Raw genomic sequence first — 89,444 nt, 5'->3', positions numbered from 1 at the left:
GGCCATGGAAGCCTCCCATCAAAGAGATTTCCATAGCATTCATGAACTTCCGGATCGCCATATTTCCAAATAGCAAACGCGACATTTCTATTTGGGGGAAACCGGACATCTCTATTTGGGACCTACATGGGACCTACATTCAATTATGTCAGAATTCGCATTATGTTAAATAAAATTGTTGAAAACCAAGGAGATCAGCGGTCGCTGGTTCCCGATAATAGTCAGCAATCAGCGGACAACAAAGTACCTCATAAATGGACAACAAAGTCCATTTCATATGTGGTGTGTTGAACCGCTGTTTTCCGTCCTTATCGTAGAGAATGGTCCACGACAACGGGTCCTTGCTGAGTCGACGCGCATGGGAATGCAAAATTGCCGCTCAGCGCATAATTGAACTCCGCCGTTCGATATCAGCAGCATGGGAAAGCGTGTCCGCATGACAGTCAAGGAAGCGGCCGATTTGAGCCAGTCCCTTGATAAGCGCTCATTTTTCAGATCATCCGGCGGTAGATTCCATGGCAGTCTGACGCCCGGTACTTCGCCAACAAGGGATAAGTTTCGGTATCGTTCGCCACTGGCACATTGAGTATGCCAAAGTGGGACAGGCTATCGTTGAACAGATTCAGGATACGCTTGCGCAACATCGGGTTGAAATCGGAAAAACTCTTGCGGCAGGAGATCAGTTGAAATTCGTTGAACGAACTGTCCGTTCCCAGATGGTACTGTGCCCAGATAATCCGCGAACGCAGCGCTTCTGAAAAAACGGCCTGTCCGTCACGCTCGCAGATGTAATCACCGAGCGACCGCATGCCGCCGGCGCGCCGGTAACTCTCTTCATAGGAAGCCAGCCGCTCCAGCGGAAACGCTCCTCGCCGGATTTCCTGCAACAGCAGGTCATTCGAGCACGTGGCAAATATCAGCGTGCGGTCATACAGACCGGCTTCCATCAGCAAAATGGCAAAGGCAAAGATTTCTTCCACGCAAAGGCACTCTGCCAGCCAAACTTTCGGCGCGGCAAAACTGCTCAGCGATGAATCGATCAAGCTGCGCAGTACCCTAAATTCCACTGCGTCGTCGAATAGTGGCGAGCAGTCGTGCACGACGAGCGCACGGCACAACGCATCAGCGGCAGCCTTGTCGTGCAAGATCAGCGCGAGCAACGACGACACGGTCTTCAATCCAAGGCTTGCCATGTAGCCGAACATTCTATTCCGCAGCGACCGGCGCTCGTACCCCCGGAAGTCTGTTTCGTAAAGCTGAAACAGGCCCTCCAGAAGCAGATCAATTTCCAGATTTTCCCGGCGCTGCTCCTCGTTCGTAATGTCATTCATCGGAACAGCCATACGCGCATCAGCGACAGCAATTGCGGTACATCCACCGGCTTCGTGATGTAATCCGATGCCCCTGCTGCCAGACACTTATCGCGGTCGCCCTTCATCGCCTTTGCTGTCAATGTAATGATTGGCAGCGACTTGAATCGCTCATTCTGACGAATGGCACGCATGGTGTCGTAGCCGTCCATCTCTGGCATCATGATGTCCATCAGCACAATCTCGATGGACGGATCCTTTTCGAGGAGCTCGATGCCGTCCCTGCCGTTCTCCGCAAAGGCCACTACCATGTCATGCCGCTCGAGCACCGTGGTCAACGCAAAGATATTGCGCAAATCGTCGTCGACGACCAGCACCTTGCGCCCTGCCAGACCGCTGCCAGCCATATCCACTTCTTCAAGCATGCGACGTTGTGCTTCCGGCAGGCTTGACGGCGATCGATGCAGGAACAAGGCGGTTTCATGGACCAGGCGTTCCGGGGAACGTACATCCTTGATGACAATGGTTTTCGCCACGGATGATAGCCGCGTGATTTCCTGGCGGTTGAGCTCCTTCGCCGTATAGACCACGACAGGTAGATCGCGCAAACGCACATCCTTGCTCAAGCGGTCTAGCAGTTCAAAACCGTCAAAGTCCGGCAATGTCAGGTCAAGAATCATGCAATCAAAGTGATTCGACTTCAGCGCATCCAGCGCCTGTTGGCCGTTTTCCACTGCGGTAATCGCCACGTCCGAGTCATCCACCAGCGACAGGATCTGCTCGCGCTGCATCTTGTTGTCCTCGACGACAAGCAAATTGCGCTTGCCGCGATTGAGGTAATGCTGGATGCGTACGAATTCCTCTTCAAGACGCTCGGCGGTGATGGGCTTGGTCAGGTAGGATATCGCGCCTTGGCGCAATCCTCGTTCCCTTTCGTAGGTACTCGACAGAATATGTACCGGAATATGACGCGTGCTGGGATCGCGCTTGAGGCGATCCAGGACCGTGAAGCCGTCGATTCCCGGCAGATCGATATCCAGGAAGATCGCCGCTGGCAGGTAGTCGCGCGCTAGTGTGAGCGCTGAGTCCCCGTTGGCAGTCACAATGCCCTTGAAATTCTTTTCCCGCGCCTGGTTCAGCAGAATCTTTGAGAAAGCCTCATCGTCTTCAACGATCAGGATGGCCGGATCCCCGGAAGCGATCAAGTTGCGATCGTCCGTGCCGGTTTCGTGATCGACGACAACCGTAACAGCAGTCCTCGTCACGGGTGCAGGGGCACTTGCCACTAATGGCCCGGATTTATGCTCAGCACCCGCGGTTGCGGCCGGAGACGGTGACGACGAGGAGATTGCCGGCAGCACGGTCTGCGTTACGGCGCTGTAATTGACAAAACCTTCCTTGTTATATGGCAGGTATAGCGTAAATGTACTGCCCACGCCGACGGTGCTGGTTACCCGGATTTCTCCACCGAGCAGGCGCGCGAGTTCGCGACTGATCGACAAGCCAAGACCGGTTCCGCCATATTTGCGGGCGGTACTGCCGTCGGCCTGCTGGAACGCCTCAAAGATCAGCTGCAGCTTGTCCGCGGCGATACCGACACCGGTATCCGTGACCGAGAAGGCCAGTACCGCGTCGGCATTGCGCAGGTTGGGATGGTCGGTATTCCAGCCGGTAGCGGCAACGCTGATCTGCAACGCCACCTTTCCATGCGGTGTGAATTTGAACGCATTGGACAACAGGTTCTTCAGGATTTGCTGCAGGCGCGTCGTATCGATGACCATCGCCTCCGGCAGCGAATCGCCCAGTCCGATCTCGAAGCTAATATTCTTGGCTTCGGCCATGTGGCGGAAGGTACGGTCCAGATAGCTGGTGAGCACCGAGAAGCGATACTCACTGACTTCCAATGTCACGGTACCCGATTCGATCTTCGACAGGTCGAGAATGTCATTAATCAGGGTCAGCAGGTCGCTGCCCGAACCATAGATGGTTTTTGCGTATTCGACCTGGTTGGCCGACAGGTTACCGCTGGGATTGTCGCCTAGCTGCTGGGCCAGCAGCAGCAAGCTGTTCAATGGCGTGCGCAGTTCGTGCGACATGTTGGCCAGGAACTCGGATTTGTATTTCGAAGACAGCGCAAGCTGGGTCGCTTTTTCTTCCAACGCATACTTTGCCTGCTCCACCTCCTGGTTTTTCCTTTCCACTTCGCTGTTTCGCTCCGACAAAAGACGCGCCTTCTCCGCGAGTTCCTGGTTGGTCTGTTGCAATTCCTGCGCGAGGCGCTGCGACTGCGTCAGCAGCGATTCGGTACGGCTGTTGGTCTCGATGGTGTTCAACACCACGCCGATCGTTTCCATCAGCTGGTCGAGGAAATCGATATGCGTTGGCGTGAAGCGGTCGAGTGAAGCAATTTCAATCACCGCCTTGACTTCCTGTTCAAACAGGATCGGCAGCACGACAATATTGGTTGGCGGCGCCGCTCCCAGACCGGAAGAAACGAAAATGTAGTCGCGCGGCACGTTAGTCAGCCAGACACGGGTTTTCTCGACCGCGCACTGTCCGACCAGGCCTTCGCCGGGACCGAAGGATTGCGGCAGCTTCTTGTGGGAGCGATAGCCATAGCTGGCGATCATGTTGAGGCGTGACGTCTGGTTCTGCGAATCCATCATGTAGAACACGCCATGATGGGCGGCCACCAGCGGTGCCAACTCAGACAGGATCAATTTGCCGACCTCTTCAAGGTCGCGCTGACCCTGCAGCAGGCGGGTGAAGCGCGCCAGGTTGGTTTTCAGCCAGTCCTGCTCAGCATTTTTCTGCGTGGTTTCCTTCAGATTGCGGATCATCTCGTTGATGTTGTCCTTCAAGTCGGACACCTCGCCGCTGGCTTCCACCTGAATGGAACGCGACAAGTCACCCGCCGTCACCGCGGTTGCCACCTCCGCAATCGACCGTACCTGCGTACTCAGGTTCGCCGCCAACTGGTTCACGTTTTCTGTCAACGCTTTCCAGGTACCGGAAGCACCCGGCACCGAAGCCTGACCGCCCAGCTTGCCCTCTACGCCCACTTCACGTGCCACGGTCGTCACTTGGTCGGCGAACACTGCCAACGTGTCGGTCATTTCGTTGATCGTATTGGCCAGCGATGCGATCTCGCCTTGCGCCGCCACGGTGAGTTTCTTCTTCAGGTCGCCGTTCGCCACCGCGGTCACCACGCCGGCGATACCCCGCACCTGTTCGGTCAGGTTGGCCGCCATGAAGTTGACGTTCTCGGTCAAGTCTTTCCACGTCCCGCCTACACCCTCGACCTGCGCCTGTCCGCCCAGCTTTCCTTCGGTACCCACTTCGCGTGCCACCCGCGTCACCTCGGACGCAAACGAGGACAACTGGTCCACCATCGTGTTGATGGTGTTCTTCAGTTCGAGAATTTCGCCCTTGACGTCCACCGTGATCTTCTTGGACAAGTCGCCGCGCGCCACCGCCGTGGTCACCTCAGCGATGTTTCGCACCTGGCCTGTGAGGTTCGACGCCATGAAGTTCACGTTGTCGGTCAAGTCCTTCCATGTGCCCGATGCGCCGGGAACGTTCGCCTGGCCGCCGAGGCGGCCTTCCGTACCGACTTCCCGCGCTACCCGCGTCACTTCGGAGGCGAAGGAGCGCAGCTGGTCCACCATCGTGTTGATGGTGTCCTTGAGCTGCAAGATCTCGCCACGCACGTCCACCGTAATTTTTTTCGACAAGTCGCCGTTCGCCACCGCGGTGGTCACGTCGGCGATATTGCGCACCTGCGACGTCAGGTTGCCCGCCATCGAGTTCACGGAGTCTGTCAAGTCCTTCCATGTACCTGCGACGCCGGGCACGTTCGCCTGTCCGCCCAGCTTGCCTTCGGTTCCCACCTCTCGTGCTACCCGCGTCACTTCGGAGGCGAAGGAGGAGAGCTGGTCCACCATCACGTTGATCGTATCTTTTAGCGCCAGGATCTCGCCCTTGACGTCCGCAGTAATTTTCTTCGACAAGTCGCCGTTCGCAACGGCTGTCGTCACTTCCGCGATGTTACGCACTTGCCCAGTCAAGTTTGACGCCATGAAGTTCACGTTGTCCGTCAAATCCTTCCAGGTGCCGGCAACGCCCTTCACCTGCGCCTGTCCGCCGAGCTTTCCTTCGGTACCCACCTCACGCGCTACCCGTGTCACCTCTGATGCAAACGAGGACAACTGGTCCACCATCACGTTGATGGTGTTTTTGAGCTGCAGAATCTCGCCCTTTGCATCGGCGGTAATTTTCTTGGACAAGTCGCCGTTTGCGACTGCCGTCGTCACCTCTGCAATGTTTCGCACCTGGCCAGTCAAGTTACCCGCCATCGAGTTTACCGAGTCGGTCAAGTCCTTCCATGTACCTGCCACGCCCGGCACGTTCGCCTGACCTCCCAGCTCGCCCTGTGTACCGACCTCTCGCGCCACCCGCGTCACTTCGGAAGCGAAGGAACGCAGCTGGTCCACCATGGTGTTGATCGTGTCTTTGAGCTGCAGGATTTCGCCGCGTACGTCCACCGTAATCTTTTTCGACAAGTCGCCATTGGCGACTGCGGTCGTCACGTCGGCGATGTTACGCACCTGCGACGTCAGGTTGCCCGCCATCGAGTTCACCGAGTCGGTCAAGTCTTTCCAGGTGCCGCCCACGCCCTTCACTTCCGCCTGGCCGCCGAGCTTGCCTTCGGTACCGACTTCCCGCGCCACCCGCGTCACCTCCGATGCAAACGAGGACAGCTGGTCCACCATCACGTTGATCGTATCCTTGAGCTGCAAAATCTCGCCTTTCGCATCGGCGGTAATCTTTTTCGACAAGTCGCCGTTGGCCACCGCTGTTGTCACTTCAGCAATATTTCGAACCTGGCCGGTCAGGTTCGACGCCATCGAGTTGACTGAGTCGGTCAAGTCCTTCCACGTACCTGCGACACCCTGCACCTCCGCCTGGCCGCCGAGCTTGCCCTCGGTCCCCACCTCTCGCGCCACCCGCGTCACCTCTGATGCAAACGAGGACAGCTGGTCCACCATGACGTTGATGGTGTTTTTGAGCTGCAGGATCTCGCCCTTTGCATCGGCGGTAATCTTCTTGGACAAGTCGCCGTTCGCCACCGCCGTGGTCACTTCCGCAATGTTTCGTACCTGGCCCGTCAGGTTCGATGCCATCCAGTTCACCGAGTCGGTCAAGTCTTTCCACGTGCCCGCCACGCCCGAGACTTCTGCCTGACCGCCGAGCTTGCCTTCGGTACCGACTTCTCGCGCCACCCGCGTCACTTCGGAGGCGAACGAAGACAGCTGGTCCACCATCACGTTGATCGTGTCTTTGAGCTCCAGAATCTCGCCCTTGACGTCCACCGTGATCTTTTTCGAAAGATTGCCATTGGCCACTGCCGTGGTCACTTCTGCAATGTTTCGTACCTGATCGGTCAGATTCGATGCCATGAAGTTCACGTTGTCGGTCAAGTCCTTCCAGGTGCCGCCCACGCCTTTGACCAGCGCCTGACCGCCGAGCTTGCCCTCGGTCCCCACCTCTCGCGCCACACGTGTTACCTCGGACGCAAATGACGACAGCTGGTCCACCATCACGTTGATCGTGTTTTTGAGCTGCAGGATCTCGCCTTTCGCATCGGCGGTGATCTTCTTGGACAAGTCACCGTTCGCCACCGCGGTGGTCACTTCCGCGATGTTTCGCACCTGTCCGGTAAGGTTACCCGCCATTGAGTTGACCGAATCAGTCAAGTCCTTCCAGGTGCCTGCCACGCCAGACACCTCGGCCTGGCCACCGAGCTTGCCCTCGGTACCGACTTCCCGCGCCACCCGTGTCACTTCGGACGCGAACGAAGACAGCTGGTCCACCATCACGTTGATCGTGTCTTTGAGCTCCAGAATCTCGCCCTTGACGTCCACCGTGATCTTTTTCGAAAGGTCGCCATTGGCCACCGCGGTGGTCACTTCTGCGATGTTTCGTACCTGGCCGGTCAAGTTCGATGCCATGAAGTTCACGTTATCGGTCAAGTCTTTCCAAGTGCCACCTACCCCCGGCACATAAGCTTGGCCGCCCAACTTGCCTTCGGTACCCACTTCCCGTGCTACCCGCGTCACTTCGGAAGCGAAGGAACGCAGCTGGTCCACCATGGTGTTGATCGTGTCTTTGAGCTGCAGAATTTCGCCGCGCACGTCCACGGTAATCTTTCTCGACAAGTCGCCGTTGGCCACCGCCGTGGTCACGTCAGCAATGTTACGCACCTGCGATGTCAGGTTGCCCGCCATCGAGTTCACCGAGTCGGTCAAGTCCTTCCAGGTGCCGGCTACGCCCGGCACGTTCGCCTGGCCGCCGAGCTTGCCCTCGGTTCCCACCTCTCGTGCTACCCGCGTCACCTCCGATGCAAACGACGACAGCTGCGCCACCATGGTGTTGGCCGTTGTTGCCGACCGCAGGAACTGTCCCTTGAGTGGCCGTCCATCGACATCGAGCATCATCGTCTGCGACAGGTCACCCTTTGCCACTGCGCCAATGACGCGCGCCATTTCGGTGGTCGGCCGCACCAAGTCGTCAATCAGCGTGTTGACTGAATTGACAATGGTGGCCCAGCGTCCGCCGGTTGACGACCCAGGACAGCGCTGTGACAGGCGTCCGTCCCGGCCTACCACGCGACTGACGTTGACGATACCATTGGCCATGGCATCGCTGTTCTCCATGATTTCATTGAGCGTATCGGCAATCTTTCCGTCAAGGCCGGTCAAATCGGAAGGCATTCGGACGGAAAAATCGCCTTTTTTTAATGCCATCAAAGCTGCCAGCAATTGGCGGGAATCCAGGCTTTGTTGCAGATCGGTAATGGTGTTCATGTTTGGATTTGCCGATTAGAATTGGGTTGCGATATTCTGGGCGCTGTCATTCACCGCTGCAAGTACTACGATGTGACTTGTGCTTCGAAAGGTAGAGAGTGACGTAGATGCTTGGCCTGGATTAGAATGCAGAGCTTTTCTCGCTTGCAACACAGGCGATATATCAGTCCGACTTTAGAATAACCTGCCTTCGCGTTGGCATTGCGTCAATTATGCTACTGCCTGGGACTTTCTAGCTCACTTAGCGAAACCTATCGTGTTCAACGCAAGCCTTCCCAAGATCCTCGTCGTCAATGACGACCCAGGCAGCCTGATCGGCCTCGTCGGATTGCTTACTCAATGGACGGATGAACTGTCTTTTGAAGTCCTGTCGGCCCGTTCCGGTGAGGAAGCGCTGCGCCAGGTTCTGAAGAATGATTTTGCAGTCATTCTGCTAGACGTGAACATGCCGGATATGAATGGTTTCGAAACGGCGGAAGCCATCCATTCTCGCAAGGCGTCCGCATCAACCCCGATCATCTTTGTAACGGCCTATCTCGCCGATGAAATGAACCGGCTCAAGGGCTATGAGCAAGGTGCCGCAGATTATTTGTTCACCCCAATCATTCCCCAAGTCCTCAAAGCAAAACTTTCTGTCTTTGTCGCCTTGGCTCGGCAGAAGCTGAAGCTGAAGCATCAGGCAGAAGTTCTGGACCAGCGCGCGCAGGAGCTCACGGCGATCAATAGCCGCCTTGAAGCGGAAATCGGAAAGCGCAAGATCGCGGAGGAAAAAACAAAGTCCGCGGAGGAATTCCTGGCCATGCTCGGCCATGAGATTCGCAATCCGCTGGCAGCAGTCAGCACGGCCGCAACACTACTCGGTTTTGATGGAATTAGCCCACAACAGAGCAGTAATGCGCTGAAGATCATTCAGCGTCAAACTGGCCAGCTGACGCGAATTGTCGAGGACCTGCTCGATTTAGGCCGGGTCATGGCGGGAAAGATTGTTCTATCCAAGCGTCCGGTCGACCTGTCGCATTTAGTTCAAACCTGCGTGGAAACCCTTGCGGCTTCGGGTCGCACACACCAGCATGTGCTAAATGTGCAAGTGGAGCCAGGCCCGGTTGATGCTGATCCATCGAGGATGGAGCAGATCGTCACGAATCTGCTGGACAACGCATTGAAGTACACACCAGCGGGCGGCCATATCGCGGTCGAAGTGAAGCAGGAAGCTGATGAAGTCATTCTTTCAGTACGTGATACCGGGATCGGCATGTCTGCCGAGTTGTTGTCGCAGATTTTCAATATATTCGTGCAGGGCGAGCAGTCGCTCGACCGACCGCAAGGCGGCTTGGGCATCGGACTGGCACTGGTACGCCAGCTGGTGACCCTTCATGGCGGAACAGTGACTGCCGATAGCAACAGCAAGGACAAAGGCAGTGTCTTTGTCGTTCGTCTTCCCAGAATTGCTGCCTCGGCTGTCATCAGCGAGACGCCGGCGATACATGTCACACCGGCCGCGTGCCGCATCTTGTTGATCGATGACAATGACGACAGCCGGGAGATTACTACCGTCTTACTAACATCGCTTGGACATCAGGTCGTCACCGCCTCGGATGGTATTTCCGGCATACAGACGGCGTTTGCTGAAGTCCCCTCCATTGCACTTATTGATATCGGCCTTCCGGGCATTGACGGCTATGAAGTCGCTCAACGGCTGCGGGCGGATGCACGCACTTCTCATATGAAGATGATTGCCGTGACAGGCTACGGTTCGGAGGATGCCAGCATCCGAGCACGCGAAGCAGGCTTTGATCTCCATCTTGTAAAGCCTGTTCCGATTGAACGCCTGACAGAAGTTATCAATACACATTTGGGGAGTTGCTCCATTCATGCAGGCGCCAGGCGCGTTGAGTAAGGCAAACTGGCGCTCTGCTTCGGGAGGCAATTGATTTACAGGAAGAGATCAACGCGCAGTGAAGCCGGCGGGATTGGCTGCGAAACTGACTAAGCGGGCATTGAGCTGCACGTCGGCTTCAGGTGTAACTGTGCAACCCACTTCATCGGGCCGGCTATGACATCCAGAGCGTGCAGGGGGGCTTGGGAATGCAGACCTATCGACGATGCAGGTGTACACCCAAGTGATCAACATGGTGCGCGACGCGTGTCATCTCCGGCGGGCTTTTGAGGTGTACTGTCAATGATGGACACTCACGTCTCAGGCGGCCTGCAAGTGTATGAAGGCTTCAGCAAACACTGCCGGCGGTTGGTAGCCAAGGCGTGAATGACGCCGCTGGCGGTTGTAAAAGATTTCGATATATTCTTTGATGGCTGCCTCGCCATGAGCACGCGTCTCGTAACGCTGGTGATGGACCATTTCGTTTTTCAGGCTGCCCCAGAAGCTTTCCATCGGCGCGTTGTCAAAGCAGTTTCCCTTGCGCGACATCGAGGCGTACATGCCGAACTGCTCAACCAGCTTGCGGTAGTCATGAGCACAATATTGGGCGCCGCGATCGGAATGATGGATCACACCTGCAGGCGGCCGCTTGTTTGCGACTGCTCGCCATAACGCCTGGGCGGTCAGCGCCTGCGTCATTCGATCTCCCATGGCATAACCCACAATCTCGCAGGTGAACACGTCCTTGACCCCGGCCAGGTAAAGCCAGCCTTCGCCAGTGGAGATGTAAGTGATATCGGTGACGTACACTTCATTTGGACGTGTCGGGTTAAAAGTCTGCTCAAGCAAGTTCGGTGCAATTGGGAAGTCATGCCGCGAATCGGTCGTGGCCTTGAATTTGCGTTTTTGCTTGCAGCGCATACCCAGTTCCCGCCGCAGTCGGGCGATGCGATCACGGCCGGCAACAAACCCTTGTGCCTTGAGTTCCGGCTGCATTCGCCGTACGCCATAGGTTTCGCGGCTCTGCCGGTGTACTGCCTTGATTGCTACTTTCAACCGTTCGTCGCCTTGCTGGCGTGGTGATGGCTTGTGTGTCAGCCAGGCATAAAAGCCGCTACGCGACACCTCAAAAACTCGACACAGCAACGCCACCGGATAGTCGAGCCGCATCTTATTCAATTGCGCGTACCGGGCAGCGACTCCCTGGCAAAGTACGCGGTGGCCTTTTTTAACACTTCCTTCTCCATGCGCTCCGTGGCCAGTTCCTTGCGTAATCGGGCAACCTCTGCTTCCAGATCGGCCACGCTTCGACTGCCCGGCGCCGCTGCCGCTGTTGTTCCGCGCTTGGCTGCCATGACCCAGTTCGACAGCGTTCCTTTGGGGATGGACAGGCGCTGCGCCGCCTCTTCTAGCGACAGCCCTTGTTCCAATACCAACTTCACCGCCTCCCCGCGAAACTCAGGCGTATAAGTCCTCAGATTTGTTCTCGTCATGCTTTCTCCCTTTGACTCAGTTTATCAAACGGGAGTGTCCACGGATGTCAGGCTACCTCACTTTTTCTTCCGACTGGTATGTGGCCGACCACTCCGGCGCTCATACGGGTAACGTGTTGAAATGGGATGATTGAGGGCTATGCTGGTAACGTGCCATCTGCGCGACTACTGACCGCCGCACTCTACCAGATCGGAACACCTGGTATCTCACCAAAACTCTGTCCCAGAAGCAGGCGCCCCTGTGGATGTCGTGCGCTTCTACGGATTGCGTGGTTGGATCGAGCAGAGTTACAAGCAGGTGAAGGATGAGTTGGGCTGACTTCAAGGTGGGAGCTTATCGCGCCATCCGTCGACATTGGACGCGGGTGTGCTGTGCCTTTGCCTTCTGCTGGTGGCATCAAGCTTATGAAGTTCATGTACACGGGGAAGTCACGCCACAGGCGGCGGAAAAAACACACAAGGCCGCCCTCGAACGCGATGTTGCTGGCTACGACTGCTGCGGGCCATCCGAGCTTGGATGACCCCGGTATGTTGGCTCATGTCCTGCTGCGAAGCTCGTTCGAACAAGGCGCCTTTGCCGGAAATCGCCGCACTGTCAGCCTTTCTCACGTCAGGCTGCGGAATTAATCTCGATCTCCGGATTTAATACAGTACCAGTAGGTACTTAACCTGCAGGCCAATAGCTTGGTGCCGCTGTCCAGAGCATTCTTGCAGAAAACTGCACATGTGAAACCTGCATGACCGCCGGTCGTGCTGAAACATTTTGTGACGACCATTACCGATTTGCGTTGGTGCGATTTGCCCTCCCGATGTTTAATGGCAGCCGCAAACATGGATGTCAACATGATGAAAAAAACTCTTACCATCGCAGCGGGATTGATTACAGGTTCTGTAGTGCTGTTAACCGCCGTTCCAACCCTCGCCCACGGCGGCTACGCCGACTATAGCGGACCGGACAAGCATGGCCGCTATCGGGATCGTCAGGACGATGAATCCTTTAACCGGCATGGTTACAGGCATGGCCTACCGTTTGCGGCGCGGGTGACGATGGCACCGCCGCCCGGCGCGTTCGTCAGCGGCATTGTCCGGCTTGAGGTACGAGGCAGGGGCATGGTCAACGTCGAATTGCTGCCTGCCAGCGGCTATACTCCGAAGCTTGGCGTATTTAATGTATCTCCGGATGGAGAATTGGCCTGGCTGGATTTCGACACAAGAAGACTTTCCGAAGGTCGTCTTGATGTGCGTATCAGCGCGTTCAACGTGCCGCCGAATTATCCGGGTGCTTCGGAAATAGTCGCCATGCCGCCGAGAGTCTGGAATTTGAGGTAATCGGATCGGCCGTTTCCGATATGCCGAAATCACCAATAGCTGAAGATCAAGGCAGCCAGCAAGAGAATGATGGCAATCCAGATGAGGAGTCTTCCGTTTTTCATAGTGATGAGACCTTCGGCGTCCGTAAATGTTCTTGGGATGCTGCTCGTCGTGTTCCCATCGCACCGCCTCGCGGCAACGATGTGGCCATACGCCGCATCAAATGCTGCCTGCTGAAAAAGAAAAAGCTTCGGATATGCCACCGAACACTGCCCTGCTCTCTTCCCTCAGCGGCTGGCCCGGCAACATCTGAGCACGCCGAACTGATCGGTTCGAGAGCCTTCGGTGAAAAGGCAAGGAAGAGATCCAATTCGAAGCCAGTGGGATCGTAAAATATCTGCCGCCAGCCTGAATCAGGTATCTGCTAATAATCAGGATTGATGAAGTTGCCTTGACGGCATTCGCCGCACGCAGGCAAGCACACTTGTTCACGCCAACGTTGTGAACTGCATCAGCAGGAACGAAAGCGCCAATCTGTTCCCTTGCGGGCCTTCCATCCACTGTTCTTACCGAGAGCCTGCGATCGAAGTATTTATCCGGCGATACGCTGCTTCCATAAGACAATAGACGCCGAAGGCGAATAGCCCGGCCGCGACGATACCCAGTAACCACGGGCCATAGGACTGCTCGCGAAGCACTTGCAGTGCCTCGGCGGTTCCTTCTATTTCACCACCTTTGGCCAACCACGCTCCCTTTATGAACAACCATCCGATGATCAGCCACACCACGCCTCGGGCGATCAATCCGAACTGGCAAACGGGTCTTGCCCAATTCCGCTTGTCGGCAGGAATAGTCATGTATCTCTCAAAGCGGGCGGTAACGCCTTTATAGATGTGCGCAAAGCCCGTTGCGATCACGCCGATTCCGGCAATGCCGAGGGCGATCTGACCCAGGTCCGTCGTCAGGAAACTGCTTCCTGCGCTATGTGAAGAACCGTCTCCGTTGCCCATCAATAGCTTGGCGGCCCAGGCGGCCAACAAGAGATGCGTGACAGCGCTGACAAGCAAACCGAAACGTACAGCGAGACCTTTGCCTGTCGATCCATGTCCGTCGGGATCCTTGAAACATTGGATCAGACGCCAGGTGGAATAACCAAGCAGGCCGACAATGAGGAGGAAAATCAATACGCTCCCAAAAGGCTGCTCGAGGAGTTTAAGAACGGCTCCTTTCGAATCGGTAGTCTTGCCTCCTCGCTCGCCCAGGGCAGCCAGCAGCGCAAGGCCGCCGATCACCAGGTAAATTACGCCTCTGGCGCTGTAACCCAGCCGCGCCCATCTCTTCAGCTGCTGATCAAGTTCGACCTTATTCATGTTCAAGCTCCATCAATGCACCCGCCGCCGCTGTCCGACGAACGGCCATGGCCGATGTGATCCCTTGCCTTAAGAACCATTAATATGGAAATTGTTAGAAATATAACGATAGACTCGAGCGGAAAGAAACCGTTCACGTGCGCCATGATCCATGCACGCCCTGGATGCGGCATGGAAATGCAGACTGCCTTTGCCGCTCACCCGTCCTTGTATCTTGCACCAGCCCTGCAGGGATGAGCAGAAGTCCGGACCCTGCTGCCTCCGGTGCGCTTCCCTGCGGGCACAGGCAAGGTGCTCTGCGTGCTTGTGTGCGCTGCTGATGGTTTGACTGGCCAGGAATTATTTTCCCTGAAGCGGGTCTTGTCCAAAACAGCTCATGAATACAAGAGCAATATACAGCAGGCATTGTGTTGATCATGAATTCTGCGCTGGCCGCCGCTAGAGTCGAAAAATAAATCGGGGAAATCATTTGAGTGCAAACGCCGCCGCCTTGCCACTCCGCTTCGCCCACCATCCCTGGCGGTATGCCGACACGGGTGGCACGCGCGATCTGCGCATCGACTTCATGCGCGGCCTCGTCTTCGTATTGCTGTTCACCACCCATTTCCGCTACCAGTCGTGGTTCGCCCTGGTCGCTTGGGAGCGCATCGGCGTGGTGTCGTCTGCGGAAACCTTCATCATCCTGGCCGGAGTGGTTACCGGCGCGGTCTACGGCAAGAAGCTCAAGAGCGAAGGCCTCGGTCCTTGCAGCATCAAGCTTTTTCGGCGCGCATGGACACTCTACAAGCTGGCTGTGATTGTTGCAGGATCGATCGCCCTGCTGCGTCTGGCCCCGGGACTTGATACCTCTGCTCTTACGGGCTTTACCGACCCCGCCAGCGGCCAGCGCTACGAGCTTTATCCCCCGGTGGAAAACGGTGTGCTGACGTTTTTCGAGGTGCTGCTCCTCAAAGCGGTCCCGGACCAGTTCCAGGTCGTTGGCCTGTACGTGGTGCTTTTCCTGCTTACTCCGCTGATCTTCGCCGCCATCCATCGTGGCCGGACCGGTTCATTGCTCGTCCTTAGCTGGGCCGTTTATCTGATCAATTACCTTGCACTGGAATCGGAGTCAGGCACCGCCGAACTGCGCATCACCGGGGCGCAGTTCGAATATGCATTCCCGCTGCTGGCATGGCAGCTGATCTTCGTGCATGGCATCGTGGCCGGCTACCATAAGCACGCCATCGTGCAGTTCTTCCGCACCGCCGCCGGACGAGTGGCGCTTGCGCTATGCATCCTCATGTCCATCCTGTTCGCAGCCTTTTCGCTGAATCATCCGCTTCCCAGCCTGCCGGACTGGGCAGTCGCCTCCTTCATTGCGCCGGATACTTTCATGCAGTGGTACCGCGGCTTCTTCCTCAAATACAATCTGGGTCCCGGCAGGCTGCTGAATAACCTGGTGCTGCTGATCAGCCTATTCGCATTGCTGACCGTGACCTGGAGACCGGTCGAACGCTGGCTGGGCTGGCTCTTTATTCCACTCGGACAGGAATCGATGTATGTGTTTTTCATGCATATCTATCTGATCCTGCTCATTTCGAATACCCCGCTGCCAGCCATGAATGATGTCTGGGTCAATACCGCAATCCATGCCGGCATGCTGCTGACGTGCTGGGCCATGGTCAAAGCCCGTTTCCTGTTCCGCTGGATTCCGCGCTGATCTTGCGGCATCCATTGTGGAGAAGCAGCTACAATCCGCTGTCATTCTTGCAAGTCTTTCCGGATTCTTTTCTCTTGCCATCCCTGCCCATGCTATTGTTTCCCTTTGGTAATAGTGCGGCTGCGTCCAGGCCGGTTTCGCAGACTCGGCGCCCGGTTGTACTGGTATTCGGCCAGCATCGACAGAAGCAAGAGAAACGGAATGACCGTCAAAAAAAAATTTGCGGCCTTGGCATGCTTGCTTGGCCTGAGTGGGGGAGCCGGCGTGCAGGCGCAGTCCACACAAGTGTTCTATGACGATTTCAGCAGCAAGGGCGGCCTTGGCAACGCATGGGATATTGCGACCTGGGTCAACGGCCATCCATTCGGCTGCACCTTTTCCGACCAGGATGTTTCCAAGAACAAGGGTGTGCTGCGCCTGAGCTTTTCCGGCAGTTCCGGCAAATGCGCGGAGGTGCGTACCAGGCAGTACTGGCAGTACGGCAGCTACGTGGTCGACATGAAGCCGGCCAATGTCCGAGGCACGATCAGTTCCTTCTTCCTGTATGACGGGGTGGCGCGCACCCGCTCGCATCATGAAATCGACATCGAGTTCATAGGCGGAACCTCGCTGCTGCATACCAATGTCTGGATCGCCGGCGTGCAGTATCCGCGCGATATCGATCTGGCAACGCTTGGAATCGACCCCTATCAGCGCAGCCGCAAGTACGGTTTCACATGGCAGCCGGATGCGGTCGTCTGGAACGTCATGAACGATGCCGGGCAGTGGATCGAGGTACGTCGCGAACCAATCAGCCCTGCCGTGCCCATGAAGCTGATGATGAACGCCTGGTACGGCGACAATCTCGACAGCGCGCTTTACTTTCCCGGTTATTACGACGGCACGAGCGGCAAGGCCGAATACAGCTCGGTCTGGATCGGCAAGTGAAGCCGTTCAGCGCGCCGGCACAGGCGTAGCGGCAGGCATGCACATCGGCCGCTCCGAGGGCAGGCATTGATTGGGGCGGGCGAACGGATCATCGAGCTTGCGGGCAAAGTAGCCGCTCTTCGTTTCTTCCGGCATCAGCCGGCCCCTGACCTTGAACAGCAGCGTCTCCAGCACCATCGCATTGGTCGTCAGCGACACCGTCTCCAGCGCCGCTCCGCTCTGTTCAAGCCGGCCTTCGAACCAGCCGCGCTCCGCCTGATGCAGCGCCTGCGTCGCCTGCATCAGGCGGTCGGTATATTCACCCGGCCATAGCACCCACATGCCGAATGCGGCGCGCGTCGACACCAGCGCCAGCTTTTCATACTCCTTGCCGTCCGCGCCCACCGTATTCCAGGGATAGCCCGAGACGAACACGCCGTCCGTCACCGCATAAGGCGGCTCGCGCATCTGATAATCGCTGCGCGCGGTCAGCACGCCTTCCTTGCGGAAGCGTGCTTCCTGGGCCTGGTAGACACGCTCGGCCATCGCGCGATAGTCGGGCGAGCCGGAGGTTGCCGCAGCGCCCGGGATGCGGCCAGGGTAGCGCCAGCCCAGTTCCATACCCATCAGCACATAGGGCATGGTCAGCGCGCTGTTCGGCGCCCCGGTACTGCGAGGATCGCGGGCATCATAGGGAACGCGCACGCCATGAATCGTGACGCTCTCGATCTGCGGCTCGTCCCAGATGCGCGACGCATCGAAACCCCAGGCGGCGAAGCCGGCAGCCCCAACCTGCTCGTAACCGAGCCTGCCCTCGCGGTAACGGCTGCGCTGGTTATTCTCGCGCGAGATGCCGAACATGGCGCCGCAGTTGTCGATCACCTGGCAGAAATTCCAGCGCAGCACCGCCTTGTCGAAATACTCCTGGTACTGCGGATATCTGCCGCCGATGATCTTCATCCAGGTCAGCAGCCGGCCGACTTCGATCGCCGACCATCCGATGTCGCCGGGCTGGTTGGCATAGCTGACCATCTTTCCGGTCATTGAATTGTAGAGCTTGCTGGGCAGGCTGCCTTCCGACAGGTCCATGGTGTTGAGGAACTTCAGCAGGCGCGACATGCGGGAGTCGAATTCCCGCGTGTCGACCAGGCCGAAGTCGTGCGCGGCGGCCAGCGCAGCCATGTAATCGGCGGCATGCCACATCGAGAACGTCGGATAGCGGTCGAAGGAATTGACAAGTCCGTTGTCGGGATTGGTATTGTTCTCGAAGTAGCGCCATGCCACCTTCGCCCATTGCAGTTCCTGGGGCGTGAGCCTGCCGTAGCGGCCGACGTTGCCCTGATGCAGCGCCGCGTCCTTCGCCTTGGCCACCTGGCTTGAGACGACGCCGCAATTCGTCAGCAGCATGCTTGCGGCCAGCGCAACGCCGGCACCCAATACGCGCCGCCTCAGCATTGTCCTGCCCCGCCGCTGCAGGAAGCGGCTTCGTTGCGGCGCAGATTGAAACGCGTGCGCGCCTTGTCGCCGTAGGCGTCGCCGAAGCTTTTTTCCCACAGGCCGTTCCTGCGCTCGCCCCATTTGAGAAGCTTGCCGCGCGCCTTGTACAGGAGGGCTTCGAGCATGATGCCGTTGTTGTTGGCGGTGAAGGTCTTGATCGATCCCTTGCCGTTCTCGAGTATGCCTTCGTAATAACCCTTGGCCGGATCGTAGGTCTTGGCGATGGTATTGAACAGCAGATCGGTATAGTCCGACTTCCACATGACCCACATGCCTAGCGCGGCCTTGAGCGAAATCGCCGCAAAATGCGGCACATGCTTGCCGGTGTCGGTGATCGTGTTCCAGGTAAAGCCGTCCGTGTAAACGGTATCGTAGACAAAATAAGGTTCCTGATCGAGCTGATGCTCGGAACGCGCCGTAACGATACCGGTATCGCGATGCCGGTTTTCCTGCGCCTGATAAACACGGTTTGCGAAGTCGCGCATCCATTGATGGCTATGGCGCCTGTCGTTGGTATCGCGGTCGAGCGGCAAGTCCCAATTGAACTCCATTCCGTCGAGCACATAACTTTCGGACACGACATAATTGTGCTGATAAGTCTTGCGCGGGTCGCGCGAGTCGAAGGGCACGTCCACGCAGTGCGTGTTCACGAACTCGTACGGTTCGGGCTTCGCAGCCATCTCGGTGGAAATTCCCCACAGCTCGAAACCCTTGGCCGCGTACTCTTCATAGCCGAGACGGCCTTCCTGCACATACTCGACCTGCCTCTTCTCATTCAGGCGCGCGCCGTAAAGCGTGCCGCCGCGGTCAACGATGCGATCGAAATTCCAGCGCAGCACGAAGCGGTCGATTGGATCGGCGAATTCCGGATAGCGCTCCTTGACGATCTTCAGCCAGATCAGCAGACGGCCGAGGTCGATCGCCGAATAGCCGATCTCGCCGGGCTTGTTGGCGTAGTCGGATTTCTCGACGGTCTTGGTGTGATAGACCTTGTTCGGCAGCTCATCCCGGAAGAAAGCCATGCGGTTGAAGGTGGCGATCACCGCCGAGAGCCGCTCGGCTGCTTTCCCGCGCTCGATGACGCCCAGTTCCTGTGCGGCGACGATGGCCGCCAGGTAGGAGGCGGTATCCCACATGGTGGTCGACGGATAGCCGTCGACCGCGTTCACCAGGCCCGATTCCGGTTGCAGGTTGTTCTCGAAATATTTCCAGGCGACGCGGGCCATGTTCATTTCCGCATCGTTGAGCGGGCCGCTGCGCTGGCCATAGCGTGCCGCAGGAAGCTCGCCGGTGATGCAGCCGGCAGCCAGGGCCGGTCCCTGGGCGCCGAGCAGCAGGCCGGCAGCCAGCACAGTCAGTCCCGATCGCTTCATGGCTTTTCTCCCTGCGCATGGCCCAGCAGCCTGCCGCCTGCGATGTAGGCCAGGCTTTCCAGCACCACGGCATTGGTATTGGCCGTGACCGCCTTGTTGATTGCGCCGCCTTCCTCATATTTGCCCGCATACCAGCCGCGCACGGGATCGAACAGGCTGCCGACTTCCTGTACCAGCTTGCCGGTGTAGTCGCTGCGGTAAAGCGCGTGCCAGCCGAACGCCGCCTTGACGCTCAGGCTGCGCAAGCGGCTCGCATCCTCGCCCTTCTCGGTCAGCGCATTCCATGCCTTGCCATTGCTGTAGACGGTGTTGTAGACGAAGTAAGGCGCCTGGTCGACGTGATCCTCGGTGACCGCGGTCAGCTTGCCGGTCTCGCGGAAGCGCTGCTCCTGGGCGCGGTAGACGCGCCACGCGAATTCACGCGAGATGCGGTCGCCTCCGAATTCCAGGCCGTCGAGCAGATAGGGCTCGCTGACCACGTAATTGTGGCCGCCGGAAGTCTGCGCGTCGCGACGGTCATGCGGCACCTTGATGCCGTAGACGTCCGCGAAGCGGAGCTGGGCCTTGTAATCGAGCGCTTCGACGGCGTCCGTGCCGAGCAGTGCGGCAGCCTTGGCCGCATACTGCTCATAGCCGAGACGGCCTTCCTGAAGCAGCTCCAGCTTGCCGTTTCCGTTTCCATGCATGCCGACCAGCACGCCGTCGCGCGTCATGCGCGCCAGCTGCCAGCGCGCAATGACACGGCGGGCCGCCTCGGTGTGCCTCGGATGGTTCCAGGCCACGATGTTCAGCGGCACCAGGATTCGGCCGATATCGATCGCCGACCAGCCGATACCTTGCGCCGCGGGCTTGCCCGTATAGTCCACCATCTCCAGCGTCGCAGTGCTGTAGGACTTGTTGGGCAGCAGGTCGTCGTACAACGGCATGGCTCCCAGTGAAGCAAGCATGCTTTTCATCCGCGCATCGAACTCCTTTTCAGGCAGCAGCTCAAGGCGGCGTGCAGCCAGCAGCGCCAGCAGAGTCGAGCCGGTGTCCCACATGGTGGCGGCCTGATACTTGTCGACCGAGTTCACGAGGCCGGTTTTCGGATCGGTATTGTTTTCGAAGTATGTCCAGGCGATGCGCGCCCATTCGCGCTCCTGTTCGCTCAGCGCTCTCGGTTCGGCCAAAGGCGGCAGGTCGCGGCTGTAGGCAATGGTCGCCGCCGTGCTCGAGCCCGCAGGCGCCGCGCTGTGCCTTTCAATCCACATCACAAGCGCGAAACCCACCGCCAGCGCAAGAATGAACACGATATTGCTGCGTGCGCGCAAAAGATTTTCCTTGTTCATGCGATCTTCCCTGACTCGGTTGCAGCCGCATCGGCAATGTCCTCTTCCGGCGGCGTCCATTGTGCCGCCCTGATCATCGGCAGCATGACCAGAATATTGTTCAGGCCCCAGGCGGCATTGACGACCAGGCTTTGCAGCTCATGCGATTGCCCGAGTCCGAAGACCCGATAGGCGCCGTACACGATGCCGGCCACGGTCAGCGCGATCACTGCCATCTGCGGGATCACGAGGTGCAGGAAATTGCCCTCCTGCCTTTCCTTCGGCGTCACCGGAAACTTGATCTTTTCCCCCTTGAGCACCGTCCACAATGCACGGAAGTTGATCGAAAAGAAGGACAGGTAGGATGCCTTGCCTTCCCAGGATTTGACGCCCCACATGCCGAACATGAACGCCAGCTCCGTGGCCAGCAGGAAGGGCAGCGAGTGCAGATAGAACGCGTCGGAATAGGCCGACAGCGGCGGTATGCCGGTGAATAGATAAATGATCGGCGCGGCGATGAAGACGATGTTCCAGATACAGCCGAAGTAGGACCAGAACGTCGACAGGTACATCGTCCGCTGGGCCCAGCTCATCTTCCCCCGGAACAGCGGATTGTCGCGGAAGCAGATGTCGAGCGTGCCGCCTGCGTATTTGAAGCGCTGGATCATCCAGGACAGCAGGTCCTGCGGCGACAGCATTTTCGATTCCACTTCGGGATGCAGCACCGACTTCCAGCGCCGGGCAACGTCATTGTGCAGAACGATGGAAGTGTAGATGTCCTCGGAGACGTGAAACTTGTACGGCGTGAACTCGGTCTCCAGCGCGACCTGGTTACGCATGGCGCCGCTGAAATCCGCGCGCAGCCCCGGGTCCTTGATGTCGGAGGCGTACTTCTCGACTTCCTTGTCGACCTTCATCGCATAGGCGCGCAGCGCTGCCTGCATCACCGCTTCGCGGCGGTGGATCGATCCCGCGCCGCAGCAGAACGCGGCATTGGCCCAATTGCGCCTGCGCTGGATCACGTCGTAGAACATTTGCGCATCGCTGACGAAGGGGTCTTCCCCCACCCGCACCGGCCCCACCAGGCGCTGCACTCCTGCCCCGAGCCAACGTCCGAAACGGCCGGCCTTGCGGCCCCAGTGCTGCGGCAGACTTTCGCCCTCGGGAATGTCGTAGAACCACTGCGGCGTCTGCACCCACGCGACGTCGACGTCGCGGAAATAGCCGAGCGTATGTTCGAGGAAGCTTGGGAACAGGCGGGTGTCCGCATCGCAGATGATGATGAAGTCGCCGCTGGTATGCTCCATCGCATTGCGCAGGTTGCCGGCCTTGAAGCCGATATTGCTGGAGCGGGTGATGTAATTGACGCCTTCCTCCTCGGCCACCTGGCGCATCAGCGGGCGGCGCCCGTCGTCGAGTACATGCACTCGCAAATCGATCGGGTGCGGATAGCGCACTGCCTTGGCGTCGCGGATCGACAGCCGCACCAGTTCTTCCTCTTCGCTGTAAGTGGTGAGGAAAATATCGGCGGAAATCGGCCGGTCTTCGTCGCCATGGGTATCCGCACATTCGCTGATGGTGCGTGGCGGAGGACGGCGCGGATAGTCGTGCACCTTCCACAGGTTGATGGCGAACAGCACCAGGCCGATATAGGCAAGCGTCTCCGCCAGCACCAGAGGGATGGCAAACCATAAGGCATCATAGTTCAGGGATTCGGTCCAGCGCCAGCGGATGTAATTGGCGCCGAGGATGAGGGCGACGACGACCAGAAACTGCCAGAGGAGCTCGATGGCCGGCGAATGCGGCAATGGCGACGGCGGCCTGCGGTGCTCGAATTTGCTGAAATAGAATGCCAATCGATATTCCTGCCTTTCCCGATTCCGTCTATGTGTCTATGTCCGTTATGCGGTGTCTATGACTTGTTATCCAGCGGCGGCTCCTGACGCTGGGACCCGGCAGCCGTCGAACTTGTTCCGAAGCGCTTGGCCATGGTCAAGCGGTTGATTCCTTCGGCGGACTGGTATTGCACCGCATCGAAGGACAGCCTGATCAGCGACAAGCCCATTCCATGCTCGGGCAGCGCGGCAACATCGTCGGGATCGAAATCGAACGCCGCCGCGCTGTCACGCTGCAGGTTCTCCGCCGGAATCGGAATGCCGGTGTCGATCAGCTCCAGGATGGCGGCGTCGGCCGACTGCTCGAACTGCAACTCGATTGCACCTGACTGCATGCCAGCGTAGCCATGCCTGACCACGTTGGTTAGCGCTTCCACGATGCCGAGTTCGATGGCATCCCTTGCCTCTGCCGGCACTCCTTCGGACATGAAGGCGCGCAGCGTCTCCGCGACGGCGCGCACTTCTTCCAGCCGCGCGGGCACGTTGAACTGGATCTTGCGCGTCATCGCCTTCATTGCACAGACCGGTCCTGCTGCATCGCTTCGCGCAGCAAGTCATGGGTCGGATCGTCGATCAGATCCTTGCGTGCATCATCGAGCAGCCAGCCGATATCGGCATCCTCAATGTCTACGGTCTCGCCGCGGGGATCGATCAGCTTGCCGGCGAACACGATGTTTTCGTTCAGCGATGCCACTGATGCCACGCGGGTATAGTCCCCGAGTATGCTCGCTCTGACCTGTGCGCCGGCTTCGATCACGCAATTGGGACCGATCACAGTGGGACCTTCGATCACGGCGCCGTCGCCGATGGCGGTGCCGCTGCCGATGTAGACCGGGCCGCTCACCTGTACCTTCGACCAGTCTGCGCGAATGCCGAGGCCAACGCGAACGCCGGGCGAGATTTCGACGCCGGGCAGCCGGTAGCCGCGCACCTGCCCGCTCAGCGCCAGGCGCGTCGCATGCCAGAAGTCGGTCACCGAACCGATATCGACCCATTGGAAAGGCTGCGCCACCGAGTAGACGGGAATGCCTTTCTGGATCAGGGAAGGAAACAGCTGGCCGCCGATGTCGTATTCCTGTCCGGACGGAATATGCTCGAACACCGAGGGCTCGAATATGTAGATGCCGGTATTGGCATTGGTCGACAGCGCCTGCTCCGCCTTGGGTTTCTCCTGGAAGCTCTTCACCCGGCCGTCTTCGTCGGCGACCACCACGCCGTACTTGCTGACCTCTTCCAGCGGCACCGTCTTGGTGACGATGGTGGCGGCCGCGCCGCGGCTGCGGTGGAATTCCAGTACCGCGCCGAGGTCGACGTCGATCAGCGCATCGCCGCACAGCACGGCGAAGGTACTGTCGAAGAAGCCGCAGAAATCCTGGATCTTGCGCATGCCGCCCGCCGAGCCGAGCGGGCGGTCGATGAACTGGCCGTTCTCCAGATGTCCCTCGTAGGAATAGGCGATCTGCACCCCCAGTTTCTCGCCGTCCCGGAAGTAATTCTCGATGGCCGAGGACAGGTAGCTGGTGTTGATGAAGATCTGGTCGAAGCCGTGCTGTGCGAGATGCTCAATGATGGATTCCATTACCGGCTTGCGCACCAGCGGGATCATCGGCTTGGGCATCACATTGGTCAGGGGACGCACGCGGGTACCCTTTCCCGCAGCCAATATCATTGCTTTCACGCCGCTCTCCTCAGCTCAGCTTCTCGATGGCATCCGAGGGCGTATCCGCAATCACGAAAACCTTGTCCATGCGTGTCAGCTTGAACAGGCTGAGCACCGCTCCCTTGACATTGCATACGGCCAGCATGCCGCGCGTACCCAGGGCCTTGAGTACCGAGACGATCGCGCCGAGACCGCTCGAATCCATGAACTGCACCATTTCCAGGTCGAGGACCACGGCCTTCTCGCCCGAGGCCACGACTTCGAGCACCGCTTCCTTGAAGGCCAGCGCCACCGATGCATCGATCCGCTTGAGCTGCGGCTTGATGATGGCAGTGTCTCGATCCCTGCTGACTTCAATCAATTCCATGATTTCTCCATTTTATTTTTAAGGGTGCACGGCATGGGGGAAGACTTTCCGTATTGACCATGCCGGTAACCAGAAGTTTGACTTCGCGTCCGGCCTCCTACCAGCTCGCCGACCAGGAAATCGAGATGCTGCCGCGCCGGAAACCTCCCTGCCCCGGCGTATCGCGCCCCGGATAGCGGTTGCCGGCGTAATTATTGTATTGAAAGGTAATCGTGCCCGGCTGCCAGTCGAAGTAACCAAAGCCATAAGTAAAGTCAGGATCCCAGGGCTGCTGCTGCGAGCGGTCAGGGTAATGGAACACGGTGGCGTTTGCATACAGGTTCTGCGGCAGGCTGTATCGGCAGCCGAGCGACAGCGATCGCTTGTTTTTCTTCAGCGACAGGGTGGCCAGATCGGTATAACGCTGCGTCAGATTGGCGTTGACGATGCAGTTGACCTGATGGTCCTCGGCCGCCTTGAAGAGCGGGTCGAGAAACGCCGGCATCACGAACTTGTAGCCCAGGGACCAGACCCCTTGCCGGAACCGGCTGACGGTTTCCGCTCCCTCCGGCCGCAGGCGGTTGCCGGAATAGTTGCCGTAGACCAGGCTGAAGGTGTTAGGGTGCCAATCGTCATAACCGAAGGTGTAGGTAAAGTCCGGATTCCACGGCCGCTGGCGGTCGCCCATCAGATACCGGTAGAAAGTGATGCTGCCGAACCAGTAGCTTGCCGGGTTATAGCGCAGCTCCGCCTGCAGCGTCGGAGATACGGCCGGAGGCCCTTGAGTGCCGGCGCCAAGATCGCCGCCGGCGCTGGTACGCAGCGGGTAGTCGAATCCCAGCCGCAGGCGCAGGGGATTGCGGTTCGTCGCATCCGCCTCGTCGGCCGGTTCGGCGGCATTCGCCGTCGCTCCGGGTGCCGCTGCGCCGCCGGGGCCGGGGACTGCCTGCACGGCCGGGGTATTCCAGTCTGCCGCGCATGCCCATGACATGCCGAGCGCAAACATGCCAATGACGGCTACCAGCCTCGCGGCACGGATGCCTGCACAAGCTGCGCCAGTCCTCCCCGACCTCAATTAGGCAACCCCGTCGACAAGCGGAGCTGGCGATTCGCTCCGAATTCGAGACTCAGGAAGGTGACGTCATCCTTGTAGCCGTCATCGCCGCCGTGCCAGTCGGTCAATGCCTGGTCGATCGCTTCCCGCACTTCCGGCAGCGGCCGGCCGCAGGTCTGCGCCAGTACCCGCTCCATGCGCTCCTGGCCGAAGGCTTCATCTTCCCGGTTCGCGCAATCCGGGACGCCGTCGGAATAGAGGTAGAGCCGCATGCCTGGAGTGAGGCGCAGGCGGTGCGATTCGAATTCGGCATGATCGAGAATGCCTATCGGCAAGCCGCCGTCGCCGATCGGCTCGACGACGGCCGAGCCGGGCTTGCAGAGAAGCGCCGGCGGATGCCCCGCCTGCACCAGGGCCACTTCGCCCGAATCGCGATCGAGGATGCCGTACACCATGGTGAGGTAGAGACCGGACTCGGTCATCGAGGCGAACCGCTCGTTGAATCCCTGGACCAGCCTCGACGCCGCCTCGCCGATATCGCCCTGCTTCTCATGCAGCAGGTGCAGCATCTCGGCGCGCGCGGAATACATCTGCCGCTGGGCATAGAAGGCCAGCAGGGCTGCCGACAGACCATGGCCGGATACGTCGATCACGTAAAAGCACAGGTGGCGCTCGCCCAGCGGAAAGTAATCGAAAATGTCGCCCCCGAGATAGCTCGAGGCACGGAACAGCCAGTCGAAGCGAACGGTATCGATGCATTTCGGTCCCGGCAGGAAGCGCTGCTGCATCTCCCGCGCGATGGCCATTTCCTCGCTCAGCTTGGCATAGGCGCGAGACAATTCCTGGTTGCGTTTCTCGAGATTGTCATGCAGGTCCGCCCTGGCCTGTTCAAGCCGCTTCTGTTCGCTGACGTCATGGCCGATGGCGACGATCACCTGCAAGCCATTCTGCGTGAGCCTCTGCATGCGCAGTTCCACATTGCGCTGCTCGCTGCCGGGTGCGCCGCGCAGCTGCTCCAGCAAAACCTTGTCGCGCCGGCCGGTATGCAGCATCTCGATCAGCCTGCCCGCGTCTGCATCCGCCTGCACCACATCAGCCAGCCTGCGGCCGTTCAGGCTGTTGTCTGCGCAGCCGTGCGCAGCGCAGGCGGCGCTGTTGGCATACATGCACTCCATGCTGCGCGCATCGACCAGCATGACTTCGTCATCGAGCTGATTGAGCACCTGTCCCAGCAAGGCCAGGCGGGCCTCCCGCTTCCGCGCCTTGAGCAAGGCGGACAGGACCGCGGTCAGCTGCTTGAGCGATTCAAGCTGGAGGTCGCTCAGCCGGGCGGGCTGGTCGGACAGGACGCACAGCGTTCCCAGCTTGTATCCTTCTTCGCTGGTCAAGGGCATGCCCGCATAAACACGGATCGACAGTTCGCCGGTGACGAAGGGATTGTCGCTGAACCGAGCGTCCTCCAGCGTGTCCGGCACATGCAGAATGTCGTCCTGCAGAATGGCATGGCCGCAGAAACTGATGTCGCGCGGCGTTTCCCTCATGTCTTTCAAGCCATGCGCGGCCTTGAACCATTGCCTGTCTTTCGCCACCAGCGAAATCAGCGCATAGGGTACCCCGCAGATCTTCGCCGCCAGCGATGCGATCTCATCGAATACGGCTTCGAACGGCGTATCCAGGAGGAGATAACTATCAAGATTTTCTACGCGCTGCGCATCGTCGTGGGGTATGGGAGCGGCGATCATGTATTCAAGGAAATTTGTTTTTCAATATGACTCGCGTGACGTGGACCAGTTCTGCGGTGCGATGCCAACATTCCCTGAAGCTTCACGGCCGGTACTCGATCGCAAGAAAAGTCACGTCGTCGCCGAAGCTGTCGATACCCCCTTGCCAGTCGCACAGCGCACTGTGCAAATGGCCGCCCACCTCCTCGAGTGTCAGGCTGCTGGTGCGGGAAAGCAACTGTTCCAGCCTGGATGCGCCAAACGCTTCCTCCTGCATGTTCAGGCAATCCGTGATGCCGTCAGAGTAGAGATACAGTCTCGTGCCCGCCTCCAGCTTCAGGAAATGGCTTTCGTATTGGATGTCACTGAGGAAGCCGATTGGCAGACTGCCATCGCCTACTGGCTGCAGCCGCCCCTTCCTGGACGCAAGCAGGGCCGGAGGATGTCCTGCCTGTACCAGCGCCACGTCGCCGGTTTCCTGGTCCAGGATGCCGTACACCATGGTGAGATAAAGACTGGTTTCCCGCATCTGCATGAAGCGGTTGTTGAAGTCCGTCACCATTGCCGCGGCAGCCGGAGCGATTGCTCCATGCTGATCTATCAGCGCCGCCGCTTGCGGGCCTGACGCCCGGATCTGATGCTGGGCATTGAATGCCAGCATTGCGGCAGACACGCCGTGCCCCGAGACATCGACGACATAGAAGCATTGGTAGCGCTCGTCTATGGAAAAGTAATCGAAGCAGTCGCCGCTGACATAGCTGGATGCCTGAAAAAACCAGCTGAAATGCACCGGCCCGATGTTGCCCGGCTGCGGCAGCAGGCCGAGCAGCATCTTTCTGGCCATGTTCAGTTCGCGGCTTAACTGGGTGTAAGCGGCATCGCGCTGCAAGTGATGCATGTAGGCCGCCGAGTGATAGCGCAGGCGCGCCAGCATTTCCGCCTGCGCCGGCAGCTTGATCAGGTAATCATTGGCACCGTTTGCAAATGCCTGCGCCTTGACTTCAGGGTCTTCCTTCGTGGAAAGCACAACGACGGGGACATTACGCGTCTGCGGATGTTCGCGGAAACGGCGCACGAGTTCAAACCCGTCCGCATCAGGCATTACAAGATCCTGAAGGATCACCGTCGGCTGCCATCGCAACGCTTCCGCCATTACTCTGTCGGCGTGCTGAACGACATGGAATTCGATGTCTGGGTGTCCGCTGATCAGTTGCCGGACGGCATAGGCGACGATGGTCTGGTCGTCAACGAGAAGAACTCGTACGCCGGAGTCCGCAGAGGTTGTTGACTGTGGGATGGAACTTGGCTGGGCCGGCGTAATTTCTTTCGGGGAAAGATCCGTTGAGTAATTTGGTAGACGCATGTTTTCGTTGCGGCGGCAAACGTTTGTTTGCCCCCAAAGATACAAGAAATCGATGTATTTCGCGACTAGTTGTCCAATCCGTCTGCCACGGCTCTCTGAAACGAGCAGTGGACCGACTGCGTGGCACCATGAACAGGCTTGGACCTGCACGGGAATGTTGACTTTGTTCCTCAAGCGACCAAGCAGCAGCAGACCATCACGGAACCAGGATATTTGAGTCCGAGATAAAGTTGGATTTCAGCAACAGCCGTCCTGCATCATCCCGGAACGGGTCGAGAGATCACTTCCCTGCAGGAAAAATTGATCCAGATCATGTTTTTCGGCGTATTTGGCAGGATACGCTGGACGCAAGGTGAATACCGACTCCACCTTCCTCCCTGCAAAGGAAGCTACCAGCTTGCCGACGCGTAGGGCTTCCCGGCTTTATTCAGACAAAATTCAGAAAGATCTATCATGATTGCAAACATGAAAATCGGCGTTCGGCTTGCTGCAGGCTTTGCGATCATCCTGTCGCTGCTGCTTGCCATTTCCACCTTCGGCATCTTCCGCCTGAATGCGGTCAACATGGAGGTAGACGACGTCCTGCAAGACCGTTATCCCAAGATCGTACTTGCCACGTCGATCAAGGAAAACCTCAACATCATTGCCCGCTCGGTGCGCAACACACTCATCATGACTGATCCCAGGCAGATCGATCATGAACTTGACCGGATTGCCAGCGCGCGAAAGGAAATCGCCGCTGCGTTGACCAAGCTGGAGAAAATGATCAGCACACCCAAAGGCAGGGAGCTGTTTGCCAAAGTCGCAGGTGCCCGGGACAACTTTGTCGTGGCCGAGGACAAATTTGCCGCCTTGATCAAGGCACAAAAGCAGGATGAGGCAAGGACACTGTTGTTGGCTGAAATGCGGCAAACGCAGCTGATCTATATGACGCACCTCGACGAAATGATCGCGTTCCAGAATAGCTTGATGGACGAAGCCGGCAAGGACGTCGTCGACGCCGTCTCGAGCGCGCGCATCCTGATCAGCGCGTTGTCTGCCCTGGCACTTGCGCTGGGCGCACTCATTGCCTGGCAGATCACACGATCAATTACACGGCCTGTGCACGACGCCGTTCGGATAGCGCAGACTGTCGCCTCAGGGGATCTTACTGGGCATATCGAAGTACGTTCGACCGACGAACTCGGCGTGTTGACGAAGGCGCTCCGGGACATGAACGATTACCTCAGTCAGATCGTAGGGCAGGTCCGGCAAGGTACCGATACGATCAGCACCGCGTCAACGCAGATTGCCGCGGGCAACATGGACCTTTCGTCCCGCACGGAAGAGCAAGCCAGCTCCCTGGAAGAAACCGCTTCCTCCATGGAAGAGCTCACCTCAACCGTCAAGCAGAATGCGGATAACGCGCAGCAGGCCAACAACCTCGCCATTGCGGCTTCCGAGCTGGCAGGAGAAGGCGGAGCCGTCGTGGCTCAGGTCATCGAAACGATGGGCGCAATCAATGCATCCTCAAGGAGGATCGTCGACATCATCGGCGTCATTGACGGAATTGCGTTCCAAACCAATATACTGGCCTTGAATGCCGCGGTAGAGGCAGCCCGTGCCGGCGAACAAGGACGCGGATTCGCCGTTGTCGCCTCCGAAGTCCGCAATCTCGCCCAGCGTTCAGCCGCCGCAGCCAAGGAAATCAAAACCTTGATTGACGATTCCGTCGGCAAGGTTGATGCCGGCACCAAGCTTGTGGATCAGGCCGGCATGACGATCCAGCACGTTGTAGAAGGCGTACAGCGTGTGACTGACATCATGAGCGAGATTACTGCCGCCACCACGGAACAGACTGCCGGCATCGAGCAAATCAATCAGGCGATTACCCAGATGGATCAAGTGACGCAACAGAATGCGTCGTTGGTCGAAGAAGCGGCAGCCGCTGCCGAAGCGATGCAAGACCAGGCCAGGGCGCTGTCGGAAACCGTGGGACGGTTCAAGTTATCCGGCCTCGCGGCCAAGGTTTCTGCAGCAGGCTCCCGTACCCCTGCGAGGACCGGAATGGCTCCACGGCCAAGACCCTCATCACAAGTGCTTGCTGGCGTTTCCAAAGCAGTTCCAGCCGCAGCGGCGGCGACACGGCAACGGCTCGTTGGAAGTAACGAAGATTGGACCGAGTTTTGAGCGGAGATATGACGGATGGTATGCGCAATGGATGGATATTGCCGTCTACCGTCGGCTTCAGTGCTTCATGCTGTGACTTGCCTGCCTTTCAGGCCTGCTCGGTCAGTATGTGTATCGCCTCCGTGATCTTGTAGGGCTTCGCAAGTAGCGGTACCCCAGGAATGTCGACCCGTTTGTCGCTGTATCCGGTTGCCAGAACGATCTGGATTTGCGGGAAACGGGTCTTGACGATCTTCGCCAAGTCTATTCCGCTGACACTGCCGGGCATGACGATGTCTGAAAAAACCAGTTCGATGGAATGATTCGTTTCCAGATAAGCTACCGCCTCTTCGCCGTTCCTTGCGACGATGACTTGAAAGCCTGCTGCCTTCAGTGCCGGTTCGACCGATTCTCTTACCAGCAGGTCATCTTCAACGAACAAAAGGGTGCCAGTGACGGAAGACGGCGTTTGAGGGACTCGTTCCTCGGAATAGGCAGGCAACACCTCCAATGCTGCCCGCGGCAGGTATATGGTCACTGTTGTGCCCTTCCCTTCAATGCTATCCAGGAGCAGCGTGCCGTTCGCCTGGGTTGCAAATCCATACGCTTGCGGCAGACCCAGCCCGGTTCCCTTGTCAATGCCCTTGGTGGTGAAGAACGGATCGAGGGCTTTGGATAGAACCTCGGGACTCATTCCCTTGCCATTGTCCGTAATCGAGAGAGATACGTAGTCGCCGGGAGGAAGGCTGTCTACGGGTTTTGAGAGAACGTTGTTTCTGATATCCAGTTTCACAATGCCGCCCATCGGCATGGCATCGCGTGCATTGATCAAGATGTTGAGGAGGGCAAGCTCGAGCTGCAGCGGGTCTATCGTCACCGGCCACAATTCCTCGTCAATCCGGCTGATCAGATCGATGTTGCTTGGCAGAGCGCTGTTCAGCAAGGACATTGCGGCACTGATCGCTTCCTTGAGCCGCACCGTTTGAAGACGGGCATCCTGAACTTTTCCGAAGGAACGCATTTGACCGGTAAGTACGGTGGCTCGGTCAATGGCCTTTTCACAGGTTGCGAGCAGCGATTCGATTTTCGCTCTATCGTTTGTAAAATGGATGAGCTGCAGCGAGGTGGACAAGGTTTGAAGGATGTTGTTGAAGTCGTGGGCAATGCCTCCGGTAAGCCGGCCCAGGGCTTCCAGCTTTTGTGCCTGCAGGAGTGCCCGCTGCGCACGTTCGGCAGAAGCGACTGCTTCCGCGACTCGCAGTTCCAATTCGGTCTTGCTTTGTCTGATCAGATTGCTGCTGTTGACCATGGCGAAGCCCACCGCATCAGTCTCTATCAATCCTGAAGGCGTCGGTGCAAGCTGCTCTCCTCGCCCCAGCTTTTCTGCAGCCAGCCGCAGCTCTTCGATGGGCTGTGCGGTGTTTTTTGCATACCGACGTGCGGCGAAGATGGCTGCGCCAAAGAGAAATAGCATGATGCTGCCCAACAGGGTGGCCGCATAGACGGCCGGCCTTCGCATCTCGTGAAGCGGGACGTTGACGATGACCGTCCATTCGGACATGGGAGCGCGAGTGAAAAAGGCCGATGTCGGTATTCCGCTCAACGTTACGCCGTAATGCAAGCCTGAGCGCAGTCCAGCCAGGATTTTCTGTCGCAATGGGTCGCGTACCGGCTGTCCTACATACTTTTCCGGCTCTTCCGTCCTTGCAATCACCATCCCTTTTCGGTCAGCCAGAGAGATGATCCAGCCGTCAGGAAATTTTTGTTGCGTCAGCAGGTCTTGAAGCCGCCGAACCGTGACACCCATCGATAAGTAATACCGTACTTGTCCGTTGTAGCTGACCGGAATCTGGATGGCGAAGTCATGTCGCTTGCCTGCGGGTGCGAAAAACAAATCCGAAACGATGGTTCGTTCCGGACCAGCCTGCCTGCGCAGTTCGATGAGATTGGACCCGCCCTTCGGAAGAACTGCACCATAGGGCAGGCGGGTATTGACCAGCTGCTTTCCTGCAAGATCGGTCAGTACAACGACAGAGTAGTCCGGCTGCGTCAGACTCCTTGCCTGCTGGTGGAAGGCTGCAAAATCGCCGTTGACGAGAAAGGGAGAAGTGGCAAGCGCAAGCAGGGTCGCTTCCTTGGTCTCCAGGTCATTGTCAATCAGTGAAGCCAGGGCCCTTGACGTTTCCGCGAGGCTCTTTCGCTGAGCCTCCTGCTCTTCTTTGTAGACGAACCAGACAGCAAGAATAGCCGCAATGAATGCGGGAATGAGAACGGACAGGACTAGAACGAGAAGTCTGGTTCGGATGCGCATTTGAGTTCCAATCGTGGTCAGTAGTTTAACCCGTTTGGCATCTCTATTTGGCAACCGCACAACCAATCCACTCATCAGTGCCGCAATTGTCTGCCAGGATAGCGAATGTTTGACGGTCGGACCTTGCCCGGACGCGAATGGTCTCTGATCGCGGCTGACACCCCACGGGTCCTTCTCTTGTCCAGACATGGAAAAGGAAATCTACCTTACCATATCTGAACATTCCTTACATGCAAGGCATGGATTGCTTCAATCCTGCATGGCTGGTTCCGCGAGCTTAGGCAAGGGCATCGTCGCGGCATCAGTGAGGAGAGTGTGGCGGCCCGGTGCTTGCTTGGCTTGAAGCGCATAACACCGCCGGGCACCGGATCGCATTGACCTTAGGGCTTCGCGGCGCTTTCAGTCAAATGGATGCGCACTGCATTAACCCATGCCGAGTGCATGACCCCGTCGCGTGAAACATAGTCGATCAGCAGCCATTCGCCATGGCGCCTGCGCGCGATCACGGCATCGCCGGGAATAATGAAGCGGTTGCGGCTCTGGCAGCCGGGCTCGGGTGCGGTATGGAAATGCAATCTGCCTTTGCCGACCACGCGTCCCTCCGATGCAGGACGCAATTCATTATCGGCGTCTCGCGCCTTGCTGTCGGCTGTTACGCAGAAGCCCGGTAACCGGCTGCTGCTAGTGCGGTCCGGCGCTGGTTCCGGGACGGGCGAGGTGCCCTGTGTGCCGATGTGCCCAGATGATGGTTTATGGGGGGGAGGTTTGATGACGCCGCTACTTTCCCTTGAGCCTGGCTCCTGCCCGGCCGCCAACCCGCAGGCAGCTGCACCCGCAAATGCAATGATCAAACAGACGAGTTGTTTCATGCCTGGTCAGACCGCTGCCGGTGCGTAAAGGTTGCGAAGGCGCACTGTCTGGTTGAGGCCAGGCGGATGCGGAGTTCCTGCTGACTCTGCCCTCCTCGGGAAGTTGAACAGTCGCTTGACTCTCTCTGCAGGCATCGCCACTTGCCAGCATCACGACAAGCCCGGTGAAGAGTTGATGCGATGCGCCGATGCTGTAAAGCGTGAAGGCGTCACCTTTATTTTCAACCGCACCAGCCTTGTATTTTTCAATATATTAAAAGACAAGCTGCCGCTGACGTGCCGCGTGAATTCCGCTTCATCGTGGCACCCTCGCAACCGCCTGTCCTAACAATGCGCCCTCCTCTGGTTATTGATTGACGCAGTGCAGCATTGTCGGTTACTGTCGGATCAACAAGCAGAGGAGTGTCATGAAACGCGTGATCTTTACCCAGAAAGGTGGTGTCGGAAAATCCAGCATCGCAGTCAATCTCGCAGCGATCGCTGCAAAGGAAGGCCGGAAAACGCTGTTGATCGATCTGGATCCGCAATGCAATGCGAGCCGTTATCTGGCGGGTGACGCAGCATCGGCACTTGCACCGACCCTCGCCGACTTTTTCCGGAAATCGCTGGAGTTTCATTTCTATCCGACGCCGGACATCGAATATGTGCATCCCACGCCGTTCGACAACCTGTTTCTTATCCCGTCGCATCCGGAGATCGGCGACTTGCAGTCCAAGCTGGAATCGCGGCACAAGATTTACAAGTTGCGCGATTCGCTGAACAAGCTTTCCGAAGAATTTGCCGAGATCATCATTGATACACCCCCGGCTTACAATTTCTTCTCGCAGTCGGCCCTGATCGCCGCTGATGTGTGCCTCATCCCGTTTGATTGCGATGAATTTTCGCGGCAGGCGCTTTACACGCTGCTTCGGAATCTGCAGGAAATTCAAGCCGATCACAACCCCGGTTTACGCATCGAGGGCATCGTGGTCAATCAGTTTCAGGCCCGCGCCTCCGTCCCGCAACGACTTGTCGGACAGTTGATCGAAGAAAAACTGCCGCTGCTGAATACGAAATTGTCGAGCTCGGTCAAGATGCGCGAGTCTCACGGCCTGAACCTTCCGCTGATTCATATGGACGCCCGTCACAAGCTCAGCCGCGAGTTTGTTGAGTTGTATCGGGAGCTGCAAGCCTGACCTGCGCTCCTGGAGCGCAGGTCGATGTGTAGAGTAGCTATTCGGATTCGTCGAGCATCCGGCGCAGCCGCATGTCTTCCATCTGGCGCCGCGCCGCAACACGCCGCTCCTGTACGCTCTGATGCTCCTTCAGCGTCATCGGCTGCTGGGCCATGATGTCTTTGAGACTGGCACTGTGCGCCTCGTCCAGATAATCTTTACGATGCATCGTCATCTCCCTGGCCGGCTGAGGTCCGGCCTGACATGACAACAATAGGCCTATTTCAAGTGCAGGTCAATTCCTGCTGTTTGTCCGTCCGTGGTTCGGGCGTCGGGCAGCCCGATGAACGAACCGGAAGGCTCCTTCAATCATTCAATGCCGCCTTCGCGGCTTCTTCCGGCGTCAGACCTTCATAGAACAAATCGGTCAGCCACTCAACCTGGTCCTCGATGAATTCCTGTGCCTGCGGTACCGTGGCACCGCCCGCAACCAGGCGCCCTTCCACCTCGATGCACCATTTGATCAGTGCTTCGGTTTCCGGATCCAGCTTTTCTTTCTTTGCCATGACTTCTTCTCCAATTCACGCCCAACCGACGTGCGTAGGAAGGAATATACACATTCCATGGACGAAGGCAGAAAACCGGCCGTATCGAGTCGGCTGCCTCACACGCAATGGCGAATCCTTCCTTCGGCATGCCCCCGGCACCGAATTGGCAAAGCCGATGGAGATCGCCTCTGGAGTACGATCAAAAGTGTCATTGTGAACACGGGCTCCGATCGACGCTGGGCGACGTGCATGCGTGCAGCATATTTATCTGCTCACGCCTCTTCGATCCATGCCGGTGTCATTCCCCATTGCCTGGACAGAGTCAGTTGTCCATAACACGCGCCAGCCAGGGCATCCGCGCAAGGCGTGCCAACTCGTAAGCCCGGATTTCCTCAGCGTTGCGCAGGGTCAGTTCAATATCGTCGAAGCCGTTGATCAGGCAGTATTTCCTGAACGCCTGCACGTCGAACGGCAATTCCTGCCCATTCGGCTTGACGACAACCTGGCGCGGCAGGTCGATGGTCAGTGCATAACCCGGCGCCGCCCCGATCTCTCGAAAGATTGCATCAACCTCTGCCTCGTCCAGCACGACGGGCAGCAGTCCGTTCTTGAAACAGTTGTTGAAGAAGATGTCCGCGAAACTCGGCGCAATCACGGCACGGAAACCGTATTGGTCCAGCGCCCAGGGCGCGTGTTCGCGGCTGGAGCCGCAGCCGAAGTTCCTGCGCGCGATCAGAATGCTTGCGCCGGCGTAGCCGGGCTGATTCAGCACGAAGTCGGGATTGGGCCGGCGAGACGCGGGATCCTGGCCCGGCTCTCCCTTGTCCAGGTAGCGCCATTCATCGAACAGGTTCGGCCCGAAGCCGGTACGCGAGATGGATTTCAGGAACTGCTTGGGAATGATCGCGTCGGTGTCGACGTTGGCGCGATCCAGCGGCGCGACCAGGCCGCGGTGAACGGTAAAGGATTTCATGGTTTGCCTTTCATTGGGGCGGTCGGGTTCAGGCGATGGCCTGGATATCGACGAAATGGCCGTGCAAGGCGGCCGCCGCAGCCATTGCCGGGCTGACGAGGTGGGTGCGGCCGCCGGCGCCCTGGCGTCCTTCGAAATTGCGGTTGCTGGTGCTGGCGCAGCGTTCGCCCGCAGACAGCTTGTCGGCGTTCATGGCCAGACACATGCTGCAGCCCGGCTCGCGCCATTCGAAACCGGCCTGCGTGAAGACCTCATGCAGGCCCTCTTCCTCGGCCTGCGCCTTCACCTTGCCGGAACCCGGTACGATCATCGCCATCTTGACATTGGGCGCCACGCGGCGGCCCAGGCGCTGGACCATGGCGGCAGCTTCGCGCAGGTCTTCGATGCGGCTGTTGGTGCAGGAGCCGACGAAGACCTTGTCGATCGCAATATCGGTGATGGGCTGGTTGGGCTGCAAGCCCATGTACTTGAGCGCCCTTTCGATGGCATCGCGCCTGGTCGGGTCCTGTTCCCGTTCCGGGTCCGGCGTGCTGCCGTGCACCGGGACCACCATCTCCGGGCTGGTGCCCCAGGTGACCTGGGGTGCGATGTCGCCGGCATCCAGCTCGACCACGGCGTCGAAGCGAGCGTCCGGGTCGGAGTGCAGGGTGCGCCAGTGTTCGACCGCTGCATTCCAGTCGGCGCCGGCAGGCGAAAACGGCCGGCCCTTCACATACTCGATGGTCTTGTCGTCCACCGCCACCAGCCCTGCCCGCGCGCCGGCTTCAATGGCCATGTTGCACACGGTCATGCGCCCTTCCATGCTCAGCGAGCGGATCGTGCTGCCGGCGAACTCGATGGTGTAGCCGGTACCGCCGGCGGTGCCGATCCTGCCGATGATTGCCAGCACGATGTCCTTGGCCGTCACGCCCGGACGCAGTTCGCCCTCCACCTTCACCAGCATGTTCTTCGCCTTCCTGGCCAGCAAGGTTTGGGTGGCCATCACGTGTTCCACTTCGCTGGTGCCGATGCCGTGCGCCAGCGCGCCGAAGGCGCCATGGGTGGAGGTGTGCGAGTCGCCGCAGACCACCGTCATGCCGGGCAGCGTGGCGCCGTTTTCCGGTCCGATCACATGCACGATGCCCTGGCTGGCATCGCGGAACGGGAAATAGGCGGCCGCACCGAAGGCCTTGATGTTGCTGTCCAATGTGACCAGCTGCTGCAGGCTCACCGGATCGTCGATGCCGTCGTAGCCGCGTTCCCAGCCGGTCGTGGGCGTGTTGTGGTCGGCCGTCGCGACCACGCTGCTCAGGCGCCACAGCTTGCGGCCGGCCAGGCGCAGGCCTTCGAAAGCCTGCGGGCTGGTGACTTCGTGGACCAGGTGTCGGTCGATGTAGAGCACTGCAGTGCCGTCCTCTTCGGTGCGGACGACATGTTCATCCCACAGCTTGTCGTAGAGCGTGCGCTGAGTCATGGGGTTCTCCTCAAGATTTCGAACCGGCGGCAGATGGTGGCCGGATTGACTGGAAACGATTCTAGCCATCATGGATTGTGTTATGTTCGATCATTTATCACGCTCAACGTGCTTTTTCGGCATGGCTAAACATATTGATTTTGTGTCCCTCCGGCTCTTCGTCGCCGTATGCGATGAGGGCAACATCGCCCGTGCGGCCGAACGGGAGTCGCTGGTGGCGTCGGCGGTAAGCCGCCGCATCGCAGCCATCGAGGCCGAAATCGGCACCCCGCTGCTGGTGCGCGGCCGCCGCGGCATCAAGCCTTCCCCTGCCGGGGAAACGCTGCTGCGCCAGGCGCAGGAAATCCTGCGCTCCATAGATCGCCTCAACGCCGAACTCAGCGAATACGCCAGCGGCGTACAGGGCCATGTGCGGGTGGTAGCGACCACCGCGGTGCTGGCCGAAGACATCGCGGAAGACATCGGCTCCTTCCTCGAGCTTCATCCCGGCGTGCGGGTGTCGACGGATGAACGCGTGAGCCCGGAAGTGGTGCGCGCTGTCCGGGAAGGCGCGGCCGATATCGGGGTACTGTGGGATGCCAGCGACGTCAGCGATCTTCAGGTGGAGCCTTACCGGCGCGACCATATGTGCCTGGCCGTGCGCCGCGACCATCCGCTGGCCGGCAGTACGCAAGTCCGTTTCGACGATGTGATGGATCAGATTGCGGTGGGCGTGGCACCCGGCGGCATGGTGGACACGCTCTTGCGCCGGGAGGCGGCCATCCGCTCGCGCTCGCTCGTGCATCGGGTCCAGGTGTCCGGTATCGATGCCGCGGTCCGCTTTGTGGCAGCGGGCCTCGGACCGGCGATCCTGCCGCGCGAAGCCGCGATAGGCCATGCCAAGGCGTCTTCATTGATCTTCATTCCGCTGGCCGAACCTTGGGCCGAACGCCGCTTCGTCATCATTACCCGCGGCCAGTCCGCCGACTCGGCCACGACCCAGTTGCTGGTCCGGCACCTGAAAAGCCGGACTCTGGCCGACCCTGGCCACCGGCTGCGCCGCTAGTGCCAAATCTCCTTATGCCTCGACGATGCGCACATGCCGTGGAGGCGTCGCAGCGGAATCGGACCATGCCGGCAACAAGATGGATCAATTGCGCGGCGGCATTGCAATCATGCCGCAGTGGCTCTGGTCTGCAAGAGTAGGCACGGCATCCCTGTCTTGCCTGGCAGCGACACGGTTTACTAAATGCCGGCATGGGTGCATGCTTCACCAACGTCACGCAACGCATTGCGGTTTCCAAGGAGGGCAATAATCCCGCTTGATTGCGAGACTGCGCGTTGTCCGTCGGCGGCTTGTGATGCATGAGCAATTCCCCTGAGAACAACCCAAGAGATGGAGGCAGGCCATGATTAAAGTTAGCGTAATGTACCCCAACAATCCTGATGCGCGATTTGACCATGAGTACTATCGCGACAAGCATATGCCGCTTGTCAAAGCGCGAATGGGTAACAGTTGCAAGAGCTATACCGTCGACAAAGGTCTGGCGGGCGGCGGCCCCGGAGAACCTGCAGCATACGTTGGCATGTGCCATATCTACTGCGACTCCGTCGAGGCATTCCAGGCCGGATTTGCACCTCATGCGAAGGAAATCATGGCGGATATTCCGAACTACACTGACTTGACGCCAGTGATTCAGATCAGCGAGGTTGTTGTAGGTTAAAGAGTGCTGTCGGGTGTGCCAATATGAAGCGGCGGCCAGATCGGGAAGGGACAGCCGTCGGCATCGCAAAAGCGTTCGCGGAACGTTTTCCGAACTCTTTATTGAGCGCCCCTCATGTTGGCCATGCACGTGGAGCGACGATGTCGCTTACGAAAAAATTCAGGTTATCCAGGCCGGGAAAAGGCTTCGTACGCAGACGTCAGGTGCATGCATGCCGAATCATTGCGCCGAGGCTTTCCCAAGCCGGTCAAGCGCTGACTGGCTGAGCGTCAAGCGGGTCGCGCCGATCAGTTCATCCAGCTGTGCAATGCTGGTGGCGCTGGCAATGGGTGCAGTCACTGCCGGTTGCGCTATCAACCAAGCCAGTGCCACCTGTGCCGGTGTGCCCGCGGTTTCCTGTGCGACTTCATCGAGCGCGGCAAGAATCCCGAGCCCTCGCCCGTCAAGGTATTTTTTTACACCCTGCCCGCGCACGCTTTTACCCAGGTCGGCTTCCGTCCGATATTTCCCGGTAAGGAAGCCGCTCGCCAGACTGTAATAAGGGATTACGCCAATGCCGGCTTCCACGCACAGCGGCGCCAGAGATTGTTCAAATTCCCGGCGTTCCACCAGATTGTAATGGGGCTGCAGCGTCACATATTGCGGCAAGCCCTGTGCACGGCTAACCTCGAGTGCCTGACGCAGTCGCGCTGCATTGTAATTGGAAGCGCCGATCGCCCGCACCTTGCCCGCCTTGACCAGTAAGGCAAACGCTTCCAGCGTTTCTTCCAGCGGCGTGTCCGCATCGTCGGCATGCGCCTGGTAGAGATCAATGTAATCCGTCTGGAGGCGGCGCAGCGACTCTTCCGCACTGCGCAGGATGTAATCCTTGCGCAGCCCTTTCCGGTCCGGTGCCATTTCCATCCCGACCTTGGTGGCAATCACGACCTTGTCTCGCTGGCCGCTGCGCTTGATCCACTTGCCAATAAGCGTCTCCGACTCGCCGCCGACATGTCCGGGAACCCAGCGGGAGTAGACGTCAGCGGTATCAATCAGCTGCATGCCGGATGCAGCGAAATGGTCAAGCAAGGCCAACGACATGGCTTCATCAGCCGTCCAGCCGAACACGTTGCCGCCGAATGCCAGCGGTGCCACTTCAATTCCGGAGTTGCCGATGTTGCGCATGATTCCATCTCCCTTGAACAAACGGACATGATGGCAGACGATCAGGCAGATGAAAGGTTCCGGCAACTGCCGCAGCCCTGAAACCGCTCCCTATGCAACTTTTCATGATGAAAATCTTCTTCCATAGTATGCCGGGAAGGCGCGATTCACACAGTTTATTTCCTCATTGAGCGCTTGCTGTATGGTTTTTCACCTGCACCCGAATGGCACACTTGTGCGTCGACTTGCAAGCGTTACGCCGGTATCGATCAGGAACGCATCAGAAATGCGCTTGCTCCGCCTGGTATTGAAGCAAGCGGAGCATCGCCAGTTGGTTGGGTTTCAGACCTTGCGCCAGTGCCCGCCATGAACGGAAGTTCATACACTACCAGGTAAAGTCGTCCGGAATCTGGTAGGCGGCATACGGGTCGTCCACATCAACTTCCGCACTGGTCTTGCTGACTCTGACAACGACCGACGCATCGCGCTCGGAAATCTTGTCAGCGACAACCTTGGGCACCAATTCGGCGGTACCGCCAAGGCAGACGATCACGAGGTGCCCGGCTATCAGATGCGCCTGTACTGCAGCCGACACATAAATCCGCTCGACCTTGTTGCCGTGGGTGAAATGGTAAGCAATGTCGCCGGCCCCCTTGCTTTGGCGATTTTTCTGCACCATCTGGACGATCTGCGCCATGACTGCTTTTTCATGGGCTGCCGCATCCCGCTGGGCATTGAGTTCACGGGCCCGCTCGGCGTTTCTTTGCTTCGCTTCGATAGCGGCCGTTCTGGTTTCGTCAACAGCCTGCGTGCCGCTCCGAAGCTCTTCCTTTTTCTGCCTGCTCTTTTCGTGACTCGCCTGTCTGACTTTCTTCTTGTCGACCAGACCAGCTTTTAAAAGCTGTTCTTGCAAAGAAACCATTTCCTACTCCACAAATCATGTAACCGGACACGGCCCGCGCCGCGAGCCACCGTACTCGCGACGACACCGAATGCTTGCGGCGTGCGGAACAGACTGGAACAGCCAGAACCACGCCGGCCCGGAATTATAACGGTGCGGTTGTCCTTATCACCGTGACGCGGCTAATAAGGAATTCACCATCCACCACAGTTCTATGCGGAACTCCAACGACGTTGAATCCGGGTCCGCCGTCATCGAGCCAGCGCTGCGCCATGGGATCGAATTCATGTGGTTTCAGCCGGAGCATTTGTGCACTGATGACAAATGACGCCCCGGCCTTCTGCTTTCTTACCAAATCATCAAGCGAAGCCATACATACCTTTCTTCCATCGAGCGCCAATCATAACAATTTCTCATTACGATTATCGGCCTGTCGAGCAGCAATGAATGCCCCAGAGTACGCCGGCGCCATGCGGATATCTGCTGCCGACTTCAAGCCGGATGGAAAAGTCGTCGAGTGCAATACAGCAAGGCGAAATCCGCTGATGCCTTCCTCAATTCGTCTTTGGAACTACATGCCGCAAAACTTGCCATAGTGCCGTCACTTCGGCTAAGGCATGAGTATGGATGCTTTGGGAAACCGTCTTTCGGTGGTCATCCTGACCTTCAATCGCAGGGATGAGCTGCGCCGTACGCTGGAGCGCATGAGCATGCTCCCCGAGCAACCGCCGATCATCATTGTCGATAACGCCTCCACCGACGGCACGGCGCAAATGGTCCGCGCCGACTTCCGGCAGGTCACCCTTCTTGCTTCGCCAACCAATGTTGGAGGTGCAGCCCGCAACCTCGGCGTGCAGCAGGCGCGCACCCCGTATGTCGCATTCTGCGATGACGACTCATGGTGGGCGCCGGGCTCCCTCACGGCCGCGGCGGATCTGCTGGACGCCTACCCATCGATTGCAGCCGCATGCGCACGCATCCTGCTCGGGCCCGAGGCGCGGGAAGATCCCATCTGTTGCATGATGGCGGCCAGCCCCCTGCCGGCGGCGGGACTGCCTGGCCCTGCCCTGCTGGGATTTGTTGCCTGCGCAGCAGTATTCCGGCGCCAAGCGTATCTGGATGCGGGCGGTTACGAGCAACGCTTCTTCGTTGGCGGGGAAGAGACCCTGCTCACGCTGGACTTGGTCAGCGCGGGCTGGTATCTGGTCTATGCGCCGCAGCTTCTGGTACATCACTACCCTTCCCCGCAGCGAGATCGCAAGGACAGGCATCGCATCGTTGCCCGCAATGCGATCTGGGTAGCCTGGCTGCGTTTGCCCGCCCTTACCGCGCTGCGGGAGACCTGGCGCATGCTGCGCTACGCGGCAAGGCATGGTGTCCTTGCTGCAGCCGTGCTTGGCGTGCTCAGGGAACTGCCGTGGCTTGCCAGCACGCGTCGCGTCGTATCTCCACGCGTGCATGCGTGGTACCGGATGCTCAACCCATAGAGTCGGAGCCAACCTGATGACAGTTCGCCTGATGATGTGATGTCTAACGATTTCGGTACGAGACGGCAAGCCAACTTTCGCTCACGAGACCACGGCATGAGGCTGGGGCTTGACGAACAGGATCGGTCGCATTGAGCAGATGTGCGGAGCGGATGGCGTCTCCACGGGGATTCGAACCCCGGTACTCACCGTGAAAGGGTGATGTCCTAGGCCTCTAGACGATGGAGACGTATATGGCGGAGCGGACGGGGCTCGAACCCGCGACCCCCGGCGTGACAGGCCGGTATTCTAACCAACTGAACTACCACTCCGCATGAGAGGCATTTCTTGAGGAGCGCTACTTTACACGAAACTATCGAAGTCGCCTAGTGCATGGCCGTGCACTGCATCAGCGCTGGCTGCCTTGGGGCTCCCGTCCGGGCAAGCAAGTCACCGGGGAATCAGCTCCGGCATCGTGGCAAAACAGATATATCGGTTCGCCCAGGCCAATGACCATGTTATTCAACGCGACACTGCTACGCTTGGCGCTTGACGTTCTGCCCTATGAGCCGCCATGCACTATAGGAACCCGCCAGCGCCAGCGCGGCCGACAACAGCATGACCCAGCGGAATCCATGGACGAAAGCATTGCCGACACCGGCCTTTACCGCCATGTATTCTTCCCGGGTCGCTATGGCCGGTACGTCGATGCCTGCGAGCCTGTCCCATTGCGCAAGGACCGCGCTACTCACCGCGGGCGAGACCTGATGTTCCAGTCCCGCGAGCGCATGTCGAAACGCCAGGCTCATCACGATGCCGAAAAGCGCAATCGCCAGCAGTGCGGCAAGCCTTGATACGGCATTGTTGATGCCTGACGCGGCGCCGGCCTGGCTGCCGTCCAAGGCATTCATCACAGTCGTCGTGAGCGGCGCCACGCTGATCGCCATGCCCAGGCCAAGCACCATGACTGGCGGGAAGAACATCAGCCAATAGCTGCCGCCGGTCGTCGGCAGTGCGAACAGGCTGAAGCCCAGCGCAGCAATGATGGGACCGATCATCAATGGCTTCTTTGCACCATACCGGTCCACCAGCGCGCCTGCCCAGCGCGACAGCAGGAACATGGTGAGAATCATCGGCAGCAAGGCGGCGCCCGCCTGCACCGCGGTATAACCCTGTACCTGTATCAGATTGAGCGGCAGAAAATACAAGCTTCCGCCAAGAGCGGCATAGAGAAACAAGGTGAGCAGGTTGGCACCGGTAAAGTCATGCGAACGGAACAGCGCGAGGGAAAGCAAGGGCGCCGGATGCCGGCGCTCCTGCATCACAAATGCCGCCGAAGCGATCGCTGACAGCAGCAGGGAGCCTGCCACGCGCAAGTCGAGCCAGCCTGCCGTAGAGGACAGGATCAGAGCGAATACCAGGAAGCCGAGACTCGCGCTGGCCAGTACGGCACCCAGCCAGTCCAAGGGTCCCTGTTCCCGGCTCCGGCTTTCGGGCACGTAACGCAGGGTGAGCAGCAGTACCGCCAGCGCCAGCGGGATATTGACCAGAAAGGCGACGCGCCAAGACCAGTGCTCTATCAGAAAGCCGCCCATTACCGGCCCCAGCGCGGCGGTGATCGCGGTATAGGCGGACCAGGTGCCGATTGCCTTGCCGCGCACATCCGTTGGAAACGAGGCACTGATCAGCGCCAGGCTGCCCGGCACCAGCAGTGCTCCACCCACGCCCTGGGCCGCCCTCGCGAAAATCAGCTGATGGATGCCGGCGGCCATGCTGCACCAGACGGATGCCGCGGCAAACAGCATGACGCCGGTCAGGAATACGCGGCGCCGGCCGTACCGGTCGCCGGCGCTGCCTCCTGCCAGCAGCAGCGCTGCCAGAAACAGCGCATAGGACTCGATGACCCACTGGACCTGTCCCGCATTCGCGCCGAATTCATGCATCAGCGCCGGCAGAGCCACGTTGACAACCGTGCCGTCAATGAAAGCCATGCTGGAAGCCAGTATCGTCGCGGCCAATACCATCGGCCGGGCTTGCACGGCACACGGTGCATCGGCTGCGGAAGCAGTGTAACGGGCCATCTTGTCATCCCCATGCTGTCTGCCGTTAGCGTTACAGGTATCGCAGCCCGGCTGTTGCAAAAAGGGTGCGCCATGGTGTTGCGCGAAGATGAGGCGCGGCCGGATTGCGTGCGGCAACCTGCACCGGTTCGAGGCTTTGGCGGCGTGCCATGGCCTGCATCCTGCGTCCTGGTTCAGCCAGGTCGGGAGATTTTAGCGCAAGGTTGTGCCGCGCGGACGGAACGGGGGAACTCCGGCCGCCTCCCCTATTTGCGACACTGCGAACGAATATACTCGGCAAGCGTACTCAGCACGCCGCCCATGTCGCGCTGAACGAAACCGAAGCTGCTATTGGGCTCTCTCGTTTTTTCATCCATGTAGACCGGGCGGCGGATTTCGATCTGAAGGCTGTGGCGTTTCAGGGAAGGAACGCCGATGCGCGCAATGAGTTCAACTCCCTTGTAGGGGTCATTGATCGCCACCGTGTAACCGAGCGAACGCAGTTCTGCGGCAACCACATCCACGAACTCCGGCGCGCATGTGGTGCCATCCCGATCTCCCAGCACAAAATCCGCCAGTGGATGCGGGCTCATAATACCGAGCCGTTCATAGGCATTGTTCGGCATGGAATGCAGGTTCAGGTGCCAAACGGCCCTGAAGCGGTCATACGCGGATTTAATTGCTTTCGATAATGCCGCATGGTAAGGACGATAGTAACGATCGATTCGTGCTCTTACTTCCTCGACCGAGAGCTTGCGGTCATAGATCGGCGTATCGCGGTCCATGTTGCGCCAGATGAGCCCGAAACCGAGCCGGGTCTTCGGTCCCGGCTGCAGCGGCTCCGGCCATGGCGAATCCAGCAGGCTTTCGTCGAGATCGTTCAGCGTACGGTTGGCATCGATATAGACCCGCGGGAATGTTGCCGCCAGCAATGTTGCCCCTACCTGAGGAGCTGCGCGCCAAAGTTGGTCCACATGCGTGTCCTCGCCCATGCGCAATCGCTCTCTCGGAACAGCGGCCCGGAAATCCTCGGGATAGGTAACGCCGCTGTGGGGCGAATCGCAGACGAGCGGAATCGCCTCTCCTTCCGGCGGATAAAGATTGAATGGTGTGATCAGGTCTGTCATCGAATCAGTCCAGGCTGATATTGGCTTTCTTCGCGACTTCTTCGTAGCGCGCAATTGCCGCCTTGATTTGCGACTGGAATTGCTCCGGTGTGTTCTGTACCGGCGTGCCGCCCATTTCCTTGAGCTTGCGCTGGAACTCCGGCGCCTCCATGCCCTTATGGATCGCCTGATTCAACCGGGTCACAATCGCGGCCGGCGTCCCGGCCGGCACCACGATGCCGAACCAGCCGGCTTCTTTCATATTGAGACCCAGCTCCGCATAGGTCGGCACATCAGGCAGCTCGGGTGAGCGCTTGGCGCTCAGTACGGCCAGCGGGCGCAGCTTGCCCTGCTTGATGAAAGGCAGGCTCGATGACAGATTGTCGGTGAGCGCGTCGACCTGGCCGGTGATGGCATCGGTAACAGCCTGGCCCGCACCCTTGTATGGCACATGCGTCAGCTGGAATTTACCCTGCATCATCATGTTTTCGATGTTGACGTGCCCAAGCGAACCGATGCCGGGCGAAGCAAACGTGTATTTGTTCGGGTTGGCACGCGCCATTTCCATGAACTCCTTCATGGTTTTCGCGGGCACCTTGGGATTAACCGAAAACACGCTGGGTACTGCGGCAACATTCGTGACAGGGGTGAAGTCCTTGATCGGATCGTAAGGCAGCGCCTTGTAGACAGCCGGATTGGAGCCGTGCGTGCTGACGGAGGCCATGCCGATGGTGTAGCCGTCGGGCTTGGAACGCTTGACGGCTGCCATGCCAAGGCTGCCGCCCGCTCCGCCCTTGTTCTCGACAATGATGGTCTGCCCCAGCTGCGCGCCGGCGTGCTGGGCGATGAGACGTGCAATGAGATCCGTGGAACCGCCGGCGACGAAGGGGACGATCAGCGTGATCGGACGATTGGGATAGCTCTCATCCGCGTACACCGAAGCGCCAGGAAGGGCGCAAAGGACCAGGGTTGCAAGCAGAGTACGGCGCAGCGCGCGTGGACGATTCATGGAGTTTCCTTTGAATTGAACCGGAATAGTCGGAGGAATGCTGCCCGGCGCAAAAGCGTCGCGGGAGACTCATGCCAATCCCAAGTCATGACGTGACAGATGAGATTGCCGGTTTTTTCGGCTGGCGAGGCGCGGGAGTAATCCATGGCGAGGCGATGGATGACGAGCGCAATGCGGCCAGACGGGAAAAGACGCGATCTCATGCCACGAAATGACTTGGGATTGGCATCGGCAGGCATGAAAGCATGCAATTGCCGACAGTGTCGCTTTTCCTGTTCTTAAAGGAAAGAAACAAAACTGTACAATAGCATAACCATAGGTAATGAAAGGTCAGGCTTTTGTCGTGAAGATCCGGTCGCCCTCCATGGCAGAATTGCATGCATTCGTAACGGTGGCGCGCGTCGGCAGTTTCACCGGTGCCGCAAAGGAATTATGCGTTACGCAGGCTGCCATCAGCCGGGCAATACACCGGCTCGAATTGCATTTTGGTCAACTCCTGCTTCGGAGATCGGCGCATCAGCTCACCTTGACGCCCGCCGGAAGTCATTATCTCGAACAGGTTCGTACAGCCGTTACCAGCATTGAAGAGGCTAGTGCCATTCTTATGTCCTCCGGAAGCAAGAGCCAGATGACACTTTCCGTGCTGCCGACGCTGGCGAGCGTCTGGCTGCTGTCGCGCCTTCCTGAATTCACGCAGCGTCATCCGGAAGTCTCCATCAACTTCGCGCCTTATCGTCGCGACGAAGATTTTTCCGGTGCAAGTCCCGATGCGGCCATCCTGAGCGGCGCCGCGAGCGACTGGCCGGCGACCTGGGATTGCGACTATGTCATCGGAAAGGAGGTGGTGCCGGTTGTCAGCGCGGCCCGATTCAACGCGCGGCGCAATGCGGGCGCATGGACCGCTCCGGCCGACCTGATGAGCGAACCCCTGCTCTACCATACATCGTCGCCGGACCGCTGGCGCTTATGGTTTCGGGAAGCCGGCGTGCAGAATGCAAGACCCAAGCTTGCGTCCGGGTTCGACCAGGTATCGATCCTGGTGCAGGCGGTCAAGGCGGACATGGGCATCGCCGTGCTTCAACGCTGCCTGATTCAGGATGAGCTCGCATCAGGACAGTTGATGGCGCCGTTCGATCTGCCTATCAGCATGCCCAAGGGCTACTATCTGTGCGTGCCGGCACAGCGTCGCGGCCATCATGCGATTGAAGCTTTTCGTCAATGGTTGCTTGAGAGCGCGAGTAACGACCGCATGCAGCCGCTGTGATTCTGCACATTGATGACCCTGAAGTGGTCAGCCAGGGAAAAGTGTTTGTTTCAATGCTCAACCTTTGAAAGCAGACGCAATACCTCGCCGTGCTTTACCGGCTTGACCAGATGATGGTCAAAGCCAGCCTCCCTTGCGTGCGCTATGTCCTGCGGCTGTCCGTAACCGGTAACTGCGACAAGCACCGAGCGCGACGTCTCAGGGAGGGCACGAAGCCGCCTCGCCAGCTCGTAGCCGTCCATGTCCGGCAAACCGATATCCAGGAACAGGACTGCCAGCATCGTGCCTTGAGCCACCGCCAAGGCGTCATGGCCGTTGTAAGCGATGAAGGCCTCATGGCCTGCTGCTTCCAGCAATAACCGCAACATCTCTGCGGCGTCCTTGTTGTCATCGACTATCATGACTCGCTTCCTGGCAATGCTCGGCATTGCACTCTTCTCTCGGTTCTGTTCCGGATATGATTCCGCACTCATCACGCGCGGCAATCGCACGGTGAACAGGCTCCCTTTTCCAGCGCCTGCGCTGGAAGCGGACACATGCCCGTCCTGCAGTTCGAGCAATGTCTTTACTAGCGCCAGCCCGAGACCCAAGCCGCCCTGCGAGCGATCCGGCGATCTTTCTGCCTGGGTGAACAGATCGAAGACATAGGGCAACAAGTTCGGTGCAATGCCTATTCCGTCGTCCTCCACCTCAACTTCAACATGCGCTGCATCGGCCCTGACGCGCAACGTGAGGTTTCCGTTCGGCGGCGTGTACTTCGTTGCATTGTTCAGCAGGTTGGAAAAGACCTGAATCAGGCGGGTTCGATCACCTCTGACAAAAAACTGCTCATGGGGAACCTGTACCGTGAAATGATGGTGCTTTGTTTCCATAAGCGAGCGCACCTGTTCGACAGCGTCTGCCAGCAGGCTGCCGATGCTTAATATCTCTTTCTGGAGCGTTACGAGTCCACGGGTGACACGGGAAACGTCCAGCAAGTCGTCTACCAGTTCTGTCATGTGTTCCACTTGCCGGGCAATGACGTCACTGGTTTTTCGCACCCGGTTTTCGTCGAGAGCAGCCAGTTTGAGCAGTTCGGCTGCGGTGGCAATCGGAACCAGCGGATTGCGCAGCTCGTGCGCCAGCATCGCGAGAAACTCGTCTTTGCGTTGATTCGCTTCCTTCAGCTCTTTCTCGCTTTCCCGTAGCGCGTCATGCGCCTTGACCGTTTCGGTGACATCGCTGCCTTCAACAAAAATACCGGTCGTATTCCCGCGATGATCGAAAGTCGGCTGATAAACGAAGTTGACAAAGCGTTCCTCAAGAGGGCCATTTGCATGACGCTGCAATTTCACCGATATCTCGTGGCCGATGTAAGGCTCTCCAGTCCTGTAAACGCTATCCAGCAATTCAAAAAAGCCTTGGCCCGCTATTTCAGGGAGCGCTTCGCGTATCGGCTTGCCGAGGATGTCGCGATGTCCGACGAGCTGAAGATAGGCATCGTTGGCAATCTCAAAGATATGAGCCGGCTCGCGCAAAACGGCAATGATGCCGGGAGCTTGCTGAAAAAGAAGACGCAGCCGTTCGTATTCTTCTGCGCGGTGCCGTTCGGCCAGCACTTGCTCCGTGGTCTCCGTGACCGCACAGAACATGCCGGCCACCTGCCCGCTCTCATCGCGCAGCGGGGAGTACGAAAAGGTGAACCAGGTCTGTTCATCGTATCCCTTGCGGTTCATGGTCAGGGGCAGATTCTCGTGGTAACTCGCATTACCTTGCATGGCCTGATCAATGATGGGATGAATATCGTTCCAGATTTCAGCCCAGATGTCATGAAACCGGCTGCCCAGCGCTGCCGGATGTTTGGCTCCCAGGATTTCTGCGTAGGAATCGTTGTACAGGAAACCCAGTTCCGGCCCCCAGGCGACGAACATCGGGAACTTGGAGTGCAGCAGCAGGCCGACCACGGAGCGCAATGATTGCGGCCATGAATCCGGATGCCCTAGAGGCGACTGCGACCAGTCGTGCGTGCGCATCAAGGCGCCCGTCTCTCCGCCGTCGGAAAGAAATGTTAGCGCCGGAACTAAGGACGAACCCATGCTGTTTCTGCCCTTTGACAGGCACCAAAAGTTGACGGGCAAACAGTATATCGGGACTAGCGCAGCAAGTTGCGGACCCTCGTTTTTAGGGACTGGCAATACTGTCTCGGATCCTGACGTTGCAAGTTGAAACGGTTGCTCGTTCAGAGGCGCCCGCAAGCCGGGGTTGACGTTTCCTGAACTAGACAAACAAGCAAGCTTTACATTTTTTGTAACTTCGTAGCCGGTGCCTTGATCCAGATGCTTCACTCAACATGCAACTTCTCTCCCCATGGCGATGCACTAATCTCCTCAGTACATGCGTTTACTGATAGGTCCTATAGCCGCGGCACTGTTTATGCATACAAAGGCCGGTTAGCCAAAGGAGAGCCTATGAAAGCAGTCGTGTACAAAGGCGCGCGCGACGTCGCCGTCAACAATGTTCCGGATGCCAGGCTGGAGAAGCCGACCGACGTTCTCGTGAAGATCACGACGACCAATATCTGCGGCTCGGATCTGCATATGTACGAAGGAAGAACCAGTGTCGAAGCAGGCAAGATTCTCGGCCACGAAAACATGGGCATCGTCATCGAAGTCGGGAATGCGGTCGAACGGATCAAGGTAGGTGATCGCGTATGTCTTCCATTCAACATTTCGTGCGGTTTCTGCGAAAACTGTGAGCGTGGCTGGACGGGCTTTTGTTTGATTGCCAATCCCGGCAGTGCTGGTGCCGCCTATGGTTATGCCGAGATGGGTCCTTACAGCGGCGGGCAGGCCGAACTGCTGCGGGTGCCTTACGCAGACTTCAACTGCCTTGTTCTACCGCCGGGGGCCGAGGAGAAAGAGAACGACTATGTCATGCTGTCGGACATTTTCCCAACCGGCTATCACGCTACCGAACTCGCAGGCGTGCAGCCAGGCGACTCGGTTGTCATCTATGGCGCCGGTCCGGTCGGGCTCATGGCGGCGCATTCGGCAGCCATCAAGGGTGCAAGCATGGTCATGGTGGTAGACATGCACAAGGATCGTCTTGCCTTGGCGGAGAAGTTCGGCGCGATTCCCATCGATAACTCGGACGGCTCCTGCGTCGACCAGATCATGAAGCTGACCGGTGGCCAGGGAGCGGATTGCGGCTGCGAGTGCGTCGGCTATCAGTGCTGCGACCATACCCTCCATGAAGTTCCCAACCTGACAATGAACAATCTCGTTCAGACCGTCAAACCCACTGGCGGCATCGGCGTCGTCGGCGTATTCATGCCGGAAGATCCGGGTGCGAAGGATGAACTGGCGAGGAAGGGGCAGCTCGTTTTCGACTTCGGGCAGTTCTTTACCAAGGGGCAGCGCATTGGTACCGGACAAGCCAATGTAAAGAACTACAACCGCCGGCTCGCAAAGCTCATTGCCGCCGGCAAGGCGACCCCTTCCCTGATCGTTTCCCATGAGCTGCCGCTCGAGCGTGCAGCAGAGGGCTATCAGCATTTCGATGAACGCAAGGACGGCTGGACCAAGGTCGTGCTCAAGCCGGGAACCTGACGGACACGGCAAGTCAAGACGCTGTCATCGCCGCCGTGGCAATGACAGCGCTTGCTACCAACGGGATACCATGTCGAGGAGAACAGTGATGATCATGCCGCGCAAGGGACAATTCGGAGACATGCTGTCCCGTGAGGAATTTCGCCAGCGCTTCACTAGCTCGTTCGGACATCCCGATTTTGAATCGGTGCAGCATGCGCTTGCACAGGTCGAAGAAGTCGCCTGGGATACCTACATCAACGAAAAAAAGCTCGCGCGCACGCAAAAGGCAGGACCGGAATTCGCCGATCCCGACTACGATCTTTCGGTCGAATGGAAAGATACGCGGGACAAGCTGCTGGCTGCCGAAGCCAGGCAAAAGGATCCGGCGACCCGCTCCCGCATCCTCCTGATCTGCGGTGCCGACCGCAATGACGGTACCTGCCCCGGGGAGATGTCGAAGACCTTCCGCTTGACGCAGATTGCCCGCGAGGTGCTGGTGGCAAACGACATCGATGCCGATGTGCTGGACTTGAGCCGGCTTGTCTCCGACTACGACTGGCACATCCATCCCTGCAAGGGCTGCGTCTCGACCGCCATGCCGCTCTGCCATTGGCCTTGCAGCTGCTATCCCAATCACGGATTGCGTCAGACGAACGACTGGATGGGCGAAATCTACGAAAAGTGGGTCGCTGCCCATGCCATCATCATCCTCACGCCAGTGTACTGGTACCAGTCGCCAAGCGCATTGAAGCTCATGATAGACCGGCTGGTTTGTGCAGATGGCGGCAATCCCGATCCGACCACTACCTCCGGAAAGAACGCCTCGAAGGCAAAGGAACTCGAATTGGCCGGCTGGTCGTATCCAAAGCACCTGGCCGGCCGCGCCTATGGATTGGTGGTGCATGGCGATGTTGCCGGAATCGAGGGCAGCCGCAGGGCCCTGTCCGACTGGCTGGACTGGATGGGCTTGATCGATGCCGGCGTTCAGTCCCGGCTGGACCGCTACATTGGCTATTACGAGACTTATGCGCTAAGCCATGAAACGCTTGATCGTGACAACGCGGTACAGGAAGAGGTTCGCAATGTGGCGCGTGCAGTGACGGAAGCCGTCAGGGAGTTGCGCTCGAACCGGCTGTCAATGCCGGACGCGGGCCTGAACAGGCCTCGTCCGAAGTGAGCGAGAAGCTGGAAGAGGCGCTGAAGAAGGCAAGCGTTTCGGTCGAAAGCCGCGCTCTTGAATGATCGGCCCATGAGCTCTTCAACGCCACTGTCGTTGTTCAGAAAGCAAATGGCACGCAGACCTGTGCAGGCGAGCACTTGAATGCATCGAGAACCCGTGATTTGTATTTACTTTGTTAAAGGAGTCAAACATGACAGACAAGGCTTTGGGCGACATGCAGAAGCAGATCGATGAAACAGTGCGATTGCAGCGCAAGATACAGGATGAAACGGATCGGCGAGATGCTGCGCAACAGGGCGGTAGCCAAAACGACGGCGCTGTCCAGGCGGGCGCGCGGCCGCAGCCTGCGCCGCCCTACCCGGAACAGCATCTGCAAAAGCCTGGCTTGGAATCGGAACTGAACCCCAGGCCACAATTCATGGCACCCGACTACAAGGGCAGCGGCAAGCTGCAAAACAAGGTTGCCATCGTCACCGGCGGGGATTCCGGCATCGGTCGTGCCGTGGCCGTGCTGTATGCGCGCGAAGGCGCCGACGTGGCGATCGTCTACTTGAATGAACATGACGATGCCAGGGAGACGAAGCGCTGTGTCGAGGCTGAAGGCAGACGCTGCCTGCTGATCGCAGGCGACGTCAGGGATTCATCATTCTGCAATAGGGCGGTACAGCAAACGGTGGATGCCTTCGGCCAGTTGGATATCCTGGTCAATAACGCAGCCTTCCAGGAGCATGCATCGGCGCTGGAAGACATCACCGACGAGCATTTCGACATGACGATCAGAACCAACCTGTATGGGTATTTTCATATGGCCAGGGCTGCCCTGCCACATATGAAAGCGGGTTCGGCGATCGTCAATTCCGGATCCGAGACCGGACTATACGGCAACGAGATGCTGCTGGATTATGCAGCGACCAAGGGGGCGATCCATGCGTTCACCAAGTCGCTTGCTACCAATCTTGCTTCAAAGGGCATCCGGGTCAATGCGGTGGCGCCTGGTCCGGTTTGGACACCGCTCAACCCGGCCGACCAGCCAGCGGAAAAAGTCAAGACGTTCGGCCAGGCCACTGACATGAAGCGCCCTGCACAGCCTGAAGAAGTGTCTCCTGCCTACGTATTTCTTGCTTCACCCGTCTGCTCCAGCTACATCACCGGGATTGTATTGCCGGTGATGGGCGGCGTGACGGGCAGCGCGTGATCTGCTCCCCTTGAAAGCACCACAGCGAAATGGTCCGCCAATAGCAATACCAAGCTGTCTTGATCGCTATCGACCGCGAAAGCGTGGCAAGGCCATGCCAAGGGCCGGAAGCGGCAATCAGCTTGACGAGCGTACCGTTGGCACTGTGCGCGGCCAATACGATGAGCCCGGCATACCGGGCTCATGGTTTGAAAAGGCATGTGACTAGAGCGGATTGCAGGTCAATGTCGGGATCGCGCAACCCCGGAAACCGGCCGAATGCTAGGCACGGCGACGCGTCGTAGCGGGGCTACGGCAAGGAGTCGTAACGACGCAGGCGGCCGGTTCCCGGGGTTGCGCGAAGGGGTCGAACCAGAAGGGCGCATTGCGGCGTTGCGGTGCTTGCCCAGAGGCCCACCCTGTGCGGCGCACCGTGCCTTGCACTGCATCCCTTCTGGCCGGGGCGGCGATCCGCTCGAACGCGACCCTACATTGACCTGCAATCCGCTCTAGCCACTTTGCCGTCCTTCCTGCGATTACAGGTGAGTGGGATCATTCCACCACGCCCAGCTTGCCGCTATGGCTGCCCATGTACCACAGCTTTCCTTGTGCATCGACCACCATTTTGCGTATGCCTTCGTTTTTGGTCGGTAACGGGAACACCTGGAATTTTTCGCTGCCGGGATCGAACAGCGTGACCGTGTCGGTTGCGATCTCGTTGGCCCAGACCTTGCCTTCACCATCCACGGTCACTGCATACGGGTTACCGTGCGCACCGGCTGGCATGTCGTAGCTTTTGATCACGTTCGCCTTGGCCGGATTGATATGGGTAAGCTTGCCGTCGCCATAGCGCACTACCCACAAGGTGTTGTCGGGCGCGGCCGCGATGCGGCGCGGCAGCGACCCTGCGCCGAGGTCAAGTTCGGTTACCCTGCCCGACTTTGCGTCGATACGTCCTACCCGCTGACCGCTGGCTTGGCAGAACCAGACATTGCCATCCCGGTCCAGCGCCAGTCCATATGGGCCATCGCGGCTGTCATATTCCTGCATTTTTCCGCTGCTACGGTTATAGCGGGTCACCTTGTCGGCCGACTGATTGGTAAACCAAAGCGTGTCACGGCCGTCAAAAACGATGGTGTGTGGGCTGCCGCCGGAAGGTGTCCTGTGCGCCACCATGCGCTGCGGCTGTCCATCGGCGAAAGGGATTTCCAGGAGTGTGCCATTTCCGTTGCCGGTCATCCATACCGTGCCCTTTTCATCAACGACCAATCCATGGGGACGGGTTCCGGCGGGCAGTTCCCATTCATCGAACTGCCGGCCAACCGGATCGAAGCGCGCCAGCCTATTTCCATGCATGACGGCTATGTAAATTCGTCCGTCGGGCGCAGGCGCGGGATCACGTGCAAATTTTGGCGTCGGCACGTTCCATTCGCTGACTTTGCCAGTTGGCTTGGATACTCCCGGTACCACCGTGTAATTGGAACCGCCTGCAACGGCGAGTGCAGGCAGCGCGGCACAGAGGAAAAGTGGCTTCAACATGGTGATACGTCCTCCATGCATGAGGGAATGAAATGCCGTCGACAATCCACCATTGCGTCCGATCGAATCCGATGTGATGCAGCATCGCCGAATGGGATTGGATCAAGATTAACGCCGCCCCAGACCATCGACCGGTATTCCCCAGATGCCGACCCCTTTCGATCGCGCTATTCTTTCCAGTGCGACGTATTGGATAGGCGCGTCAGGTAGTGCGATCGCCCAGCCGGATTGAAGCATCCACTCACTCAATGCCGTATCTCCCGAACTGCAATTCGCAGTAATACTGCCATCAGCATTGGTCGCCACGGGTGCACAACGAACGAAATCGCCGGAAATCTTGAAATTCAACGCTAGCGCAGCTCTCGTGTTGCAGGATATGGGTCTGACGAAGGTGTAGCATATTTGCTCCGTTGGCGGAATGAAGATTCCATAGAGATGGACCGTGTAGCCAGAAATTCTTAATGTCCCATCTTGCTGCACGAATGCGAAACTGGAAAGGGATGGTTGTGCTCTGGCATCGGCCCAATGCAAACTCATGACTCCTGCAATTGCGATTGCAAGCATAATGCGGACCGGATTTCCATTCATCATTTCGCCTCTTCCATTGGAAGGCGCGCCACGTCATGGTTTCATAGTAGGCCAATATCAAGGCAAAGCGAAATGCCTGCGTCACTGAAGGTCGGTAGGTTCGAAGGAGACGAAGTTCCGTCTTGTGGCGACCATGTCGACGCCGGAGCCATTACAACGCCTGCAACACAGCACAACCTTGATTGCGCATTGCACGTACATTAGCGCCGTCCTTTGGGAACGCCGCGCTGTCGTGATCCGTCGTTTCACTCGACCGTTCTGGATGACATACGACAGCAAAGTTGCCGTGCATGTCCAGCATGACGTTGTTACCGATTTCCGCCGAGTCGCCGGAGCTTGCGCCAAACGAGCCGAGTTTTCATTTCAGCCGGGTGATCTTTGTCCCTTCCAGGGTCAGGTTGGCCATCAAGCCTGCATTCGTCAGCACGAATGCGACAACAGGTCCTTGAACGGTATTGATATCGATTGCACCATTGGCACCTGCACGCAACACAGCCACAGAGGCATCGGCACCCACCGACCATCCCTGGCTCGCCCTGAATTTATCAAGAGCTTCCTGCGTCATGAACAAGAAATAGATCGCTTTTGATTGGGCACCGATTTGCAGTCCGACCGAGACCGATCCGAGGCTGTAATAGTCGGTGGTTGCGTTATTGATGCGAAGCGCCCCTTGACCATATTCGCCGCCGACCCCCAAGCCGGCCGCTATGACGGATGGAAAGACCAGTACGCCTTTAGCCTTCGAGACCAATTCCCGACTACCGGGCGTATTGTTGTAGAGTCGCGTCAGGCTGGCACTGACATTGGTGTCGATCTCCCGTCTCTGCTGGGCAACGTTGTTTGTTGTTTCACTGGTTGTCGTAACAGTTGAAGTCGTTCCGCATCCTGTCATTGTCGCGGCGCTAAACGTGGCAGCCAATAGGAATAAAAGAAGTCGCTGACTTTTCATTTTTCTACCTCCGTGACCGTTTAGCAATGGGCGGCGTTTCAATGTCTTCGTGGTGACAAGCCAATTTTGCTTATCGAAGCACCAGTTCATGCAGCAATGTTATCCGCCTAGCTCTGACTATAATGAAAGTACATATATAGAGCCATACCGCATGAAAAACCATGCTGCATCAGTACCATCTTCTTACTTATGGTGGTGTGCGCAATGATCCAACACAAGTTTGGTTAAGGTGAATCGGCTACCACAACTGCACCATGGACGCTTGAGACCGTAATGCCGGATTGTTTGGCATCCTGATTCGAATTCCGTCAAGCATGATCCAGTTCGTTGCCGATTGTGCTGCCGTAGAGCCGCGAATTCATCTGAACAGGACAGCATCTTGAACGCATGCCATCGGCACTTCCCGCCAACACGGCGAATTCATGTTCTTGCCTTTGCCCGCGGGTGCCAAGATACCGTTTGCGACCGGCATGACACAGGCTCTGCTTTGCACCGCTGGTTGGCATTGGCATGAACCTCTTTGACAGAAGGCCTGGACACTATGCCGCAGTACCCGTCCCGGAACGCAATGCTGCGCACGGCAGCAGCCTTCCTCGTCCTCATGGCCGCCTTCCTCTGCCGAGCGGCACCAGCGCCGCTGACCCTGTTGACTGTCGATGGTCCGATAGGGCCGGCCAGTGCGGATTACATCGTGCGCGGCATACAGCGCGCTGCTACTGATGGCAGCCAATTGATCATCCTGCAAATGGATACGCCGGGCGGGCTCGATACCTCCATGCGCGCTGTCATCAAGGCCATCCTCGGCTCGCCAGTGCCGGTCGCGGGGTTTGTAGCACCGAGCGGCGCCCGCGCGGCCAGTGCCGGCACTTACATCCTGTATGCCAGCCATATTGCGGCGATGGCGCCAGGTACCAATCTTGGCGCCGCCACGCCGGTTCAACTAGGTGCGCCAGGCATGGGGCCGGATCACACGAACCAGCGTCCCCGCTCGAAGGACGATATATCCGGCAAGGAGCTGGAACGAGGCGGCGAAGCAAGCTCACCCGCCGCCACCAGCGAGCCGATGACACGCAAGCAAGTCAACGATGCCGCTGCCTACATCCGCGGACTCGCGCAGTTGCGTGGCCGCAATGCCGACTGGGCGGAAAGCGCTGTGCGCGAAGCGGTCAGCCTTTCAGCGGAGGAAGCGATAAAACTGCATGTCGCCGATGTGATGGCAAGCGATGTACGCACGCTTGCCGATGCAATTGATGAACGAAAAGTTACGGTTCTCGGTCACGACAGGCTGCTGCAGACCCGGAACGCGGCCATCATGGAGGTCCAGCCCGACTGGCGTACGCGGCTGCTTGCGGTCATCACCAACCCGAGTGTCGCCCTGCTCCTGATGACGATCGGCATTTACGGATTGTTTTTCGAATTCATGAGCCCCGGAATCGGGGTGCCGGGCGTGGTTGGCGCCATCTGCCTGCTGCTGGCAATGTATGCGCTTCAGCTGCTGCCGGTCAACTATGCCGGTGTCGCCCTTATCCTGCTGGGATTCGCGTTCATCGTAGCAGAGGTGTTTCTTTCGAGCTTCGGCGTACTCGGACTGGGAGGCATTGCCGCCTTCATCGCCGGCGCAGTGATCCTGATCGACACCGAATTGCCAGGCTTCGGCATTCCTATTCCCTTGATTGTCGCCGCTGCGCTCGTCAGCGCGGCGCTGATGGCCTCCATTGCCGTCGTTGCAGTGAAAACCCGTCGACGGACGGTGGTCGCAGGCAGCGAGCCGATCGGATGATCCATCGTAGAGGTGGTCAGCGCCGTCCCTGGCGACAGCTGGGTCAGGATGCAGGGCGAACTTTGGCGTGCGACAAGTTCCGTTCCTTTGCACCCCACGCAAAAAGTGCGCGTAGTGCGGCGGCAGGGGTTGGTGCTGGAAGTCGTTCCGGAAGGGAATCACACACAAGGAGAATGAGCATGTATTTCGATCTTGGGCTAGGGTTCGGTGGTCTGCTGCTTGTCGCAACCATTTTCCTTCTCGCATCGGCCATCCGCGTGCTGCGCGAGTATGAGCGGGGAGTTGTATTCCAGCTCGGACGCTTCTGGGGCGTGAAAGGGCCGGGTCTGATCATCATCATTCCGGTTCTGCAGCAGATGGTACGGGTGGACCTGCGAACGGTTGTCCTCGACGTCCCGACACAGGACGTTATTTCTCGCGACAACGTTTCGGTCAAGGTAAACGCGGTTCTCTATTTTCGAGTGGTTGATCCCGAGAAGGCGATCATCCAGGTCGCCAATTTCTTGGAAGCCACCAGCCAATTGGCGCAGACGACCTTGCGCGCCGTGCTAGGCAAGCATGAACTGGACGACATGCTGGCCGAGCGGGAGCGCTTGAACCTGGATATTCAGCAGGTACTCGACGCGCAAACAGACGCCTGGGGCATCAAGGTGGCAAACGTCGAGATCAAGCATGTCGATCTGGATGAATCGATGGTACGCGCGATTGCGCGTCAGGCCGAGGCGGAGCGCGAGCGGCGCGCCAAGGTGATCCATGCAGAGGGCGAGTTGCAGGCTTCCGAAAAATTGATGCAGGCCGCGCATGTACTGGCACAGCAATCGGGTGCCATGCAGTTGCGCTACATGCAGACCCTCGCCACTATCGCAGGCGACAAAACGTCGACAATCGTTTTTCCGTTGCCAATCGATCTGCTCAGCAACGTCGCTGAATTAAAGCGGCATAATCACTGATGACGAACCCTGCGCAGCGATCCTGCTTCACCATCGATAGGTTCTTCAACCTGGCCGCCGGCAGGGCAGATACTTGAGCCGCCTGTGTGCACGTCGTTTCCAGTCCAAGGCTTATTCTGACCAACATCTCAAGCCTTTCACGTAACGATCATAATAGCCTGCTTGCAGCCAAAGAACCGCTCATCACATACTCTCGGAAACGACGCGGTTATTACTGCCAAGCGCATGTTTGGGTACTGGTAGCCATGCGAAAATCTGATTTTCCTGGCTGCTGCAAAATCAGTTCCATCTCGACGCAATGCCTCCGATGCTATATTTGCCAGCACCTTGGATCGCAACAACGAGCGCGAGAATAAAGTACGCTTCTTCCAGTTCAAGCGTTCGGTCGCCGGGATTTGGAACCGTAAAAAGTAGCGACCTGTGTGCCAGCAGGACAGCAATTACCATATTAACCGCGATAACCAACGCCGCCGGGCGTGTCAGGATGCCGAACAGGACGAGTAAAGGAGCAACAACCTCTCCGACATAGACGAGATAACCCAATTCCTGCGGTACGCCCACCCCTTCAAGAAGCCAGGTAACGTAATCAATCCCTCCAGCAATCTTCGAGATACCATGGAAAAGTATGAAGACCGCAAGTACGGCACGAAGGAATAGATTTGCAAAGTCAGGTTGGGAAAAGAAATCGATATCGCGTTCTTCCATGGCTGGAACCTCGGCTTGAAGACCGCCTTCGGGAAGCAGGCATTAACAAATTAGCATATTTAAAAACGGCTATTTGAGTTGAAAGACGTTCCTTAAGCCAGCTCAATAATAAAGGTATGCAAACCAAAGCGAGATTGCAGTCACGCCAATACCACTGCGTTACACAGTCGATTCCGGGAAATGCGCTATGGATGACGTGTGATCTGATTGGGGCAATCCCCCGTCAACGGCTGAATTGTCACTATGCGCAATCCTTTGGCATTTACGCAAATTTCCAATTTCCACCATCAGTCCGGATGCATTGGGTACCCGTGCCGTTGGTCCACGTTCGCGAACCATTCCCCGAGGGCGAATTCAATGAGCCCATTCTGGTGAAAGGGGATGGAGTAAATGGTTTCCAGCCAGTACAACAAAGTACCGGTAGTTAAGATAGGCAACCGATTTTGATCATCCTCATGGCCTTGTCGCTGGAGACCTGTGATTCACGTGATCGGCCCTGCCCTTCTCTAGTGCCAAAATATCGCTCCCACCGAGCAGGCGATGAACGTGATCGAGATCGTTGAGGATGCCAGAATGCAAAGCCATGCATGGAGACGCATGGTTGCTTTGGAAACCTCATGTAACTGCTGTTGCGTGCTTGCCTGTTCCTGCAAGGTGTCCATAGTCTACTCCACCGTGAAGGCTATAACCTGATTACTGAATTGACGATCTGCTTTGGGGTAAGAAGCGCAGGCATCATCGACCAACGATCATAGGCCTCCCTCCCCAACCGGAGCATGCCGGTATGCTGTGACAGGTTCGAGTCAAGGACCGCATCACGATCAAAAAAACCGAGCTTGCGCCGGATGGCCTCCATGTCGCCTCGCCTGCCGGTCAGGAAAGTCCAGCCAGGCTTGATGCCATATTTCTCCCTATACGCATGCAAGACCTCGGGCGTATCGAACTCAGGCTGCAAAGTCAAAGAATACATGAATATATCGCGGCCGATCCTGTCTCCCAGCATTTCCTGCACTTTCACCAGATTGGCAGTGGCGGGCGGGCAGATATTGGCGCAGACCCCGTACATCATGTTAATGATCACGCGCTTGTCGCCATGCATGACGTCGTCGTAGAACCTGACTGTCTTTCCCTCATGCGTTTTCAGAACCGCATTCGGAAAGTAGTCCGCTCTCGGACCTTTGAGCTTGGCCGCTGCGTGGACCGAAGTCACCGGCAGGACGGCGCCTGCGATCGCGGTTTTTAGTAATGTTCGTTTCAAGTTCATGACAGCCTCGGATGCGATGATCAATGCTTGGGTTTGGCGCAATCAGATGACAACATCGTAACGAATCATCATCGCGTGATCTTCATGGATGGTGTTATGGCAATGCATCATGTATTTGCCAGTGTAATTGGTGAAGGTTACGAAAATCCTGACCACGTCGTTCGGCTTCAGGGACACCACGTCCTTGCGACCCGCCCATTCACGCGGCGGCGGTCTGCCATTGATCGACAGGATGCGGAAATCATCCAGGTGAACATGAATCGGGTGGTTCCAACCACCACCCTTGGCTTCGAAGGTCCATATCTCCGGCACTCCTTGCCTCGGTGCAGCGTCGACCCGCTCGGGATCGAAGAACTTGCCGTTGATCTGCCACTGGCCGTTTCCACGCTCGAATACGAAATTCCGTCTTTGAACCGCACTCCCGACATTGATTGGCGCCAGCGGGCGTAACTGCTTGCGAACCTGGCTTTGATCAGGTTGCGCCGGCGGGCCTCCCACCCGGAATTGCAGCATGCGTATTCCCGGTCGCAGACGATCTTCATCCGGTCCCCGCGGATCGTCCTGCTTGAGCCGATTGACGAGATACAGCGTCTGGCCTACATATTTTGCGAAGTCGATAACAACGTCAGCCCGCTCGGCCATGCCCAGCCATATCTTGGTCAAGACGACAGGTTCAGGGAGCAGGTTGCCGTCGCTCGCTATGAACGTGAATGCCTGGTCACGGTCGCGCTCATCGGCCAGATACATCTCGAAGAAACGCGTCGTGTTACCATTGAGCAGACGGAAGCGATATTTGCGCGCTTCGACATTGAAGAACGGCTGGACCTTCCCGTTGACCAGGAACTGATCGCCGACGAACCCCTCCGGATCAAATTGATCGAAGAAAAGATTGCCGCTTGCATCGAACTTCTTGTCCTGCAGAAGCAGCTGTATGTCATATCTTCCTACGCCGCTCGGCAGGCGAAGGGCCGCCGGATTCGGATCGGTCTCGTTGTTGGAATCGAGTTCGTCGAACTGCAACGCAAAGCCGGCCAATCCCTTGTACACATTGGCTGCAGTGAACTCTTCGCGATGATCGTGATACCACAAGGTATTCGTGATGTTGTTCGGATCTCCGTTTGCCGGGAACGCGGGGTAGTGGTAATCGTAGAATAATCCGGGGCCGCCGGGCAGCGTTGGACCCGTCTTGAAGCGGCTGAAATAGTCCCCGGCATAGCCGTCGCTCTCTGCCGGCGTGTGACCGCCGTGCAGATGAGTGGAAATTTCCGGCGAACCGAAGCCTACGGGGTTCTGCGGCAGTTCATTGTAGTTCCGCACCAGATAGGGCTTGCCGATCCAGTTGACCAGGGTTGGACCGGGGAGCATGCCGTCATAGCCCCAGATGTCCTGCTCGGGCAGATGGGGATGGAAGCGATGTCTTGCGGGCTTGATGAAAAGCGCATAGGTCACTTGCGGCGGAAATTGCGCGAACGCCTGATGCGGCAGCCGGCCGGCCTCCAAGCCGGGTACCGGGCTTGCACTTGGCGACGGAACCAACGCCTGCGGCTGCTTGACCGGCGGGATGGGCAAGGGTTCGACAAATGGATCGAGGCGCATGCGGGCGCTGCTGCTCCCGCTTCCAGAGTTTCCGGTGGTCTGTGCATTGCCGGTTGGAAGTTGCAACAGTCCGTGGCCGGCTGCAACGCCTGAGGCAAGACCGAATTTGATGAACTCGCGTCGTCGCCGCATCGAACTCATATTGATTCTTGCGTTTGCCATGTAACCCTCTCTGTTTGGTCTGTTAACGCCCGGCAAAGATGATGCTTTCCGGGCAATTTCAGGTGGTGTCTGGGTGAGAGTCAAAAATGGAAGTCATCGCCCTGTTGCAGGCACGCTTGATTTACTGATGCCAACGCGACAGCAGGAAGGCGCTGCATCTCGCGGCACAAGGAAATCGCCAATAGCACCAAGCTCTTCGCAAGGCTTCGCTTCGTCCCTATCACGGTAGATCAGCGCGCAAGCGCATCCAATAGTGCAAATGCAGCACTGCGGACCAGTGAAGCCAAGCCGGCAAGCCAGCGAACCTGTCCACGCGGTTCCTCCTTCGCTTCTGTCGAAATAGGTGTTGGTAGAGTGGTTCAGGAATGCTTTCAGACGTGTGCAGGGCTTTCCGGAAAAGGATGGCCGTCCTCCGGGCGGACAGTGACTGTCAAGATCCAGTTTGCGAAAATAGTTCACGAATCGGATGCCAGACCATAACGGTCCGATAAATGGCAAACAGAATACATATATGACGTCTGCGGAGACGAATGAAAGATTTGCCAGCGCTTGAATACACATCACACTGTGATATATTGAAGACAATATCCTTTGCGTCATCTGTCATTGGCGCCTCGGGTGGCTCGCATCGGCGTGGAGTTACGGCTGAGGAAAGCTGTCACATCGATTACGTTGATGCCGCTGTCGAATGGAGAATCATCATGTTCAACAATATACTTGTTCCGACTGACGGTTCGGCCCTGGCGGAAAAGGCTGTCCATGCCGCGATCCAGTTTGCCAGGGAACACGGAAGCGAAATCGTTGCCCTATCGGTAGCCGAGCCGCATGCGTATGCGACGTCTGCCGATGGCTTTGTGGTCGATTTGTATGCGCCCGCGGAATACGAAACGAGCATAGACGAACGCGCCCGGTCCTATGTCGACCACATTGCGGCTCTTGCCCAAGCTGGGAATGTACCCTGCATGACGACCACTGCGATTTCAAACAATCCTGCCGGTGAAATCATTCAAGCGACCAGGAAATTCCACTGCGACGTCATCTTCATGGCCACACATGGACGCTCATGGCTGGGCCGGCTGTTTGCCGGCAGCGAAACACAAAGTGTTCTGGCACATGCTGACATTCCGGTCGTCGTTTTCCATTGAGGGCGCATGTCTGCAATGCGAAGGCGCAGCCAGTATGGCGACCTGTCCAGCAGAAAAAACGATTCAATTCCCTATATATCTCGGGAAAACGCGGAAACATCAGGAATGGATAATGCAGTACCCAGGTCGGCTAGTTGGTCCCTATGCAAAAGAGCAAGTTCCTTCAAAAGTTGCTCGCCTTTGGGAAGCAGTGATACTTGGACAAACCGTTGATCCCCGTCTCCCTTTCGACGTTCGACCAGGCCGACTTTTTCGCAGCGCGTAATCAGATTGACGGTACCATGATGATGTGCCTGCAACCGCTCCGCCAGCTCTGCGACAGTTGCCCATTCCCTTCCGGGAAAGCCTTTCAGTTGCAGCAGCAAAAGATATTGCAACCCGGTGATTCCGTATTGCTGGCTGGCTTCCTCACTAAAACGAAGATAACGACGAATCTGATAGCGAAAGTCCGCAAGAATTTCGTAATCGGCCTTGCTTAGGGTTTTCGGCAGCGTTGGTTTTGACATATGCAGGGCCTGGAGAATCGTTATTCTTGCAAGGACAATTGTACTGCTTCCAGAGTGCTTCAAATCCGCATCAGTCACGGTATGAAGCTTGAACAGGAATTCCATCCAATGAGCGTATTCTTTTACTTCCGAACCGGCGGCAAAGCGGGCCATCATCATGAGTCCGTGTCTGCATTCGCCGACCGTTATAACGTTGACAGGATGATCGTGGAAAACGACGTTGCGGCGGCTTCCGGCGCAGCGAAGTCAACATCACAGCTAGACTTGATGCTGACGGAGATAACTGCCGGTGACACGTTAGTAGTCGCACGCCTGATTGATCTTGGCCTGGACATCAACGACATCTGCAGGACACTCAAGATTTTACAGACACGCATGGTTAGAGTGATTGTTGATGAAATCGGCAGCATAGACATTGCCGCACGTGACGATAATATCGTCATAAAGACGCTTGATGCGCTGACCGGGCTTCCCCGCCCTACCGCAAAACCAGCTGCCGACAAGGCAAATGACTGCAAGAAGGCCCATGCGTACACTGATATTGAAAAATACCGTGTTGCGATTATTACAGACTATTCTCTCGGTATCAGCCTGACTTCCCTGGCGCGCAAGTATGGTGTATCCCGTTCCAGGATTGCCCGGCTCGTGAGTCCGGATCTTCAACCCGACACTTACTTGCCTACTGCTTTCGGAGACTGAGCAAACTCTCAATCCGCTGAAGATGCCTACAGCCCGATCGAGGCCTGTGAACCTCTTCCCTTCAGTTCCTGCGACCTGACGTCAAGAGAAGTTGCGACTTCAGCGATGACCAGTGCATGTGTCTTGAAGGCCTTCAATCATTGGCCTTCCCCTGCTGATCTCGGGCAATCCTGGGGCAAAAGGTGGCAAGCATGTGATGTCTATTGTTGGCGGCGATGTTACGGCGAAATATGAAGGTGTCCGTCTTTAATGGGTGCTCATGCCATTTGATGAACTTGAAGCGATTCACGTTCCCGGCGCGTCGAAGTGTTGCGCCATGTGCGGAAAAACCGGACCTCCCTGCAAGCCCGAACCGAATCCGATTGCTTGGAGCTGAAAGATTAAGGCGCAGATTCCGGGAACGTGGCAAATTCCGCTTTCATCTAATGTCATGATGCGGTCAACAATGTAGTAGGTCTACTGTCTCGACATTTCAGAGGAGCTGAATGCTGTGTCGCGCCGCCGCAGCAGCAGAAAATTTTTTAGCCTACATCGTGTGGGGAGGAGGAATCATGCTTCTGCCGTGTGAGTCCGCGACGAACCGCTTTGCATCCTGCGTTGACCCAAATACTCGGGAGGAATTGAGAACTCCATTACGCGCAAAAACACGCGTCATGACAGCTTCCCTGACGTACGTGTGCATGGCATTTGTGACAGCGTGCGGGAGCGGAAGTGACGACCCTGCGACCGCTGCAGGTACAGAGCAGCCCGTCGCGCCTCAACAGACCGCATCCGAACCAGATCCCGCACTTGTCGCTCAAGGCAAACAGGTTTTTCGATACGATACCTTCGGCGATGAAACTCAGTGGACCGACACCTTGCGCATGCATGAGGTGATTCGCTCGGCAGTCGACCCAACGACGGCGCTGTCGGTAGGTCTGAAGGTCGACGCCGAAGCACTGCCTGCTGCGGTCATGCAAGGCATCAAGGATGGTTCAGTGGATCTCAAGAGTCCCGATACGACCGTCGCCCTGCTCAAGCATAATGCCGTCGTCGGCCTAGTCGGCAAAGTTGAGAAGATCAACGGGAAAGATGTTCTTACCCGGGTCGGCGTGACTTGTGCGTTATGCCATTCCACCGTCGATAACTCATTCGCGTCGGGTATTGGACGACGCCTGGATGGCTGGGCCAACCGCGATCTGGATCCAGGAGCCATCATCGCTTTGTCGCCGGCACTGACCGCAACAATGAAGGCTATCTACAAGTCTTGGGGCAAGGGGAAGTACGACCCACGGTTCAACCTTGACGGGATAAACGGGCCGCAAGTCGTTCCTCCTGCATACGGGCTCAACGGCATCCACCGCATTACCTCGACCGGCGACGGAGATGACGTCTCGTATTGGAACCGGTATGTAGGAGTGACACAGATGGGCGGCCATGGAACATTTAGCGATCCCCGGATCGGAGTTAGCGTGAAAAATGGCACTGATGACCAGATCAGCGACAAGCTCCCTGCTCTACGGGCATACCAGCTGTCACTCGCACCGCCGGCACCTCCTGCAGGAAGCTTTGACGCCGCTGCTGCGGCACGCGGCAAACTGGTTTTCAACGGATCCGGAAAATGCATCACCTGTCACAGTGGCACTGAACTGACCGACGCAAATTTCACGCTGCATTTGCCTGGGGAAGTGGTTAGCGAGCCGGAGCCGAACGGTGCCCCCAGTTATGCTTCACGCAGCGCCACGAAGCAGTATCGAACCGCACCGCTGAGAGGTCTGTGGCAGCATCCTCCCTATTTCCACAACGGTAGCGCGGCCACACTGGAAGCGGTTGTGGAAACTTATAACACCCGGAAGTCATTGGGCCTGACCGCACAGGAGATTTCAGATCTGGCGCAGTACCTCAAATCACAGTGAGAGAAACCGCATATCCGATGAGTCGCCGTAACGCCCCATCGCAAAAGCTTCACCAGATGATGGACTGGATCCGGGTAGGTGCACAGGGCTTTTCTGATTCGACCAGGCGCATTTGTACTTCGCCACTTCTCCCGCCTTCGGGATTTGCAGGAGGGGCCAAGATTCGAAGAAAACCGTGAGGAAGTTTTGTATGCTCATGAAGCCGCGAATCGGATAGTGGGGCATATGCTTTTGATGACTTGGGCCATATGCCCCACTTTCTTGTGGATTAAGATCGTCTGCTTTCCTGCCGTTTTATTAAATCGCTTTAAATACAATAACTTGTATTGGTACGCCAACTCGAGGCTTCGTGGCACAAAGCTTGCTGAAGTTAGTGCCATAGAGCGTCATGCCGCCATGCCGGCTAACATGACCACATCAGTAATTCGGAGACAGGAGACAAAGATGCGTCTATCATTTAAACAAATTGCGTCAACGGGCATGACGAGCGAGAAGAGTGCTGTAGCGAACGGCATCCAGCATTCACGGCATTCCATGCGACGCGCGGTCGTCATTACAATGATGCTAAGCCTGTGCGTGATTGGACATGACGTCAAAGCCGCCATCATCGGATGGATGTGAAGACTGAGCGCTCACCGTATCGGATCGCACTTCGCCGCAGGAGGCATCAAGGAAGCATCACTGCGCTCGACAGACTTCGAATCTTCCTTCCGTGTTCGGGGCAAGTGTGCAGGCTCCGACGCAGATTCAGCCGCCTTCGGTATTACCAGCTACTAAATGACCGGTGCTCCGGACTCGCGTGATATCGCCGTTGAAATCCCGAATGAGGTATCTGCAGGAATAATGTCGCACCATTGCGCCACGTCCTGCCAGGTAATGCAGATCTCGAAATCGATGGGCTGGATCTGATTCCGATGTGAAGACGCCGAGGCTTGGTGGTGAAAATTCAGGAACAGGAGCAAGCTTATGAAGGCATCTTCCAGATGCTCATAAGAGAAGACGCGGCAGGTCGCACCGCCTTCCACTCATAGCACCCAAAAACTGCCCGCACAGCACCGGGTCCGCGGTGCGGTAGCCATGCATGGCTTTCCCTTCCAGGTGCCGGAGGAAACGCGTTTGCGCTATGCCTATGCAAGGCGGTCCCGCAACCGATATGGCCTCCGGTTACGATGTCAGATTCTTCAGGCCATATTTTTCCATCCGATATCTCAGCGTATCGCGCGATAGGCCCAGTAAGACTGAAGCCTGAGTAACGTTCCAGTTTGTCTTGCGCAACGCTTCTCTGAGGAAGTCACGCTCCATCCGTTCCATATTCAGGTCGCCGTTACTGGCCAGGCATTCGCCTGCCGTGGCCGCTTCAGACGTCGCAGGTGCCTTCCAAAGTCCAAGTTCCTGCGCTTGCACGATTCCGTTCGACGTCAGGAGCGCAGCCTGTTCCATCAGATTTCGCATCTCCCGCACGTTGCCCGGCCAGTGCCATTCCAGGATAGCCTGTTCCGCAGCGGGGGTGAACCGCAGATCCGTCTTGCCATACCGCTTGCCATGGCTTGCCAAGAACAGCTTGGCCAATAGAAGAATATCGCCCCCGCGCTCGCGAAGCGGAGGCAGCGTCATCTGCACGGTGCGAAGGCGGTAGTAAAGGTCGGAACGGAACCGCCCCTCCTGCACATAACGTTCGATATTCTGATTTGTGGCAGCAATGATGCGGAAGTTGATCAGCTTGTCCCGCACGGAACCCAGCCTTCGAACTTTCTTGTCTTCGAGGATCTTGAGCAGTTTTGCCTGTGCCGCCAATTCGAGCTCCGCTACCTCGTCGAGAAACAGCGTGCCGCCGTCGGCCGCTTCTATGAGACCCTGCTTCGACTGTTGTGCATCCGTGAATGCGCCACGCTCGTAACCGAACAGCTCGGCTTCGAGCAGATGTGGCGGGAACGAAGCACAATTGAGTTCGACAAAAGCCTGTTCCTTGCGTGGCCCTTCGAAATGCAGGGCCCTCGCCAGCAGTTCCTTTCCTGTTCCGGTCTCACCCGTGATCAGCACGGCTGGCAGGTCGTTGTCAGTCAGCATGCATTCGGCATTGATCAGGCGCCGCATTAAATCCTTGAGCGCCAGCATCGGGGCCGATTCGCCGACGATCTTGGCCATGGCACCGCTCTCGGCCTCCTTGTTGAGGAGATAGGATAGTTTTCTTTCGGTTCTCTCCAGCTTCAGCGCCTTCTCGATGGCGATCCGTAATTCGCTCAAGGCGACGGGCTTCGACAGATAATCATCAGCGCCGCATTTCATCGCCTCTACGGCGATCTCGACATTTCCGTGGCCGGTCAGCATGATGATCTTGACATTCGACCGGTGTTTGCGGATATCCATCAGGACCTGCATACCGTTCGATTCGGGCAGATGATAATCAAGAAGAATGACATCGGGAGCAAAGGAAGCAAGCTGGGCGATCCCAAGCTCGCCTGTAGGCGCGATCATCGTCTCATATCCGTGCCGCTTGAGATACGTCATTATGTTTCTCGCGAGGACCTGATGGTCTTCAATGATGAGGATCGCAGGATTCATGTTCCCCTCACTACAGGAAGTGTGACGACCACATCAGTACCCGTGCCAAGCTGACTTCTGACTTCCAGCATGCCGCCGTACCGTCTGACAATGCGGTCCGCTATGACGAGCCCTACTCCCAACCCGTTGCCCTTGGTGGTATAGAACGGCATGAATATTCTCGACATCTGATCCTCGGAGATGCCGACCCCACTATCAGTAACGTGGATTTTCACCAGCTTGTGGTTCTCGTCGGTTTTCCCGGCGATGGCCACAACGCTTCCCTCCCGGGAAGCTTCCAAAGCGTTGGCAATGATATTGCTAAGTGCCTGTGCCAGTAGGGCACTGTCGCCGCGCACTCCGGGTAGATCTTCTCTCATGTCGATTTCAATGCCGACAGTTTTCCGATTGTGGTCTTGCGTGAGATGGCTGATGCTTTGTCGAATGGTCGACGCGACGTCCACAGTTTCGAATTGCCGATCGGACTGTTGGGAGTATGTGAGCAGCCCTCGCACCCACTTCTCCAGCCTGTCCACTTCTGAAATAATGTCTTGTGCAAAGTTGCTGCTGTCGGGCGCTTCTTCCGTCCAGAGTTCGGCCGAGCTTCTAATCGAAGCCAGCGGACTGCGGATGCCATGGGCGACGGCCGAAGCCATTTCACCGACAGCTGCAAGAGTTTCCGACTCGACGAGGCGGTTATGTTGACCAAGGATGACGTGATCGGCACGGCGCACGATCCAAAATAGAGTGATATACAGGAACAGTCCGCTGATCGCGGCAGCGATCCAGATCAACCTTTGTCCGGTCCTGATGGTGGAGAACAGTGAGTTCGGTACCTTGTAGATTTCCACAACGCCTAGAATTTGCTGGTTATTTGCGGCGCGGACGGGCATGTAGATCTCTACGAACTCGGGATGTCCTAGCGCCGTCTGCTCTGGTCGGTCGTGGTCCGTGTCGCCGATTTTGCCGGAATTGAAGGAAAGTTCGCCGTCCAGAGCGTGCCTCAATTGGGTATTATCACTGACCTGAACACCGTCCACCTCCGGATTAGTGGACCAGATCACACGCATGTCACGGTTAAATACGTTGGCACGCACAACGTCCGGCAGCGTGGTGATGTGCTTTGCCACGTCCTCCAGACTTAAGTTGAAGGCTTGGTCTCCAGCGTCGTGCCGGTCCAGAAGCTCGACCTCGGCAATACTGTTGACGACCTGAGTCATGGCTTCCGCGTCTTGTCGAAGAAAACGTTCCTTAAGGAAGGAGGCAAGTAGAAAAGACGATACAAGACTGACCATTGCAATTGAAACGAAACTTAGCACCAGAAAGCGCTGACTCAGATTGAATGGGGAATCGTCTGCTAAAGAGCCGGTAGCGTTCATCTGAATCTCTGTTTACGCTCGAAACACTACTGATCGATCCAATAATGGTTTGAATATGTTGAGACAAACCGACACTTTCCGCAGTACCGTCCCGCCTCAAGGTTCAGCATGCAGAGTATTGATAGACCGACGCTGCAGTGCTCATGGCTTCCAGCCGCGAGCATTCATGAAAAAGTACAGCTTGCCTTTCCATTACTTGAAGATCGGTGCAGTAAAGTGATGACCAGCATATATCCGCTGCCGACGACCGCCAATAGTACAGATGCAGTACCCTCAGCTCTTCATCATTAGTGACAGGTGCCAGAGCCCTCTGACGCAAATGAAAATGTTCATCCCATACCTTCTCATGCATCCTGTTTCATGACGTTGCGAACGCAATCCGGGCGGTGATTCATGATCTGTGCTCATAAGGGCATGCAAAATCGAACCGATTTTGGGGCCGTTTATTGGTTAGCATGCTGCATCTTCGAGATAGGCGAAGGAGCAAACGGCATGATCGAGAAAGCCAATGGGGCCCATTCCGGCATTGCGAAGAATGCGAAGCAGGCCCGGGAAACTGCCGTGACGGCATGGTCCCCGCCTGCAACGTCCTGACCAAGGATGCTCCTGCGCCCCTACCCAAGGCGTTGCTTGCGGCAAATTGTTGTACGCGAGCACTACATGCTGCGGGTGGGCCATGCGCAGGAAATACCGTTTCGTCATCGACAGTGCCGCGCTTTGAACCAGCACCACATCGAGCCTCGCGTGGTTCACGCATCCGCATTGCGCAGCGGGGGCGCTAGCGCTGCGACGGCAGGAGTTGTTCGCGCAACTGCGAGGACTTTTTTTTCATCGAATGGAAAACCAACATGAACCCACGCTATGACTTTACCGGCCAAGTGGCCTTCGTTACCGGAGCCGCCATGGGCATGGGCCTGGCCGCGGCCCGCGCTTTCGCCCAATGCGGCGCGAAGGTCGTCCTGGCCGACCTGGATGGTGAGCTCGCAGCCGCCGAAGCGGCGCGGATAGTCGCTGATGGCGGCGCCGCCATCGGCATTGCCTGCGACGTCGCCGACGAAGCGCAGGTCGCCGCAGCCGTCGACCGAACAATCGCCGAGTACGGGCGCCTCGACATGGCCTTCAATAATGCCGGCATCCAGATACCGCCGAGCGATGCCGCCGACGAACCGATCGAGCACTTCGAGCGTGTTGTCGCCGTCAACCAGTTCGGCGTGTGGGCCAGCATGAAGCACGAGCTGCGCGTCATGCGCGCCCAGGGCTCCGGCGCGATCGTCAACAATTCTTCGCTGGGCGGCCTCGTCGGCCTGCCGCAACGTGCTGCCTATCACGGCACCAAGCATGCGGTGCTAGGTATGACCAAGAGTGCCGGCGTCGAATACGCACCACGCGGCGTGCGCATCAACGCAGTCTGCCCGGGCACTATCGATACGCCGATGGTGCGCGCCATGCTGGAAGGCCAGGTGGACGCAATGGAAGGCATTTTGAAGGAGCAGTCGATCGGTCGGCTTGGCACGGCGGAAGAGGTCGCCGAAGCGGTGCTGTGGCTGTGCAGTCCGGGCGCCAGTTTCGTAGTCGGCATCGGCCTGCCGGTCGACGGCGGCTTCACCGCGCACTGATCCAAGCAGGCTCGGCGATAACGGCACCGCACTTTCATGGACTGAACCCGTCTGAAAGGCGCATTGGCGGGATGATAGTCCGGCCATGGGCTTCTGACCTGCGACCTCGGCCATGCCAGCCGAAAGAACCATCGATCCCGTTGGGCATGTCATGACTTGGGATCGGTACTAACTTGCGAAGCTCGGGGAAGATGTGCTCCCAAACCCGGATTCGAACCGCTGGCATGGTGCGCGATACTAACCATGGCCTGTAAGGCTGGCCACTTTTTCCGCAAATGCATTCATCGTAAAAGGTTTCGTAAGCAGATGCATGCCAGGCGGAAGGATACTGTTTTTCGTCACTAGTGTTTCTGCATAACCGGTAATGAGCAGCACTGGCACGGTTGACCAATGCGTCCGCACCAACTCTGCGAGCTGACGGCCATTCATCCCGTTAGGCAGGCCGATGTCCGTGACGAGAAGGTCCAGTCTGGAGCACTGATCGAGAATGCGCAACGCCCCAGGTGCATCCGCCGCTTCCAGAACCGTATAACCCTGCAGTTGCAGTACCTCGATCAGAACAGATCGTACCTGCTCTTCGTCGTCGACAATCATTACCGTGCCCTTGCCTTTCGGCGGCATGGAATTAGGATCTGCGTTGGCAGCGCCGGTCGGCCTTGCTTCAGCTAGATGCCGCGGCAGTTTGAAGTGCACGATTGCGCCCCGCCCAGGTTCTGACCGAATGGTGATATGTCCGCCGGATTGCTTGACGAAGCCATAGACCATCGACAGCCCGAGCCCTGTTCCCTGACCAAGCGGCTTGGTGGTATAGAAAGGGTCAAACGCTCTGGCGACGACATCGGGTGTCATCCCGGTCCCATCATCGGTCACCGTTACAGTGACGTATTCTCCGGGCTTCAACTCAGGATATAGCCTCTTGTGCGCTTCTCCGATAATCGTATTGCCAGTTTCAATGGTCAACGTTCCGCCGCCGGGCATGGCGTCACGCGCGTTGATCGCCAGGTTCAACAGTGCACTTTCGAGCTGGTTGGCGTCGCACAACGTGATCCATAGCGATGGCTGCAATTCGGTTCGTACCTTGATTCCTGGACCCACAGTCCCCTGAATCAGGCTGGCCATCGAAGCAATCAGTGAATTGGCATCCACCGGTTTTGGATCGAGTGCTTGCCGCCTGGAGAATGCAAGCAAACGGTGGGTCAAGGAGGCGGCACGATCAGTGACGGCAACTGCCGCATCAATACGCTGCTCGAAGTCACCGAGCTGTCCCAGTTGCAGCTTGAGCTTCATTAATTCCAAGTGGCCAACGACGCCGGCCAGCATGTTGTTGAAATCATGTGCCAGACCGCCTGTGAGCTGACCGACGGCTTCCATCTTCTGCGCTTGTCTCAATGCGTCTTCGGTTTGGCGAAGCGTCTCGGCTTGCTGCTTCTCTGCCGTGATATCCCGGGCAACGCCATACAACAATTCACCTTCCGGGACGATCGACCATGAGGCCCAACGATGCGAACCATCCTTGTGCAGGACTCGCGTTTCATAACGGACCAGCGGCACTCCGCTGGCAAGCACCTGCATCTTTTGCGCGACATCGTCTTTGTCGGCCGGATAGACTAGATCCATGAACGGCACTGAGGTCGCCTCTTCCGAACTCCAGCCAAATGTTTCCGTGAAAGCCGGATTCACAGTCAGGAAACGGCCGGTGGCAAGCGAGGCTGCGGCCATGACGTCTTGCGAGATTTTCCAGAGCCTGTCCCGGTCGGCTGCATGGGCGGCAGCCTGTTGTTCAAGCCTGGCATTGAGACTCACGAGGGCTTCTTCCTTCTCCTGCAATTTCGCGATGGCTTCAACCTTGCCAGTCGTCTCGAAGACAGTGCACAGAATGCCAGCGACTTCGCCGCTCTCAGCCCGGACGGGACTGTACGAAAACGAGAAGCAGGTCTGTTCGAGAGAGCCATGGCGTTCCATGACGATCGGCAGGTCTTCGAAATAGCTTCCCTCGCCGGCGAAGGCTCGCTCGGCTATCGGCCCGACGGTCTCCCAAGCCTCCGCCCAGATGTCTCGGAACGACCGTCCAAGGGCGTGCTTCTGGCCCAGCAAGGGCGTATAGGCATCATTATGAAAGCTGATGAACTCCGGTCCCCAGCAGAGAAACATCGGGAACCTGGAGTTGAGCACCATGTTGATAGCCGTGCGTAGCGAGGATGGCCATTTGTCGATCGGGCCTACCGGGGAGTTCGACCAGTCGAACGCAAGAATACTGGCCGCCATTTCGCCGCCACCAGTAAGGAATGTTAGAGGTGGCTTGATGGCGATGTCCATTGTATTTCTAGTAACAGTCAATCCTTGGCTCTTGAAACCGGCGTGGCCGCATAATACAGGATTGTGGGATGGTGTCTGTACTGTTTATGACTGCCAGCACAGTCCACAGCGATTTGCTGTCGTTGAAAAATGGGCATCCAACTTGGATATGGCACAGAGCACGAATCGACGTCTTGCCATAAAGTCAAGCCCGAGCCCTTGACGATGCCTTCGCGTTCACGTCTCCTCGTATCCGGGTTGAGCGTGCGGCTCCCCAAATGAGCAGAACGCCGGAGGCCAACGTATCTGGCTTGGCATACAATACGAGGATTGTGAAAAGTTCACGGTGCTTCGCCCGACTTTCGTCAGGTACCTGACGATGCCATTGAACAGATGAGTCAAACCATCAGCGTACGGCAGCACAAACTTTCGCTGCACAGGCCTTCCAAGCCAGCCCACGTGAGCGGGGACCACAAATGACTGGTGCAAATAGTGACCCACTTGCTGGCAAACGCGGCCAGGTACACGCCCGCAGGCGGCAATATCGTCGTACGGCTGCATGTTGCGTTGGACGAAGTGGTACTGGAGATTTCGGACAGCGGAATCGGCATGTCGCCGGACTTGCTGCCTAAAGCATTCGATCTGTTTCGCAGGGCGAAAGAGCTTCCAATCGGTATGGCGCAATGCAGGCGCGATGAGCTCACATTCTTGCCGCAATTTAGAAACTCGATTCTGCGAGTGGCTCGCGCAAAGCCTGAGTGCAAGCCAGCGGCTGCTTTCGCACTTGAGTCAAGCGATTCTTGATTGCCGGCCTGATTCATGTGACAAGCCGCGGCAGGCCCAGGATTTGGAGCTAAATCATTTGATCATGCGCAACATGCCCGAAAAGGCTGTGCCACCTGATTCACCTGCCGGCTCAGGTAATAATTTCTGAGATAGGCTGATCCAGTCGGAAGTTGCGACGCTTGCGTTTGCTTCAAGGTCAATAACCAGAAACTGCAACCTACCCTCTTTCTTTACACTCCTTAATTCATACCGGCCCCGGGGTTTCAATTCAACCTGCATTTTTGTGAGCGGTGTTTGGTTGACTAAATGGTTCCCGGTCTGGGTATCATAGTACCAGGCCGCAATCACAGTCGGCCCTGCATCAAATGTATAGGTGGTGCCGCTGCTGTCAGTATTGGCTCTACCACCACGCGGACCGTAGTAACCGAGCTTGACTTCCCCTACTTGAACAAGCTTATTGACGCCCCACTGGTTGGTCCCGGAAGCAAGCTTGATACGTTGCTCTGTGATAGTCGCAGGAGCCGCTGTTTTTGCGAAGTTGGTCGATGCGCACCCAGAAACAAAGACTAAAGTGAGCACGGAGAAGATCAGTGGACTTCTGGACATAAAACTCCTCCATCTGCATTGTTTAATGCTAGGTAAGCTTACGACGTTCTATCATACAGTGCCCTTGTACGCGACGTGTATGTTTTTATGATACAGCATGGAGCATCTATGATGGGAAGTAACCGGTATAGGGACGACACTATCGAAAAATCTCTTCAGGATCGTGCAAGGGCAACTAGGGAACATTACGTCGTCCTACCCTGCTCCTTAAGTACCGTCGTGGTGGATGGCATCGCAATTCACTATTTCTAGTGGTGCCACGCCATTAGCGGCATGGGTATTCTCCTGTTTCAATTTTTCAAAAAAAGTAACCGACGAATGAGGCTCTCCAAAAAATGTGCTTGGGCAAGCGAACTGGAGCATAACGGAGATACGCTCTAGTTCGCTAACAAGCACGTTGGCATGGCCTTGATCGCGAAGATGCTTTGTGTGCTAGTCGTTGCCTACGCGTTGAGTTTATTCGACCTGATTCTGGACTTTATTCCTGTCCTTGGCTATCTGGACGACGTTCTCTTGTTGCCCCGTCTGATCTGGATTGCGGTGCGACTGATTTCAGCCGGTGTCCTGACTAAATGTAGAGCCAAAGCTGCGGAAGGGATGGATAAGAAAGGTTGAAAGTCGCGCGGCAATTGGGCATCCTATTCGTTGTCAGCGTATGGACAGCAACCACAAGGGCCCTATGAGTCTATGCCACTGCGACGCGCTTTTGCGTTTGAAAGGTCCGGCCAACAAAAGGCACATGATCAAAGGTCTTGCAAAGCTGTGGAACCGCTTGCGCCATGGTTTGTGGACCAAGTGTAATGGCGCAAGCCCCTTCATGGATGAAAGGCGGCTACTCCCCAATGACAGACAAGATTTTAGATTTCGATGATGCAAATCTCTTGGCTTGATACGCACACCCGCACGGTTGAACACCGTTGGAAAGCGCCTGCCGGGAGTTTTGTATGAAGGCTTAAGGGTGTTGATATTTAGCAGATGACCGCGTCCTATGGGTTCTACACTATCCATGCAGTACCCAAAGGTTGAGAAAATTGAGCCCGCTCCTAACGTCAGGTGCGGGCTTTTTTTGGGACATTCGGCGGCATTCCATTGTGCAAGATTTGACGTACTTTCTACGTCTTCACACTTTCTTAACGGTTTATCCATTATGTTGTTTCGAAGACGTTAGCTTAAAAATGCAGCGTCATGGACTTTTCCAATCCCCTAGCGAAGATACAGGAATGTACTATCAGATAACAGTTGTCTTGAATACGAGCAGCCGAAGCCCCAACCGATTCCCCCATCACGGAGACTGAATGTTCGAGACAATTGTGAATGTGATCGCCGCCAGCGGATATTTGGGCGTATTTCTGTTGATGTTTCTCGAAAACGTGTTCCCGCCCATCCCGTCAGAGCTGATCATGCCCTTCGCGGGCTTTGCGGCAGCACGAGGGGATTTAAATCTCATGATCGTTATCGCCGCTGGGACAGCAGGATCTGTTGTCGGGGCCTTGCCGTGGTACTACGCAGGGCTGCTATTGGGGAAAGACCGCCTATCCAACCTTGCGGACCGGTATGGAAAATGGATGACTGTCACGCCTGAAGACATCGAAACGGCTTCTTCGTGGTTTGCGAAGCATGGACGTGGCGCCGTCTTTTTTGGACGGCTGGTGCCCGCCGTACGAACGTTGATCTCGGTTCCTGCCGGGATCACCAGAATGCCACTGAAGCAACTTTTACTTTTCTCCTTGAGCGGCTCGCTGATCTGGACGGGAGCGCTTGCCATCGGCGGCTTTTATCTCGAATCGAAGTATTCGACGATCGCCCGTTATCTGGATCCAGCCACGAAGGCCATCGTCGCCATCATTGCCGGTGCCTACCTATATCGGCTTGTACGCCAACTGGCAAAGGAAAATTAAACCGTAGAAACCATTAAAGGAAGAATGATTGTCCAGCTGCGTTATCAGAAATGACGGTGCGTTCCGAGCCTATACCAATCCCAAGGCATAACATGCCAGATGAGAACGATGTATTTTTTCGTCTGGCAAGGCGCGGGAGGAGTCCATAGCGGGACTATGGATGACGAGCGCAACGCGGGCAGGCGGAAAAAGACGCGATCTCATGGCATGTTATGACTTGGGATTGGTATACCTGCTTGCGTAGTTCAAGCAAACGTCGATGCGTCTTTTGACAGGATCTTCAACTTGCAAATACTAGACGTTGCAGAAGTTAATGCAAATGTTCTTGCTGCGGCCTCGGTCGCAGCAATTAATACCCTCCTGATCGAGGAATCTGAATTACCGCACTGCCTGCGACCGGCAACCGCTCATGCGTGGATAGCCGGTCTTATACCAATCCGAAGGTATAACATGCCATGAGATCGCGTCTTTGTCCGCCTGCCTGCGTTGTGCTCATCATCCATAGCCCCGCGATGGATTCCTCTCACGCCTTGCCAGACGAAAAAATACATCGTTCTCATCTGGCACGTTATACCTTGGGATTGGTATTACTGGCCGCGTTTGACGATGCGCTGTTCCATCATGTCCAGGGCAAGGGGTTGATTAACTTAAATGGCTGTCCTCTCATTATTTAAAGGCCTCGGTCCACCGGAAGGCAAGTACCCTCTCGCTCAACGCCACACAATCATCGGTACCCTTGTACGGATCAAGTACACTGTGCCCGCCATGTTGTGACTGTTTCGTCGCAGTAGGAACGTATACACTGCGGGCTTCGATCAGGCGCTTGTCTGCACTCGATCAAAGGAAACGTCGGCGCGCCGCGGCAGGAAGAACATGGTCAGCAGCAGCGTGGCGACCAGGGCCGGCATCCATCGCACGTCGGTCGGCACGCGCAGCGTCTGCGCCAGGGCCGGATCTTGCGAAGCGCGCCGGAATGCTGCGGCGGAATCGATGCGCGCGTAGGTCAGGCCAGTGACGCGGGCCAGTGCCTGCAGATGTCTTTCATGCAGCGACGACAGGTGCTCCTGGCTGTCCGGTGCGTCTTCACTGCGGCTGCGCTGCACCACTTGGTCGGCCTCCCACCAGCCGATGAAACGGCCGCTGCTGTCGCTGCGCGGTATCGGCTGCGGCATCAGGCTTCCTACGCCCATCACCACGCCGCGCACTGGCGCAGGCGGCAAGGAAAACTCGGGCATGTTCTCTTCATCCACCGGCGGCGCCGAATGGCCATCGCTGATGAACAGCAGTGACGGCGGCTGCGGCAGTTCGGCCGCGGCTTCGATGGCGGTGTAGAGTCCGCGCGCGATCACGCTGGCCTGGTTCCAGGCCATCCGGCTGTCGACCTTGTTGATGGCCTGCTCCAGTTCGTCGTAATTGGCGCAGATTTCGACCGGAGCCAGCACCATCAGCGTGCGGCGGCTGGCGAATACCGAGAGCCCGAGGCGGGAGCCGCAGGGCAGTTCCGCAAGGGCCTGCAAAGCCATGCGCTTGCCCCAGGCCAGGCGGGTCAGGCTTGCGCCGTCGATTGACTGGTCCGCCACGTTCATGCTCTGAGTGATGTCGAACACCAGCATGTGCGAAAAAACACGGCGCTCCATGGTTACCGGCGGCAGCAGCGCGGCCAGCACCAGCAACAGCGTGGCCAACGCCAGCAGCCAGTCACGCGGCCACCGCTTCATGGCAGTTCCCCCTGCTCGATTTTGGATGCTGTCGCCCGGCGTTCGCGGGCCTCGGCTTTGTCCTTGGCACTGTACCAGGTCACGTTCTCCGGCTGTAGCCAGAGGGCGCGCTCGAGGTTGTAGCGAGCCTCCTGGTGCGATGGTTCCTCGGCTAATACCTGCCGGTAATACTGCTTGGCCAGCTCGACCAGCGGCACGGCTTCCATATTGCCGCGCCGCATGGCCAGCGCCTGGCGCAGATGCAGATTGCCCAGGTTGTAGCGCGCCATCCTGCGCAGCGCGGGATCGCCCTGCTGCAAGGCCTGCTGGAACGCTTGCTGTGCGGAATTGACGTCACCGGCGGCGGCAAGGCGCACGCCGCGCGACAATGCCGCCGCCGGTGCCGATCCTGCAGACGCCTGCGGGTCGGCTAGCGACCGGTTATAGGCGGTCGCTTCGCGCTGCGCTTGCAGCGCCTGGCCCAGCACCGCCAGGCAGGCAACGGCCGGTACCGCGAAGAACCAGTGGATGGTCCACGTTCTCATGGTGCCGGCAACGCCAAGTGACGCATCCGCAGCGCCAGCAGGATCGCGAATGCCAGCGCGGCGCACAGGAATGCCAGCCAGGCGCCGTCGGTGCGCGGCACTTTGACCTGGTAGCTGATGGGCAGCAACTGCTGCCGGCTCAATTCGGCGACGGCGTGCTCCATCGCCGACGGGCTTTCCGCTTCGAAGGCCCGGTACGGCGTGTCCAGCGTGCTGAAGAAGCGGTGCATCGCCACCTCGACGCTGCGGTCGTACGCCGGGTCGGCGCTCTCAGCCAGCGGTGGCTGGTTGAACGAGCGCAGGTAGATCCAGTACAGCGTGATCTTGTTGCGTTGCAGGTTGGCGGCAATCTCGGTGCGCGCCTGCGGCGTGAGCGGCGCGCCGCCGTCCGAGACCAGCAGCAGGATGCGGTTGCCATTAGCCGGCCTGTCGTCAAAAAGGGCAATCGCCGCGAGCAGGGCACCGCCGACATCGGTGTCGCTCAGGCCGGAGCCGACGCCGCCCGCCTCGATGGCCGCCTGGATCATTTCCGGCTGCGAATTGAAGGGAAGCACCTGGAACTGGTTGATGCTGAACATCATCAGCGCAAATACATCGTGCGGCCTTCCGGCGGCCAGTCTGGCCAGCGCGCGGCGCGCGATCTTGCGTTTTTTCGGTTCCGCATACTTGTCCACGCGCGGCGTCTGCCCTCGCGGCACCAGGGCTGCGTCCATGCTGGCGCTGCGGTCCAGCAGCACCAAGATCTCAGCGCCGCTGCCTTGGCGCGTGGCGACGGTCTGCGGCAGGCCGATGCCGGCCAAGCCCAGCGCCAGTGCGAGCAGGCCAGCCACGGCAAGCGCCTTTTCCAGCCGCTGCCGCCAGCAGCCGGCAGGATCAGGCGGCAGCAACTCGGTCCAGCTGAACACCTGCTCATCCTGCGGCCGCCGCAGCAACGGCAGCAGGGCCAGCAGCGACAGCAGCAGCCACCACGGCTGGGCAAAACCGACGCTGCTCATGGCGCATACCGCCGTTCCAGGCGTCCCAGCCGGCGTGCCAGCGCATGCACGTCGCCCGCCGGCGCCGCACCGCTGAAGAACAGCGCGCTGGTTTCGCGGCAGAACTTCTCGATGGCGGAGCGCTCGGGAGCGAGATACGGCACGCGCGCCAGCAGCTGGTCGACATTGTCGGTTCGGACCACCTGCCCGGCGGCCTCATTGAACGCATGCTGCAGGCGGCGCCATGCCTGCGGCGCATCGTCGGGAAGACGGGCCAGGTCGCGCAGCGCGCGCGCAAACGGCAGGCGCCCGCGCAGCCAACGGCGCCGCAGAAGCAGCGCCGTCACCCACGACAGCAGCGTCACCGCCAGCGCGCCGGAGGCCAGCCACATCCGCTGTGCCAGAGGCGCCAGCGGTTTCGCCTGGGGCAGCAGGTCGTCCCGCATGGCGCCCAGGCCCTGTGCATTGAATGCTTCCGGCGGCGTCAGCGGACCGATCGAAAAGCGCCACGGCGCGACGTCGAGCATGCCGGCGGCGCCCGCGCCCTTGAGTTGCAGCGGCGGCAGGAACCACATTTCCAGTGCAGGCGGCGCATTGATGATCTGGTACTCCACCAGCAGCCAGCTGCGTCCCTCTGCATCTTTCGCAACGCGCGCATCGCGGCGCCAGAACGAACGCCCGACCCTGCCAGGCGGCGGCAGCGATTCGGGCTTGAAGTCCTTGCCGTCCCGCACCAGCAACACCTGCTGGACAAGGATGTCGCCGATCGTGTAGCCGAAGGTGCGCGGCGCCGGCGGCAGGCCCTCGGCTGTGGCCGCTGGCGGCAGCGCCAGGCATGCGGAACAGGCGGCCAGCAGGCAGGCGCATAGCCGGCGCATCATGGAACAAGCTCCAGAAAATAGCGCGACAGCGCTGCTGCATCGAAGTCGCCGTGAAGATAAAGGGGTAGCAGGCTGCGCGAGCCGAACAGGGCATCGAGCGCGCGACGGCGACCGGCAAGCTGCGCCGCCCAGCGCTGGCGCAGCCGGGCATTGACCCAGACCGGCGTGGCCGCTCCGGTCTCGGCATCGCGCAGTGTGACCAAGCCGTCCGCCGGCGGCGGCGCAAGCTCGGCCTGGTCCCATACCACCAGCGGCACCACCCATGCCTGGCTCAGCATGTCCGTCGCTTCGGCCGTTACCGCCAGCGGCCAGTGGAAATCCGATATCAGGAAGACCAGCTCGCGGCGTCCGGCAAGCTGGCGCACCGTCTCTACCAAAGCGCATCCGGCGGTTTGGCCGGGATTGCAGGCAGTGATCGCCTGCCGCATCTGCTGTCCGGCGCCGCGGCTATGCACGGCCGGGAAATACAGGTCTTCGCGGTGCGCCGCGTCGAACGCCAGCATGCCGATCCTGTCGCCTATGCCGAATGCGCTGTGCGCCGCGGACTCGGCGATCCGCGCGGCAATGTCGAGCTTGCGCAGCGGCGCGCCCACGTGCATGGAGGCGGAGACGTCCACCACCAGCCGCAGCGAGATAGCCGCACGCTGCCGGTAGGCACGCACCAGCCATTCGCCACGGCCTGCCCGCAGGCTGGCGCGCACATCGAGCCTGCGCGAATCGGGAAGATCGAACAGCCGGACATGGCTGTGAAATGCATGACCGGCACCGTGCGTGCTGGCCTGGTGGGCGCCTGGCCGGTGCTCGCCGCTTCGGCCGGGGATGCGATAAAAAAAGGTGATGTCGTCCATGGTGCGTGCCGCCTGCGTTCAGGGCGCGGCGATACGGGAAACCATTTCGGCCAGCAGCGCATCGGCGATTTCCGCGTGGCGCAGGGCATAGACGGGCGTAAAGAATATCCGGTGCATGAAGGCCGGACGCAGCACTGCCTGCACGTCTTCGGGTGTCACATACAGCCGTTCGTCCAGCCAGGCCGCCACTCGAGCCGCGCGCATGAGCGCGCTGGCACCGCGCGGACTCACGCCCGCCAGGATCAGCCTGTCCATGTCGACACCGTCCAGTCGTATGCCGTACCCGAGCGGCGCGCTGGTGGCCTGCCACAGGTCCAGCACATAATCCTGCAGCGTCTCGCTGGCCGACACCTGGCGCTGTACCAATGCCGCCAACGCATTCATCTCGGTCCATGGCAACATGCCCGCCTCGACACTGTCGACCAGGGCGTCAGCGTCATGAAAGAGCGGGTCCAGCGCAAGCGCGCGCCGCACCTCGCGCGAGGACGGCGTAGTCATGCTGACCTCGAACAGGAAGCGGTCGCGCGCGGCAGAAGCCAATTCGAAGGTCTCTTCCCGTTCAATGCGGTTGCGATCAGCGAACACGGTCATATGCGGAAAGCGGTATTCGCGATCGAACGCCGACACCGTGCGCTCCGCCATGGCGCGCAGCAGCAGGGACTGCACCTGCGGCCGGGCGCGGTTGATCTCGTTGAAGAAAAAGGTGACCAGTTCCTCGCCATGCCGCAAGAGCGGTCCAGGGTCGATGCGCGGGCGGCCCTCCGCGTCGACATAGGTGTGATAGACCAGGTCGCCCGGCATCATGTCCACCGTGCCCTCGACCCGCTCGAACTTTCCGCCGACAGCCCTGGAAAAGGCCCGCAGCACCGTGGTCTTGCCGACGCCGACATCGCCTTCGAGCAGCACATGGCCGCGGGTGAATAGAGCGATGCTGATCAGCCGGATGGGTTCGGCCTGGCCAATTACGGCGCGGCCCACCGCTGCCTCCATGGCCAGTGCCCGGCTGCGCCATTCCTGCAACACTGTGTCATCCCTGCCTGTTCCGAAACCGGCAGGGCGACCCGCGCACGCGTCCACCGGGCTCGCTGCTGACTGCCCAAAAGCCATATGACGTCCCTTGCAAGATGTTTCGGCAGGCCGGCTCCGAAACAGCACAGCATTGCCCGGCGCGCGAACAGGGACAGTACGGAGCAATAACCATTCCAGCGGGCCAGGCAAAGTTGATTCTGTACCGCTAGCACGTTAAAGATAGAGCGCACCCGGATGGTCACCATGCCACTTTCGTCCAAAAGATACGTCTTAAACCAATCCCACGGTTAAGCAAACCGCGTCCGGCACGAAGGTCTGAGGGAGACCAAGTCCTGTCTTGGAGGCGACCATGTTGACTCCTGCGTTCCGCTTCAATCTCCAGACTCAGGAAGTAATTCAAGGCCGTCCGAATGATTGCGATGGCTGCGAGTTTGCCGATGCGCTCCCAAGTCGGCGCGACTGATGTTGACAGGATATCGGCTGCCAGCTGCAACTCAAGTGCGAGAGTCAGGTAACGGGCGAATGCCAGACGGATCGGTGCAAAGCTTGAGCCCCTTGCCGCTATGGCATGACGGATCAGTCCTATGATGGCAATGGCAATGGCAACGCCGACTGCAAGGACTAAGGCGGCCAGAGCTTTTACCAGGAGCCGCAGCCGCTCCACACCGAAACGGGCTTGCTCTTCCATGTGCTCGAACAGGGGGGGCCTCGCCATTCTTGTTGATTTATATTGGATGTTGATGAAACAAATGACGGAAGTGCCAGGTAAGTCGGTTTGCTCCTTCTTCGCGGTCGTCTTGAGAGGAGTGCGCGTGTAGCCCCATCCGTTTTTGTCATGCTCCCATTTCCGTATGGCCAGATGTGCTCTATGATGGCAGCGGACCGGTACCCCTATGGCCAATGTTGCAAGTAAGGGAAATACCAATACACTATGATCATCTCTTCCGCGACCGATTATCGGGAGAGCGCGCGCCGGCGCGTTCCTCCCTTCCTGTTTCACTATCTTGACGGCGGTTCCGGGGCCGAGCAGACGCTGCGCGCCAACATCGAAGATCTGCAGCATGTGAAGCTGCGTCAGCGCGTGCTCAAGGGATCCGAGCAGCTTGACTTGTCTGCTGAATGGTTCGGCGTGAAATACGACCTGCCGGTCGCGCTGGCGCCGATCGGGCTAGCTGGCATGTATGCGCGCCGCGGCGAAGTCCAGGCTGCCCGCGCCGCTGCCGAGCGCAACATACCGTTCATTCAGTCGACCGTTTCGCTGTGCCCGCTCAAGGAGGTGGCTGCCGCATCCAGCAAGCCGATCTGGTTTCAGCTCTACGTGCTCAAGGACCGCGGGTTCATGCGCGATGTGCTGCAGCGGGCACGCGAGATCGGTGCAAAAACGCTGGTCTTCACCGTAGACATGCCGGTGCCGGGCGCGCGTTATCGAGACGCGCACTCCGGCATGAGCGGTCCGAACGCCAAGATACGCCGCATTCTGCAAGCCATGCGGCATCCGCGCTGGGCCTTCGACGTTGGCCTGCTGGGACGCCCGCATGACCTCGGTAACATATCGACTTATCGCGGTCATGCGACCGGACTAGAGGATTACATCGGTTGGCTGGCCAACAACTTCGACCCTGGCATCGGCTGGTCCGATCTGCAATGGATCCGTGACGAATGGCAGGGCCCGATGGTCATCAAGGGCATCCTCGAAGCACAGGATGCGCGCGACGCCAAGGCCTTCGGCGCCGACGGCATCGTCGTATCCAACCATGGCGGGCGTCAGCTCGACGGTGCGCTGTCATCGGCGCGGGCGCTGCCCCCCATTGCCGACGCAGTCAAGGGAGATTTGACGATCTTCGCTGACGGCGGTGTCCGTACAGGTACCGACGTCATCCGCATGCTTGGGCTCGGCGCAGACGGCGTGCTGCTCGGCCGCGCCTTCGTCTATGCGCTTGCCACTCACGGCGAGTCGGGCGTGCGCAACCTTTTCAAGCTTTTCGAGAAGGATATGCGGACGAACATGGTGCTGACCGGCGTACGTTCCATCCGCGAAATCGGGCGCGACATTATCGCCCTATAAGCTTTGGCGGCACGCCATGCTGTAAGCCTGGTGATTCGTATGGTTGGCGTGCAATGTGCGCCGGTAAGGGAAAGCTGGCTTTGCGCGTGCTTGCCGCTTGTCCGCTTTCCTGACAAGGGTCCTTTCGCAGCCGGAGCGACATTCCACTATCAGATTCTCTATGTTTCATCCGGAATTCATCAGCAGTATGGACACGCTCCGTCGCCGCAAGCATATTCAAGCCGACGCTTAATCGTTCGGGTTGATCGTATGCATGCAGTCTGAGCCCTGCTGCCGCGCCCAACCATCCCTACAGTGCCTCAGCGAGCTTGGCAAGCTCCTGTGAAGTTTCATTCATCCCAGCGAGCCAGCGCTTCGTCGGTCAGTTCGATACGAAGGTCGACCCTATCTCTACCTGATCGGTAGCCGCCCGGCCAGCGCGAGATTTCTTCGAAGCCGCAGCGCTGGAAGAAACCGGCGGTATGCGCATGGGTATCTACTGTGACATAGCGTGGACGCAGCTTTCGCCGAGCCATGTGGCGCAAACGATAGCCAAGCAGCAGACGGCCTACGCCTTGTCCATGGCAGTCAGCGCGTACCAAGCCAAAGACCAGGGTGCCGAGGTGATAAAACTCGGACAATTCATAGCCACCGAAACCGATCACCTGATCGTGATCGCGATCGATGACGACGAACAGGGGTCCGTCCGGCTCATCGAGACAGGAACGCAGCCACTTCTCTTCCGACGCGGGAAAGTACTTCGGAACATTTGAAGACGACGCAGCCGTCCATCCATTGTCCGTTGACGGCTGTCTCGATGCAGTCTGCAATGACTTCTCGCGAGATGAGGGAATATTTCATTCCTTCCGTGCCCATCGACATGCCATCGGAAATCGTCGGTGTACCAAACACCTGCGGGTTTGCACCGGAATCTTTGACAGCCGCTATAGCTAGTCGTGCCTGAAGTACTGATGCGAGCCAGTACTGGTGCGGGTTGGCGGGGAACTTTGGGGTTTTGGATTCACCAGAAATAGGGTACGCCGCTACGATTTTTTGGTGAATTCATGGCCCCCAAAGAGATTCCTCCCGCGCAAGATCCAGCCCTTGCGCCCCGTGAGCTGGCCAACATGGTTGACCCTTGGCATGCATTGGTTACCTTGGCTGGCAAGATGGATTGGCAGGCGGCAAGCGCCCAGTTCGGTCCTTTGTATGTCCCAGGCCGTGGTCGACCTGCCATTTCAATTCGCCTCATGGTGGGCCTGCCTTATCTTAAGCATGCCTTCAATCTCTCAGATGAACAAGTCGTCATGCATTGGGCCGAGAACCCATACTGGCAGTACTTTTGCGGAGAACAGTATTTCCAGTATCGCTTACCTATCGATCCCAGCCAGATGTCACGCTTTCGCAAACGTATCGGCGCAAGCGGCTGTGAGTTCTTGCTTAAGCTAA

Annotated in this window: 75 protein-coding genes, 2 tRNA genes, 2 pseudogenes and 1 riboswitch; of the genes and pseudogenes, 28 read left to right on the top strand and 51 right to left on the bottom strand. The window is 58.0% G+C overall.

What is annotated here, in order from left to right:
* Positions 1 to 491 precede the first annotated feature (491 nt).
* Together IGW03_RS21165 and IGW03_RS21160 are read right to left on the bottom strand one after the other, a co-directional pair.
* A complete protein-coding gene (locus IGW03_RS21165; RefSeq protein ID WP_194724511.1) occupies positions 492 to 1,331 on the bottom strand; it encodes a CheR family methyltransferase in 840 nt (279 codons plus the stop codon).
* The gene (locus IGW03_RS21160; protein WP_194724510.1) at positions 1,328 to 8,176 is read right to left on the bottom strand and encodes a HAMP domain-containing protein; all 6,849 of its coding nucleotides are present in this window, start codon (positions 8,174 to 8,176) and stop codon (positions 1,328 to 1,330) included. Before IGW03_RS21160 ends, IGW03_RS21165 begins: the two co-directional genes overlap by 4 nt.
* 256 nt (positions 8,177 to 8,432) lie before the next feature.
* On the opposite strand from IGW03_RS21160, the gene IGW03_RS21155 reads away from it, so the two are divergent.
* Positions 8,433 to 10,073 carry a response regulator gene (locus IGW03_RS21155; RefSeq protein ID WP_194724509.1) on the top strand — a complete coding sequence of 547 codons (1,641 nt, stop codon included), beginning with the start codon at positions 8,433 to 8,435 and terminating at the stop codon, positions 10,071 to 10,073.
* Positions 10,074 to 10,373: 300 nt separating this feature from the next.
* Here the strand turns inward: IGW03_RS21155 and IGW03_RS21150 are convergent.
* Positions 10,374 to 11,545, bottom strand: a protein-coding gene (locus IGW03_RS21150; RefSeq protein ID WP_438943667.1) for an IS3 family transposase whose coding sequence is annotated in 2 segments (ribosomal slippage) — positions 10,374 to 11,260 and positions 11,260 to 11,545 — 1,173 coding nt in all. Because the reading frame shifts where the segments join, the coding sequence is not laid out codon by codon here.
* 843 nt (positions 11,546 to 12,388) lie between these two features.
* Between IGW03_RS21150 and IGW03_RS21145 the strand changes: the two genes are divergently transcribed.
* Positions 12,389 to 12,874, top strand: coding sequence for a hypothetical protein (locus IGW03_RS21145; protein WP_194724507.1), 486 nt, complete (start codon positions 12,389 to 12,391; stop codon positions 12,872 to 12,874).
* Between the two features lie 548 nt (positions 12,875 to 13,422).
* On the opposite strand, the gene IGW03_RS21140 is transcribed toward IGW03_RS21145, so the two are convergent.
* Positions 13,423 to 14,226 carry a DUF1206 domain-containing protein gene (locus IGW03_RS21140; protein ID WP_194724506.1) on the bottom strand — a complete coding sequence of 268 codons (804 nt, stop codon included), beginning with the start codon at positions 14,224 to 14,226 and terminating at the stop codon, positions 13,423 to 13,425.
* A gap of 469 nt (positions 14,227 to 14,695) precedes the next feature.
* Between IGW03_RS21140 and opgC the strand changes: the two genes are divergently transcribed.
* Together opgC and IGW03_RS21130 are read left to right on the top strand one after the other, a co-directional pair.
* The gene (gene opgC / locus IGW03_RS21135; protein ID WP_194724505.1) at positions 14,696 to 15,925 is read left to right on the top strand and encodes an OpgC domain-containing protein; all 1,230 of its coding nucleotides are present in this window, start codon (positions 14,696 to 14,698) and stop codon (positions 15,923 to 15,925) included.
* A gap of 201 nt (positions 15,926 to 16,126) precedes the next feature.
* Positions 16,127 to 16,852, top strand: a complete 726-nt coding sequence (locus IGW03_RS21130) for a family 16 glycosylhydrolase (RefSeq protein ID WP_194724504.1) — start codon at positions 16,127 to 16,129, stop codon at positions 16,850 to 16,852.
* A gap of 6 nt (positions 16,853 to 16,858) precedes the next feature.
* Here IGW03_RS21130 and IGW03_RS21125 read toward each other — a convergent pair whose 3' ends face one another.
* The 10 genes from IGW03_RS21125 to IGW03_RS21080 all read right to left on the bottom strand — a co-directional run bounded on the left by IGW03_RS21125 (position 16,859) and on the right by IGW03_RS21080 (position 29,047).
* A complete protein-coding gene (locus IGW03_RS21125; protein ID WP_194724503.1) occupies positions 16,859 to 18,286 on the bottom strand; it encodes a DUF3131 domain-containing protein in 1,428 nt (475 codons plus the stop codon).
* Entirely contained in the window at positions 18,280 to 19,701 is a 1,422-nt protein-coding gene (locus IGW03_RS21120; protein WP_194724502.1) for a DUF3131 domain-containing protein, read from the bottom strand. The genes IGW03_RS21125 and IGW03_RS21120 overlap by 7 nt, the downstream gene beginning before the upstream one ends.
* Positions 19,698 to 21,029: a DUF3131 domain-containing protein gene (locus tag IGW03_RS21115; RefSeq protein WP_194724501.1), complete on the bottom strand. Its 1,332-nt coding sequence runs from the start codon at positions 21,027 to 21,029 to the stop codon at positions 19,698 to 19,700. The genes IGW03_RS21120 and IGW03_RS21115 overlap by 4 nt, the downstream gene beginning before the upstream one ends.
* Entirely contained in the window at positions 21,026 to 22,864 is a 1,839-nt protein-coding gene (locus tag IGW03_RS21110) for a glycosyltransferase (protein WP_194724500.1), read from the bottom strand. The genes IGW03_RS21115 and IGW03_RS21110 overlap by 4 nt, the downstream gene beginning before the upstream one ends.
* 56 nt (positions 22,865 to 22,920) lie before the next feature.
* Positions 22,921 to 23,409: an ATP-binding protein gene (locus IGW03_RS21105; protein ID WP_194724499.1), complete on the bottom strand. Its 489-nt coding sequence runs from the start codon at positions 23,407 to 23,409 to the stop codon at positions 22,921 to 22,923.
* Positions 23,410 to 23,414: 5 nt separating this feature from the next.
* Positions 23,415 to 24,572 carry a nucleotidyltransferase family protein gene (locus IGW03_RS21100; protein ID WP_228535884.1) on the bottom strand — a complete coding sequence of 386 codons (1,158 nt, stop codon included), beginning with the start codon at positions 24,570 to 24,572 and terminating at the stop codon, positions 23,415 to 23,417.
* Between the two features lie 19 nt (positions 24,573 to 24,591).
* Positions 24,592 to 24,930 (bottom strand): STAS domain-containing protein, encoded by a 339-nt coding sequence (locus tag IGW03_RS21095; RefSeq protein WP_194724497.1) that lies wholly within the window; start codon positions 24,928 to 24,930, stop codon positions 24,592 to 24,594.
* A 97-nt stretch (positions 24,931 to 25,027) separates the two neighbouring features.
* The gene (locus IGW03_RS21090; RefSeq protein WP_194724496.1) at positions 25,028 to 25,915 is read right to left on the bottom strand and encodes a hypothetical protein; all 888 of its coding nucleotides are present in this window, start codon (positions 25,913 to 25,915) and stop codon (positions 25,028 to 25,030) included.
* Between the two features lie 65 nt (positions 25,916 to 25,980).
* A complete protein-coding gene (locus IGW03_RS21085) occupies positions 25,981 to 27,705 on the bottom strand; it encodes a SpoIIE family protein phosphatase (protein ID WP_194724495.1) in 1,725 nt (574 codons plus the stop codon).
* 82 nt (positions 27,706 to 27,787) lie between these two features.
* Positions 27,788 to 29,047 carry a PP2C family protein-serine/threonine phosphatase gene (locus IGW03_RS21080; protein ID WP_194724494.1) on the bottom strand — a complete coding sequence of 420 codons (1,260 nt, stop codon included), beginning with the start codon at positions 29,045 to 29,047 and terminating at the stop codon, positions 27,788 to 27,790.
* A gap of 453 nt (positions 29,048 to 29,500) precedes the next feature.
* On the opposite strand from IGW03_RS21080, the gene IGW03_RS21075 reads away from it, so the two are divergent.
* On the top strand, positions 29,501 to 31,216 hold the full coding sequence (locus tag IGW03_RS21075) for a methyl-accepting chemotaxis protein (RefSeq protein WP_194724493.1): 1,716 nt from the start codon (positions 29,501 to 29,503) through the stop codon (positions 31,214 to 31,216).
* Positions 31,217 to 31,304: 88 nt separating this feature from the next.
* Here IGW03_RS21075 and IGW03_RS21070 read toward each other — a convergent pair whose 3' ends face one another.
* Both IGW03_RS21070 and IGW03_RS21065 read right to left on the bottom strand, forming a co-directional pair.
* The gene (locus IGW03_RS21070; RefSeq protein ID WP_194724492.1) at positions 31,305 to 33,506 is read right to left on the bottom strand and encodes a hybrid sensor histidine kinase/response regulator; all 2,202 of its coding nucleotides are present in this window, start codon (positions 33,504 to 33,506) and stop codon (positions 31,305 to 31,307) included.
* Positions 33,507 to 33,886: 380 nt separating this feature from the next.
* Positions 33,887 to 34,375 (bottom strand): hypothetical protein, encoded by a 489-nt coding sequence (locus IGW03_RS21065; RefSeq protein WP_194724491.1) that lies wholly within the window; start codon positions 34,373 to 34,375, stop codon positions 33,887 to 33,889.
* A gap of 115 nt (positions 34,376 to 34,490) precedes the next feature.
* On the opposite strand from IGW03_RS21065, the gene IGW03_RS21060 reads away from it, so the two are divergent.
* Positions 34,491 to 34,703 carry a hypothetical protein gene (locus IGW03_RS21060; RefSeq protein ID WP_194724490.1) on the top strand — a complete coding sequence of 71 codons (213 nt, stop codon included), beginning with the start codon at positions 34,491 to 34,493 and terminating at the stop codon, positions 34,701 to 34,703.
* A 79-nt stretch (positions 34,704 to 34,782) separates the two neighbouring features.
* Positions 34,783 to 35,550: a ParA family protein gene (locus IGW03_RS21055; RefSeq protein ID WP_194724489.1), complete on the top strand. Its 768-nt coding sequence runs from the start codon at positions 34,783 to 34,785 to the stop codon at positions 35,548 to 35,550.
* 37 nt (positions 35,551 to 35,587) lie between these two features.
* On the opposite strand, the gene IGW03_RS21050 is transcribed toward IGW03_RS21055, so the two are convergent.
* The 4 genes from IGW03_RS21050 to leuC all read right to left on the bottom strand — a co-directional run bounded on the left by IGW03_RS21050 (position 35,588) and on the right by leuC (position 38,503).
* The gene (locus IGW03_RS21050; protein ID WP_194724488.1) at positions 35,588 to 35,758 is read right to left on the bottom strand and encodes a hypothetical protein; all 171 of its coding nucleotides are present in this window, start codon (positions 35,756 to 35,758) and stop codon (positions 35,588 to 35,590) included.
* A 136-nt stretch (positions 35,759 to 35,894) separates the two neighbouring features.
* Complete coding sequence (locus tag IGW03_RS21045) at positions 35,895 to 36,095, bottom strand: hypothetical protein (protein ID WP_194724487.1); 201 nt, start codon at positions 36,093 to 36,095, stop codon at positions 35,895 to 35,897.
* A gap of 304 nt (positions 36,096 to 36,399) precedes the next feature.
* On the bottom strand, positions 36,400 to 37,050 hold the full coding sequence (leuD, locus tag IGW03_RS21040; protein ID WP_194724486.1) for a 3-isopropylmalate dehydratase small subunit: 651 nt from the start codon (positions 37,048 to 37,050) through the stop codon (positions 36,400 to 36,402).
* A gap of 28 nt (positions 37,051 to 37,078) precedes the next feature.
* A complete protein-coding gene (leuC, locus tag IGW03_RS21035; protein ID WP_194724485.1) occupies positions 37,079 to 38,503 on the bottom strand; it encodes a 3-isopropylmalate dehydratase large subunit in 1,425 nt (474 codons plus the stop codon).
* Positions 38,504 to 38,624: 121 nt separating this feature from the next.
* Here leuC and IGW03_RS21030 point away from each other — a divergent pair, with 121 nt between their 5' ends.
* Together IGW03_RS21030 and IGW03_RS21025 are read left to right on the top strand one after the other, a co-directional pair.
* Positions 38,625 to 39,548: a LysR family transcriptional regulator gene (locus IGW03_RS21030; protein WP_194724484.1), complete on the top strand. Its 924-nt coding sequence runs from the start codon at positions 38,625 to 38,627 to the stop codon at positions 39,546 to 39,548.
* 343 nt (positions 39,549 to 39,891) lie between these two features.
* Positions 39,892 to 40,206, top strand: coding sequence for an EthD family reductase (locus tag IGW03_RS21025; protein ID WP_194724483.1), 315 nt, complete (start codon positions 39,892 to 39,894; stop codon positions 40,204 to 40,206).
* Positions 40,207 to 40,425: 219 nt separating this feature from the next.
* Here the strand turns inward: IGW03_RS21025 and IGW03_RS21020 are convergent, their stop codons facing one another.
* From IGW03_RS21020 to IGW03_RS21010, 3 genes are all read right to left on the bottom strand, one after another.
* On the bottom strand, positions 40,426 to 41,370 hold the full coding sequence (locus IGW03_RS21020) for an aldo/keto reductase (protein WP_194724482.1): 945 nt from the start codon (positions 41,368 to 41,370) through the stop codon (positions 40,426 to 40,428).
* 364 nt (positions 41,371 to 41,734) lie between these two features.
* Complete coding sequence (locus IGW03_RS21015) at positions 41,735 to 42,271, bottom strand: DUF2058 domain-containing protein (RefSeq protein WP_194724481.1); 537 nt, start codon at positions 42,269 to 42,271, stop codon at positions 41,735 to 41,737.
* Between the two features lie 124 nt (positions 42,272 to 42,395).
* A complete protein-coding gene (locus IGW03_RS21010) occupies positions 42,396 to 42,623 on the bottom strand; it encodes a hypothetical protein (protein WP_194724480.1) in 228 nt (75 codons plus the stop codon).
* Positions 42,624 to 42,873: 250 nt separating this feature from the next.
* On the opposite strand from IGW03_RS21010, the gene IGW03_RS21005 reads away from it, so the two are divergent.
* Positions 42,874 to 43,737 (top strand): glycosyltransferase family 2 protein, encoded by an 864-nt coding sequence (locus tag IGW03_RS21005; RefSeq protein ID WP_228535876.1) that lies wholly within the window; start codon positions 42,874 to 42,876, stop codon positions 43,735 to 43,737.
* Between the two features lie 153 nt (positions 43,738 to 43,890).
* Here the strand turns inward: IGW03_RS21005 and IGW03_RS21000 are convergent.
* From IGW03_RS21000 to IGW03_RS20980, 5 genes are all read right to left on the bottom strand, one after another.
* A tRNA-Glu gene (locus IGW03_RS21000) sits at positions 43,891 to 43,966 on the bottom strand.
* Positions 43,967 to 43,971: 5 nt separating this feature from the next.
* A tRNA-Asp gene (locus IGW03_RS20995) sits at positions 43,972 to 44,048 on the bottom strand.
* Positions 44,049 to 44,252: 204 nt separating this feature from the next.
* Positions 44,253 to 45,797, bottom strand: a complete 1,545-nt coding sequence (locus IGW03_RS20990) for a DHA2 family efflux MFS transporter permease subunit (protein ID WP_194724478.1) — start codon at positions 45,795 to 45,797, stop codon at positions 44,253 to 44,255.
* A gap of 245 nt (positions 45,798 to 46,042) precedes the next feature.
* Positions 46,043 to 46,903 carry an N-formylglutamate amidohydrolase gene (locus IGW03_RS20985; protein ID WP_194724477.1) on the bottom strand — a complete coding sequence of 287 codons (861 nt, stop codon included), beginning with the start codon at positions 46,901 to 46,903 and terminating at the stop codon, positions 46,043 to 46,045.
* A 4-nt stretch (positions 46,904 to 46,907) separates the two neighbouring features.
* Complete coding sequence (locus tag IGW03_RS20980; RefSeq protein ID WP_194724476.1) at positions 46,908 to 47,891, bottom strand: Bug family tripartite tricarboxylate transporter substrate binding protein; 984 nt, start codon at positions 47,889 to 47,891, stop codon at positions 46,908 to 46,910.
* Positions 47,892 to 48,213: 322 nt separating this feature from the next.
* On the opposite strand from IGW03_RS20980, the pseudogene IGW03_RS38935 reads away from it, so the two are divergent.
* Positions 48,214 to 48,420, top strand: a pseudogene (locus IGW03_RS38935) (helix-turn-helix domain-containing protein); the annotation flags it as partial.
* 99 nt (positions 48,421 to 48,519) lie between these two features.
* Positions 48,520 to 49,155, top strand: a complete 636-nt coding sequence (locus tag IGW03_RS20975) for a LysR substrate-binding domain-containing protein (protein ID WP_323745007.1) — start codon at positions 48,520 to 48,522, stop codon at positions 49,153 to 49,155.
* A 50-nt stretch (positions 49,156 to 49,205) separates the two neighbouring features.
* On the opposite strand, the gene IGW03_RS20970 is transcribed toward IGW03_RS20975, so the two are convergent.
* The gene (locus tag IGW03_RS20970; RefSeq protein ID WP_194724475.1) at positions 49,206 to 51,230 is read right to left on the bottom strand and encodes a PAS domain-containing hybrid sensor histidine kinase/response regulator; all 2,025 of its coding nucleotides are present in this window, start codon (positions 51,228 to 51,230) and stop codon (positions 49,206 to 49,208) included.
* A gap of 372 nt (positions 51,231 to 51,602) precedes the next feature.
* Between IGW03_RS20970 and IGW03_RS20965 the strand changes: the two genes are divergently transcribed.
* The 3 genes from IGW03_RS20965 (at position 51,603) to IGW03_RS20955 (ending at position 55,099) form a co-directional block, all read left to right on the top strand.
* On the top strand, positions 51,603 to 52,742 hold the full coding sequence (locus IGW03_RS20965; RefSeq protein ID WP_194724474.1) for a glutathione-independent formaldehyde dehydrogenase: 1,140 nt from the start codon (positions 51,603 to 51,605) through the stop codon (positions 52,740 to 52,742).
* A gap of 88 nt (positions 52,743 to 52,830) precedes the next feature.
* Positions 52,831 to 53,901, top strand: coding sequence for a flavodoxin family protein (locus IGW03_RS20960; protein WP_194724473.1), 1,071 nt, complete (start codon positions 52,831 to 52,833; stop codon positions 53,899 to 53,901).
* A gap of 193 nt (positions 53,902 to 54,094) precedes the next feature.
* A complete protein-coding gene (locus IGW03_RS20955) occupies positions 54,095 to 55,099 on the top strand; it encodes an SDR family oxidoreductase (RefSeq protein WP_228535872.1) in 1,005 nt (334 codons plus the stop codon).
* A 531-nt stretch (positions 55,100 to 55,630) separates the two neighbouring features.
* On the opposite strand, the gene IGW03_RS20950 is transcribed toward IGW03_RS20955, so the two are convergent.
* The 3 genes from IGW03_RS20950 to IGW03_RS20940 all read right to left on the bottom strand — a co-directional run bounded on the left by IGW03_RS20950 (position 55,631) and on the right by IGW03_RS20940 (position 58,154).
* On the bottom strand, positions 55,631 to 56,617 hold the full coding sequence (locus tag IGW03_RS20950) for a Vgb family protein (protein WP_194724472.1): 987 nt from the start codon (positions 56,615 to 56,617) through the stop codon (positions 55,631 to 55,633).
* A gap of 108 nt (positions 56,618 to 56,725) precedes the next feature.
* Positions 56,726 to 57,208, bottom strand: a complete 483-nt coding sequence (locus IGW03_RS20945) for a thermonuclease family protein (protein WP_194724471.1) — start codon at positions 57,206 to 57,208, stop codon at positions 56,726 to 56,728.
* Between the two features lie 355 nt (positions 57,209 to 57,563).
* Positions 57,564 to 58,154, bottom strand: coding sequence for a BPSL1445 family SYLF domain-containing lipoprotein (locus IGW03_RS20940; RefSeq protein WP_194724470.1), 591 nt, complete (start codon positions 58,152 to 58,154; stop codon positions 57,564 to 57,566).
* Positions 58,155 to 58,722: 568 nt separating this feature from the next.
* Between IGW03_RS20940 and IGW03_RS20935 the strand changes: the two genes are divergently transcribed.
* From IGW03_RS20935 to IGW03_RS20930, 3 genes are read left to right on the top strand one after another with little or no spacing between them, the layout of a single operon-like run.
* Positions 58,723 to 59,934 (top strand): NfeD family protein, encoded by a 1,212-nt coding sequence (locus IGW03_RS20935; protein ID WP_228535870.1) that lies wholly within the window; start codon positions 58,723 to 58,725, stop codon positions 59,932 to 59,934.
* A gap of 48 nt (positions 59,935 to 59,982) precedes the next feature.
* Positions 59,983 to 60,111, top strand: a complete 129-nt coding sequence (locus IGW03_RS38220) for an NfeD family protein (protein WP_228535868.1) — start codon at positions 59,983 to 59,985, stop codon at positions 60,109 to 60,111.
* Between the two features lie 2 nt (positions 60,112 to 60,113).
* Entirely contained in the window at positions 60,114 to 60,884 is a 771-nt protein-coding gene (locus IGW03_RS20930; RefSeq protein WP_194724469.1) for a slipin family protein, read from the top strand.
* A gap of 279 nt (positions 60,885 to 61,163) precedes the next feature.
* On the opposite strand, the gene IGW03_RS20925 is transcribed toward IGW03_RS20930, so the two are convergent.
* From IGW03_RS20925 to IGW03_RS20910, 4 genes are all read right to left on the bottom strand, one after another.
* Positions 61,164 to 61,589, bottom strand: coding sequence for a DoxX family protein (locus tag IGW03_RS20925; RefSeq protein ID WP_194724468.1), 426 nt, complete (start codon positions 61,587 to 61,589; stop codon positions 61,164 to 61,166).
* A 506-nt stretch (positions 61,590 to 62,095) separates the two neighbouring features.
* Positions 62,096 to 62,251 (bottom strand): hypothetical protein, encoded by a 156-nt coding sequence (locus IGW03_RS20920; protein ID WP_194724467.1) that lies wholly within the window; start codon positions 62,249 to 62,251, stop codon positions 62,096 to 62,098.
* A gap of 20 nt (positions 62,252 to 62,271) precedes the next feature.
* Positions 62,272 to 62,853 carry an SCO family protein gene (locus IGW03_RS20915; RefSeq protein WP_194724466.1) on the bottom strand — a complete coding sequence of 194 codons (582 nt, stop codon included), beginning with the start codon at positions 62,851 to 62,853 and terminating at the stop codon, positions 62,272 to 62,274.
* Between the two features lie 42 nt (positions 62,854 to 62,895).
* A complete protein-coding gene (locus IGW03_RS20910) occupies positions 62,896 to 64,590 on the bottom strand; it encodes a multicopper oxidase family protein (protein ID WP_228535866.1) in 1,695 nt (564 codons plus the stop codon).
* 551 nt (positions 64,591 to 65,141) lie between these two features.
* On the opposite strand from IGW03_RS20910, the gene IGW03_RS20905 reads away from it, so the two are divergent.
* The gene (locus tag IGW03_RS20905; RefSeq protein ID WP_228535864.1) at positions 65,142 to 65,756 is read left to right on the top strand and encodes a universal stress protein; all 615 of its coding nucleotides are present in this window, start codon (positions 65,142 to 65,144) and stop codon (positions 65,754 to 65,756) included.
* A gap of 71 nt (positions 65,757 to 65,827) precedes the next feature.
* Here IGW03_RS20905 and IGW03_RS20900 read toward each other — a convergent pair whose 3' ends face one another.
* The gene (locus IGW03_RS20900; RefSeq protein WP_323745004.1) at positions 65,828 to 66,421 is read right to left on the bottom strand and encodes a MarR family winged helix-turn-helix transcriptional regulator; all 594 of its coding nucleotides are present in this window, start codon (positions 66,419 to 66,421) and stop codon (positions 65,828 to 65,830) included.
* Between the two features lie 6 nt (positions 66,422 to 66,427).
* Between IGW03_RS20900 and IGW03_RS20895 the strand changes: the two genes are divergently transcribed.
* From IGW03_RS20895 to IGW03_RS20885, 3 genes are all read left to right on the top strand, one after another.
* Complete coding sequence (locus IGW03_RS20895; protein ID WP_194724465.1) at positions 66,428 to 66,961, top strand: recombinase family protein; 534 nt, start codon at positions 66,428 to 66,430, stop codon at positions 66,959 to 66,961.
* A gap of 485 nt (positions 66,962 to 67,446) precedes the next feature.
* The gene (locus IGW03_RS20890; RefSeq protein WP_228535862.1) at positions 67,447 to 68,856 is read left to right on the top strand and encodes a c-type cytochrome; all 1,410 of its coding nucleotides are present in this window, start codon (positions 67,447 to 67,449) and stop codon (positions 68,854 to 68,856) included.
* A gap of 444 nt (positions 68,857 to 69,300) precedes the next feature.
* Positions 69,301 to 69,477 carry a hypothetical protein gene (locus IGW03_RS20885; protein ID WP_194724464.1) on the top strand — a complete coding sequence of 59 codons (177 nt, stop codon included), beginning with the start codon at positions 69,301 to 69,303 and terminating at the stop codon, positions 69,475 to 69,477.
* A 152-nt stretch (positions 69,478 to 69,629) separates the two neighbouring features.
* Here IGW03_RS20885 and IGW03_RS20880 read toward each other — a convergent pair whose 3' ends face one another.
* The 3 genes from IGW03_RS20880 to IGW03_RS20870 all read right to left on the bottom strand — a co-directional run bounded on the left by IGW03_RS20880 (position 69,630) and on the right by IGW03_RS20870 (position 72,776).
* The gene (locus IGW03_RS20880) at positions 69,630 to 69,881 is read right to left on the bottom strand and encodes a hypothetical protein (RefSeq protein ID WP_194724463.1); all 252 of its coding nucleotides are present in this window, start codon (positions 69,879 to 69,881) and stop codon (positions 69,630 to 69,632) included.
* 139 nt (positions 69,882 to 70,020) lie between these two features.
* Entirely contained in the window at positions 70,021 to 71,418 is a 1,398-nt protein-coding gene (locus tag IGW03_RS20875; RefSeq protein ID WP_194724462.1) for a sigma-54-dependent transcriptional regulator, read from the bottom strand.
* A complete protein-coding gene (locus IGW03_RS20870) occupies positions 71,415 to 72,776 on the bottom strand; it encodes a sensor histidine kinase (protein WP_194724461.1) in 1,362 nt (453 codons plus the stop codon). Before IGW03_RS20870 ends, IGW03_RS20875 begins: the two co-directional genes overlap by 4 nt.
* A gap of 848 nt (positions 72,777 to 73,624) precedes the next feature.
* Between IGW03_RS20870 and IGW03_RS20865 the strand changes: the two genes are divergently transcribed.
* On the top strand, positions 73,625 to 74,392 hold the full coding sequence (locus IGW03_RS20865; RefSeq protein WP_194724460.1) for a glucose 1-dehydrogenase: 768 nt from the start codon (positions 73,625 to 73,627) through the stop codon (positions 74,390 to 74,392).
* Between the two features lie 237 nt (positions 74,393 to 74,629).
* On the opposite strand, the gene IGW03_RS20860 is transcribed toward IGW03_RS20865, so the two are convergent.
* Complete coding sequence (locus IGW03_RS20860) at positions 74,630 to 76,708, bottom strand: hybrid sensor histidine kinase/response regulator (RefSeq protein ID WP_194724459.1); 2,079 nt, start codon at positions 76,706 to 76,708, stop codon at positions 74,630 to 74,632.
* Positions 76,709 to 77,170: 462 nt separating this feature from the next.
* Here IGW03_RS20860 and IGW03_RS39060 point away from each other — a divergent pair, with 462 nt between their 5' ends.
* Positions 77,171 to 77,491, top strand: coding sequence for a sensor histidine kinase (locus IGW03_RS39060; RefSeq protein ID WP_369122955.1), 321 nt, complete (start codon positions 77,171 to 77,173; stop codon positions 77,489 to 77,491).
* Between the two features lie 54 nt (positions 77,492 to 77,545).
* Here IGW03_RS39060 and IGW03_RS20850 read toward each other — a convergent pair whose 3' ends face one another.
* On the bottom strand, positions 77,546 to 78,079 hold the full coding sequence (locus tag IGW03_RS20850; RefSeq protein ID WP_194724457.1) for a hypothetical protein: 534 nt from the start codon (positions 78,077 to 78,079) through the stop codon (positions 77,546 to 77,548).
* Between the two features lie 402 nt (positions 78,080 to 78,481).
* Between IGW03_RS20850 and IGW03_RS20845 the strand changes: the two genes are divergently transcribed.
* Together IGW03_RS20845 and IGW03_RS20840 are read left to right on the top strand one after the other, a co-directional pair.
* Positions 78,482 to 78,694, top strand: a complete 213-nt coding sequence (locus IGW03_RS20845) for a YkvA family protein (protein WP_228535860.1) — start codon at positions 78,482 to 78,484, stop codon at positions 78,692 to 78,694.
* Between the two features lie 101 nt (positions 78,695 to 78,795).
* Positions 78,796 to 78,932: riboswitch (yybP-ykoY riboswitch) on the bottom strand.
* Between the two features lie 442 nt (positions 78,933 to 79,374).
* Positions 79,375 to 79,977: a DedA family protein gene (locus tag IGW03_RS20840; protein WP_194724456.1), complete on the top strand. Its 603-nt coding sequence runs from the start codon at positions 79,375 to 79,377 to the stop codon at positions 79,975 to 79,977.
* An 815-nt stretch (positions 79,978 to 80,792) separates the two neighbouring features.
* On the opposite strand, the gene IGW03_RS20835 is transcribed toward IGW03_RS20840, so the two are convergent.
* The 7 genes from IGW03_RS20835 to IGW03_RS20805 all read right to left on the bottom strand — a co-directional run bounded on the left by IGW03_RS20835 (position 80,793) and on the right by IGW03_RS20805 (position 86,639).
* Positions 80,793 to 81,695, bottom strand: a complete 903-nt coding sequence (locus IGW03_RS20835) for a vWA domain-containing protein (RefSeq protein WP_194724455.1) — start codon at positions 81,693 to 81,695, stop codon at positions 80,793 to 80,795.
* Entirely contained in the window at positions 81,692 to 82,219 is a 528-nt protein-coding gene (locus tag IGW03_RS20830) for an MxaK protein (protein ID WP_194724454.1), read from the bottom strand. The genes IGW03_RS20835 and IGW03_RS20830 overlap by 4 nt, the downstream gene beginning before the upstream one ends.
* Complete coding sequence (locus tag IGW03_RS20825; protein ID WP_194724453.1) at positions 82,216 to 83,214, bottom strand: vWA domain-containing protein; 999 nt, start codon at positions 83,212 to 83,214, stop codon at positions 82,216 to 82,218. Before IGW03_RS20825 ends, IGW03_RS20830 begins: the two co-directional genes overlap by 4 nt.
* Positions 83,211 to 84,074: a hypothetical protein gene (locus tag IGW03_RS20820; RefSeq protein WP_194724452.1), complete on the bottom strand. Its 864-nt coding sequence runs from the start codon at positions 84,072 to 84,074 to the stop codon at positions 83,211 to 83,213. Before IGW03_RS20820 ends, IGW03_RS20825 begins: the two co-directional genes overlap by 4 nt.
* Positions 84,071 to 84,922 (bottom strand): DUF58 domain-containing protein, encoded by an 852-nt coding sequence (locus tag IGW03_RS20815; protein WP_194724451.1) that lies wholly within the window; start codon positions 84,920 to 84,922, stop codon positions 84,071 to 84,073. Before IGW03_RS20815 ends, IGW03_RS20820 begins: the two co-directional genes overlap by 4 nt.
* A gap of 18 nt (positions 84,923 to 84,940) precedes the next feature.
* Positions 84,941 to 85,912: an AAA family ATPase gene (locus tag IGW03_RS20810; protein WP_228535878.1), complete on the bottom strand. Its 972-nt coding sequence runs from the start codon at positions 85,910 to 85,912 to the stop codon at positions 84,941 to 84,943.
* Positions 85,913 to 86,189: 277 nt separating this feature from the next.
* Positions 86,190 to 86,639 carry a DUF1622 domain-containing protein gene (locus tag IGW03_RS20805; RefSeq protein WP_194724449.1) on the bottom strand — a complete coding sequence of 150 codons (450 nt, stop codon included), beginning with the start codon at positions 86,637 to 86,639 and terminating at the stop codon, positions 86,190 to 86,192.
* A 243-nt stretch (positions 86,640 to 86,882) separates the two neighbouring features.
* Between IGW03_RS20805 and lldD the strand changes: the two genes are divergently transcribed.
* The gene (gene lldD, locus IGW03_RS20800; protein ID WP_194724448.1) at positions 86,883 to 88,016 is read left to right on the top strand and encodes an FMN-dependent L-lactate dehydrogenase LldD; all 1,134 of its coding nucleotides are present in this window, start codon (positions 86,883 to 86,885) and stop codon (positions 88,014 to 88,016) included.
* A gap of 329 nt (positions 88,017 to 88,345) precedes the next feature.
* On the opposite strand, the gene IGW03_RS20795 is transcribed toward lldD, so the two are convergent.
* The gene (locus IGW03_RS20795; protein WP_194724447.1) at positions 88,346 to 88,825 is read right to left on the bottom strand and encodes a GNAT family N-acetyltransferase; all 480 of its coding nucleotides are present in this window, start codon (positions 88,823 to 88,825) and stop codon (positions 88,346 to 88,348) included.
* A pseudogene (locus IGW03_RS20790) lies at positions 88,770 to 88,946 on the bottom strand (dihydroxy-acid dehydratase domain-containing protein); the annotation flags it as partial. The pseudogene IGW03_RS20790 and the gene IGW03_RS20795, both read right to left, overlap by 56 nt.
* A gap of 113 nt (positions 88,947 to 89,059) precedes the next feature.
* Here IGW03_RS20790 and IGW03_RS39275 point away from each other — a divergent pair.
* The coding region (locus tag IGW03_RS39275; protein WP_194724446.1) for a transposase at positions 89,060 to 89,444 on the top strand (385 nt) is incomplete at its 3' end.

The organism is Noviherbaspirillum malthae, from assembly GCF_015352985.1.
GTDB classification, from domain to species: domain Bacteria; phylum Pseudomonadota; class Gammaproteobacteria; order Burkholderiales; family Burkholderiaceae_D; genus Noviherbaspirillum; species Noviherbaspirillum malthae.
This window is presented reverse-complemented; position numbering and strand designations above follow the sequence as displayed.

What these genes read in the sequence shown, in the direction of transcription:
- IGW03_RS21165 (WP_194724511.1), bottom strand. Translation starts at nt 1,331, where the DNA reads ATGAATGACATTACGAACGAGGAGCAGCGCCGGGAAAATCTGGAAATT.
- IGW03_RS21160 (WP_194724510.1), bottom strand. Translation starts at nt 8,176, where the DNA reads ATGAACACCATTACCGATCTGCAACAAAGCCTGGATTCCCGCCAATTG.
- IGW03_RS21145 (WP_194724507.1), top strand. Translation starts at nt 12,389, where the DNA reads ATGATGAAAAAAACTCTTACCATCGCAGCGGGATTGATTACAGGTTCT.
- IGW03_RS21140 (WP_194724506.1), bottom strand. Translation starts at nt 14,226, where the DNA reads ATGAATAAGGTCGAACTTGATCAGCAGCTGAAGAGATGGGCGCGGCTG.
- IGW03_RS21130 (WP_194724504.1), top strand. Translation starts at nt 16,127, where the DNA reads ATGACCGTCAAAAAAAAATTTGCGGCCTTGGCATGCTTGCTTGGCCTG.
- IGW03_RS21125 (WP_194724503.1), bottom strand. Translation starts at nt 18,286, where the DNA reads ATGCTGAGGCGGCGCGTATTGGGTGCCGGCGTTGCGCTGGCCGCAAGC.
- IGW03_RS21120 (WP_194724502.1), bottom strand. Translation starts at nt 19,701, where the DNA reads ATGAAGCGATCGGGACTGACTGTGCTGGCTGCCGGCCTGCTGCTCGGC.
- IGW03_RS21115 (WP_194724501.1), bottom strand. Translation starts at nt 21,029, where the DNA reads ATGAACAAGGAAAATCTTTTGCGCGCACGCAGCAATATCGTGTTCATT.
- IGW03_RS21105 (WP_194724499.1), bottom strand. Translation starts at nt 23,409, where the DNA reads ATGACGCGCAAGATCCAGTTCAACGTGCCCGCGCGGCTGGAAGAAGTG.
- IGW03_RS21100 (WP_228535884.1), bottom strand. Translation starts at nt 24,572, where the DNA reads ATGATATTGGCTGCGGGAAAGGGTACCCGCGTGCGTCCCCTGACCAAT.
- IGW03_RS21095 (WP_194724497.1), bottom strand. Translation starts at nt 24,930, where the DNA reads ATGGAATTGATTGAAGTCAGCAGGGATCGAGACACTGCCATCATCAAG.
- IGW03_RS21090 (WP_194724496.1), bottom strand. Translation starts at nt 25,915, where the DNA reads ATGTTTGCGCTCGGCATGTCATGGGCATGCGCGGCAGACTGGAATACC.
- IGW03_RS21085 (WP_194724495.1), bottom strand. Translation starts at nt 27,705, where the DNA reads ATGATCGCCGCTCCCATACCCCACGACGATGCGCAGCGCGTAGAAAAT.
- IGW03_RS21080 (WP_194724494.1), bottom strand. Translation starts at nt 29,047, where the DNA reads ATGCGTCTACCAAATTACTCAACGGATCTTTCCCCGAAAGAAATTACG.
- IGW03_RS21075 (WP_194724493.1), top strand. Translation starts at nt 29,501, where the DNA reads ATGATTGCAAACATGAAAATCGGCGTTCGGCTTGCTGCAGGCTTTGCG.
- IGW03_RS21070 (WP_194724492.1), bottom strand. Translation starts at nt 33,506, where the DNA reads ATGCGCATCCGAACCAGACTTCTCGTTCTAGTCCTGTCCGTTCTCATT.
- IGW03_RS21065 (WP_194724491.1), bottom strand. Translation starts at nt 34,375, where the DNA reads ATGAAACAACTCGTCTGTTTGATCATTGCATTTGCGGGTGCAGCTGCC.
- IGW03_RS21055 (WP_194724489.1), top strand. Translation starts at nt 34,783, where the DNA reads ATGAAACGCGTGATCTTTACCCAGAAAGGTGGTGTCGGAAAATCCAGC.
- IGW03_RS21050 (WP_194724488.1), bottom strand. Translation starts at nt 35,758, where the DNA reads ATGCATCGTAAAGATTATCTGGACGAGGCGCACAGTGCCAGTCTCAAA.
- IGW03_RS21045 (WP_194724487.1), bottom strand. Translation starts at nt 36,095, where the DNA reads ATGGCAAAGAAAGAAAAGCTGGATCCGGAAACCGAAGCACTGATCAAA.
- leuD (WP_194724486.1), bottom strand. Translation starts at nt 37,050, where the DNA reads ATGAAATCCTTTACCGTTCACCGCGGCCTGGTCGCGCCGCTGGATCGC.
- leuC (WP_194724485.1), bottom strand. Translation starts at nt 38,503, where the DNA reads ATGACTCAGCGCACGCTCTACGACAAGCTGTGGGATGAACATGTCGTC.
- IGW03_RS21030 (WP_194724484.1), top strand. Translation starts at nt 38,625, where the DNA reads ATGGCTAAACATATTGATTTTGTGTCCCTCCGGCTCTTCGTCGCCGTA.
- IGW03_RS21025 (WP_194724483.1), top strand. Translation starts at nt 39,892, where the DNA reads ATGATTAAAGTTAGCGTAATGTACCCCAACAATCCTGATGCGCGATTT.
- IGW03_RS21020 (WP_194724482.1), bottom strand. Translation starts at nt 41,370, where the DNA reads ATGCGCAACATCGGCAACTCCGGAATTGAAGTGGCACCGCTGGCATTC.
- IGW03_RS21015 (WP_194724481.1), bottom strand. Translation starts at nt 42,271, where the DNA reads ATGGTTTCTTTGCAAGAACAGCTTTTAAAAGCTGGTCTGGTCGACAAG.
- IGW03_RS21010 (WP_194724480.1), bottom strand. Translation starts at nt 42,623, where the DNA reads ATGGCTTCGCTTGATGATTTGGTAAGAAAGCAGAAGGCCGGGGCGTCA.
- IGW03_RS21005 (WP_228535876.1), top strand. Translation starts at nt 42,874, where the DNA reads ATGGATGCTTTGGGAAACCGTCTTTCGGTGGTCATCCTGACCTTCAAT.
- IGW03_RS20990 (WP_194724478.1), bottom strand. Translation starts at nt 45,797, where the DNA reads ATGGCCCGTTACACTGCTTCCGCAGCCGATGCACCGTGTGCCGTGCAA.
- IGW03_RS20985 (WP_194724477.1), bottom strand. Translation starts at nt 46,903, where the DNA reads ATGACAGACCTGATCACACCATTCAATCTTTATCCGCCGGAAGGAGAG.
- IGW03_RS20980 (WP_194724476.1), bottom strand. Translation starts at nt 47,891, where the DNA reads ATGAATCGTCCACGCGCGCTGCGCCGTACTCTGCTTGCAACCCTGGTC.
- IGW03_RS20975 (WP_323745007.1), top strand. Translation starts at nt 48,520, where the DNA reads ATGACACTTTCCGTGCTGCCGACGCTGGCGAGCGTCTGGCTGCTGTCG.
- IGW03_RS20970 (WP_194724475.1), bottom strand. Translation starts at nt 51,230, where the DNA reads ATGGGTTCGTCCTTAGTTCCGGCGCTAACATTTCTTTCCGACGGCGGA.
- IGW03_RS20965 (WP_194724474.1), top strand. Translation starts at nt 51,603, where the DNA reads ATGAAAGCAGTCGTGTACAAAGGCGCGCGCGACGTCGCCGTCAACAAT.
- IGW03_RS20960 (WP_194724473.1), top strand. Translation starts at nt 52,831, where the DNA reads ATGATCATGCCGCGCAAGGGACAATTCGGAGACATGCTGTCCCGTGAG.
- IGW03_RS20955 (WP_228535872.1), top strand. Translation starts at nt 54,095, where the DNA reads ATGACAGACAAGGCTTTGGGCGACATGCAGAAGCAGATCGATGAAACA.
- IGW03_RS20950 (WP_194724472.1), bottom strand. Translation starts at nt 56,617, where the DNA reads ATGTTGAAGCCACTTTTCCTCTGTGCCGCGCTGCCTGCACTCGCCGTT.
- IGW03_RS20945 (WP_194724471.1), bottom strand. Translation starts at nt 57,208, where the DNA reads ATGATGAATGGAAATCCGGTCCGCATTATGCTTGCAATCGCAATTGCA.
- IGW03_RS20940 (WP_194724470.1), bottom strand. Translation starts at nt 58,154, where the DNA reads ATGAAAAGTCAGCGACTTCTTTTATTCCTATTGGCTGCCACGTTTAGC.
- IGW03_RS20935 (WP_228535870.1), top strand. Translation starts at nt 58,723, where the DNA reads ATGCTGCGCACGGCAGCAGCCTTCCTCGTCCTCATGGCCGCCTTCCTC.
- IGW03_RS38220 (WP_228535868.1), top strand. Translation starts at nt 59,983, where the DNA reads ATGCAGGGCGAACTTTGGCGTGCGACAAGTTCCGTTCCTTTGCACCCC.
- IGW03_RS20930 (WP_194724469.1), top strand. Translation starts at nt 60,114, where the DNA reads ATGTATTTCGATCTTGGGCTAGGGTTCGGTGGTCTGCTGCTTGTCGCA.
- IGW03_RS20925 (WP_194724468.1), bottom strand. Translation starts at nt 61,589, where the DNA reads ATGGAAGAACGCGATATCGATTTCTTTTCCCAACCTGACTTTGCAAAT.
- IGW03_RS20920 (WP_194724467.1), bottom strand. Translation starts at nt 62,251, where the DNA reads ATGGACACCTTGCAGGAACAGGCAAGCACGCAACAGCAGTTACATGAG.
- IGW03_RS20915 (WP_194724466.1), bottom strand. Translation starts at nt 62,853, where the DNA reads ATGAACTTGAAACGAACATTACTAAAAACCGCGATCGCAGGCGCCGTC.
- IGW03_RS20910 (WP_228535866.1), bottom strand. Translation starts at nt 64,590, where the DNA reads ATGAGTTCGATGCGGCGACGACGCGAGTTCATCAAATTCGGTCTTGCC.
- IGW03_RS20905 (WP_228535864.1), top strand. Translation starts at nt 65,142, where the DNA reads ATGAAAGATTTGCCAGCGCTTGAATACACATCACACTGTGATATATTG.
- IGW03_RS20900 (WP_323745004.1), bottom strand. Translation starts at nt 66,421, where the DNA reads ATGATGATGGCCCGCTTTGCCGCCGGTTCGGAAGTAAAAGAATACGCT.
- IGW03_RS20890 (WP_228535862.1), top strand. Translation starts at nt 67,447, where the DNA reads ATGCTGTGTCGCGCCGCCGCAGCAGCAGAAAATTTTTTAGCCTACATC.
- IGW03_RS20885 (WP_194724464.1), top strand. Translation starts at nt 69,301, where the DNA reads ATGCGTCTATCATTTAAACAAATTGCGTCAACGGGCATGACGAGCGAG.
- IGW03_RS20875 (WP_194724462.1), bottom strand. Translation starts at nt 71,418, where the DNA reads ATGAATCCTGCGATCCTCATCATTGAAGACCATCAGGTCCTCGCGAGA.
- IGW03_RS20870 (WP_194724461.1), bottom strand. Translation starts at nt 72,776, where the DNA reads ATGAACGCTACCGGCTCTTTAGCAGACGATTCCCCATTCAATCTGAGT.
- IGW03_RS20865 (WP_194724460.1), top strand. Translation starts at nt 73,625, where the DNA reads ATGAACCCACGCTATGACTTTACCGGCCAAGTGGCCTTCGTTACCGGA.
- IGW03_RS20860 (WP_194724459.1), bottom strand. Translation starts at nt 76,708, where the DNA reads ATGGACATCGCCATCAAGCCACCTCTAACATTCCTTACTGGTGGCGGC.
- IGW03_RS20850 (WP_194724457.1), bottom strand. Translation starts at nt 78,079, where the DNA reads ATGTCCAGAAGTCCACTGATCTTCTCCGTGCTCACTTTAGTCTTTGTT.
- IGW03_RS20845 (WP_228535860.1), top strand. Translation starts at nt 78,482, where the DNA reads ATGGCCTTGATCGCGAAGATGCTTTGTGTGCTAGTCGTTGCCTACGCG.
- IGW03_RS20840 (WP_194724456.1), top strand. Translation starts at nt 79,375, where the DNA reads ATGTTCGAGACAATTGTGAATGTGATCGCCGCCAGCGGATATTTGGGC.
- IGW03_RS20835 (WP_194724455.1), bottom strand. Translation starts at nt 81,695, where the DNA reads ATGAAGCGGTGGCCGCGTGACTGGCTGCTGGCGTTGGCCACGCTGTTG.
- IGW03_RS20830 (WP_194724454.1), bottom strand. Translation starts at nt 82,219, where the DNA reads ATGAGAACGTGGACCATCCACTGGTTCTTCGCGGTACCGGCCGTTGCC.
- IGW03_RS20825 (WP_194724453.1), bottom strand. Translation starts at nt 83,214, where the DNA reads ATGAGCAGCGTCGGTTTTGCCCAGCCGTGGTGGCTGCTGCTGTCGCTG.
- IGW03_RS20820 (WP_194724452.1), bottom strand. Translation starts at nt 84,074, where the DNA reads ATGATGCGCCGGCTATGCGCCTGCCTGCTGGCCGCCTGTTCCGCATGC.
- IGW03_RS20815 (WP_194724451.1), bottom strand. Translation starts at nt 84,922, where the DNA reads ATGGACGACATCACCTTTTTTTATCGCATCCCCGGCCGAAGCGGCGAG.
- IGW03_RS20810 (WP_228535878.1), bottom strand. Translation starts at nt 85,912, where the DNA reads ATGGAGGCAGCGGTGGGCCGCGCCGTAATTGGCCAGGCCGAACCCATC.
- IGW03_RS20805 (WP_194724449.1), bottom strand. Translation starts at nt 86,639, where the DNA reads ATGGAAGAGCAAGCCCGTTTCGGTGTGGAGCGGCTGCGGCTCCTGGTA.
- lldD (WP_194724448.1), top strand. Translation starts at nt 86,883, where the DNA reads ATGATCATCTCTTCCGCGACCGATTATCGGGAGAGCGCGCGCCGGCGC.